Origin of the sequence: Amycolatopsis acidiphila, assembly GCF_021391495.1 — a bacterium.
GTDB classification, from domain to species: Bacteria; Actinomycetota; Actinomycetes; order Mycobacteriales; family Pseudonocardiaceae; genus Amycolatopsis_E; species Amycolatopsis_E acidiphila.
In genome coordinates, this window is the sequence record NZ_CP090063.1 from 6142541 (window position 1) to 6256015 (window position 113475).

General features: G+C 71.4%; 108 protein-coding genes and 2 pseudogenes (2 of these 110 only partly in view). 50 read left to right on the top strand and 60 right to left on the bottom strand.

Annotated elements, in window-relative coordinates; genetic code table 11:
• On the top strand, window positions 1–243 hold the 3' portion of the coding sequence (locus tag LWP59_RS30100) for an amino acid ABC transporter permease (protein ID WP_144640507.1). Its footprint begins 405 nt before the window's first position; only the last 243 of its 648 coding nucleotides appear in the window; the start codon falls outside the window, past its left edge; the stop codon is at window positions 241–243.
• Window positions 240–1124: an amino acid ABC transporter permease gene (locus LWP59_RS30105; RefSeq protein ID WP_144640510.1), complete on the top strand. Its 885-nt coding sequence runs from the start codon at window positions 240–242 to the stop codon at window positions 1122–1124. The genes LWP59_RS30100 and LWP59_RS30105 overlap by 4 nt, the downstream gene beginning before the upstream one ends.
• A 3-nt stretch (window positions 1125–1127) precedes the next feature.
• On the opposite strand, the gene ggh is transcribed toward LWP59_RS30105, so the two are convergent.
• Window positions 1128–2504: a glucosylglycerate hydrolase gene (ggh, locus tag LWP59_RS30110; protein WP_144640512.1), complete on the bottom strand. Its 1377-nt coding sequence runs from the start codon at window positions 2502–2504 to the stop codon at window positions 1128–1130.
• Window positions 2505–2584: 80 nt separating this feature from the next.
• Here ggh and LWP59_RS30115 point away from each other — a divergent pair, with 80 nt between their 5' ends.
• The 3 genes and pseudogenes from LWP59_RS30115 (at window position 2585) to LWP59_RS30125 (ending at window position 6339) form a co-directional block, all read left to right on the top strand.
• A complete protein-coding gene (locus LWP59_RS30115) occupies window positions 2585–3748 on the top strand; it encodes an ROK family transcriptional regulator (protein ID WP_144640515.1) in 1164 nt (387 codons plus the stop codon).
• A 90-nt stretch (window positions 3749–3838) separates the two neighbouring features.
• Window positions 3839–4503, top strand: a pseudogene (locus tag LWP59_RS30120) (glycoside hydrolase family 75 protein).
• A gap of 63 nt (window positions 4504–4566) precedes the next feature.
• Window positions 4567–6339 (top strand): P-loop NTPase fold protein, encoded by a 1773-nt coding sequence (locus LWP59_RS30125; protein WP_144640518.1) that lies wholly within the window; start codon window positions 4567–4569, stop codon window positions 6337–6339.
• On the opposite strand, the gene LWP59_RS30130 is transcribed toward LWP59_RS30125, so the two are convergent.
• Genes LWP59_RS30130 through LWP59_RS30145 form a run of 4 tightly spaced genes read right to left on the bottom strand, consistent with a single transcriptional unit; the run spans window position 6340 to window position 10128 of the window.
• Entirely contained in the window at window positions 6340–7095 is a 756-nt protein-coding gene (locus tag LWP59_RS30130) for a succinate dehydrogenase/fumarate reductase iron-sulfur subunit (RefSeq protein WP_144640521.1), read from the bottom strand.
• Complete coding sequence (locus LWP59_RS30135) at window positions 7092–9005, bottom strand: fumarate reductase/succinate dehydrogenase flavoprotein subunit (protein WP_144640529.1); 1914 nt, start codon at window positions 9003–9005, stop codon at window positions 7092–7094. The genes LWP59_RS30130 and LWP59_RS30135 overlap by 4 nt, the downstream gene beginning before the upstream one ends.
• 14 nt (window positions 9006–9019) lie before the next feature.
• Window positions 9020–9844 carry a hypothetical protein gene (locus LWP59_RS30140; protein ID WP_144640532.1) on the bottom strand — a complete coding sequence of 275 codons (825 nt, stop codon included), beginning with the start codon at window positions 9842–9844 and terminating at the stop codon, window positions 9020–9022.
• On the bottom strand, window positions 9841–10128 hold the full coding sequence (locus tag LWP59_RS30145; RefSeq protein WP_144640536.1) for a hypothetical protein: 288 nt from the start codon (window positions 10126–10128) through the stop codon (window positions 9841–9843). Before LWP59_RS30145 ends, LWP59_RS30140 begins: the two co-directional genes overlap by 4 nt.
• Before the next feature lie 235 nt (window positions 10129–10363).
• Between LWP59_RS30145 and edd the strand changes: the two genes are divergently transcribed.
• From edd to LWP59_RS30165, 4 genes are all read left to right on the top strand, one after another.
• Window positions 10364–12223: a phosphogluconate dehydratase gene (gene edd, locus LWP59_RS30150; protein WP_186383311.1), complete on the top strand. Its 1860-nt coding sequence runs from the start codon at window positions 10364–10366 to the stop codon at window positions 12221–12223.
• A 117-nt stretch (window positions 12224–12340) separates the two neighbouring features.
• Window positions 12341–12964, top strand: coding sequence for a bifunctional 4-hydroxy-2-oxoglutarate aldolase/2-dehydro-3-deoxy-phosphogluconate aldolase (eda, locus tag LWP59_RS30155; protein ID WP_144640539.1), 624 nt, complete (start codon window positions 12341–12343; stop codon window positions 12962–12964).
• A gap of 6 nt (window positions 12965–12970) precedes the next feature.
• Window positions 12971–13570 carry a hypothetical protein gene (locus LWP59_RS30160; RefSeq protein ID WP_233921947.1) on the top strand — a complete coding sequence of 200 codons (600 nt, stop codon included), beginning with the start codon at window positions 12971–12973 and terminating at the stop codon, window positions 13568–13570.
• 441 nt (window positions 13571–14011) lie between these two features.
• Entirely contained in the window at window positions 14012–15454 is a 1443-nt protein-coding gene (locus tag LWP59_RS30165; protein ID WP_144640546.1) for a lipase maturation factor family protein, read from the top strand.
• A 186-nt stretch (window positions 15455–15640) separates the two neighbouring features.
• On the opposite strand, the gene LWP59_RS30170 is transcribed toward LWP59_RS30165, so the two are convergent.
• From LWP59_RS30170 to LWP59_RS30185, 4 genes are all read right to left on the bottom strand, one after another.
• Entirely contained in the window at window positions 15641–16168 is a 528-nt protein-coding gene (locus tag LWP59_RS30170) for a regulatory protein RecX (protein ID WP_186383317.1), read from the bottom strand.
• A gap of 345 nt (window positions 16169–16513) precedes the next feature.
• A complete protein-coding gene (gene recA / locus LWP59_RS30175) occupies window positions 16514–17557 on the bottom strand; it encodes a recombinase RecA (protein WP_144640552.1) in 1044 nt (347 codons plus the stop codon).
• Window positions 17558–17766: 209 nt separating this feature from the next.
• Window positions 17767–17961: a DUF3046 domain-containing protein gene (locus LWP59_RS30180; RefSeq protein ID WP_144640555.1), complete on the bottom strand. Its 195-nt coding sequence runs from the start codon at window positions 17959–17961 to the stop codon at window positions 17767–17769.
• A 133-nt stretch (window positions 17962–18094) separates the two neighbouring features.
• Complete coding sequence (locus LWP59_RS30185) at window positions 18095–19915, bottom strand: Hsp70 family protein (protein WP_144640557.1); 1821 nt, start codon at window positions 19913–19915, stop codon at window positions 18095–18097.
• A gap of 108 nt (window positions 19916–20023) precedes the next feature.
• Here LWP59_RS30185 and LWP59_RS30190 point away from each other — a divergent pair, with 108 nt between their 5' ends.
• A complete protein-coding gene (locus LWP59_RS30190) occupies window positions 20024–24646 on the top strand; it encodes an ATP-dependent helicase (protein ID WP_229858373.1) in 4623 nt (1540 codons plus the stop codon).
• Window positions 24647–24691: 45 nt separating this feature from the next.
• The gene (def, locus tag LWP59_RS30195) at window positions 24692–25192 is read left to right on the top strand and encodes a peptide deformylase (RefSeq protein ID WP_144640563.1); all 501 of its coding nucleotides are present in this window, start codon (window positions 24692–24694) and stop codon (window positions 25190–25192) included.
• Between the two features lie 490 nt (window positions 25193–25682).
• Here def and LWP59_RS30200 read toward each other — a convergent pair whose 3' ends face one another.
• The 5 genes and pseudogenes from LWP59_RS30200 to pdxR all read right to left on the bottom strand — a co-directional run bounded on the left by LWP59_RS30200 (window position 25683) and on the right by pdxR (window position 30528).
• Entirely contained in the window at window positions 25683–26807 is a 1125-nt protein-coding gene (locus LWP59_RS30200) for a GNAT family N-acetyltransferase (RefSeq protein ID WP_144640566.1), read from the bottom strand.
• Window positions 26808–26906: 99 nt separating this feature from the next.
• Window positions 26907–27548 carry a VOC family protein gene (locus LWP59_RS30205; RefSeq protein WP_144640568.1) on the bottom strand — a complete coding sequence of 214 codons (642 nt, stop codon included), beginning with the start codon at window positions 27546–27548 and terminating at the stop codon, window positions 26907–26909.
• A 92-nt stretch (window positions 27549–27640) separates the two neighbouring features.
• Entirely contained in the window at window positions 27641–28405 is a 765-nt protein-coding gene (locus LWP59_RS30210) for a maleylpyruvate isomerase family mycothiol-dependent enzyme (protein WP_144640572.1), read from the bottom strand.
• Window positions 28405–28902 (bottom strand): SAV_6107 family HEPN domain-containing protein, encoded by a 498-nt coding sequence (locus tag LWP59_RS30215; RefSeq protein ID WP_144640575.1) that lies wholly within the window; start codon window positions 28900–28902, stop codon window positions 28405–28407. Before LWP59_RS30215 ends, LWP59_RS30210 begins: the two co-directional genes overlap by 1 nt.
• Before the next feature lie 149 nt (window positions 28903–29051).
• Window positions 29052–30528: pseudogene (pdxR, locus tag LWP59_RS30220) on the bottom strand (MocR-like pyridoxine biosynthesis transcription factor PdxR).
• A gap of 28 nt (window positions 30529–30556) precedes the next feature.
• Here pdxR and LWP59_RS30225 point away from each other — a divergent pair.
• The 3 genes from LWP59_RS30225 to LWP59_RS30240 all read left to right on the top strand — a co-directional run bounded on the left by LWP59_RS30225 (window position 30557) and on the right by LWP59_RS30240 (window position 32539).
• The gene (locus LWP59_RS30225) at window positions 30557–31288 is read left to right on the top strand and encodes an EamA family transporter (protein WP_186383312.1); all 732 of its coding nucleotides are present in this window, start codon (window positions 30557–30559) and stop codon (window positions 31286–31288) included.
• A 184-nt stretch (window positions 31289–31472) separates the two neighbouring features.
• Window positions 31473–31973, top strand: a complete 501-nt coding sequence (locus LWP59_RS30235) for a YbaK/EbsC family protein (RefSeq protein ID WP_144640581.1) — start codon at window positions 31473–31475, stop codon at window positions 31971–31973.
• On the top strand, window positions 31970–32539 hold the full coding sequence (locus LWP59_RS30240; RefSeq protein ID WP_144640584.1) for a GNAT family N-acetyltransferase: 570 nt from the start codon (window positions 31970–31972) through the stop codon (window positions 32537–32539). The genes LWP59_RS30235 and LWP59_RS30240 overlap by 4 nt, the downstream gene beginning before the upstream one ends.
• A gap of 3 nt (window positions 32540–32542) precedes the next feature.
• Here the strand turns inward: LWP59_RS30240 and LWP59_RS30245 are convergent, their stop codons facing one another.
• The 4 genes from LWP59_RS30245 to LWP59_RS30260 form a co-directional block, all read right to left on the bottom strand.
• On the bottom strand, window positions 32543–33436 hold the full coding sequence (locus LWP59_RS30245; RefSeq protein WP_144640587.1) for a DMT family transporter: 894 nt from the start codon (window positions 33434–33436) through the stop codon (window positions 32543–32545).
• Between the two features lie 114 nt (window positions 33437–33550).
• On the bottom strand, window positions 33551–35212 hold the full coding sequence (locus LWP59_RS30250) for a DUF885 domain-containing protein (RefSeq protein WP_144640590.1): 1662 nt from the start codon (window positions 35210–35212) through the stop codon (window positions 33551–33553).
• A 9-nt stretch (window positions 35213–35221) separates the two neighbouring features.
• Window positions 35222–36130: a methylenetetrahydrofolate reductase gene (locus tag LWP59_RS30255; RefSeq protein WP_144640593.1), complete on the bottom strand. Its 909-nt coding sequence runs from the start codon at window positions 36128–36130 to the stop codon at window positions 35222–35224.
• Window positions 36131–36171: 41 nt separating this feature from the next.
• Window positions 36172–37170 (bottom strand): bile acid:sodium symporter family protein, encoded by a 999-nt coding sequence (locus LWP59_RS30260; RefSeq protein ID WP_144640596.1) that lies wholly within the window; start codon window positions 37168–37170, stop codon window positions 36172–36174.
• Between the two features lie 112 nt (window positions 37171–37282).
• On the opposite strand from LWP59_RS30260, the gene LWP59_RS30265 reads away from it, so the two are divergent.
• The gene (locus tag LWP59_RS30265) at window positions 37283–38143 is read left to right on the top strand and encodes a LysR family transcriptional regulator (protein WP_144640599.1); all 861 of its coding nucleotides are present in this window, start codon (window positions 37283–37285) and stop codon (window positions 38141–38143) included.
• Here the strand turns inward: LWP59_RS30265 and LWP59_RS30270 are convergent.
• Complete coding sequence (locus tag LWP59_RS30270; RefSeq protein WP_144640602.1) at window positions 38072–38818, bottom strand: helix-turn-helix domain-containing protein; 747 nt, start codon at window positions 38816–38818, stop codon at window positions 38072–38074. The genes LWP59_RS30265 and LWP59_RS30270 overlap by 72 nt on opposite strands.
• An 84-nt stretch (window positions 38819–38902) precedes the next feature.
• Here LWP59_RS30270 and LWP59_RS30275 point away from each other — a divergent pair, with 84 nt between their 5' ends.
• Window positions 38903–39724, top strand: coding sequence for a serine peptidase (locus LWP59_RS30275; RefSeq protein ID WP_144640605.1), 822 nt, complete (start codon window positions 38903–38905; stop codon window positions 39722–39724).
• On the opposite strand, the gene LWP59_RS30280 is transcribed toward LWP59_RS30275, so the two are convergent.
• Entirely contained in the window at window positions 39717–40499 is a 783-nt protein-coding gene (locus LWP59_RS30280; RefSeq protein WP_144640608.1) for a PIG-L family deacetylase, read from the bottom strand. The genes LWP59_RS30275 and LWP59_RS30280 overlap by 8 nt on opposite strands.
• 77 nt (window positions 40500–40576) lie before the next feature.
• Here LWP59_RS30280 and LWP59_RS30285 point away from each other — a divergent pair, with 77 nt between their 5' ends.
• The 3 genes from LWP59_RS30285 to LWP59_RS30295 are packed head-to-tail and all read left to right on the top strand — an operon-like array spanning window position 40577 to window position 43886.
• Window positions 40577–41641 carry a polyprenyl synthetase family protein gene (locus LWP59_RS30285; protein WP_144640610.1) on the top strand — a complete coding sequence of 355 codons (1065 nt, stop codon included), beginning with the start codon at window positions 40577–40579 and terminating at the stop codon, window positions 41639–41641.
• On the top strand, window positions 41642–43096 hold the full coding sequence (gene crtI / locus LWP59_RS30290) for a phytoene desaturase family protein (protein ID WP_144640613.1): 1455 nt from the start codon (window positions 41642–41644) through the stop codon (window positions 43094–43096). It begins immediately after the preceding gene.
• 10 nt (window positions 43097–43106) lie between these two features.
• A complete protein-coding gene (locus tag LWP59_RS30295) occupies window positions 43107–43886 on the top strand; it encodes an LLM class F420-dependent oxidoreductase (RefSeq protein ID WP_186383313.1) in 780 nt (259 codons plus the stop codon).
• Here the strand turns inward: LWP59_RS30295 and LWP59_RS30300 are convergent.
• Window positions 43858–44382 (bottom strand): CGNR zinc finger domain-containing protein, encoded by a 525-nt coding sequence (locus LWP59_RS30300; protein WP_229858370.1) that lies wholly within the window; start codon window positions 44380–44382, stop codon window positions 43858–43860. The genes LWP59_RS30295 and LWP59_RS30300 overlap by 29 nt on opposite strands.
• 89 nt (window positions 44383–44471) lie before the next feature.
• Between LWP59_RS30300 and LWP59_RS30305 the strand changes: the two genes are divergently transcribed.
• Window positions 44472–45629, top strand: a complete 1158-nt coding sequence (locus LWP59_RS30305; protein WP_229858367.1) for an MFS transporter — start codon at window positions 44472–44474, stop codon at window positions 45627–45629.
• Here the strand turns inward: LWP59_RS30305 and LWP59_RS30310 are convergent.
• Complete coding sequence (locus LWP59_RS30310) at window positions 45527–45895, bottom strand: Rv2175c family DNA-binding protein (RefSeq protein WP_144640621.1); 369 nt, start codon at window positions 45893–45895, stop codon at window positions 45527–45529. The two genes, LWP59_RS30305 and LWP59_RS30310, sit on opposite strands and share 103 nt — an antisense overlap.
• Before the next feature lie 134 nt (window positions 45896–46029).
• On the opposite strand from LWP59_RS30310, the gene LWP59_RS30315 reads away from it, so the two are divergent.
• The 3 genes from LWP59_RS30315 (at window position 46030) to LWP59_RS30325 (ending at window position 50092) form a co-directional block, all read left to right on the top strand.
• Window positions 46030–47991, top strand: coding sequence for a Stk1 family PASTA domain-containing Ser/Thr kinase (locus LWP59_RS30315; RefSeq protein ID WP_144640624.1), 1962 nt, complete (start codon window positions 46030–46032; stop codon window positions 47989–47991).
• A 193-nt stretch (window positions 47992–48184) separates the two neighbouring features.
• Window positions 48185–49492: a wax ester/triacylglycerol synthase family O-acyltransferase gene (locus tag LWP59_RS30320; RefSeq protein ID WP_144640627.1), complete on the top strand. Its 1308-nt coding sequence runs from the start codon at window positions 48185–48187 to the stop codon at window positions 49490–49492.
• A 33-nt stretch (window positions 49493–49525) separates the two neighbouring features.
• Window positions 49526–50092 carry a 2'-5' RNA ligase family protein gene (locus LWP59_RS30325; RefSeq protein ID WP_144640630.1) on the top strand — a complete coding sequence of 189 codons (567 nt, stop codon included), beginning with the start codon at window positions 49526–49528 and terminating at the stop codon, window positions 50090–50092.
• Between the two features lie 234 nt (window positions 50093–50326).
• On the opposite strand, the gene LWP59_RS30330 is transcribed toward LWP59_RS30325, so the two are convergent.
• The 4 genes from LWP59_RS30330 to gltB all read right to left on the bottom strand — a co-directional run bounded on the left by LWP59_RS30330 (window position 50327) and on the right by gltB (window position 60145).
• On the bottom strand, window positions 50327–51730 hold the full coding sequence (locus tag LWP59_RS30330; RefSeq protein ID WP_144640633.1) for a class II 3-deoxy-7-phosphoheptulonate synthase: 1404 nt from the start codon (window positions 51728–51730) through the stop codon (window positions 50327–50329).
• A gap of 21 nt (window positions 51731–51751) precedes the next feature.
• The gene (locus tag LWP59_RS30335; protein ID WP_144640636.1) at window positions 51752–53905 is read right to left on the bottom strand and encodes an MMPL family transporter; all 2154 of its coding nucleotides are present in this window, start codon (window positions 53903–53905) and stop codon (window positions 51752–51754) included.
• A gap of 170 nt (window positions 53906–54075) precedes the next feature.
• On the bottom strand, window positions 54076–55581 hold the full coding sequence (locus LWP59_RS30340) for a glutamate synthase subunit beta (RefSeq protein ID WP_144640639.1): 1506 nt from the start codon (window positions 55579–55581) through the stop codon (window positions 54076–54078).
• Window positions 55574–60145, bottom strand: coding sequence for a glutamate synthase large subunit (gene gltB, locus LWP59_RS30345; RefSeq protein WP_144640642.1), 4572 nt, complete (start codon window positions 60143–60145; stop codon window positions 55574–55576). The genes LWP59_RS30340 and gltB overlap by 8 nt, the downstream gene beginning before the upstream one ends.
• A 526-nt stretch (window positions 60146–60671) precedes the next feature.
• Between gltB and LWP59_RS30350 the strand changes: the two genes are divergently transcribed.
• From LWP59_RS30350 to LWP59_RS30360, 3 genes are all read left to right on the top strand, one after another.
• Entirely contained in the window at window positions 60672–61571 is a 900-nt protein-coding gene (locus LWP59_RS30350; RefSeq protein ID WP_373299968.1) for an ABC transporter substrate-binding protein, read from the top strand.
• A gap of 207 nt (window positions 61572–61778) precedes the next feature.
• Window positions 61779–62759 carry a FecCD family ABC transporter permease gene (locus tag LWP59_RS30355; protein ID WP_229858361.1) on the top strand — a complete coding sequence of 327 codons (981 nt, stop codon included), beginning with the start codon at window positions 61779–61781 and terminating at the stop codon, window positions 62757–62759.
• Window positions 62756–63535, top strand: a complete 780-nt coding sequence (locus LWP59_RS30360; protein WP_144640648.1) for an ABC transporter ATP-binding protein — start codon at window positions 62756–62758, stop codon at window positions 63533–63535. The genes LWP59_RS30355 and LWP59_RS30360 overlap by 4 nt, the downstream gene beginning before the upstream one ends.
• On the opposite strand, the gene LWP59_RS30365 is transcribed toward LWP59_RS30360, so the two are convergent.
• Window positions 63536–64264 carry an SDR family oxidoreductase gene (locus LWP59_RS30365; protein WP_144640651.1) on the bottom strand — a complete coding sequence of 243 codons (729 nt, stop codon included), beginning with the start codon at window positions 64262–64264 and terminating at the stop codon, window positions 63536–63538.
• A gap of 71 nt (window positions 64265–64335) precedes the next feature.
• On the opposite strand from LWP59_RS30365, the gene LWP59_RS30370 reads away from it, so the two are divergent.
• The 5 genes from LWP59_RS30370 to LWP59_RS30390 all read left to right on the top strand — a co-directional run bounded on the left by LWP59_RS30370 (window position 64336) and on the right by LWP59_RS30390 (window position 68706).
• A complete protein-coding gene (locus LWP59_RS30370) occupies window positions 64336–64929 on the top strand; it encodes a TetR/AcrR family transcriptional regulator (RefSeq protein WP_144640654.1) in 594 nt (197 codons plus the stop codon).
• Between the two features lie 126 nt (window positions 64930–65055).
• A complete protein-coding gene (locus LWP59_RS30375; protein WP_144640657.1) occupies window positions 65056–65391 on the top strand; it encodes a hypothetical protein in 336 nt (111 codons plus the stop codon).
• A 26-nt stretch (window positions 65392–65417) separates the two neighbouring features.
• Window positions 65418–66758: a hypothetical protein gene (locus LWP59_RS30380; protein ID WP_186383314.1), complete on the top strand. Its 1341-nt coding sequence runs from the start codon at window positions 65418–65420 to the stop codon at window positions 66756–66758.
• Window positions 66755–67777 carry a hypothetical protein gene (locus LWP59_RS30385; RefSeq protein ID WP_191334877.1) on the top strand — a complete coding sequence of 341 codons (1023 nt, stop codon included), beginning with the start codon at window positions 66755–66757 and terminating at the stop codon, window positions 67775–67777. Before LWP59_RS30380 ends, LWP59_RS30385 begins: the two co-directional genes overlap by 4 nt.
• A gap of 140 nt (window positions 67778–67917) precedes the next feature.
• Entirely contained in the window at window positions 67918–68706 is a 789-nt protein-coding gene (locus tag LWP59_RS30390; RefSeq protein WP_144645683.1) for an SDR family oxidoreductase, read from the top strand.
• Here LWP59_RS30390 and lgt read toward each other — a convergent pair.
• From lgt to LWP59_RS30425, 7 genes are all read right to left on the bottom strand, one after another.
• Window positions 68703–69602, bottom strand: coding sequence for a prolipoprotein diacylglyceryl transferase (lgt, locus tag LWP59_RS30395; RefSeq protein ID WP_144645715.1), 900 nt, complete (start codon window positions 69600–69602; stop codon window positions 68703–68705). The two genes, LWP59_RS30390 and lgt, sit on opposite strands and share 4 nt — an antisense overlap.
• A 69-nt stretch (window positions 69603–69671) precedes the next feature.
• Window positions 69672–69848 carry a hypothetical protein gene (locus LWP59_RS30400; RefSeq protein ID WP_186383623.1) on the bottom strand — a complete coding sequence of 59 codons (177 nt, stop codon included), beginning with the start codon at window positions 69846–69848 and terminating at the stop codon, window positions 69672–69674.
• Between the two features lie 174 nt (window positions 69849–70022).
• A complete protein-coding gene (gene trpA, locus LWP59_RS30405) occupies window positions 70023–70808 on the bottom strand; it encodes a tryptophan synthase subunit alpha (RefSeq protein WP_144645685.1) in 786 nt (261 codons plus the stop codon).
• Window positions 70805–72037, bottom strand: coding sequence for a tryptophan synthase subunit beta (gene trpB / locus LWP59_RS30410; protein ID WP_373299965.1), 1233 nt, complete (start codon window positions 72035–72037; stop codon window positions 70805–70807). The genes trpA and trpB overlap by 4 nt, the downstream gene beginning before the upstream one ends.
• Window positions 72016–72825, bottom strand: a complete 810-nt coding sequence (gene trpC, locus LWP59_RS30415; RefSeq protein ID WP_144645689.1) for an indole-3-glycerol phosphate synthase TrpC — start codon at window positions 72823–72825, stop codon at window positions 72016–72018. The genes trpB and trpC overlap by 22 nt, the downstream gene beginning before the upstream one ends.
• Before the next feature lie 219 nt (window positions 72826–73044).
• Window positions 73045–73590, bottom strand: coding sequence for a Trp biosynthesis-associated membrane protein (locus LWP59_RS30420; RefSeq protein WP_144645691.1), 546 nt, complete (start codon window positions 73588–73590; stop codon window positions 73045–73047).
• A complete protein-coding gene (locus LWP59_RS30425; RefSeq protein ID WP_144645693.1) occupies window positions 73568–75139 on the bottom strand; it encodes an anthranilate synthase component I in 1572 nt (523 codons plus the stop codon). Before LWP59_RS30425 ends, LWP59_RS30420 begins: the two co-directional genes overlap by 23 nt.
• A 95-nt stretch (window positions 75140–75234) precedes the next feature.
• Between LWP59_RS30425 and LWP59_RS30430 the strand changes: the two genes are divergently transcribed.
• Window positions 75235–75864, top strand: a complete 630-nt coding sequence (locus LWP59_RS30430) for a TetR/AcrR family transcriptional regulator (protein ID WP_144645695.1) — start codon at window positions 75235–75237, stop codon at window positions 75862–75864.
• Between the two features lie 10 nt (window positions 75865–75874).
• On the opposite strand, the gene LWP59_RS30435 is transcribed toward LWP59_RS30430, so the two are convergent.
• The 4 genes from LWP59_RS30435 to hisF all read right to left on the bottom strand — a co-directional run bounded on the left by LWP59_RS30435 (window position 75875) and on the right by hisF (window position 77909).
• Window positions 75875–76174: a hypothetical protein gene (locus LWP59_RS30435; protein ID WP_144645697.1), complete on the bottom strand. Its 300-nt coding sequence runs from the start codon at window positions 76172–76174 to the stop codon at window positions 75875–75877.
• A gap of 228 nt (window positions 76175–76402) precedes the next feature.
• Window positions 76403–76759: a phosphoribosyl-AMP cyclohydrolase gene (hisI, locus tag LWP59_RS30440; RefSeq protein WP_144645699.1), complete on the bottom strand. Its 357-nt coding sequence runs from the start codon at window positions 76757–76759 to the stop codon at window positions 76403–76405.
• Window positions 76756–77139 (bottom strand): hypothetical protein, encoded by a 384-nt coding sequence (locus LWP59_RS30445; RefSeq protein ID WP_144645701.1) that lies wholly within the window; start codon window positions 77137–77139, stop codon window positions 76756–76758. The genes hisI and LWP59_RS30445 overlap by 4 nt, the downstream gene beginning before the upstream one ends.
• Window positions 77136–77909, bottom strand: a complete 774-nt coding sequence (hisF, locus tag LWP59_RS30450) for an imidazole glycerol phosphate synthase subunit HisF (protein WP_144645703.1) — start codon at window positions 77907–77909, stop codon at window positions 77136–77138. Before hisF ends, LWP59_RS30445 begins: the two co-directional genes overlap by 4 nt.
• 37 nt (window positions 77910–77946) lie before the next feature.
• On the opposite strand from hisF, the gene LWP59_RS30455 reads away from it, so the two are divergent.
• Genes LWP59_RS30455 through LWP59_RS30475 form a run of 5 tightly spaced genes read left to right on the top strand, consistent with a single transcriptional unit; the run spans window position 77947 to window position 81243 of the window.
• Window positions 77947–78519 (top strand): TetR/AcrR family transcriptional regulator, encoded by a 573-nt coding sequence (locus LWP59_RS30455; protein ID WP_144645705.1) that lies wholly within the window; start codon window positions 77947–77949, stop codon window positions 78517–78519.
• A 9-nt stretch (window positions 78520–78528) separates the two neighbouring features.
• Window positions 78529–79350, top strand: coding sequence for a DMT family transporter (locus LWP59_RS30460; RefSeq protein WP_144645707.1), 822 nt, complete (start codon window positions 78529–78531; stop codon window positions 79348–79350).
• 33 nt (window positions 79351–79383) lie between these two features.
• Complete coding sequence (locus LWP59_RS30465) at window positions 79384–80109, top strand: ABC transporter ATP-binding protein (protein ID WP_144645709.1); 726 nt, start codon at window positions 79384–79386, stop codon at window positions 80107–80109.
• Window positions 80106–80840, top strand: a complete 735-nt coding sequence (locus tag LWP59_RS30470) for an ABC transporter permease (protein ID WP_144645711.1) — start codon at window positions 80106–80108, stop codon at window positions 80838–80840. The genes LWP59_RS30465 and LWP59_RS30470 overlap by 4 nt, the downstream gene beginning before the upstream one ends.
• A gap of 19 nt (window positions 80841–80859) precedes the next feature.
• Window positions 80860–81243, top strand: a complete 384-nt coding sequence (locus tag LWP59_RS30475) for a PPOX class F420-dependent oxidoreductase (protein WP_144645713.1) — start codon at window positions 80860–80862, stop codon at window positions 81241–81243.
• A gap of 680 nt (window positions 81244–81923) precedes the next feature.
• Here LWP59_RS30475 and priA read toward each other — a convergent pair.
• Window positions 81924–82655, bottom strand: a complete 732-nt coding sequence (priA, locus tag LWP59_RS30480; RefSeq protein ID WP_144646264.1) for a bifunctional 1-(5-phosphoribosyl)-5-((5-phosphoribosylamino)methylideneamino)imidazole-4-carboxamide isomerase/phosphoribosylanthranilate isomerase PriA — start codon at window positions 82653–82655, stop codon at window positions 81924–81926.
• 23 nt (window positions 82656–82678) lie between these two features.
• Entirely contained in the window at window positions 82679–83308 is a 630-nt protein-coding gene (gene hisH, locus LWP59_RS30485; protein ID WP_186383660.1) for an imidazole glycerol phosphate synthase subunit HisH, read from the bottom strand.
• A gap of 112 nt (window positions 83309–83420) precedes the next feature.
• On the opposite strand from hisH, the gene LWP59_RS30490 reads away from it, so the two are divergent.
• Window positions 83421–83801, top strand: a complete 381-nt coding sequence (locus tag LWP59_RS30490) for a hypothetical protein (RefSeq protein WP_144646266.1) — start codon at window positions 83421–83423, stop codon at window positions 83799–83801.
• An 84-nt stretch (window positions 83802–83885) separates the two neighbouring features.
• On the opposite strand, the gene LWP59_RS30495 is transcribed toward LWP59_RS30490, so the two are convergent.
• The gene (locus LWP59_RS30495; protein ID WP_144646274.1) at window positions 83886–84776 is read right to left on the bottom strand and encodes a transketolase family protein; all 891 of its coding nucleotides are present in this window, start codon (window positions 84774–84776) and stop codon (window positions 83886–83888) included.
• A 12-nt stretch (window positions 84777–84788) separates the two neighbouring features.
• Entirely contained in the window at window positions 84789–85475 is a 687-nt protein-coding gene (locus LWP59_RS30500) for a thiamine pyrophosphate-dependent enzyme (RefSeq protein WP_144646268.1), read from the bottom strand.
• Between the two features lie 53 nt (window positions 85476–85528).
• Between LWP59_RS30500 and soxR the strand changes: the two genes are divergently transcribed.
• On the top strand, window positions 85529–85990 hold the full coding sequence (gene soxR / locus LWP59_RS30505; RefSeq protein WP_144646270.1) for a redox-sensitive transcriptional activator SoxR: 462 nt from the start codon (window positions 85529–85531) through the stop codon (window positions 85988–85990).
• On the opposite strand, the gene LWP59_RS41235 is transcribed toward soxR, so the two are convergent.
• Window positions 85962–86891 (bottom strand): DUF2695 domain-containing protein, encoded by a 930-nt coding sequence (locus LWP59_RS41235; RefSeq protein ID WP_191334876.1) that lies wholly within the window; start codon window positions 86889–86891, stop codon window positions 85962–85964. The two genes, soxR and LWP59_RS41235, sit on opposite strands and share 29 nt — an antisense overlap.
• A 58-nt stretch (window positions 86892–86949) precedes the next feature.
• On the opposite strand from LWP59_RS41235, the gene LWP59_RS30510 reads away from it, so the two are divergent.
• Window positions 86950–87498: an RNA 2'-phosphotransferase gene (locus tag LWP59_RS30510; protein WP_144643037.1), complete on the top strand. Its 549-nt coding sequence runs from the start codon at window positions 86950–86952 to the stop codon at window positions 87496–87498.
• A 21-nt stretch (window positions 87499–87519) separates the two neighbouring features.
• Window positions 87520–87948 (top strand): GNAT family N-acetyltransferase, encoded by a 429-nt coding sequence (locus LWP59_RS30515; RefSeq protein ID WP_144643030.1) that lies wholly within the window; start codon window positions 87520–87522, stop codon window positions 87946–87948.
• Window positions 87949–88204: 256 nt separating this feature from the next.
• On the opposite strand, the gene LWP59_RS30520 is transcribed toward LWP59_RS30515, so the two are convergent.
• On the bottom strand, window positions 88205–88795 hold the full coding sequence (locus LWP59_RS30520; protein WP_144643029.1) for a TetR/AcrR family transcriptional regulator: 591 nt from the start codon (window positions 88793–88795) through the stop codon (window positions 88205–88207).
• A gap of 164 nt (window positions 88796–88959) precedes the next feature.
• Between LWP59_RS30520 and LWP59_RS30525 the strand changes: the two genes are divergently transcribed.
• Both LWP59_RS30525 and LWP59_RS30530 read left to right on the top strand, forming a co-directional pair.
• A complete protein-coding gene (locus LWP59_RS30525) occupies window positions 88960–91089 on the top strand; it encodes an MMPL family transporter (protein WP_144643028.1) in 2130 nt (709 codons plus the stop codon).
• 118 nt (window positions 91090–91207) lie between these two features.
• A complete protein-coding gene (locus LWP59_RS30530) occupies window positions 91208–92143 on the top strand; it encodes a glycoside hydrolase family 64 protein (RefSeq protein WP_222425668.1) in 936 nt (311 codons plus the stop codon).
• Window positions 92144–92149: 6 nt separating this feature from the next.
• Here the strand turns inward: LWP59_RS30530 and LWP59_RS30535 are convergent, their stop codons facing one another.
• From LWP59_RS30535 to hisD, 4 genes are read right to left on the bottom strand one after another with little or no spacing between them, the layout of a single operon-like run.
• Window positions 92150–92308, bottom strand: coding sequence for a hypothetical protein (locus tag LWP59_RS30535; protein WP_186383443.1), 159 nt, complete (start codon window positions 92306–92308; stop codon window positions 92150–92152).
• Complete coding sequence (gene hisB / locus LWP59_RS30540) at window positions 92305–92904, bottom strand: imidazoleglycerol-phosphate dehydratase HisB (RefSeq protein WP_144643026.1); 600 nt, start codon at window positions 92902–92904, stop codon at window positions 92305–92307. Before hisB ends, LWP59_RS30535 begins: the two co-directional genes overlap by 4 nt.
• Window positions 92901–94004 carry a histidinol-phosphate transaminase gene (locus LWP59_RS30545; protein WP_144643025.1) on the bottom strand — a complete coding sequence of 368 codons (1104 nt, stop codon included), beginning with the start codon at window positions 94002–94004 and terminating at the stop codon, window positions 92901–92903. The genes hisB and LWP59_RS30545 overlap by 4 nt, the downstream gene beginning before the upstream one ends.
• Window positions 94001–95323 (bottom strand): histidinol dehydrogenase, encoded by a 1323-nt coding sequence (gene hisD, locus LWP59_RS30550; RefSeq protein ID WP_144643024.1) that lies wholly within the window; start codon window positions 95321–95323, stop codon window positions 94001–94003. Before hisD ends, LWP59_RS30545 begins: the two co-directional genes overlap by 4 nt.
• Window positions 95324–95371: 48 nt before the next feature.
• Here hisD and LWP59_RS30555 point away from each other — a divergent pair, with 48 nt between their 5' ends.
• The gene (locus tag LWP59_RS30555) at window positions 95372–96166 is read left to right on the top strand and encodes a carbon-nitrogen hydrolase family protein (RefSeq protein WP_144643023.1); all 795 of its coding nucleotides are present in this window, start codon (window positions 95372–95374) and stop codon (window positions 96164–96166) included.
• Here LWP59_RS30555 and LWP59_RS30560 read toward each other — a convergent pair.
• Complete coding sequence (locus tag LWP59_RS30560; protein WP_186383442.1) at window positions 96114–97040, bottom strand: DMT family transporter; 927 nt, start codon at window positions 97038–97040, stop codon at window positions 96114–96116. The genes LWP59_RS30555 and LWP59_RS30560 overlap by 53 nt on opposite strands.
• Before the next feature lie 177 nt (window positions 97041–97217).
• Here LWP59_RS30560 and LWP59_RS30565 point away from each other — a divergent pair, with 177 nt between their 5' ends.
• On the top strand, window positions 97218–97877 hold the full coding sequence (locus tag LWP59_RS30565; protein ID WP_144643022.1) for a VC0807 family protein: 660 nt from the start codon (window positions 97218–97220) through the stop codon (window positions 97875–97877).
• Here LWP59_RS30565 and LWP59_RS30570 read toward each other — a convergent pair.
• Window positions 97874–98494, bottom strand: a complete 621-nt coding sequence (locus LWP59_RS30570; RefSeq protein WP_144643021.1) for a LuxR C-terminal-related transcriptional regulator — start codon at window positions 98492–98494, stop codon at window positions 97874–97876. The two genes, LWP59_RS30565 and LWP59_RS30570, sit on opposite strands and share 4 nt — an antisense overlap.
• Window positions 98495–98638: 144 nt before the next feature.
• On the opposite strand from LWP59_RS30570, the gene LWP59_RS30575 reads away from it, so the two are divergent.
• From LWP59_RS30575 to LWP59_RS30585, 3 genes are all read left to right on the top strand, one after another.
• Window positions 98639–99700: a type VII secretion protein EccE gene (locus LWP59_RS30575; protein WP_229858357.1), complete on the top strand. Its 1062-nt coding sequence runs from the start codon at window positions 98639–98641 to the stop codon at window positions 99698–99700.
• A gap of 92 nt (window positions 99701–99792) precedes the next feature.
• Window positions 99793–100491 carry a S1 family peptidase gene (locus LWP59_RS30580; protein WP_144643020.1) on the top strand — a complete coding sequence of 233 codons (699 nt, stop codon included), beginning with the start codon at window positions 99793–99795 and terminating at the stop codon, window positions 100489–100491.
• 21 nt (window positions 100492–100512) lie between these two features.
• A complete protein-coding gene (locus tag LWP59_RS30585; RefSeq protein WP_144643019.1) occupies window positions 100513–101592 on the top strand; it encodes a dihydrofolate reductase family protein in 1080 nt (359 codons plus the stop codon).
• Window positions 101593–101596: 4 nt separating this feature from the next.
• Here LWP59_RS30585 and LWP59_RS30590 read toward each other — a convergent pair whose 3' ends face one another.
• Genes LWP59_RS30590 through nadA form a run of 4 tightly spaced genes read right to left on the bottom strand, consistent with a single transcriptional unit; the run spans window position 101597 to window position 106442 of the window.
• A complete protein-coding gene (locus LWP59_RS30590; protein WP_144643018.1) occupies window positions 101597–102883 on the bottom strand; it encodes a sensor histidine kinase in 1287 nt (428 codons plus the stop codon).
• A 51-nt stretch (window positions 102884–102934) separates the two neighbouring features.
• Window positions 102935–103792: a carboxylating nicotinate-nucleotide diphosphorylase gene (gene nadC / locus LWP59_RS30595; RefSeq protein ID WP_144643017.1), complete on the bottom strand. Its 858-nt coding sequence runs from the start codon at window positions 103790–103792 to the stop codon at window positions 102935–102937.
• Window positions 103789–105432, bottom strand: a complete 1644-nt coding sequence (locus LWP59_RS30600; RefSeq protein ID WP_144643016.1) for an L-aspartate oxidase — start codon at window positions 105430–105432, stop codon at window positions 103789–103791. The genes nadC and LWP59_RS30600 overlap by 4 nt, the downstream gene beginning before the upstream one ends.
• Window positions 105432–106442, bottom strand: a complete 1011-nt coding sequence (gene nadA, locus LWP59_RS30605; RefSeq protein ID WP_144643015.1) for a quinolinate synthase NadA — start codon at window positions 106440–106442, stop codon at window positions 105432–105434. Before nadA ends, LWP59_RS30600 begins: the two co-directional genes overlap by 1 nt.
• 111 nt (window positions 106443–106553) lie before the next feature.
• Between nadA and LWP59_RS30610 the strand changes: the two genes are divergently transcribed.
• Together LWP59_RS30610 and LWP59_RS30615 are read left to right on the top strand one after the other, a co-directional pair.
• A complete protein-coding gene (locus LWP59_RS30610; protein WP_144643014.1) occupies window positions 106554–107192 on the top strand; it encodes an NUDIX hydrolase in 639 nt (212 codons plus the stop codon).
• A gap of 34 nt (window positions 107193–107226) precedes the next feature.
• The gene (locus LWP59_RS30615) at window positions 107227–107943 is read left to right on the top strand and encodes an LON peptidase substrate-binding domain-containing protein (RefSeq protein ID WP_373299958.1); all 717 of its coding nucleotides are present in this window, start codon (window positions 107227–107229) and stop codon (window positions 107941–107943) included.
• Between the two features lie 3 nt (window positions 107944–107946).
• Here the strand turns inward: LWP59_RS30615 and LWP59_RS30620 are convergent, their stop codons facing one another.
• From LWP59_RS30620 to LWP59_RS30645, 6 genes are all read right to left on the bottom strand, one after another.
• Complete coding sequence (locus LWP59_RS30620) at window positions 107947–108492, bottom strand: DUF2567 domain-containing protein (protein ID WP_229858382.1); 546 nt, start codon at window positions 108490–108492, stop codon at window positions 107947–107949.
• Between the two features lie 96 nt (window positions 108493–108588).
• On the bottom strand, window positions 108589–108795 hold the full coding sequence (bsaP, locus tag LWP59_RS30625; RefSeq protein WP_144643013.1) for a biotin synthase auxiliary protein BsaP: 207 nt from the start codon (window positions 108793–108795) through the stop codon (window positions 108589–108591).
• Complete coding sequence (gene bioB, locus LWP59_RS30630) at window positions 108792–109808, bottom strand: biotin synthase BioB (RefSeq protein ID WP_144643012.1); 1017 nt, start codon at window positions 109806–109808, stop codon at window positions 108792–108794. Before bioB ends, bsaP begins: the two co-directional genes overlap by 4 nt.
• A gap of 81 nt (window positions 109809–109889) precedes the next feature.
• Window positions 109890–110606, bottom strand: a complete 717-nt coding sequence (bioD, locus tag LWP59_RS30635; RefSeq protein WP_186383444.1) for a dethiobiotin synthase — start codon at window positions 110604–110606, stop codon at window positions 109890–109892.
• Window positions 110607–110645: 39 nt separating this feature from the next.
• On the bottom strand, window positions 110646–112919 hold the full coding sequence (locus LWP59_RS30640) for a SulP family inorganic anion transporter (RefSeq protein WP_144643010.1): 2274 nt from the start codon (window positions 112917–112919) through the stop codon (window positions 110646–110648).
• Between the two features lie 261 nt (window positions 112920–113180).
• A protein-coding gene (locus LWP59_RS30645; protein WP_144643009.1) for an adenosylmethionine--8-amino-7-oxononanoate transaminase crosses the window boundary here: on the bottom strand, window positions 113181–113475 show its final stretch. The gene runs 986 nt beyond the window's last position; 295 of the gene's 1281 nt are visible here — the last part of the coding sequence; its start codon lies beyond the right edge, outside the window; it ends in the stop codon at window positions 113181–113183.

Sequence of the window (113475 nt, forward strand, 5' to 3'; positions counted from 1 at the left end):
CCGCAGGCCGTCCGGTCGGTCGTGCCGCCGCTGGTGAGCATGCTGATCGCCCTGTTGAAGAACACCACGATCGCCGCCGGGTTCTCCGTCGCCGAGGCCGGCGCGATCCGCCAGTACCTCTCCGAACGCGGCGAGAACCAGCTGGTCGGCCTGCTGTGGGTCGCACTCGGCTTCGTCATCCTGGTCGCGGTGCTGTCGTTCGTCCAGCGGTCCCTCGAGAAGCGCTGGAGCGTGGCGCGATGACCAACGTCCTGTTCGACGTCCCCGGCCCGAAGGCGCGGCTGCGCTACCGGCTGTTCGCCGCGCTCGGCGCGGTGATCGTGCTGGCGATCATCGCCTTCATCGTCTACCGCTTCTACGACAGCGGGCAGTTCGCGGGCCGCAAGTGGGAGTGGCTGGAGTACACCCAGGTCCAGACCGATCTGGCCGGCGCCGTGCTGAGCACGCTCAAGGCGTTCGCCGTCGGCGCGGTGCTCGCACTGGTCTTCGGCGCGGTGTTCGCCGCGGGCCGGCTGTCGGAGCACGCGTGGCTACGCGGGATCTCGGTGGCGGTCGTCGAGTTCTTCCGCGCGATCCCGCTGCTGGTCCTGATGTTCCTGTTCTACTACGGCCTGCCCGCCGCCGGCATCCCGATGACCCCGTTCCTCGCGGTCGTGCTCGGGCTGACGCTGTACAACGGCTCGGTGCTGGCGGAGGTGTTCCGCGCCGGCATCCTCGCGCTGCCCGCGGGCCAGCGCGAAGCGGCGTACGCGCTGGGTATGCGCAAGACGCAGGTGATGTTCTTCGTGCTGATCCCGCAGGCGGTGCGGGCGATGCTGCCGACGATCATCAGCCAGCTCGTGGTGCTGCTCAAGGACACCGCGCTCGGCTTCCTGGTCACGTACCAGGAACTGCTGTACTACGCCCGTTACATCGGCTCGCAGGGGCAGTTCGGCCGCCCGATCGTGCCGTCGACGATCGTGGTCGCGGCGATCTACATCGCGCTGTGCCTGCTGCTCACCGCGCTCGCGACGTACCTGGAGAAACGCAACCGGCGCAGCAAGAAGCACCTGACGGCGGCCAACGCGAGAGCCGAGCAGCTGGCGCTGGCCGCCGCGTCCGGGGCCCAGGGTGGCACCGTCTGACCGTCAGTCCGCGCAGAGCCAGTCCAGGACCACGGCGGCGGTCCAGGACTGGTCGGTGCTGCCGAGCGGCTCCCCGGTGAACGGCTCGAAGTACTCGCCGAACGAGCCGTCGTCGGTCAGCCGGATGCCGCCGTCGCGCATCCTGCGGGCGCGCTCGTGCCAGCCACGGCGTTCGAAGGCCCAGCTGAACAGCCACACGAGCACCGGCCACTGCGGGCCGCGCCAGTACTGCCGGGTGTTGAACCCGGGCCGCATCGGCGAGACCGACGGCGGCACGGGCGCGAGCAGGTCCGGGTGCCCGCACCAGCGGTCACTGTCCAAAAGCGACAACAGGCGCAGCTGCACGTCGTCCGGGGCGCCGCCGCACAGCAGCGGCGAGAACCCCGCGATGGTCTGGGTGTCGAGCCAGCGGCCGGTGCGCAGGTCGCGGTCGCGGGCCATACCCGACACCGAATGGCAGCTCGCCGCGACCGCCGTCCTGGCCTTGGCCGCCCAGTCGGCCAGGTCCGCCAGCTGCGCGGGCTCCTGCCCGAACTCCTGGCCCAGCTCCAGCAGCACGTCACAGGACATCGCGAACAACGCGGTGATGAACACGTCGCCCACGAGGAAGCTCGAGTTCTCCACGATCTTGCGCTGGTCGTAACCGGCGCGGCGCATCTCCTCGATCAGCCACAGGTACCGGTCGTACTCGCGGTCGGTGGGCCGTTCGTTCGGGTCGCCGACCACGCGGACGTCCTTGCGCACGTACGGCGGCAGCGCGGCGCCCGGATGCACGGCGTCGTAGGGCACGTCCCAGCGCGGCGAGTTGTCCATTCCGGACTCCCAGCCGTGCACGATCGCGACGAGCCCGCTCGATCCCGGCGTGCGGTACTCGACGAGCCAGCGGTGCCAGGCGTAGAGCTTGGCCCAGATCCGGCGGGCGAAGCGCTCGGCGTCGATGCGGTCGTTCGGCCCCGACCGGCGTGCGATGTCGAGCACTCGGCGCACCGCGATCGCGTGCACCGGCGGCTGGCAGATGCCCGAGGTGCGCACGTGCCGTGGGCCGTCGAGCGCCTCGTGGGTGCCCCAGCGGTCGGGCCCCGGGAAGTACGCGTCGTCGTCGGTGAACACGATGTGCGGCACCATGCCGTTGCGCCACTGCGCGGCGAACAGGGTGTCGAGCTCGGCGATGGCGCGCTGCACGTCGAGGCGGGCAAGACCGATGGAGATGAACGCCGCGTCCCAGCTCCACATGTGCGGGTACAGCCGCGGCGCGGCGGTGATGACGACTCCCGTGTCGTTGTCCCGCAACACGCGCGCCGCCCTCGCCGCGAGAGTGGGGTGGGTGTAGCGGACGGGCCGTCTGTCGGCGGGGGCGTCGGGCAGGCGGGCCGCACGCATCTGGTTCTCTCCACATCCGGGGGCCGGTTAGACTTCTGTCAGCTGATTGAACATAAGTCTACGCAGGAGAACCTGTCAACGTGCGCCCCCCTCGTTCCGGCCCGCCGACTTCAGCCGGGCACATCCTCGCCGTGCTGCGCGCCGAGGGCCCGCTCACCCGGCAGGAGCTGCAGGATCGCATCGGTTTGTCGCGGCCGACCATGGTCGAACGCCTCGAGGTGCTGCACCGGCTCGAGCTGATCCGCCAGACGGGCCTGCGGGCCTCGAGCGGCGGCCGTCCGGCGCAGATGCTCGCCGCCAACGACGTGGGCCGCACCGCGCTGGTCGCCGACGTCGGGCAACGGCATGCGACGATCGCGGTCGTCGACCTGCGCGGGACCGTTTTCGCCCAGGTGCACCGGCCGCTGCCCGTGGGCCATCTGCCCGGGGAAACGCTGTCCTACCTGCTCGACAAGGGCCGCGAGTTGCTCGCGGAGTCCGGCCGCACGGACAGCATGTGTGCGTTCGGGCTGAGTGTGCCGGGTCAGATCGACCACGAGCAGGGCACCACGATCGCCCCGCCGACGATGCCGGGCTGGAGCGGCCTGCGGCTGCGTGAGCGGTTCAGCGAGGCGCTGGCGGTGCCGGTGTTCCTCGAGAACGACGCGAACGCGCTCGCCTTTGGCGCGTACTGCGACCTCGGCCGTCCGGACGCCGCGTTGGTCGGAGTGAAGGTCGGCACCGGTATCGGGGCCGGCCTGGTGATCTCGAACCGTACGCATCGCGGCGAGACGGCGTCGGCGGGAGAGATCGGGCACATCCGGATCGAGGGCAACGAACAGCGCTGCGACTGCGGCCGCCGGGGCTGTGTCTCGGCGATCGCGAGCGGCCAGGCCGTGATCCGCCGGCTGCGGCCGACAGGCGTGCGCACGGCGGAGGACGTCGTGCGCCGCGTGCACGCGGGGAACATCGAGGCGATCCGGGTGACGGCGGCCGCCGGGCGGCTCGTCGGCACCGTGCTCGCCACGGTCGTCACCATCGTGAACCCGCGGTACCTGCGCGTGGGCGGCGCGATCGGCGTGCTGCCACCGTTCTTGAACAGCCTGCGCGACGCCGTGCTGGCGAACGCCCACACGAGCGCGCTGGACGGAGTGAGCGTCGACGCGTGCCTGCTCGGCGTCAACACAACGCTCACCGGGCTGGCCGGGCTGGTGGCGGACGAGGTGCTGGCGCCGGCGGCGGTGGACGCGCTCGTGCACGCGTAACCTACGAAAGTTTCTTGTGGCCGGTGACCAGCCGGAGCATCCTGAGCACTCCCCGTAAATGTTAAGAAACTTTCCTAACTAGGGAGCGCCATGCGCCGAAAAGTCGTGCTCGCCGTCCTCCTCCTGGTTGCGAGCCTGTTCCCGACCGCCACGGCACCGCCGCCACCGCGGCCGCACCCACCGCGGCCCAGCTGCGGGCCAAGACGCAGAGCTGCAGCCAGATCTCGAACGGCGAGTACAAGACCGACGAGGAGAGCAGCCGCACGATCCCGGTGTGCGGCGCGAATGGCGCGGTGTTCTGGCACGCCGACATGGACATCGACTGCGATGGTCAGCGCACGAGCCAGTGCGACGAGGACACCGACTGCTGCTTCTACCCCGACACGGCGTTCCACCAGTCCGACGACCAGCCGTTGAACGCCGCGCGGCTGCCCTACATCGTCGTACCGAGTCCGAGCAGCACGTGGAACTACTCCTCCGCCGGCCTCAAGGGCGGTGGCTCGTGCGCGGTGATCTACAACGGCAAGATCGTCTACGCGGTCATCGGCGACACCGGCCCGCCGACATCATCGGTGAGGCGTCGTACGCCACGGCGCAGGCGCTGGGCGTCGACCCGGACCCGAGCACGGGCGGCACCGAGTCGGGCGTGACCTACATCTGCTTCAAGAACTCCACTGTCTCGCCGGATCGAGAACCACGACAAGGCGACCTCGACGGGTCAGACGCTGGCCGGCCAGTTCCTCCAGAACAACTGAGGGCGGGGGCGGGCTTTCCCGGAAAGCCCGCCCTCACCCCCGCGTGAGCGGTATAAACCTCCTGTGACCGGTTTCGACGAGGCAGGCTTCAGCAACCCCGTTCAGCCCGCACCGGGGTTCGCCGTCCTCAACGACTCCCCCATCGGCGAGGGCGGGAACGAGGATCTCCTGGAGTCCACGGTCACGGCCGGCAACCTCGCGGAGCTGATCCTCGCCTCGCGCGGCGCGGCGCCGTTCACCGTCGCGATCGACGCGGGCTGGGGCATGGGCAAGAGCAGCCTGCTGCGCCGGCTCGACACCGCGCTGCGGGGGGATCCGGCGGTCAGCACGGTCTGGTTCAACGCCTGGACGTCCGAACGGGCCGGTGCCGTCGAAGGGCTGATCAAGTCAGTGCTGCTGAGCTTCGACCGCAACGTGCTGCGGCGAGCCGTACGCGGCACCCTCCGCCGCACGCACGTCGTCGGCGCCCTGCGGGCCGCGTCCCTGGTCGCGTCGAGCTTCTTCGGCCTCGGCCAGGTGGTGGACTCGGTGTGGCGAGCACTCGCGGTCGATGGCAAGTCCCGCAACGAGATCAAGACCGTCGTCCGGGACATGGCCTTGGCGTGGCTGGCGAAAGGCGGTGGTGGTACCGGGCAGCGGCTGCTGGTGGTGTTCGTCGACGACCTCGACCGCTGCTCGGACCAGCGGATCTTCGAGGTCTGCGAGGCGATCAAGCTCTACCTCGACGTGCCCGGGATCGTCTTCGTCCTCGCCTGCGACCAGGCGGTGCTGTGGCGCGCGGTCGGCAACGACCGGGTCAGCGACGGCGTGCGGTACCTGGAGAAGATCATCCAGGTCAGCTACCCGATCCCGCCGCCCAGCTCGGCGCTGGCCCGGAACCTGGTGGACGGCTACGTCCAGCGGTCGGGCACGGCCCATCTCTTCGACGACTCGATGAAGACGCTCCTGATCGAGCGGACCGGCCGCAACCCGCGGCGGATCAAGCGGCTGATCAACAGTTTCGTGCTCGAGCACCATCTGGGCCGCGGCGGGAACGAGCTGGGCGCGGAGAACCTGGTCAAGATCATCCTGCTGCGTCACTTCTACCCCGAGTTCTACAACATGGTCATCAACTCGGCCGAGGGTGACATGGCCGCCCGGTTCCTCGACTACCACGACTTCCGTGAGCATGTCCGGCACGACACCGAGCCCGATCCGGCGCGCCAGGAACGGCTGTTCGCGGCCACCGGTGTGAAGTCGCCGAAGCCGGACGCGTCCAAAGCGGAACTGTCCGAATGCCTCGAAGAAGTAACCCAGGAGCTCCCGGTGAGCTTTCCGGAGCTGGCACGGGACAAGGAGTTCATCGCGCTGCTGCGCAGCCTGCCGCTCGGCACCGCACAGTGGCGGCGGCTCCGGCAACCGCTGGTCGCGGATTCGTCGCCGTACAGCGGTTATCCGGTGGGTCGGACGCCGCGGCGGACCGACACCTTCGCCGGCATGCGCGTGCTGTGGATCGACGACGAACCCGATGGTCCGGGGTACCTGATGGACGACCTCAGAGCAGGCGGCGCACGGGTCGAGGCTGTCACGAACCGGGATGAGGCGATCGAAATCCTGCCCCGGCTCCGCCCCACGGCGCTCGTATCGGACATCCGGCGAGGCGATGACCCGCAGGCAGGCTTCACGGACCTGCGCTACCTACGGGAACGAGGGCTCTACCACGGTCCGGCCTTCTTCTACACCGGACAGGTCACGCCCGCGCGGCTGGCGCAGGCCGAGGAGCTGGACGCGGACGGTGTGACCACCGACCCCGGCGAGGTCCGGGCCTGGCTGACCGGACTCGCCGCGGCCGGGTAGCTACTTCTTGTTGCGCCGGAACAGGTTCGTGCCCAGCCAGACCAGCGGGTCGTACCGCTTGTCGGCCACGCGCTCCTTCATCGGGATCAGGGCGTTGTCGGTGATGTGGATGTTCTCCGGGCAGACCTCGGAGCAGCACTTCGTGATGTTGCAGTAGCCGAGGCCGTGCTCGGCCTGCGCGGCCTCGCGGCGGTCGGCCACGTCGAGCGGGTGCATCTCCAGTTCGGCGATGCGCATCAGGTACCGCGGCCCGGCGAACTGCTCCTTGTTCTCCTCGTGGTCGCGCACCACGTGGCAGGTGTTCTGGCACAGGAAGCATTCGATGCACTTGCGGAACTCCTGCGAGCGTTCCACGTCGATCTGCTGCATCCGGTATTCGCCGGGCTTCAGCTCGGCCGGCGGCGTGAACGACGGGATCTCACGCGCCTTGGTGTAGTTGAACGAAACGTCGGTCACCAGGTCGCGGATCACCGGGAACGTGCGCATCGGGGTCACCGTGATGACCTCGTCCTCGTCGAACACGGACATCCGCGTCATGCACAGCAGTCGCGGCCGCCCGTTGACCTCCGCCGAGCAGGACCCGCACTTGCCCGCCTTGCAGTTCCAGCGCACCGCGAGGTCCGAGGCCTGGGTGGCCTGCAGGCGGTGGATGATGTCGAGCACGACCTCGCCCTCGTTGACCTCGACCGTGAAGTCCCGCAGCTCGCCGCCTTCGGCGTCGCCGCGCCACACCCGGAAGTTCGCCTTGTAGGTCATGCCTTCCTCCCCGGGTGAGCCGCCAGCTCCTCGTCGGTGTAGTACTTCTCCAGCTCACCGAGCTCGAACAGCTCCAGGAGGTCGTCGCGCATCGGCTCCTGGTCCTTCGGCGTGACGGTGACGCTCGGCGCGAGGGGGTCGTCCGTCGTCGTCTCGCACACCAGGAGCTGCTTGCGCCAGTAGGAGTCCATCTGCGGATGGTCGTCGCGGGTGTGCCCGCCCCGGCTCTCCGTGCGCAACAGCGCCGCGCGCGCCACGCATTCGCTGACCAGCAACATGTTCCGCAGGTCGAGTGCGAGGTGCCAGCCGGGGTTGAACTGGCGGTGCCCCTCGACCAGCACGTTGCCGATGCGCTGCTTGATCTCCTCGAGCTTGACCAGCGCCTGCTCGATCTCCTCGGCCTTGCGGATGATGCCGACCAGGTCGTTCATCGTCTGCTGCAGCTCGCTGTGCAGGGTGTACGGGTTCTCCTCGACCCCGCGGCCCGGCGGGTCGAACGGCACCAGTGCCGTGCGCGCGGCCGCGTCCACATCGGACTGTGCCACCTGCGGCCTGGCGTCGAGGGACTCCACATACGACGCCGCGCCCAGGCCGGCGCGGCGGCCGAACACCAGCAGGTCCGACAGCGAGTTGCCGCCCAGCCGGTTGGAGCCGTGCATACCGCCCGAGCACTCCCCGGCCGCGAACAGGCCGGGCACCGTCGACGAACCCGTGTCCGGATCGACCTCGATGCCACCCATCACGTAGTGGCAGGTGGGCCCGACCTCCATCGGCTCGGTCGTGATGTCGACATCCGCCAGCTCCTTGAACTGGTGGTACATCGAGGGCAGCCGCTTCTTGATCTCCTCGGCCGTGAGTCTGCTCGCGATGTCGAGGAAGACCCCGCCGTGCGGGGAACCGCGCTCGGCCTTGACCTCGGAGTTGATCGCGCGGGCGACCTCGTCGCGGGGCAGCAGGTCCGGGGTGCGGCGGTTGTTGTCGGCGTCGGTGTACCAGCGGTCGGCCTCTTCCGGGCTGTCCGCGTACTGGCCCTTGAACACGTCGGGCACGTACTCGAACATGAACCGCTCGCCCTCGGAGTTCTTCAGCACCCCACCGTCACCCCGCACGCCCTCGGTGACGAGGATGCCCTTCACGCTCGGCGGCCAGACCATCCCGGTGGGATGGAACTGCACGAACTCCATGTTGATCAGCGTCGCGCCCGCGCGCATCGCCAGCGCGTGCCCGTCCCCGGTGTACTCCCAGGAGTTCGAGGTGACCTTGAACGACTTGCCGATCCCGCCGGTCGCCAGCACCACCGCGGGCGTCTGGAACAGGATGAACCGGCCGCTCTCGCGCCAGTACCCGAAGGCGCCCGCGATCCGGCCGTCCTCCTTGAGCAGGTCGGTGACCGTGCACTCGGCGAAGACCTTGAGCTTGGCCTCGTAGTCGCCGTAGCGCTCCTTGTCCTCCTGCTGCAGCGACACGATCTTCTGCTGCATGGTGCGGATCAGCTCGAGCCCGGTGCGGTCGCCGACGTGCGCCAGCCGCGGATAGGTGTGCCCGCCGAAGTTGCGCTGGCTGATCCGCCCGTCCGGCGTGCGGTCGAACAACGCGCCGTAGGTCTCCAGCTCCCACACGCGGTCCGGCGCCTCCTTGGCGTGCAGCTCCGCCATCCGCCAGTTGTTGAGGAACTTGCCGCCGCGCATCGTGTCGCGGAAGTGGACCTGCCAGTTGTCGTTCGAGTTCGCGTTGCCCATCGACGCCGCACAGCCGCCCTCGGCCATGACCGTGTGGGCCTTGCCGAACAGCGACTTGCACACCACCGCGACGGACAGCCCGCGCTGGCGGGCTTCGATGACGGCTCGCAGACCGGCACCACCGGCACCGATCACCACCACGTCGTAGTCGAGCCGCTCGACCTCTGTCATTCAGCTGCCACCTTTTAGTTCACGAAACGGGGATCGGAGATCGCGCCGCTGGAAACCAGCATTACGTACAGATCGGTGAGCACCAGGGTGCCGAGTGTGGTCCAGGCCAGCAGCATGTGCCGGTTGTTGAGTTTCGTGACCTGGCTCCACATCCAGTACCGCACCGGATGTCGGGAGAAGTGTTTGAGCCGGCCGCCGGTGATGTGCCGGCAGGAGTGGCAGGACAGGGTGTACGCCCACAGCAGCACGACGTTCGCGACCAGGATGATGTTGCCCAGCCCGAAGCCGAACCCGCCGGTCTTCCCGTGGAACGCCAGGATCGCGTCGTAGGTGTTGACGATCGAGACGACCGAGGCGACGTAGAAGAAATAGCGGTGGACGTTCTGGATGATCAGCGGCAGCCGCGTTTCGCCCGTGTACTTCCCGTGCGGTTCCGCGACGGCGCAGGCCGGCGGCGAGAACCAGACCGAACGGTAGTAGGCCTTCCGGTAGTAGTAACAGGTCAGCCGGAAACCGAGCAGAAAGGGCAGGACGAGGGCGCCGAGCGGGAGCCAGCCCGGGAAGGCGCCGAACCAGTGCCCGAAATGACTCGAACCCGGCACGCACGAGGTGGAGACGCACGGCGAGTAGAACGGCGTCAGGTAGTGGTATTCGGGCACCCAGTACGCGGTTCGCACGAACGCCCGGACCGTCGCGTAGATGACGAAGGTCGCCAGGCCCAGCGTGGTGAGCAGGGGCGGGAGCCACCAACGGTCGGTGCGCAGGGTGCGCGCGGCGATGCGGGCGCGCTTCGGCGCCCGCACGCCACCGGCGACCGCGTTGTCAGCCGGAGCGCTCACCGGTGGTCACGGTGGTAGCCGCCGACGCCTTCGTCATCGGCCCCCTGCCACAGCGCGGGGTCGTAAGGACCGTCGGGGATCTTGACCACCTGCGCGGGGTCGACCGGCTTCGGCTGCGCCGGGATCGGGCTTTCGAGCTCGCACGCGTCGATGTCGAGCCGGTCGACGTCGTTGACCAGCCTGCGCACGGCGGCCGCGTCGCCGTAGCGGGAACGCAGTGCGCCCACGCATTGCCGGAGCTGCCCGATCGTCCGGCGAAGTTCCGCGAGTTCGGTGGTGGACATCGCATTACCTCCGAGTGGTTCCGACGGCCGAGCCGTCCCTAGCGACTCTGCCGTTCCGCTTTCAATGTGACAAGTAGCACATGCCGGTCGCTCATGGTGATCGGTATCACCTTGAACGATCTTCTTAATCGATTTTGTTCGGAGCGGTCCGGTGATTACTGTGGGGCCTGTCACGACCGACCGACGCCAGTGCCGCCGTCGAGGAACCCACCCCCGAGCTCCTGAGGCGGTAGCCGTGCAACCAGTCCCCATCCACCCCGTCGTCGAGGACGTCACCCGGCGCCTCGCCGAGCGCAGCGCCGCCACCCGCGGCGCGTACCTCGAGCGCGTCAGGGCCGCCCGGGCCGAAGGCCCGGTCCGTGCTGGTCTCGCCTGCAGCAACCTCGCCCACGGCTTCGCCGCGTGTGGCAGTGGCGACCGGCTCGCGATCCGGGGACTGCGCGAGCCCGGCGTCGCGATCGTCTCGGCGTACAACGACCTGCTCTCGGCGCACCAGCCGCTGCACGAGTACCCGGAGTGGATCAAGGACGCCGCGCGCTCCGCCGGTGGCGTGGCGCAGTTCGCCGGCGGCGTGCCCGCGATGTGCGACGGCATCACGCAGGGCCGAGCCGGGATGGAGCTGTCGCTGTTCAGCCGCGAGGTGATCGCGATGGCGACCGGGATCGCGCTGTCGCACGAGATGTTCGACGGCGCGCTGCTGCTGGGGGTGTGCGACAAGATCGTGCCGGGGCTGCTGATCGGTGCGCTGGCGTTCGGGCACCTGCCGGCGATCCTGGTGCCGGCCGGGCCGATGGCCTCCGGCCTGCCGAACAAGGAGAAGGCCCGCGTGCGGCAGCTGTTCGCCGAGAGCCGCGCCACCCGCGAGGACCTGCTCGAAGCCGAGTCGGCGTCCTACCACTCGGCCGGGACCTGCACGTTCTACGGCACGGCGAACTCGAACCAGCTGGTCGTCGAGGTGATGGGACTGCACCTGCCGGGTGCGAGCTTCGTGCCGCCGGGCACGCCCTTGCGGCGCGCGCTGACCGAGGAGGCGGGGCGGCGCATCGTGGCCCTGTCGCGCGAGGAGTACACGCCGCTGGCCGAGGTGGTCAGCGAGCGGTCGGTGGTCAACGGCGTGGTCTCGCTGCTGGCGACCGGCGGGTCGACCAACCACACGATGCACCTGGTCGCGATCGCGGCGGCCGCCGGGATCGAGCTGACCTGGGACGACTTCGCGGACCTGTCGCCGGTGGTCCCGCTGCTGGCGAACGTGTACCCGAACGGCAGCGCCGACATCAACCACTTCCACGCGGCGGGCGGGGTGCAGTTCCTGATCGGCACGCTCCTGGACGCGGGGCTGCTGCACGAGGACGTTCGCACGGTCGCCGGCGACGGGCTGCACCGCTACCGGTCGGAGCCGGTGCTGACCGGGGAAGGCCTGGTGTGGCGCGAGGTGCCGGCACGGAGCCTGGACCTGGACGTGCTGCGCCCGGTCTCGGGCCCGTTCGCGACGGACGGCGGTTTGCGGATGCTGAGCGGGAACCTCGGCCGGGCGGTGATCAAGCTGTCGGCGGTGGCACCGGAGCACCGGGTGGTCCGGGCGCCCGCGCGGGTGTTCACCTCGCAGCAGGCGTTCGACGAGGCGTTCCGGGCCGGGGAGCTGGACAGGGACGTCGCGGTGGTGATCCGGAACCAGGGCCCGCAGGCGAACGGCATGCCGGAGCTGCACGGTCTGACCCCGGCGCTCGGTGCGCTGATGGACCGCGGGCACCGGGTCGCGCTGGTCACCGACGGCCGGATGTCGGGGGCGTCGGGCAAGATCCCGTCGGCGATCCAGCTGACTCCGGAGGCGGCCGCGGGCGGCCTCGTGGCCAAGATCGAGGACGGCGACGAGATCGTGCTGGACGCGGTGTCCGGCCGGCTCGACGTTCTGGTCGACGCGCAGGAGCTGGCGGCGCGCCCGCTACGCGACGCGGCCCCGGACGAGGCGTCGTGGGTCGGCACGGGTCGCGAGCTGTTCACCGCGCTACGGCGCGCGGTCGGTCCCGCCGACCAGGGCGCGAGCGTCTTCGGGCCGATGACGCCCGCTCATTTCGGCGCCTCGGCCCGGGTGTGACGTGCGGTCGGGCAGGACGGCGGTATCGACGAGCGGCCGGGTTCCCGCCGTGAGTCGCGCGCTTAGGGTGGAGTGTGTGGCCGAGCTGAAGGGCCTGAGCGCCCGGGGAGGATCGTGGTGAGCAAGGGACACGAGCTGCTGAGGTTGTCGCCCGTGATGCCGGTCGTCGTGATCGACGAGGTGGCGGACGCGGTGCCCGTCGCGCGGGCGCTGCTCGCCGGCGGCATCCGGGTGATCGAGCTGACGCTGCGCACGCCGGTCGCGCTGGAGGCCATCGAGCGGGTGGCGTCCGAGGTTCCGGAGATCGTGCTGGGCGCGGGCACCGTGACCACCCCTGAGCAGGCGAAGCAGGCCGCCGACGCGGGCGCGAAGTTCCTGGTGACGCCGGGTTGTACCGAGCGCGTGCTGGAGGCCGCCTTCGCCACGGGGCTGCCGTTCCTGCCCGGCGCGGGCACGGTGTCCGAGGCGATGCGGCTGGCCGAGCAGGGTCTCACCGCGCTGAAGTTCTTCCCGGCCGAGCCGAGCGGCGGTGTCGCGTACCTGAAGGCGATCGCGGGTCCGTTGCCACAGCTGGAGTTCTGCCCCACCGGCGGCATCACGGCCCAGAGCGCGGCTTCCTACTTGGCACTGTCCACCGTGGGCTGCGTGGGCGGTTCCTGGCTGACGCCGAAGGATGCCCTGGCCGCCAAGGACTTCGATCGCATCACGGCGCTGGCCCAGGAGGCCGCGGCGCTGGCCTGACCCGCGGTGGGTCCGGCGGGCGGTCCGGCCGTCGGGGCGGCCGGTTCAGCCGTCGAGGCGGCCGGTTCAGCCGTCGAGGCGGCCGGTTCAGCCGTCGAGGCGGCCGGTTCAGCCGTCGAGGCGGCCGGTTCAGCCGTCGAGGCGGCCGGTTCAGCCGTCGAGGCGGCCGGTTCAGCCGTCGAGGCGGCCGGTTCAGCCGTCGAGGCGGCCGGTTCAGCCGTCGAGGCGGCCGGTTCAGCCGTCGAGGCGGCCGGTTCAGCCGTCGAGGCGGCCGGTTCAGCCGTCGAGGCGGCCGGTTCAGCCGTCGAGGCGGCCGGTTCAGCCGTCGAGGCGGCCGGTTCAGCCGTCGAGGCGGCCGGTTCAGCCGTCGAGGCGGCCGGTTCAGCCGTCGAGGCGGCCGGTTCAGCCGTCGAGGCGGCCGGTTCAGCCGTCGAGGCGGCCGGTTCAGCCGTCGAGGCGGGTCGAGGTTCGGTCCGGCCGTCGGGCCAGCTCCTGTCCCGCTCGGTGTGGCGGTTCGGCAGTCGGGCCAGTCTGTATGGCGGCCGGTTAATGTTCGGTCCCGCTCGGGTCCCGCTCGAACATTTCGGGTGGCGGCGCTCCCGGTGATCCGCCTGCCGCGTGTTCGATCGGGACGAGTGCCGGTCGGTGTGCCGTTCGGATGATGGGCCGGTCGTTGTTCGGCCCAGCTCCTGTCCCGCCCAGGCAATTCGGCTGGCACTTGGTCCGATGGCCAGCCCCGCCGGGTGTCGATCCGGACACCGGCCAGACGGTGACGGTCCGACTGGTGTCCGGCCCGCCACCGGGCCAGGCGGTGTTCGGTCCGGCTGGTGTTCCGGCCAGGCGCTGTTCAGCCCGGCTCCCGGTGAGGCCGGACACCGCGCCAAGCGGTGTGCAGCCCGGCTCATGTCCGGATCAGGCCATCGGCTCGGCCGGCTCGGTTCGGTCAGCCCCGCCGGGGCGCTGCGCGAGCTCGTGTCGGGACCGGCCGAGGCGCGATGAGGCAACGAAAGCAAGCGGGGGTGCGACGGCCGCAGTAGCCTGGCCGCCGTGGGATGGGACTGGTTCACCGACCCGGATTACTGGGCGTCCCGGCTGGTCTTCCAGCGGATGCTCGCCGCGATCTACCTCATCGCGTTTCTCGTGGCCCTCAACCAGTTCCGCGCGCTCATCGGCGCCAGGGGGCTGTTGCCCGTGCCGCGGTTCGTGGCGAGGGCGCCGTTCCGCCTCGCACCGAGTGTTTTCCAGTTGTACTACTCGGACAGGTTCTTCGCTGCGGTCGCCTGGGTGGGCGCGCTGATCTCGGGCGCGCTCGTACTCGGGCTGTTCGACTCGGTGCCGGTGTGGGCCTCGCTCGTCGTGTGGGCCGTACCATGGGTGCTGTACCAGTCGATCGTGAACGTCGGTCAGATCTGGTACTCGTTCGGCTGGGAGTCCTTGCTGCTGGAGACGGGTTTCCTCGCGATCTTCCTCGGCCCGGCCGACATGGCGCCGCCGGTTCCGTTGCTCTGGTTGTTGCTGTGGCTGTTGTTCCGGCTCGAGTTCGGCGCCGGCATGATCAAGATGCGCGGCGACCGGTGCTGGCGCGATCTGACGTGCCTGTACTACCACCACGAGACGCAGCCGATGCCCGGGCCGCTGAGCTGGTATTTCCACCATCTGCCGAAGCCACTGCACAAGATCGAAGCACTGGCGAGCCACTTCACGCAGCTGGTCGTCCCGTTCGTGCTGTTCACGCCACAGCCCGTCGCCGGAGTCGCGGCGGCGATCATGATCGTGACACAGCTGTGGCTGGTGGCGAGCGGGAACTTCTCCTGGCTCAACGTCCTGACCATCACGATCGCGGTGTCCGCTTTGGACAGACACCTGTTACCGTTTTCGCCGCCGGCACTGGACGAGCCGCCGATGTGGTATCGCATCGTGGTACTCGCCGTGACATTGTTGATCTTGGTGTTGAGCTACCGTCCGGCGCGGAACCTCTTCTCGCGCGGACAGATCATGAACTACAGCTTCGACCGGCTGCATCTGGTCAACACCTACGGTGCGTTCGGCAGCGTCACGCAGATCCGGCACGAAGTGGTCCTCGAGGGCACGGACGAGCCGGAGCTGACGCCGGACACCGTCTGGCGGGAGTACGGGTTCAAGGGCAAGCCCGGTGACCCTCGTCGGCGACCGCGGCAGATCGCGCCATACCACCTGCGACTGGACTGGATGTTGTGGTTCGCTTCATTGTCCTCCAGGTATGCGGACTCGTGGCTGCAGCCGCTCGCGGAGAAGCTCCTCGCCGCGGACCGCGCCACGCTCAAGCTGCTCCGATACGACCCGTTCGCAGGCGAGCGCCCGACGTTCGTGCGCGCACGGCTGTTCCGTTACCGCTTTACGACGCCGAGCGAGCGCCGGGAGACGGGCGACTGGTGGGTGCGCGAACCGCGTGGGCCGGCACTGAAGGCAGGCCGCCTCGGCCCCGACGGGTCGGCGGTTGCTGCCGAATAGCCGTCAGCTGCCCTTTCTCAGTCGTCGGCGTCCGGCGAGGAGTGCCGGGTCAGGTCCGGCATCCCCGTTCCGTGACCGCCAATCGGTGACGGCGCGGACCGGCCTGGGGCGGAATCGACCTCCCGTCCCGTGGCCACTGGCGGTGGCGACGTCGTCCGGGGAGCGTGGACGTCGACACCGGCGCCGCTAGTCGGTGACGGCGTCGTCGAGGAGTGTGGACTCGGCACCGGCGTTCTTCAGCTCGTCGCGGATCACGGAGTAGGCCAGGCCTTGGGGGTAGCCCTTGCGCGCGAGGGTGCCGAGGAGGCGACGGAGGGCGGTCTGCTCGTCGACGGTGGTCATCGACCGGAGGCGTTTGCGGACGAGCTCGCGGGCGCGTTGTTCTTCGGACTCCCGGTCGATCTCGCCTGCGGCCTGCGCGGCGACCTCCCCGTCGACGCCCTTGCGCTTGAGCTCGGCGACGAGCGCGTTGCGCGCCAGGCCCTGGTAGGCGTGACGGGACCGGACCCACTGCTCGGCGAACGCGGCGTCGTCCACCAGGCCGGAACTGTCCAGCTTGCTCAGCATTCGCTCACCGAGCTCGTCGTCGAAGCCCTTGCGGCGCAGGGCCTGCCGGAGCTCGTCCTTGCTGCGCGGGCGAGCCGCCAGCAGGTCGAAGCAGACCTCTTTCGCCTTTTTCCACGCCTCTTCCGGCGACAGCTCCGCCGGGTCGATCCTTGGCATGTTCCTCCTCAGTCCGGTCTGCCTCGCCGGGCCGGCACGCACTGACGGGACCAACCAGGTGGCGTCAGCGAAGCCCGCCGGGAGACAGCATGGCGACAGCCGGGGCGTCGCCACGTCAGGGCGAAGCCGGACGTCCAAGTCCTCGCCTGCTACCGGAGACTCGGCCGAACCCAGTCGCCGGAACCTCCACGCCAACAGCGCAGCGGGAGGCTTCGAACCCCAGGACCAGGCCGAGAGACCCCGGAGCCACCCGGCCGGAGACCTCGGCGGCATCGGCGAGATGACTCCCGTTGACCTCAGCGGCTCGAACGTCGACGGCCAGGACTCCGACCGGGACTAGAACTCCACCGGGGCGGGAGCGGCTTCCTCGGCGTCGAGCTGGGCGCCGATACCGAGCTTCTCCTTGATCCGCTTCTCGATCTCGTTCGCGATGTCCGGGTTGTCGCGCAGGAACTTCCGCGCGTTCTCCTTGCCCTGGCCCAGCTGGTCGCCCTCGTAGGTGTACCAGGCACCCGACTTGCGCAGGATTCCCTGGTCCACACCCATGTCGATGAGCGAACCCTCGCGGGAGACGCCCTGGCCGTACAGGATGTCGAACTCGGCCTGCTTGAAGGGCGGGGCCACCTTGTTCTTCACGACCTTGACGCGGGTGCGGTTACCGACGGCCTCGCCGCTGTCCTTCAGCGTCTCGATCCGGCGGACGTCGAGGCGGACGGAGGCGTAGAACTTCAGCGCCTTGCCACCCGTGGTGGTCTCCGGCGAGCCGAACATGACGCCGACCTTCTCGCGCAGCTGGTTGATGAAGATCGCGGTGGTGCCGGAGTTGGACAGCGCACCGGTGATCTTCCGCAGCGCCTGGCTCATCAGACGGGCCTGCAGACCGACGTGCGAGTCACCCATCTCGCCCTCGATCTCGGCGCGGGGCACCAGCGCGGCCACCGAGTCGATGACCAGGATGTCGAGCGCGCCGGAGCGGATCAGCATGTCCGCGATCTCCAGCGCCTGCTCGCCGGTGTCGGGCTGGGAGACCAGCAGTGCGTCGGTGTCGACGCCCAGCGCCTTGGCGTACTCCGGGTCGAGCGCGTGTTCCGCGTCGATGAACGCGGCGATGCCACCGGCCTTCTGCGCGTTGGCCACGGCGTGCAGGGCCACGGTGGTCTTACCGGAGGACTCAGGGCCGTAGATCTCGACGACCCGGCCGCGGGGCAGGCCCCCGATGCCGAGTGCGACGTCCAGTGCGATGGCGCCGGTCGGGATCACCTCGATCGGCACGTGCCCCTTGTCGCCGAGGCGCATCAGGGAGCCTTTGCCGTACTGCTTGTCGATCTGCGCGAGAGCGAGCTCGAGGGCCTTGTCCTTGTCGGGCGCTGCTGCGGGCATTGAAATCCACCTCGTCGGTCGGAAGCCTGTGGGGGCTTGTCTCAGGGTCTTGAGCTGTTGGGCCCGACACTACGGGCGGGGGCCGACAATTCCTGATCGCGGCGATCGATCTGTGGACAGCTGACCCCGATGTGGACAACACGATAGACGAACACGTGTTCGACGCAAGGACTGACACGCCTTAGGGGTGAAAAATCCGGCGGAGGGGCTCATCGACGCTCGGCGGGCACGTCGAAGGCCAGGCACACCTCTCGCCAGATCTCCTTGGCGGACACCCCGGCGGCCAGCGCCTGCTCGACGGTCCGCCCGCCCAGCCCGCTGAACACGTGGTCCTTCGCCAGTACCTCGGCCCGGCCGGGGCCGAACTCGTCGGCCATCAACCTTCGGAAAACGGTGATTCGCATCGATCACCAGGGTAACGGGGCTACCTTGGGCAGATGACCCCGACCGCGCTGACCGTGGTCTCGATCGCCGTCCTCGTGGCGGCGCTGGTGGTCGCCCTGCGCGCGCTGTGGAACATGCGCGACCGCAGGTGAGCTACGTGCCCGGCTGCACGGTCCGCTCGAAGTAGTCGGCCAGCTGCGAGGCGGTCGACGTCGTCTGACCGCTGCCCGCCTTCTGGTAGACCACCCCGGCGAGCGGCCGGTCGGCGACCGTGAACACCAGCACCGCCGAGGTCCTGCTCCCGGCCGAGGAGTAGCTGCCGGTCAGCCCGTTGCCCTTCCACGGCGCCTGCACCTGGTCGCCGCCCACCGAGCTGAGCAGGCGGTCGGTGTACTCCTTCAGCGCGGCCGCGGACGTGCCGTGCACGTAGGTGATCTGCGCGCCGGCCAGCGCGGGCGCCGAGCACGTGGTGAGCACCCCGAGGTTCTGCCCCGACGGCGGCGCGATGTCGCCGCTGCCCGCGCCCGGCACGCACTGCGAGGTGTCGGCGATCTTCCCGGCCAGCTGCCGCAGGCAGCCGGTGAAGCCCTTCGCGTCGGCCTGGCCCGGCTGCGCGCAGTCCGCGGCGCTGAACGTCGTCGCGGACGAGCTCGACGGCCACAGCAGGTACGTCAGGCCGGCGGCGAGCAGGACGACGACCACCGCGGCCGCGGCGATGACCGGCTTCTTCCGGCTGCGCCTGGGCTCGGCCGGCGCGGGAAAGCTGGGGAAGTTCACCGGTGCCGGGAACTGGAACGGCCCGCTCGGGAAGCCGGTCTGCGGCGGCGCGTACTGCGGGACCGGCGGCGCGGGCACCGCTCCGCCGGCGACCTGGCCTTCGACGTTCTGGGTGCGCATGCTGATGCCCTCGCCGGCGACGTGGTGCGCGCCGAGCGCGACCGCGGTCTCCGGCTGGTCCAGGCTCGCCGGCACGACGCCGAGCTTCTCCGCGATCATCGAGCCGACCAGCGGCAGCCGGCTCGACCCGCCGACGAGGTAGATGCCGACGAGCCGGTCCGGGGTCAAGCCGGCCGCGGCCACCGTCCTGGACAGCAGCTCGACGCTGCGCAGCATCGCCGGGCGCACCAGCGCTTCGAGCTCCCCGCGGGTGACCAGTACGTCGGTGAACGGTTCCGGCATCGGGACGTCTGTCTGCGGATGCCGGGACAAGGCCTCCTTCGCCGCCTTCACGTCCTCCTGCAGTGCGCGGCGCGTACGCCGGTCCGCTGTCGACTCCGGGCGGAGCAGACGCTGCCACTGCTGCGGGTCGCGGTGGGAGACCTCGCGGCCGACGTGCACCATCAGGGCCTGGTCGACGTCGAGGCCGCCGAGGTCGGGCAGGCCGTCTTCGGCCAGCACCGTGAAGCCGTTCTGGGTGGCGCCGACGACGGCCACGTCGAACGTGCCCGCGCCCAGGTCGTAGACGGCGAGCGCCTGCCCGGGCGCGAGCGTGCGGCCGGGGAAGGACGCGAAGTGCGCGGCGGCGGCCACCGGCTCGGGCACGAGGTGGACCGGGCCGCGGAAGCCGGACAGCCGGGCCGCGGTCAGCAGGACGTTGCGGCGCAACGGGCCCCACTCGGCGGGATGGGTGAGCCGGATCTCGTCGGGCTGCTCGCCGCCGAGCTGGCGGGTGGTCTCCTCCAGCACCCGGCGCAGCACCGCGGCCAGCGCCTCGTTGACCGGCACGACGTCCTGGCCCAGCAGCAGCGTCTGCTCGTCGACGCGGCGCTTCGGGTTGGGCTCGAACCGGGTGGGGTCCAGCCGGGCCCGCCGCTCGGCGTCGCGGCCGACCATCAGCGTCCCGTCCTCGCCAGCGAACACGGCTGACGGCATCGTCGCGGACCCGTCCACCTCGACCACGCGAGGCGGCATGCCGTGCGCCGACAGGACGGCGACGGTGTTGGACGTACCGAGATCCACGGACAGGATCCGCACGGCTCTCCCCTCACGATCTCCCAGGTCGGAGGTGATGCTGCCATGCACGGAGGCGGTCCGGGTGCGGACCCGGGAGAAATTGTCGGTGGGTCGCGTAATGATGGACGGGTGGCAGGAGTACTCGAGGAGTTCTCCCCCGCGACCAGGGACTGGTTCGCGGGGGCGTTCGCCGCGCCCACCGACGCCCAGGCCGAGGCGTGGCGGGCGGCGCAGGCGGGTGAGCACGCGCTGGTCGTCGCGCCGACGGGGTCCGGCAAGACGCTCGCCGCGTTCCTCTGGGCGCTGGACCGGCTCGCCGTGGAGCCGCCACCGGAGACCCCGGCGAAACGGTGCCGGGTCCTCTACGTCTCGCCGTTGAAGGCGCTGGCCGTGGACGTGCAGCGGAACCTGCGGGCCCCGCTGGCCGGCATGTCGCAGGCCGCGCGCCGGCTCGGGCAGGCGCCGCCCGATATCACCGTCGGCATGCGCACCGGGGACACCCCGGCGGCGGACCGGCGGTCCTTCGCCCGCACTCCGCCGGACATCCTGGTCACCACACCGGAGTCGCTGTTCCTGATCCTCACCTCATCGGCGCGCGAGTCGCTGCGCGGGGTCGAAACGGTGATCGTGGACGAGGTGCACGCGGTCGCGGGCACCAAACGCGGCGCGCACCTCGCGTTGTCGCTGGAACGGCTGGACGGGCTGCTCCCCCGCCCGGCCCAGCGCATCGGCCTGTCCGCGACGGTCCGGCCGGTCGACGAGGTGAGCGCGTTCCTCGGCGGCGGCCGCCCGGTGCGGGTGGTGCAGCCGAAGCCGCTGAAGACGATCGAGGTGCGGGTCGAGGTCCCGGTCGAGGACATGGGGAACCTGGATGGTCCAGCCGCGCCGTCCGATTCATTCGACTCGCTGCCGCTGCCGTCGGAGGGCGGCATCGGCACCAACGAGGAGATCGGCGGCGCGGCCGTGCGGCGGCCGTCGATCTGGCCCGCGGTCGAGGAACGGGTGCTCGAGCTGATCCGCGAGCACCGGTCCACCATCGTGTTCGCCAACTCGCGCCGGCTGACCGAACGGCTCACCGCTCGGCTCAACGAACTGGCCGCGGAACAGACGGAACTGAGCCCGGACGATCCCTTCCCCGCCGAGGCGGTCGGGCAGTCCGGGCACACGACCGGGGCCGAGGCCACCGTCGCCAGGGCGCACCACGGGTCGATGTCGCGTGAGCAGCGCACCCAGGTCGAGGAGGAGCTGAAGTCGGGGCGGCTGCCGTGCGTGGTCGCGACGTCCTCCCTCGAACTGGGCATCGACATGGGCGCGGTCGACCTCGTGGTGCAGATCGAGGCGCCGCCGACGGTCGCGTCGGGGCTGCAGCGCGTCGGCCGGGCGGGGCACCACGTCGGCGCGGTGTCCACCGGGGTCATGTTCCCGAAGTTCCGCGGTGACCTGGTGTCGTGCGCGGTGGTGTCGGAGCGGATGACGAGCGGCGCCATCGAGGCCGTGCGTTATCCGCGCAACCCGCTGGACGTGCTGGCGCAGCACATCGTGTCCATGGTCGCGCTCGAATCGTGGACGGTGGAGGAGCTGGGCGCGGCGGTCCGCCGTGCCGCGCCGTTCGCGGCCCTGCCCGACGACGCCCTGCTGGCGGTGCTGGACATGCTCGCCGGGCGGTACCCGAGCGAGGAGTTCGGCGAGCTGCGGCCCCGTATCACCTGGGACAGGGTGACCGGGGAGCTGCGTGGCAGGCCGGGCTCACAGCGGCTGGCGGTCACCTCCGGCGGGACGATCCCCGACCGCGGCCTGTTCACCGTGATGACGCCGGGCAGCGAGGGCCAGTCCGGGTCGCGGGTCGGCGAGCTGGACGAGGAGATGGTGTACGAGTCCCGAGTCGGGGACACGATCCTGCTCGGCACCTCGTCCTGGCGGATCACCGACATCACACACGACAGGGTGATCGTGGTACCCGCGCCCGGCGAGCCCGCGCGGATGCCGTTCTGGAAGGGCGACGCACCGGGGCGGCCGCTCGAGCTGGGCCGCGCGCTCGGCGCGTTCGTCCGCGAACTGTCCAGTTCGGACACCGAGAAGGCCCGTGCCCGCGCCGAGGCCGCGGGGCTCGACGAGCGGGCCTGCACCAATCTGCTGACCTACGTGGAAGAGCAGCGAGCGGCGACCCGGCACGTGCCGAACGACAGGACGATCCTGCTCGAACGGTTCCGCGACGAGCTCGGCGACTGGCGGATCGTGCTGCACTCGCCGTTCGGCGCGCAGGTGAACGCGCCATGGGCACTGGCGATCGCGGCCCGGCTCCGGGAGAACCGCGGGGTCGACGCGCAGGTCATGCACTCCGACGACGGCATCGTGCTGCGCCTGCCCGACGCGCTGGACGACGACGGGGCGGACGTGACCATCGGCGCGGACGACGTGCTGATCGACCCGGAGGAGGTCGAGCAGCTGATCGTCGCGGAGGTCGGTGGCTCGGCGTTGTTCGCGGCCCGGTTCCGCGAGTGCGCGGCCCGGTCGCTGCTGCTGCCACGGCGCGACCCACGCCGGCGCACCCCCTTGTGGCAGCAGCGGCAACGCGCGTCGCAACTGCTGGCGGTGGCGGCGAAGTACGAGCGGTTCCCGGTGGTGCTCGAGGCCATGCGGGAGTGTCTGCAGGACGTCTACGACGTGGGCGGCCTCCGCGAGCTGATGACCGATGTGCGGTCACGGCGGGTCCGGCTGGTCGAGGTCGAGACCCCGGCCGCGTCCCCGTTCGCCCGCAGCCTCATGTTCGGCTATGTCGGCATGTTCCTGTACGAGACGGACGCGCCGCTGGCCGAGCGGCGGGCGGCCGCGCTCGCGCTCGACTCGACGTTGCTCGCGGAACTCCTGGGCACGGAAGCGATCCGCGAGCTGCTCGACCCGGAGGTGGTCGCGGAGGTCGAGCGGTCGCTGCAACGCCTCGAGCCGGACAGGCACGCGCGCCATGAGGAGGACGCGGCGGACCTGTTGCGGTTCCTCGGTGATCTCTCGCTCGAGGAGGCCGCGGCCCGGGGCGTCCAGGCGTCCTGGCTGACCGATCTCGTCGGGCAGCGGCGGGTGATCCAGGTGCGGATCGGCGGCGCCGAGCGCTACCTCGCGATCGAGGACGCGGGCCGGGTCCGGGACGCGCTCGGGGTGGCGCTGCCGATCGGGGTGCCCGAGGCGTTCACCGAGCCGGTCGACGATCCGTTGGGCGACCTGCTCGCCCGGTACGCGCGAACGCACGGTCCGTTCCCGGCGCGGCAGGCCGCGGAGCGGTTCGGCCTCGGCACCGCGGTGGTCACCGGCCTGCTCGACCGGTTGACCGCCGAAGGGCGGCTGGTGCGCGGCGAGCTGAGCCCGGTCGGGCATCCCGACTCACACGGCGCGGGTGTGGAGTACTGCGACGCGGCGGTGCTGCGCAGGCTCCGGCGGGCGTCGCTGGCGCGGTTGCGCGCTGAGGTGGAGCCGGTGGAGCCCGCCGCGCTGGGCCGGTTCCTGCCGTCGTGGCACGGGATCGGGGCACGGATGCGGGCGGCGCCGACGGCGGACGACGTGCTGTCGGTGGTCGAGCAGCTCGCCGGGGCGCCGTTGCCGGCGAGCGCGGTCGAGTCGCTGATCCTGCCGAGCCGGCTGCCGGGGTACTACCCCGCGCTGCTGGACGAGCTCACCACGGCGGGCGAGGTGACCTGGGCCGGCTGCGGGTCGCTGGCGGGCGGGGACGGCTGGCTCGCACTCGCTCCCACCGACGTGGCCGATCTGCTGCTGCCGGAGATCGAGGAGAACGCGCCCACCAGTCCGCTGCACGAGGCGATCCTGTCCGCACTGGAGGGTGGCGCGCTGTTCTTCCGGCAGCTCGTCGACCGGGTCACACTGCTGGTCGAGAAGGCGCCCAACGACGGGGAAGTCGTTGCGGCGCTGTGGGATCTGGTGTGGGCGGGCCAGGTCACCGGTGACACGCTGGGCCCGTTGCGGGCGCTGGTGTCGGACCGGGGCGCCACCCACAAACCGCGGCAGGCGGCGCCGCGCGGGCGCTACGCGCGAATGCGGGCGGGCCGGCCCGCGATGCCTTCGCGCACGGGTCCGCCGACGGTCGCCGGCCGGTGGGGGCTGACGCCGTTGCGCGAAACCGATCCGACCAGGCGGACCTACGCCCGCACCGAGGCGTTTCTCGAACGGCACGGCGTGCTGACCCGTGGCGCACTGGAGACCGAGCGGGTCACCGGCGGGTTTTCGGGGATATACAAGGTACTTCGCGGGTTGGAGGACTCCGGGCAGGTCATCCGGGGGTACGTCGTCGAAGGTCTCGGCGCAGCGCAGTTCGCGGCGCGTGGTGCGGTGGACCGGCTGCGGGCGCTGTCGGACAACTCGGGTGGGCGAAGGCCGGCCGACGCCGTGGTGCTCGCGGCCACCGATCCGGCCCAGCCGTACGGCGCCGCGCTTTCGTGGCCCGCGCCGGTCGGCGAGACGAAGCACCGGCCCGCGCGGAAGGCCGGAGCGCTGGTGGTGCTGGTCGACGGCCTCCCTGCGCTGTACGTCGAGCGCGGCGGCAAGTCGCTGTTGTCCTTCACCGATGACGACTCGGTGCTGCGCGCGGGGGCGCAGGCGGTGTCGCGGGCCGTCCGCGAGGGCTGGCTCGGGCAGCTCGCCGTCCAGCGCGCCGACGGCGAGCACGCGCTCACCTCCGCGCTGGCCGACGTGCTGCGGGACGCGGGCTTCCGGGCGACCCCCAAGGGACTGCGCCTGCGCGCCTGACCGCGGTCGTAGACTTCCGGGTCGGCGGAAGGACGGGTGGGCAGCATGGCGATACGGGAACTGAGGTACTTCGGGGATCCGGTGCTGACGACGGCGTGCGATCCGGTGACGCGGTTCGACAAGTCGCTGCGGTCGCTGGTGACGGACCTGATGGACTCGGTGAAGCCGTCGGGGCGGGCCGGGCTGGCCGCGCCGCAGATCGGGGTGAGCCTGCGGGTGTTCAGCTACGACGTCGAGGGCCTGACCGGGTACGTGATCAACCCGGAGATCGCGGAGCTCTCCGAGGCGCGGCATGACATCGAGGAGGGCTGCCTGTCGGTGCCGGAGCTGCGGTTCCCGGTGAACCGTGCCGTGCGGGCCGTCGTGCGCGGGGTGGATGTGGACAACGAACCTGTTGTGGTGGAAGGGAAGGACGTGCTGGCGCAGTGCCTGCAGCACGAGACCGACCACCTCGACGGAATGCTCTATCTGGACCGCCTTGGCAAGGACACCAAGCGCGAGGCGCTGCGCCAGGCCCGCGGCAAGGACTGGTTCTGGCAGCGCTGACCGGAGCCCGCTGAGCCCGGCGGGTGCCGGTGGCTGCGGTTGTGGTGGCGGTGGCTGCATATGTCGTGGCGCGGGTTGGCTCGGCTCCGGTGGCGCGGGTTGGCTCGGGTTGGCGCGGCTGCGGTGGCACAGGTGGGGGCTGTGGTGGCGTGGGTTGCGGCGATGGCGGTGGCATAGGTGGCGGCGGCGCTACGGATGGCGCTTGGCTCGGGCGGCGCTGGCTGCAGTGGCGCGGGCGGATGGCTCTGGCGGGCGGCCGCGGGAACGCGGGCTCCGGCGACGCGCGGATGGCGCTGGCTCCGGCGACGCTCATTCCCTGATTTCGCGAGCGGGCTCCGGCGGCCGGCGGGCGGCGCTGGTCAGAGTCGTTCCGGCGGCGCTCCGGGAGCGCGGCCGAGGTGACGCTCGCAAGCCACGGCCCCGAGAATGTGGGCTCCGGCGGCGCGAACAGCCCCACCGCCCAAGGGTCACACCCCCGCCGCCCAGAGGGTCAGAAAGTGCCGGGGATCCGGGGGGCCGACGCGGCCGGGATGGCGATGCGGAGCAAGCCCTCCTCCTCCGGCTGTTCCGGGGCCAGGCCCGCACGCCGGGCGGTGCGGAAGATGCCGTCGCGGCCCGGCAGGGAAACCGCCATCAGGGTGTGGTGGCCGCGCGAAGTCGCGATCACCGCGAGCCGGGCCAGTAGGGCTGTGCCGACGCCCTTGCGCTGCCACCCGTCGTCGACCAGCAGGGAGATCTCCGCGATCTCACCGCGCCCCGGAATCAGCTGCCCGAGGCCGATCACCTCCCGGCCGCACACCGCCAGCAGGCTCATCCCCCGCGGCGGCACCAGCAACCGGTGCAGCCAGCGGCGTGGCATGGTGCGCATCCCGGTGTGGTACCGCTGGAACAACGTCTCCGCCGAGCACCGCTCGTGCAGGGCGAAGACCCCGTCGGCGTCGCCGGGCTGCCCCTGTCTCAGCACGATCGACGCCCCATCGGCGCAGGTCGCCACCGCCGGGCCCGAGACGTTCGCCCGCACACTGTCGAACAGTCCCAGCAGCGCCTCCGCCCGCGCCAGCTCCAGCTGCACGAACGGCGCCCACCGCCGGCGGGCGACCAAGGCCGTCGCGCCGTCGACGCCGAACGCCGCCCGGTGCCCGCCTTCGGTCCGCCCCGGATTCGCCTCCGCCAGCGGCACGACCGTGACCAGGTCGGCGGCCAGGACCTCGCGCAGCACCTCCGCATACCGCGACGGGTCCTCGACCGCCCGGCTCGCCGCGCTCAACGTGGCGGCGGAGGCGTCGACCAGCTCACGGACATCGGCGTCGGCGACCGCGGAGCATTCACAGCCCTCGTCCTGGATCGCGCGGACCAACTGCTCCTTCGTCAGCCCGCCGGCGGGCCGGATCACGATCTCGTCGAGCACCCCGCCCAGGACCGGCAGCACGGTCAGGCCGAGGATGTTGCACTCCAGGTCGGCCATCCGGATCGCGATCCGGGCCAGCATGCCGGGATGGTCCGCCATCCGGATGCGCAGCCGCCAGGTCGTCGAGGCGGTGTCCTCTTCGATGTCCGCGGGCCAGGGCGCCGGCAGTGCGGCAGCCGCGGTCGGCAGGGCAGGGCTAATCTCCATTCAGTAACGATCGCGCGGGAGTGTTGCTGGACGAGGACACGCGTGTTTCGCGCTTGTCAGCGTTGAGGCTCCCGCGCAACGACACCGAAACAACGCCGGTCAGGCCTGGTCGAGCAGGACGAACTCGTTGCCCTCCTGGTCACGGTCCACCCGCTCGGCCCCGGGCGCTCCCGCGAGCGCCAGGCGGAGCCGGTTCGGGCGCTCCTTCGGCTCCGCCGAGCGCAGGAACTCCAGCCACGGACCACGCCCTGTCGGCGCCCGGAGCCCGACGATCACCGGCTCGCGGGCCGCGATCCGCCAGCCGCTCGGACCCGTCCACGAGGAGGCCAGCTCCAGCGGGTCGAGCGCGTCGACGACGATCGCCGCCAGCGCTTCGGTGCTCGTGTAGCCGGGACGCGGTTCGAGCACGCAGAACTCGTTGCCCTCCGGGTCGATCAGCACCTCCCACGGCACCTGCCCCTGACCGATGTCCCACCGGCGCGCGCCGAGCTCCTGCGCCCGCCGGACCTTCGCGCGCTGGTTCTCGGGCGAGCTGCTCGCCAGATCCGGATGGATCCGGTTCTTCGCCCGTTTCGGGCCGGGTTCGGGCACGAACACCAGGTCCAGCTCGCATCCGTCGGACGCCGGGGCACGCACCACGGCATCACCGGCCACCTGCCAGCCCAGCAGAGCCGCCCAGAACCCGGCCAGCTCGGCGGGCCGCGCGGCGTCGATGTGCACGGCAGCGAGTCGCGTCGACATACGCAGACGATAGCGACTGTCCCGGCGGCGTCAGGCAGAAAATCCTGACACCGCCGGAACCGTTGCCCGGCAACGCTTCCCCACGCGCCGGATCACCTCGTCGCCAACCGCAGCAATGCCCACAGCTGGGCTATCGCGTCCTCGCTGCCCGACCATTCGACGCCCCGGTGGTTCAACCGGCCCCACACCCACAGGTACATGGCCGTGGGGTCCGCCGAAACCAGGCCGTCGGCCCGCCCGGCCTCCTCGGCCGAACAGCGCCAGGCTTCGGTCACGCCAGGCCCCGCACGCGCGATCCAGTGGTGGCCACTGGTGCTGACCCCGACCGTCCTCGCCGTGGTGCCGGACAGGCCGAGCATCGGCAGCCGCTGGCCGAACCACACCGCGAGCGCCTCGTCCACGCCGTCCACGGCGAAGTCGTCGGCGATCACGGCGATCGGCTGGCCGGTCGCGTCCTCGACGTCGTAGCGGTGGATGGTGGTCTCGTGCGCCATCCGGCGCCACCAGAACCCGTACGTCCGGTCGGCAGGCCACCAGCTCGCGGCGAAGGAATCCGGGCTGTGCGTGGACAGCTCCCGCAGCAGCTCCGCGAGCCCGGCACGCAGGTAGTCCTCAGTGGACTGTCCGGGGTCGGGACCACGCTGCCATTCCCTGGGTGCGCGGCCTTCGGTGGTCCACAACCGCGCCACCCGGTAGACCCCGCCGATGTGCCGGACGATCTCGCCCACGGTGAACCCGGGGCAGCTGGGCACCGGGGTGTCGGCAGGCACCGTGTGCGTGGCGTCGAGCAGCAGCTCCACCTCGATCCCGAGCGCGTCCAGGAACCGGCCGTGCTCGATCAGGGCTTGTCCGGCCATTACCGGCGCTGGACTTTCTTGCGCGTCGGCGGGGTGGCGCACTGGCGGACCGTGTCGGCACGCGGGTGCACCACGCGGTCGGCCAGCTCGAGGAACAGCCCCGCCTGGCGGCACAGCTCCGCCGCGGACTCCTCGGTGATGCGCCGGGTGATGCCGGCCTGGGCGGCAGCGCGGGCGGCCGAGTTCGCGGCGAAGAACGCCGACCATTCGGCCAGCTCGGGGGCGGCCGCTTCGAGCAGCACCCAGACGCTGGCCGGGCGGGCGCGGCCGCGGTGCGGGCGGCCACGGGCGGCGAGCACGGCGGCGCCGCCGCGGAGGGCGGCCAGGTACGAGGTGATGAACTTGGCGACCGGATCCGTGGCGTGCTCGGCTTCGGCGAGGCCGTGGCGGGCCTCGTTCAGCAGTGCCACGGCGGCAGGCGCTGCGGGCGGCCGCACCGGCAGCGGCAGCTGGGGCTGCGCGGGGTCGGTGCGGGACGCGACGGTGGCAATGGACATTGCCCCTCCCTGTTCATGCTGGTGGTGGCGGTGCCCGGCGCCGAGACGCTTCCCCCGTCCCCACGCCGGGCACCGCACCGGCGAGCGCTCCACCGGGTGTCGAACCTGTGTTCGAGCAAGTTCCAGCCTAACTTCGAACACGTGTTCGTTCAAGTCCCGATCCGGTGATGTGACCTCCCCTGTCCCAGCACCGAAGCGAGCACCGCTATTCCCTGTTCGAGGTCACCGGGAGAGCTCGTGGCGTACCCGAGGACGAGCCCGGGCGGCCCCGGCCGCTGCCGGTGCCACGACAGCGGCTGCACCTTGACGCCACGGGCGAGCGCGGCCGCGGCCAGCTCGACGTCGGGAAACGTACCGTCGAACGTGATCATCAGATGCAGGCCGGCGGCGGCACCGTGCACGCGCGCCCGCGGCAGGTGCGTGCGGAGTGCGGCGATCATCACGTCCCGGCGCCGGCGATGACGGCGCCGCAACAGGCGCAGCTGACGCTCCAGTTCCCCGATTCCATCAATTCCGCGAGAACGAGTTGAGGCAGTACGGAATTTCCGAGATCGGCCGCACGTTTGGCGGCGATCATCGCGGAACGGTATTTCCGCGGCACCAGTAGCCAGCCGACGCGCAGCACCGGCGCGAGGAGTTTGGACACGCTGCCCGCGTAGCAGACGCGCTCGGCGAGCATCGAGCGCAGCGCGGGCACCGGAGGCCGGTCGTAGCGGTGTTCGGCGTCGTAGTCGTCCTCGATCACCAGCCCGCCCTCAGCCGCCCACGCAGCAGCTCGCGCCTGCGCGCGCCGTCGAGGACGACACCGGTCGGGAACTGGTGCGCGGGGGTCATGAGGACCACGGGAGCACCGCTGCGGCGCAGGTCGTCGACGCGAAGTCCGCCCTCGTCGACCGGCACCGGTGGTGTGTCCAGCCCCCGGCCCCGCAGCTGCTCCCGTGCGCCGAGCGAACCGGGGTCCTCCACCGCCACCGTGGAGATGCCTTGGCGGCAAAGGACTCGCGCGAGCAGGACGAGCGCCTGCGCCACGCCGGACACGATGATCACGTCGTCCGGGTCGGCGGCGACGCCGCGGTTGCGGGCCGGCCAGTTCGCCACCGCACGACGGAAGACCGGCGCACCACCCGGATCGCCGTAGCCGAAGTCCGAAGGGGACAGTGCACTGAGTACGGTGCGTTCCGCGCGCAGCCACGCCGAACGCGGAAAGGCGGCCAGGTCCGGCACGCCAGGCATCAGGTCGATCCGCGCCGGAGCTGTCCGCAGCGACTCGAACACGTCGGCGTCCGGCACCGCCGGGAACACGGCCGGCGAAGCGGACGGCACCGGTTCGGGCGCGGAAACGGGCGCGGCGACGACGATCGTGCCGGCCCACCCTGCCCGCCACGTGCCCGTCCTCGGTCAGCCGCTGATAGGCCTCGGTGACCGCCCCGCGCGAGACCCGCAGCTCCTCGGCCAGTACCCGGGGTCGCGGGAAGCCTGGTGCCGACCGGCAGCCTGCCGTCCGCGATCGCGCCGCGCAGCCGCCGGGTCAGCCAGGCCACCCGGCGGCGCTTCCGAGGATTTCAGCTGGAGGAAGTCCGCACCGGTTATGGACCTGTCCTCGGAGGCTCCTTGGGATCTGTCCATCGAACCATTGTGCTCCCAGGCTGAAGTCGTGCACCGAGTCCGAAGCGTCCTCGCGGGGGTGACGGCGATGGCGTTCGTGGGTGGCAGCGTCGGCATCTCCCGCACGCTCGTCACCGCCCCGCTGTTCACCACGCAGGCGATCCGCTACGCCGCCGCGTTCGTCCTGCTGCTGGCGCTGTGGCTCACCGGGGTCGCGGGCTGCGGGCTCGTGCTGTTCAACGTCGCCGTCGTGCGGGGTGTCGGGAATGCCGAACCGGCCGTCATGGCGGTGGCGGTCGCGTGCGTGCCGGTGTTGCTCGGGGTCGTCGGCCCGCTGCTGCAACGGCAGCGGCCGCGGCGGCGGCTCCTTGTCGCGGCGGTGGTGGTCACGATCGGCGGCGCACTCGGTGTGGCTGGGCGCGGTGATCTTCGCGGCGGCCTGCTCACCGGCGTCGCGCCCGTCGCCGCCGCGCTGGCGGGCGGCAAGCTGCCCGGGCCGCTCGTGTGGACCGGGATCCTCGTCGTGGTCGCCGGCCTGGCCGTCGGCCTGCTGGTCACTCGATCGGCTGAGCGGGGGAACTCCGCCGCCATGGCGGCCGACTCGGAGTGCGTCACGCCGGGCCGGTCCGCCCCACCGGCCCACCTGCCCGGCGTCACCACCGTCCAGCCCGTACCGAAAGGCCATCCATGGAGCACATCGCCACCTTCTGCGGCAACTGCAACTGCGGCTGCCCGGAGCTCTACCTCGACCCCGACGCCGCCGAGGAGAAGCGGGTCGTGATCACCGACGACTTCGGCCAGAAGATCCAGATGAGCGTCGAGCAGCTGCGCGTGCTCGTCGACGACGTGAAGTCCGGGGTGCTGGACGGGCTGCTCGTCGCCTGATGCCGGGGAGCACGGCCGCGGGCGGCGCCGGAGGGGGATACACCGTCGCCCCCCGGCGCCGTCCGTGATCTCATATCCGTATGAGCAGCCTCGACCACCCCGCGGTCGCGAAGGTCGCCGCCGCGCTGGCAGAAGCGGGTCAGCAGCGTGCCGCGGACGGGATCCGCATCCTTCCCGCAGAAGTGCGCACAGCGGCGCAGGCCGCCGAGGCGCTCGGCGTCGAGGTGGGCGCGATCGCGAACAGCCTGATCTTCCGGGCCGTGCTCGACGGCCGGGACGTGCCGCTGCTGTCGCTGACCTCCGGCGCGCACCGCGCCGACACCGGCAAGCTCGCGGAGCTGGTCGGCGCCACCGCCGTCGAGAAGGCCGACCCGGCCTTCGTCAGGGAGCACACCGGGCAGGTCATCGGCGGCGTGGCCCCGGTCGGGCACCCCGCGCCGATCGAGACGCTCGTGGACACCGCGCTCGAACAGTACGACGTGATCTGGGCCGCCGCCGGGCACGCCAAGTCGGTGTTCCCGACCACCTTCGCCGACCTGGTGGCGCTGACCGGCGGGCGCGCCGCGGGAGTGGGTACATGACCACGGTGTCGACCCAGTTCGTCCCCCTGACCGCCGACGAGTTCCGGACCCGGCTCCGCGAGGCACTGGCCATCTACGTCGAGGCCATGCGGTATCCGCCGGGCACCGCCGAGCAGCGCGCGCCGATGTGGCTCACGCACGCGCTGCGCGACGGCTGGCGCTGCTTCGCCGCGCTCGACGCCGACGGCACGATGCTCGGCGTCGCCTACGGCTACCGCGGCAGCCCTGGCCAGTGGTGGCACGAGCAGGTGCGCCGCGGTCTGGTGAAGAACACCGGCGAGGAGGTCGCCGGGCACTGGCTCGCCGATTACTTCGAGCTGACCGAGATCCACGTGCGGCCGCGGAGCCAGGCAGGCGGCATCGGCGAGAACCTGCTGCGGCGGCTGCTGGACGGGGTGCCGAACCGGCACGTCCTGCTGTCCACGCCCGAGGGCCCGAGCCGGGCCTGGAAGCTCTACCGCCGCGTCGGTTTCACCGACGTCCTGCGCGACTACCACTTCGCCGGCGACCCGCGCCCGTTCGCGATCCTCGGCCGCGAGCTCCCGCTGGAGCCCGCGGCCGAGTGACCGTCACCGCCGGGTGTAGCTGACCGCCAGCGCGGTGACCAGCAGGGCGGCGCCGGTCCAGCCGGTCACGCCCAGCTCGTCGTGCAGCAACAGCGCGGACAGGAACGTCGCCGTCAGCGGTTCGAGCAGCGCCGACAACGCGGCCACGACGGGAGCCGCTGTCCGCAGCGCCAGGAAGTACGCGCCGTACGCCACCCCGGTGGGCACCAGGCCGAGGTACAACGCGACCGCGACGACGTCAGGCCGCAGCGGGAGCGCCATGCCGATCGCGAGCCCGAACGGCAACAGCAGCAGACCGCCGAACAGCAGGCCGAACGCGGTGGTGCAGAACGCGTCCAGGCCCTCGACCGGGCGGCGGGTCACCAGCGTGAGCGTCGCGAACTCGGCACCGGCCGCCAGTGCCAGTGCGACCCCGGCGAGCAGCCGGCCGCCCTCGGGGATGCCGTGCGGCGACCAGGTGAGCAGCACCAGGCCGGCAACGGCCGCTGTCGTCGCCACCAGTGTCGTGGCGCCGGGGCGACGGCGGCGACGCGCCGCCGTCGCGAGCGTGACGAACACCGGCACGCTGCCGATGGTGGTCATCGTGGCGATGCTGACCGAGGTCAGCGAGACCGCCCCGAAGTAGCACGCCTGGAACTGCGCGAGCAGCGCACCGGCGAGGAGCAGCCGCCGCAGCACCGGTTTGGTCCACTGTGGACGGCGGCCGGTCAGCGCCAGGAACAACACGGTGCAGCAACCGCCCAGCAGCAACCGGTAGGTCGCGACCGGCAGCGGGTGCAGGCCCGCCCTGGCCCCGAGGAGGCTGCCGGACAGGCCGCCGGTACCCCAGAGGATGCCGGCGAGGATCAGCGCGAACGCCGACCGGCCGCGCACGGGCGCGGCAACGGAGATGGACATGAAGGATCGCTCCAGCGTCGAAGTGTCAGGACAGCCGACGCGGGGCGAAGACTCGTGGTGTGTTCGCCCCGCTAGACGCGGGGCGGCGGGGTGACGGTGAAGATCCGGTGCATGTCAGTCCAGTTCGGCCAGTTGTTCCGAGAGGGTGTCCAGGCCCATCCCGCCGAGGCGCAGGGCCTTGGTGTGGAAGTCCTTGATGTCGAAGGAAGATCCCTGGCGGCGGCGCGCGTCCTCGCGGGCCTCGAGCCAGAGCCGCTCACCGAGCTTGTACGCCGGCGCCTGGCCGGGCCAGCCGAGGTAGCGGTCGATCTCGTCGTGCACGAGCGGCGGGTCGGTGATGGTGCGGGTCAGCATGAACTCCAGGCCCAGCTCCGGCGTCCACCGCTCGCCTTCGTGGAAGCCGGTGCCCTTCGGGATCTCCAGCTCCAGGTGCATGCCGAAGTCGACGAGCACGCGCCCGGCGCGGAACAGCTGCTCCGAGAGCATGCCGAACAGCTCGCCGTCGTCGGAGAGGTAGCCCAGGTCCTGCATGAGCCGCTCGGCGTAGAGCGCCCAGCCCTCGCCGTGCCCGGAGGTGAAGGCCAGCATCCGCTGGAACCGGTTGAGCGAGCGCTCGTACACGGCTGTGGCGATTTGCAGGTGGTGGCCGGGGACGCCCTCGTGGTAAACGGTGCTGACCTCGCGCCAGGTGGAGAACTCGTCGCGGCCCGGCGGCAGCGACCACCACATCCGGCCGGGGCGGGAGAAGTCCTCACTCGGCCCGGTGTAGTACGCGCCGGCACCACCGCCCGGCGGGGCGATCTTGCACTCGAGCGCCATCAGCTCGTCGGGGATCTCGAAATGCCGGCCGCGCAAGGCGCTCAGCGCGTTGTCGGAAAGCTGCTGCATCCACTGCTCGAACTGCTTGCGGCCCTGGACCCGGTAGCGCGGATCGGCGTCGAGCGCGTCCGCGGTCTCGGCCAGCGTCGCGCCGGGCTTGATCCGCGCCGCGACCTCACGCATCTCCGCTTCCAGGCGGGAGAATTCGCCCCAGCCCCACTCGTAGGCCTCACGTGGGTCGAGCGCCGCGCCGATGAAGTAGCGCGACCAGAGCCGGTAGGCGTCCTCCCCGGCCGCGTCCTTCACGCGGGCCTTGGGCGCGAGCTCGGCCCGGAGGAACCCGGCGAGCTCCGCGTACGCCTCGCTCGCGGAGCGGGCACCGCGTTCGAGGTCGCCGCGCAGGGCTTCCGGCGCGCCCGCGACGAGGTTCTGGAAGAAACCCTCGCCGCCGCTGAGGCCCGCCCACGTCTCGGCCTGCTCCGCGACCTTCGTGACCTGCCGCAGCGCCGGCGCGTTGCCCGCGTCCGCCGCGGCGAGCAGGGACGCGCGCACGCCGTCGAGCGCCTCGGCGACCTTCCCGAGCCGGGCGGAGATGTCCGCCCACTGCTCGGGGGTGTCGGTCGGCATCAGGTCGAACGCCATGCGCAGGTCCTGCACCGGGCTGGCGATGACGTTCAGCGCGGCCTGGTCGAGCCCGGCGTCGTGGATCTCCAGGTCCAGCCCGACGCGTTCGGTGAACACCGCCTTGGCGGCGCGCTCGCTCGCGTCGGTGGCCTCCGTGGCGCGCACCGCCTCCAGCGCGCGCTTGGCGAGCGCCGCGCGTGCCGCGTGGCCCTCGGGCGAGTAGTCGGTGACCTGGTCGTCGTAGCCGGGGATGCCCAGCTCGGTCGCCGCGAGCGGGTGCGCCGCCGCGAAGTCGTCCACGAACCGGTCGCAGATCTCGTGCACAGAAGCCATGGGGGCAACCTACCGTCCGGCGGCAACCGGGTTTTGCGCGCGCGCGGGCACCAGGCCGAGGCGCTGCACGACCTCGCGCGTGGCCTTCGACCGGTTGAACGTGTAGAAGTGCAGGTCCGGCACGCCCTCGGCGATCAGCCGCTCGCACAGCTCGGTGACCACGTCGAGCCCCTCGGCGCGGAACGCCTTCGGATCGTTCTCCAGCGGCTCGAGCCGGTCCAGCAGCGACTGCGGGCACGGCGCGCCGGAGAGCTTGATCGTGGTCTTCAGCGTGCGGGGCGTGGTCAGCGGCATCACGCCCGGGATCAGCATCGCGTCGCAGCCCGCGGCAGCGACGCGGTCGCGCAGCCGCAGGAAGTCCTCGGGCTGGAAGAACAGCTGCGCGATGCCGAACTCGGCGCCCGCGTTGAACTTGCGCACCAGGTACCTGGTGTCGGTGTCCAGGTCGGGCGAGCGGGGGTGGCCGTAGGGGAACGCCGAGACGCCGACGCAGAAGTCGCCCAGCGAGCGGACGAGGCTGACCAGCTCCTCCGCGTAGTTGAGCCCCTGCGGGTGCGCCACCCAGTCGCCGTACGGGTCGCCCGGCGGGTCGCCACGCAGCGCGAGGATGTTGCGCACCCCGACGGCGGCGTACCAGCCGATGACGTTGCGCAGCTCGGCGACCGAGTGGTTGACCGCGGTCAGGTGCGCCATCGGCACCAGCGTGGTCTCGGTCGCGGCGCGCGCGATGTTGCGGATCGTGCCGTCCCGGCTCGAGCCGCCGGCGCCGTAGGTGATGGACATGTACGCCGGGTCGAGCGACTCCAGCTCACGGATCGACCGCCACAGGACGGCCTCATCCGCGGCGTCACGGGGTGGGAAGAACTCCACCGAGAACACCGGGGCGTCGCCCCGCAACCGCTCAACGACCGACTTCATGGCACTCATACTAATGACGGTCGCAGAATGCGACATAAGTCTTACAGGGCGGGGGCGAGTTCCCTCTCCCGCTCCTCGGCCCCCCAGCGGCGCGCGAGCACGGCGCAGATCATCAGCTGGGCCTGGTGGAACAGCATCAGCGGCAGCACGACGAGCCCGACGGTGTGCGCCGGGAACAGCACGGTGGCCATCGGCAGGCCGCTGGCCAGGCTCTTCTTCGACCCGCAGAAGATGATCGCGATCCGGTCCTCGCGCGAGAAGCCCAGGCGTGGGGTGACGTACTTCAGCACGCCCAGCACCACGAAGAACAGCAGCAGGTTCACCGCGAGCAGCCCCACGAGCGAGACCCAGCCGAGCTGGTGCCAGATCCCGGCCACGACCCCCTCGCTGAACGCCGTGTAGACGACGATCAGGATGACCCCGCGATCCGCCCGGCCGAGCACCTTCTTGTGCGCGGTGATCCAGCCGCCGATCCAGCGCCGGGCGAGCTGCCCGGCGACGAACGGCACCAGCAGCTGCAGCAGGATCGAGGTGACCGAGTGCAGCGAGAAGCCGTTGCCGGTGGTGCCGAGCAGCACGCCCACCAGCAGCGGGGTGAGCACGATGCCGAGGAGGCTGGAGAACGACGCGCTGCAGATCGCGGCCGCGACGTTGCCACGCGCGATCGAGGTGAACGCGATCGAGGAGTTCACCGTGGACGGCAGGGCGCACAGGAAGATCACGCCCGCGGCCAGCGCCGGGGTGAGGACCGAGGGCACGAGCAGCTTGGTGGTCAGGCCCAGCAGCGGGAACAGCACGAAGGTCGCGGCCAGGATCGTCAGGTGCAGCCGCCAGTGCCGCAGGCCGGCCATCGCCTCCGCAGTGGACAGTCGCGCCCCGTAGAGGAAGAACAGCGCGCCGACCCCGATCGCGCTCACGTCCGAGGCGATGTCGGCGCCCTGGCCCCGCGCGGGCAGCAGGCAGGCCACGCCCACGGTGGCGAGGATGCCCAGGATGAACGGGTCGATCCGGGTTTTCGCGAGCAGCGCGGCCCCACGCATGAATGGTCCTCTCACGTTCGATGGATACCCAGATCTTCGGTTGGGCCGCACCAATTGTGAAGTATGATTGCCGCCATAACTGTTATCGCGACCCGTGATATACGGTTTCCCGGTGCTCGATCCGGTGTGGCTCAAGACGTTTCTCGTGGTCGCGGAAACCCGTAGCTTCACCCGGGCCGCGCAGCGGCTCGGGCTGCGGCAATCGACCGTCAGCCAGCACGTTCGCAAGCTGGAGCAGGCGAGCACGCAGCAGCTGTTCGTGCGGGACACGCATTCGGTGGAGCTGACCGCCGACGGCGAGGCGATGATCGGTTTCGCCGGCAACGTCATCGACACGATCGACCGCGCTATGAGCTATTTCACAGGGGTCGAGCTGCGGGGCCGGGTGCGTTTCGGCGCCTCCGAGGACTTCGTGGTCGGACCGCTGCCGGAGATCCTGGGCGAGTTCCGCCGCTCGCACCCGCAGGTGGACCTCGAGCTGACCGTCGCGTTGTCCGGGGTGCTGCACGAGCAGCTGCGCGCGGGCGAGCTCGACCTGGTGCTGTGCAAGCGGGCCACGGGCGAGGACAGCGGCGGTGCACTGTGGACGGACCCGCTGGTGTGGGTCGGCCGCGAGGGCATCGAGCTGGACGGAGACGAGCCGGTGCCGCTGATCGCCTACCCGCCGCCGAGCATCACCCGCGCGAGGGCATTGGAGGCGTTGCAGCGCAACGGGAAACGCTGGCGCATCGTGTGCACCAGCGGCAGCCTCAACGGGTTGCGGGCCGCCGCGCTCGCCGGGCTGGGGGTCGTCGTGTTCGCGCGCAGCCTCATCCCGCCGGGGCTGGTCGAGCTGCCGCCGGGGCACGGGCTGCCGGATCCGGGCGTGGTCGAGTTCACCCTGACCGCCCGGCGTGCCGCACTACGCGGGCCGACCGCCGCCCTCTCCGACGCCCTGCAGGCCGGTGCCGGGCGGCTGCACGCCACGCCCTGACCGCTCCAGCAGGAACGCGCCGGGCGTCAGGCCCGCGAGGGCCCGGACCTCCCGGGTCAGATGGGCCTGATCGGCGAAACCCGCCTCGGCGGCGAGTTCCGCCAGGCCCGCGCGTCCGGCGTCGACGGCCCGCACGAAGCGCTGGAACCGGCCCACCCGCTGCACGGCCTTCGGGCTCATCCCGGTGTGGTCGAGGAACAGCCGCCGCAGATGTCGTTCGGCGACGCCGAGTTCGCCTGCGACGTCCGCGACCGCCGGCTCCGCCGACCACAGCCGCCGCACGGCGTGGCGCACCCGGACGTCGACCAGCGAGGCGCGCGGGAGATCCGGGAACCGGCCTGCCCACACCTGCTCGGCGACCGTGCGGGCCACGCGGTCGGGGAGTACGGCCGTCAGCGGCAGCGTCGCGTCCCGCAGCTCCCGCGCCGGCAGCCGGAGCAGGGGCCCGAGCGCCTCGGTCCGGAACCGGACCCCGCGCAGGTGCGCCCCGCTCGGCAGGGGCACCAGCGCCACGCGCAGCGCCGGTCCGACGAACACCGCTTCGCCGTCGGCGAACACGATCAGGTCCGAGCTGCCGTCCGGCACCACACGCTGGACGAGACCCGGCGTGGCCACCCGCTGCTCCCACCAGCAGCGCACGACGCCGGTGCCCGGCCGCTCCCGATAGGACGCCATGCACCCAGTATGACCGCGGCGGGTAACGACCGAGCGCGCCCGGACGACTACTCCCCTGTCCGGGCGGCGACGAAGGGGACACGGATGCTCCGGGTACTGGGTGTGCACGGGATCGGCACCCACCGTTACCACCGTCGGAAGGGTTCGCCCGGGGAGGCGGCGGTCGCGCTCGCCACCGACTGGTTCCGGCACCTGGGCACGGCGATGCCCCCGAACTCCTCGGTCGACCTGCGCGTGGCCTACTACGCGCACCTGCTGCACCCGGACTGCGGCCATCCGGTGGAAGAGGACCCGGCGATGCTCGAGCCCGCCGAGCAGCGGCTGCTCGCCGACTGGGTCACGCTCCTGCACCCCGCGCTCGCCGAGACCCCGGCCGGGGAGCGCGCGCAGCAGGCCGGGGACTGGCTCGCCCGCACGCACGGCTCGGCCACGCGCCTGTTCGCCCTCACCTTCTGCCGCGAGCTGCAGGTGTACCTCTCGTCGGACGAGGCCCGCGAGGCGGCGCAACGGACCGTCGCGGACGCGATCGCCGACTTCGCGCCGGACGTGGTCGTGGCGCACTCACTCGGCAGTGTGGTGGCGTACGAGTGCCTGTGGGCGCACCAGGACCACGACCTGGGCTTGCTCGTCACCCTGGGCAGCCCGCTCGCGATGCCCGGCGTGGTGCTGGACCGGCTGCGGCCGGACGGCGAGCGCGGCAGGCCGCCGCGGGTGGCCCGCTGGGTGAACCTGGCCGACGTCGGGGACATCGTCGCCGTGCCTGCCGCGGGTGTGGCCCGGCAGTTCGCGGGCGTGGACGCGGACGTGCCGGTCACCGCGGGGATGTGGGAGTTCCAGACCCCCGGCGCCTACCTGCGCTCGACCGACGTCACGGGCATGATCTTCGGGGCGGGCAGCCTCACTTGAACAGGTCGTCGGTGCGCACGCCCGGCTCCTGGCCGGACCGGATGAACCACTCGGTACCGAACGCGTAGCGGAACGCCTCGTCGGGCATCGCGAGGAAGAACGAGTCCTCGCTGATCTGGCTGGGATGCGCGCGCATGGCCCGGCGTTTGTGGTCGAGCCACGGCGTCACGTCGACCGCGGTGGTGATCTCCGCCTCGGACTTCCCCATGCCCGCCATGTCCTCCTCGGACGGCACCGGGAAGCCAGGCGTGGCCTCGGCCAGCGCGACCATCCCGGCGCGCATGTGCTCCTGGCTCGTGGTGGCCTGGAAGACGCGCGGGGTGCCGGCCAGTTCGGCCGCCCGCATGCCGACGCGGTGCACCTGGATGTGGTCGGGATGACCGTAGTTGCCGTAGTCGTCGTAGCAGGTCAGGACTTCCGCGTCCTCCTCGCGCAGGATCGCCGCGAGCTTCTCCGCGGCCTCCTCGACCGGCGCCGTCCAGAACGAACCGGGCGCGTCGTTCGTCGGCTCGCCCATCATCCCGGAGTCGACGTAGCCGAGGAACTCCACCCGTGCCACGCCCAGGATTTCGGCCGCCGCATGGGTTTCCCGCACCCGACGGCGCCACAACGGCTCGCCCTCGGCCAGGAACCCGTCGGGCACCTCACCGTGCTCGCCACGGGTCGCCACGACGAGCACGACGCGATGGCCGTCTTCGAAGGCTTTGCGCATCACCCCGCCGCACACGATGCATTCGTCGTCGGGATGGGCATGGAAGGTCACGAGTGTCGCCACCTCGTGAGATTACGGGGATCATCACACCGTGACCACCCCGCGAGGCGAAAGTGTCCGCCAGGCCCGACGATAGGAGGATGGACTACGACGCCGACCTGCCGGGGCACGTGGAGCGCACGCTGAGCCGGTTCCTGCGCGAGGCGGGCGAACAGATCCGGGCGACCGAGCCCGGCTTCGCATCCGGCGTCGACGCGCTGACGGAATTCGTGATGCGCGGCGGAAAACGGCTGCGGCCCACCTTCGCGTGGTGGGCCTGGCGTGGCACCGGCGGCCGGGAGGCCGACGCCGAAGGCGTGCTGCAGGCCGTCGCGAGCCTGGAACTCGTCCAGGCCTGCGCGCTGATCCACGACGACCTCATCGACTCCTCGGACTCCCGCCGCGGCAGGCCGACCGTGCACGTCGCGTTCGCCGACCTGCACACGTCCCAGCAGTGGGCCGGGATGCCTGCCTCGTTCGGGCTCGCCGTGGCCGTGCTGATCGGCGATCTCGCGCTCGCCTGGGCCGACGACATGTTCGGCGCGGCGCCGCTGGTGCCCGCGACGCTCGAAGCGGCGCGCCCGGCGTGGCGCGCGATGCGCACGGAGGTCCTCGCCGGGCAGTACCTCGACATCCACACGCAGGTCACCGGGGACGCCTCGCCCGAAGCGGCCCTGCGCGTGAGCAGGCTCAAAACCGCCGCCTACACCATCGAGCGGCCGTTGAACCTGGGCGCCGCACTGGCCGGCGCCCCGGTCGCGCAGGTGACGCGGCTGCGGGAGTTCGGCCGGGACCTCGGGATCGCGTTCCAGCTGCGCGACGATCTGCTCGGCGTGTTCGGCGACCCGTCGGTGACCGGCAAGCCCGCGGGCGACGATCTGCGTGAGGGCAAGCGGACCCTGTTGATCGCGCTGGGCCTGCGGCAGGCGAGCGGCACGCGGGCCGAGCTGGTCACCAAGGCGCTGGGCAACCCCGGACTGTCCGAAAAGGAGGTCGACGAGGTGCGCAGCACGCTGGTGGAGGTCGGCGCGGTGTCCGCTGTGGAGCGTCGCATCGACGAGCTGACCGAAACGGCGCTGGCGGCACTGGCCAGGGCGCACCTGACCGAACCCGCGGCGGTCGCACTCGCCGACCTCGCGGCCAGAGCGACACAGAGGACGTACTGAATGCGCGGCGACCACGTGGTCGTGATCGGGGCCGGGCTCGCGGGCCTCTCGGCGACCCTGCACCTGCTCGGCGCGGGCCGCCGGGTCACCCTGCTCGAACAGGACGACCGGCCCGGCGGGCGGGTGAGCGGGCACGAATACGTCGGCTACACCGCGGACACCGGCGCGACCGTGCTGACCATGCCGGAGCTGATCGACGAGGCGCTGGCCGCGGTCGGGGCGACGAACCGGTTGCGGCTCGTGCGGCTGGACCCGGCGTACCGGGCGCAGTTCGCCGACGGCAGCTCGATCGCCGTGCACACCGACGGCGAGGCGATGGAGGCGGAGATCCGCGCGTTCGCGGGCGCGCGGGAGGCCGCCGGTTACCGGCAGCTGCGCCGTTGGCTGACCGAGCTGTACACGCTCGAGAAGGACCGGTTCATCGGCGCGAACTTCGACTCCCCGCTCGATCTCGCGCGCCCGGAGCTGCTGAAGCTGCTGGCGGCGGGCGGGTTCGGCAGGCTCGGCCCGAAGATCGGCCGGTTCCTGACCGATGACCGGTTGCGCCGGTTGTTCTCCTTCCAGGCGCTCTACGCCGGGCTGGACCCGCGGACCGCGCTGGGCGCGTACGGCGTGATCCCGTACATGGACACGATCGCGGGTGTGTACTACCCGCTCGGCGGGATGGGCCGGGTCGGGCAGGTGCTCGCCGACGCCGCGGAGCGGGCGGGCGCCGAGCTGCGGTTCAAGACCGAAGCCGCTTGGCTGGAAAGGGTTTCCTCGCGCGTGCGGGCAGTGCGCACCCGCGCGGGCGAGCGGATCGACTGCGACGCAGTGATACTCGCCACCGAGCTGACGACGTCCTACCGGCTGCTCGGCACCACGCCCAGGCGCCCGCTGCCACTGCGGTTCTCGCCGTCAGCCGTGGTGCTGCACGGAACCACCGAGCGGAACTATCCGCAGCTGGACCACCACACGATCTTCTTCGGCGAGGCGTGGGAGCGGACGTTCACCGAGATCATCCGCCAGGGCCGGCTGATGTCCGATCCCTCGCTGCTGGTGACCCGTCCCACCGCGACCGACCCGACGCTGTCCTCCGGCGGGCAGGTGGTGTCCGTGCTCGCACCGGCGCCGAACCTGCACGCGGGCCGGATCGACTGGCCGCGCGTCGGGCCGGCCTATCGCGAGGAACTGGTGCGGGTGCTGGCATCCCGCGGGCTCACCGGGTTCGACGAGGAGTACCGGGTGGACGAAGTGGTCACGCCGCAGGACTGGGCGAACCGCGGAATGGCCGCGGGAACGCCGTTCTCCCTCGCGCACACATTCGGGCAAACGGGTCCGTTCCGCCCACGAAATGTCTTACGGGGCATGGAAAACGTGGTGCTCGCCGGATGTGGCACGACACCGGGCGTCGGGATCCCGCCGGTGTTGATCTCGGGACGCCTTGCCGCAGCGCGGCTCACGGGCGTTGCGTAAGCTGAAAATCATGACACGATCTGTGCGCATCGGCCTGCAACTCCAGCCGCAGCACGCCGACTACAAGGCCATCCGCGAGACCGCCGCGCGCGCCGAAGACCTCGGCGCCGACATCGTCTTCAACTGGGACCACTTCTACCCGCTCTACGGCGACGCCGAGGGCAAGCACTTCGAGTGCTGGACCATGCTCGGCGCCTGGGCGGAGGCCACGTCCCGGGTCGAGATCGGCGCGCTGGTCACGTGCAACAGCTACCGCAACCCGGAACTGCTCGCCGACATGGCGCGCACGGTCGACCACATCAGTGACGGCAGGCTGATCCTCGGCATCGGGTCCGGCTGGTTCGAAAAGGACTACGAGGAGTACGGCTACGAGTTCGGCACCGCGGGCGGCCGGCTGGACGACCTCGCGGAGTCGCTGCCGCGCATCGAGTCCCGGCTTGCCAAGGTCAACCCCGCCCCGACGCGCCACATCCCGGTGCTGATCGGCGGCGGCGGTGAGAAGAAGACGCTGAAGCTGGTCGCCAAGCATGCCGACATCTGGCACGGCTTCGGCGACCCCGAGGTCGTCGAGCGCAAGGTCGGCATCCTCCAGCAGCACTGTGCCGACATCGGGCGGGACATCAGCGAGATCGAGATCTCGACCGGTGTCCGCGAAGGCGACCCGAGCGAGCTCGGGGCGAAGCTGCGCGAGCTGGGCGTCTCGCTGTTCACCGTCGGCGTCGGCGGGCCGGACTACGACCTCGGCCAGCTGGAACAGTGGATCAAGTGGCGGGACGCGCAGAACTCCTGACCCGGTGCGCGGCGACCCGTTCGCGGGTCGCGCAGCGCGACGAGCAGTAGCGGCGCGGGCTGCCGCGCCCATTGTCCACAAAGGATCGTCCACAGCCGGCGGCGGCGCACACCCCGCCCGGCGGTGCCTGGCGCTCGGCCAGTAGTACGGCGAGCGCCAGGCACGACGACGTCAGCAGCCATTCACCCCAGGGCGCGTTGTCGCTCGAGTCCACGTGCAGATGCCAGCCGAACGTGCCCCCGTGTGTCGTCAGCCGCGGCGGCCGCGCGTAACCGGCCAGCGCGGCGTTGAGCAGCTCGGCCGCCTGGTCGACGTCCTCCGCCGCGAAGATCTCCCGCAGGACCAGGGCGGCTTCCCGCAGCTGCCGCACGTCCTCCGCCGTCAGCTCGATCGGCTCGGGCTCGCCGTGCTCGCGCAGCAGCTCCACCACCGCCTCGACCGGCGGGAGGTCCGGCACCAGCAGGTTCACCAGATCCGCGGCTCTTTGCGCTTGCACGAGCTCAGCGTAACGTCTTTTGGATATTAAGCCGTTACCTCCTCGGTGCGGCGCTCGCTCGGACGGGGGACGAGCTGTCCGGACCGGCGTTGCTGCTGCTCGGGCTCACCGTCACCGGCTCGCCGGTCGCCGCACCCGCCCTCCTGGCCGGGCTCACCGCGTCCTCGGCACTCGGCGGTCCGGTGTTCGGCGCCCTGCTGGACCGGGCGCGCAGGCCCGGACGGCTGCTGGCCGTCGCACTCTCGGCGTACGCATCGGGCTTGGCGGCCGTGCTCGCATCCGTCGGCCACCTGCCGCTCACCGCCGTCGTCGCGCTCGCGGTGCTCGCCGGGCTGTTCAACCCGGCCGTCGCGGGCGGTTGGACCTCGCAGCTGCCGCACGTGCTCGGCGGGCGCGAGCTGTCCAGGGCGACGGCGCTGGACGCGCTGACCTTCAGCGTGGCGAGCCTGGCCGGGCCGGCCCTCGCGGCACTGCTCGCGGACCGGCTGGGCGCGCCGGTCACGGTGGCCACGGCGGTCGGCCTGGTAGCGCTCGCGCTGCCCTCGGCGTGGTTCCTGCCCGGCCGGCCGGTCGGCATCGTGCGGCAGACCTGGACGACGGGCTTCCGGGTGTTCGCGCGGCAGCGCACGCTGCTGCGGGCGACGCTGACCTCGACGATCTCCTACGCCGGTGTCGGCATGACGACCGTCTGCCACCCGCTGCTGGGCGCCCAGCGGCTCGGCGGCGCGAGCCGGGGCGCGCTGCTGCTGGCCGTCCTCGCGGCCGCGGCCATGACGACCAACGCGGTCCTCGCGCGCCACCCGTGGCGCGGGACGCCGGACGGAATGGTGTTCGCCAGCACCCTCGTCCTGGCCGCCGGCGCGGCGTTGAGCACCCTTCCCGGGCCCGCGGTGGTGCTCGCCGCGGCAGTGGCCGGCACGGCCGAGAGACCAGCTGACGGGACTGTTCGCCGTGCGGCACCGGGACGCGCCGGCGCAGCTGCGCGCACAGGTCTTCACGACCGGGGCCAGCCTGAAGGTGACCGGCTTCGCCGCCGGTTCCGCGCTCGTGGGCCCGCTGGCCGCCGGGTCACTGACCGGCTGCCTGCTCGCGGCGGCCGCGATGCAGCTGCTCGCCGCGACGGCCTACCTGGCGCTGCGGCCGCTCAGAACGCCATCGCCTGCGCGCGCCGCTTGACCTCGGTGCCGTGGTTGGTGCGCAGGGCGTTGATCGGGGTGTGGCCGGGCAGCGACTCGTCCTGCGAGTAGAGCCACCGCAGCATCTCGGTGCGGGTGAAGCCGGAGTCCTGCAGCACCGTCAGCAGTCCGGCCAGCCCTTTCACCGGTGTCGCACCGGCCAGGAAGTCGGCGGGTACGCACAGGTCGCCGTCGCGGCGGACGGCGAGCAGCTGCCCGTCCCGCAGCAGCTGCCGCACCTTGTTCACGGACTGGCCCATTGCCTCGCTCACCTTTGCCAGCGGAAGCACGGCGACGTCCGGCCCGAGCACGTCATCAGCGACTGGAATCGCACTCACAGCTGACACTGTGCCACATCGGGTATCACCCAGCGCAATATCGCCCCTTCGACGTAACGAAACTTCAATCCGGCACGCGGCCGGAGGCCGGGTTCGCCGACACCGGGGTGGCGCAAGTCCGTACGATCGCCTCCGTGACAACCACCGACACCGGTCTGGCCGGAACGCTCCTCGAGCGGCGTTACCGGGTCGACTCCCCGATCGCCCGGGGCGGCATGTCCTCGGTGTACCGGGGCGTCGACACCCGGCTGGATCGTCCGGTCGCCATCAAGATCATGGACCCGCGGTTCGCCGACGACAGGTCCTTCGTCGAGCGCTTCGAACGCGAAGCCCGCTCCGCCGCGAAGCTGCACCACCCCAACGTGGTCACCGTGCACGACCAGGGCGTCGACGCCGACCACGTCTTCCTGGTGATGGAGCTGGTCGACGGCGGCACCCTGCGTGACCTGCTGGAGGAGCGCGGCCACCTCGACGTGCCGCTCGCGCTGGCCATCACCGAGCAGATGCTCGCGGCGCTGGCCGCCGCGCACGCCGCCGGCCTCGTGCATCGCGACGTGAAGCCCGAGAACGTGCTGATCGGGCGCACCGGCACGCCGCCGACCGGCGTGGTGAAGGTCGCCGACTTCGGCCTGGTCCGCGCGGTGGCGAGCGCCGGCACCACCAGCTCCAGCGTCATCCTGGGCACCGTCGCCTACCTCGCGCCCGAGCAGGTCACCACCGGCCTCGCCGGCGAGCGCGGCGATGTCTATTCGGCGGGCATCGTGCTGTACGAGATGCTGACGGGCCAGGCCCCCTACATCGGGGACACCGCGATCTCGGTGGCGTACCGGCACGTCAACGACGATGTCCCGGCCCCGAGCACGGTCATCCCCGGGGTGCCGCCCGCGCTGGACGACCTCGTCCGCCGCGCCACCCGCCGGGACCCGGAGCTGCGGCCCGCGGACGCGGGTGCCTTCCTGCACGAGCTGCGCCGGATCCGGGCGTCGCTCGGGATGGGGCCGGTCGCCGTGCCGGTGCCCGGGGACAAGCCGGCGCCGTCGTTGCCGGACGCGGAACGAACCGTGCCCGCGTTCGCTCCGGTGGGAAACCCCTCACCGGTCACCGGCCCGCGTGGCACGCGGGCGATCCCGCGCACGATGGCGGCGCCCGCGTTCCCCCGGACGCCCCCGCCCGCTCCGCCGGACGAACCACGGCCGGACGGCGGAGCCAAGCGGCCGGCGCTGATCTGGTCGCTCGCCGCGGCCGCGCTCGTGCTGTTCGGGATCGGGATCTGGTGGGTCGCCGCCGGGCCGACGTCGGTCGACAGGACGGCGATACCGCAGGTCGCGGGCATGGACCAGGCCACCGCGGCGAAGACGCTGAGCGATGCCGGGTTCACCCCGAAGTTCACCCAGCAGCGCAACAACACCGTGGCCGCGGGCCTCGCCGTGCGCAGCGACCCGGGCGCCGGGTCGGGTGCCGTGCACGGCAGCCAGGTCACCGTCGTGCTGTCCTCCGGGCGCCCCACCGTGCCCGACATCAGCTCCAACACCTCGCTCACGCAGGCGGAGACCGCCATCATCGCGGCCGAGCTGATCCCGCAGCACGACGCGAACGCCGACCAGTTCAGCACCACCGTGGCCAGCGGGAACGTCATCAGCGTCAACCCGCAGCCCGGCACCCAGCTCGACGTGAACGCGCCCGTGTCGATCATCGTGTCGAAGGGCCAGCCGCCGCAGCCGGTACCGGACGTCGTCGGGCTGCCGCGCGATCAGGCGTTCGCGAAGCTGCAGGCCGCCGGTTTCCAGCCGTTCGACGCGGGTAGCGAGTTCTCCAACGACGTCCCGGCGGGCGCGGTGACGAAGACGAGCCCGGCGGAGGGCGGTCAGGTCTCCGACGGCAGCAAGCGCGTCGGCGTGTTCACCAACAACGCCGTCGAGGTGCCCTCGGTCGTCGGGCAGCCGGTCCAGCAGGCCATGCAGGCGCTCCAGCAGGCCGGACTCCAGGTGGATGTCAAGGGACGTAACCACGGTTTCGGGATCGTCATCCAGCAGGACCCGGACGGGGGCAGTCTCGTGAAGAAGGGGACGAAGGTAACCCTCCGGTCGTTTCCCTGATCATTTCTGATTGGTCGAGAAAAGGAACCTTTTTCGGGACCCTGGCAATCCTTTGTGGACAGTCATTCCTCCTTTCGAGTGAAGGATGAATTGTTAGCGCTGTGGAAACACAGCGACTACGCTCTCGTCATGTCCGCGCGCTCCAGTGGTAGCCCGATCCATTCCTGAAAAATCGACCACAGAAGGGTCGTCTATGGCCGGCCGTCAGCTCAGCGGGCTCGATGTCGCTTTTCTCTGTCTCGAGGGTGGAACGACTCCCATGCACATGGGCGCGGTGGTGATCTTCTCGCCGGACGGGGAGATCTCGCCGGCGCGGATCGCGACCCTGCTGGCCGAACGGGCCGCGCGAGTCCGCTGGCTGCGCAGGCGCGTCACCCCGACGCTGTTGCCGCCGGGCGGCGCACGATGGGCCGAGGACCCGGCATTCGACGCGGAGCGCCACATCCAGGTGCGCGAGCTCGACGGCGACTGCACCGAGGACGCGCTCGCTTCCCATGCGGCGCAATGGATCGAGGAGCCGCTGAACCTGCGCCGCCCGCCGTGGCAGGTGCGGGTGGTGACCGGGCTGTCCGGCGAGAAGTTCGCGCTGCTGCTCAAACTGCACCACTCGTTCACCGACGGGGCCGGTGCCTTCGCCGTCGCCGCCGGGCTGCTGGACGAACTACCGGTCACCGCCACGATCCTGGCGGCCGCCGAGCAGCCGGCCAAGCCACGCTCGCGGCTGACGGTGCTCAAGGACACGATCAGCGAGGCCGGGCAGAACGCCGGGATCGCGTCGGCGATGCTGCGGGCCGTCCGGCCGTATCCGGTTTCGCCTTTGGCGGCGCCGAGTTCGCCCACCCGGCGGCTCGGTTTCGCCCGGCTGGACCTCGCCGACATCCGCACCATCCGCGCCAGGCACGGGGGCACGGCGAACGACGTGCTGCTCGCGGTCCTCTCCGGCGCGCTGCGGCGCTGGATGACCGACCGCGGCCAGCGCGTCGAGGGGCGGCCACTGCGGGCACTGATCCCGGTCAGCACCCGGGGCCGTGACAGCGGAGCGTCGGCGAACCAGCTTTCCGGTTACCTGTGCGAACTGCCGGTGCACGTCGAGGACCCGGTCCAGCGGCTGCACGAGATCCGCCGGTCGATGAACGCCGCCAAGGCGGCGGGCCCGCTGGCCGGGGCGGGTGCGGTGCCGGTGCTCGCGGGGCGTATCCCGGCGCCGGTGCACCGCGTGGCCACCAGGTTCGCCGGGCAGGCGGCGGGCTTGCTGTTCGACACGGTCATCACCAACGTGCCGCTGCCCAAGCTCGACCTCACCCTCGACGGCACACCGTTGAGCGAGGTGTACCCGCTGGTACCGCTCGCGGCACGGCACGCGGTGGGCATCGCCGCCGCGGTGTACGACGGGAATGTCCACATCGGACTACAGGTGAACGGGGCCGCGGTGGCGGACACGGGGTCGCTGCGGGACGCCGTGCTGAAGTCGGCAGCGGAGCTTTACGAGAGATCCGTCTGACTTTCGTGACCTTGGTGCGTCAGAATTGAGCCCATGCCGGTCCCCACTGCTGCATGGCTTTCGCGTGCGACGAGAAGCGCGCTCATCGTTCCGGTTCCCGAAACCGAGCGACTGGTGACCGCACACCGGCGCACACTGGGCACTCCGGTGTCCTCGACGGTACCGGCGCACGTGACGGTGCTCTACCCGTTCGTGCACCCGGCCCGGATCGGCGCGGCGACGCTCGGCGAGCTGGCGGCGGCGCTGGCGGCGGTCCCGGCGTTCGACTGCGTGTTCGCGCAGGTCAGGTGGTTCGATGACGAGGTAGTGTGGCTGGAGCCCAAGCCGGATGAGCACTTCCGCTCGCTGACCCGGGCGGTCTGCGAGCGCTTTCCGGCGCACCTGCCCTACCAGGGCGAGCATCCGGACACGGTGCCGCATTTGACGGTGGTGGACAGCCGCAGTGGCGACCCGGCAGGCAAGCGGCGGATCGCCACGGACATCGCCGCACACCTGCCGGTGCACGCCCGGATCGATCGCGTCCGCCTGGTCGCGGGCGAGGACGAGTACGGCCCATGGCGGACGATCACCGAGTTCGCCCTGCCCGACCCCCCGGGTTGAGGGATTGCGGGCGCACGCCTCACCGACAGCACCCAACCACCTGCCCATGCCGAACCCGAGAACGCCCAGCCACCCCGCGAGCAGCGCGCGCCCTTGCGCTTCGCGCAGGGGAAAAGATCAAGAGAGTCCTCGCCGGACGGGCAGGCTCAAAGATGAGCCAGGAAAAGCCCGCTACGTCACCTTCTCGACGTGGTCGAGTTGGGGGGCTGTGCGCTTCGCGCACCCCACGCGAGATCAACCCCGCAGCATCTCCGCCACCAGGAACGCCAGCTCCAGCGACTGCTGGGTGTTCAGGCGCGGGTCGCAAGCCGTCTCGTAGCGGCCTGCCAGGTCCACGTCCGAGATCTCCTGCGCCCCGCCGAGGCACTCCGTCACGTCCTCGCCGGTCAGCTCCACGTGGATCCCGCCGGGGTAGCTGCCCAGCTTGTGGTGCACCTCGAAGAAACCCTGCACCTCGTCGATGATCCGGTCGAAGTGCCGCGTCTTGTACCCGGTGGACGACTCGTGCGTGTTCCCGTGCATCGGGTCGCACTGCCAGATCACCTTGTGCCCGGTGGCCTCGACCTTCTCCACGATGGCGGGCAGCACCTCGCGCACCTTGCCGTTGCCCATCCGCGAGATCAACGTCAGCCGCCCCGGCTCGTTGTGCGGGTCGAGCCGCTCGACGTAGTCCACCGCCTGGTCCGGCGACGTGGTCGGGCCGATCTTCACGCCGATCGGGTTCGCCAGCAGCTCGGCGAACGCGATGTGCGCGCCGTCGAGCTGGCGGGTGCGCTCGCCGATCCACAGGAAGTGCGACGAGAGGTTGTACAGCTTCGGGTTGGTCGCGTCGGCGTTGTCCAGCCGCAGCAGCGCCCGCTCGTAGTCGAGCAGCAGCGCCTCGTGGCTGGCGAAGATCTCCGTCGAGTGCAGTGAGGTGTCGGTCACCCCGCAGGCCGACATGAACCGCAGCCCACGGTCGATCTCGCCCGCCAGTGCCTCGTACCGCTCGCCCGCGGGCGAGGTGCGCACGAAGTCCTTGTTCCAGTCGTGCACCTTCGTCAGGTCCGCCTGCCCGGACACGGTGAGCGCGCGGACCAGGTTCATCGCCGCGCCGGCGTTCGCGTAGGCGCGGATCATCCGGCCCGGGTCCGGCACCCGCAGCTCGGGCTTGGCGACCAGCGAGTTGACGATGTCGCCCCGGTACACCGGCAGGCCCAGCGCGTCGATCGCGTTCGAGCGCGGCTTGGCGTACTGGCCGGCGATCCGGCCGACCTTCACCACCGGCAGGCTCGCGCCGTAGGTGAGCACGACGGCCATCTGCAGCAGCGTGCGCAGGTTCGCGCGGATGTGCGGCTCGGTGTTCGACTCGAACGTCTCGGCGCAGTCGCCGCCCTGCAGCATGAACGCCTCGCCGCGGGCGACCATCCCGAGCCGCTCGCGCAGCCGGTCGATCTCGACCGGCACGGTGATCGGCGGCACGCTCTCCAGCACGCCGCGGACCCTGCGGGTCGCGTCCACGTCCGGCCACTCCGGTTGCTGCGCGGCGGGCCGCGAGAGCGCGTCGTCGAGCCGTTCACGCAGCTCGGGCGGGAGCGGGGGCAGTTCGGGGAGGGTGTCGACGGGGACGTCCACGGTCCAGTTCACGACACCCAGGATATTCGCCTGCCCCCGCCGCCCTCAGCCGCGTCCGCTGTACACCGGGTCACGTGGCTCGACCGGCGCCGCGGCACGGTCGCCGTGCCCCGGCCACCACGCCGCCCGGCCGACCAGCGCGGTGAGGCTCGGCACGAAGAACATGGCCATCACGAACACGGCGACGAGGATGCCGAACGCCAGCGCGAAGCCCATTTCCGCGAGCAGCGAGTTGCCTGCGAGCATCAGCGCGCCCAGTGACCCGGCGAGGATCACCCCGGCCGCGGCGATGGTCGGGCCGGTGTGCCGGATCGCCAGCGCGGCCGCCTCACGCGGGGGCTTGCCCGCCTTCGCCTCCTCACGCAGCCGCGCCATCATCAGGATGTTGTAGTCGGTGCCGAGTGCCACCACGAACATGTAGATGATCAGCGGGATCATGAAGATCAGCCCGGACTCGCCGACGATCCCCTGGAACAACCACGTGGTCGCGCCGAGGGTCGCGGCGAAGCCGAGGCCGACCGAGGCCATCACGTACCACGGCGAGACGACGCTGCGCAGCATCAGCCCGAGCACCAGCATGATCAGCACCGCCGCGACCGGGAACACCACCCGGTAGTCCCGGTTCATCGTGGCCTGGATGTCGACGTACACCGCCGTGATCCCGCCCACCAGCGCCTGCGTGCCTGGTGGCGCGGAGGCGTGCGCGGTGTCCCGCAGCGGGCCGCCGACGGTGCCGATCGCGGCGTCGGACGCCGGGTCGCTCGCCAGGGTGACCGCGTAGTTCGCGGTGGCGCCGTCCTTGCTCAGCTGCGGCTTGCCGACCTGCCCGACGCCCTGCACGGCGGCGAGCTTCCCGCCGAACCCGGTCAGCGACGCCTGGTTCAGCGGCGTCCCGTTCTCGCTGCGCAGGTACACGTTCGTGGGCGAGGTGGCGCCCGGCGGCAGGCCCTTCTCCAGCGACTTCATCGCCACCTGGGACTCCGCGCTGTCCGGCATGGACCCGGACGCGAGGTCGAAGGTCGGGTTGAAGTTCACCAGTCCGATCGCGAGCGCGATCATGACCACTCCGGACACTCCCGCGAACACCGCGGGCCGGCGGCCCGCCGCGCGCCCGACGGCGGCGAAACGGGCGGCCTTCGGCTCCTGGCGCCAGGCCTTCGACGGCCAGAACACCTTGGTGCCCACCAGGGACACCACCGCGGGCACCAGCGTCAGCCCGGCCAGCAGGGTGACCGCGACGGCGATCGCGAGCGAGGGACCCATCGAGCGGAAGAACCCGAACTGCGACAGCGCCATCGTCAGGAACGCGATGACCACCACCGCGGCCGCCGAGGTGATCGCCTCCCCCACGCGGCTGACGGCGGTCACCATCGCCTGCTTGGGCTCGTCTCCCGCCCGCAACCGTTCTCGGTAACGGAACATCAGGAACAGGATGTAGTCGGTGCCGACGCCGAACAGCACCACGATCAGGATCGAGGAGATCGAGCTGTCGGCCTGCATGCCGAACAGCTTCACCACCCAGCTGATCAGCCCGTTCGCGATCTGCGAGACCACGCCGATGAGCACGATCGGCAGCAGCGCGATGATCGGGCTGCGGAAGATCACCAGCAGCAGCAACAGGATCAGCAGCACCGTGGCGATCCCGACGATCGCGTCGGAGTTGCTCGAGGCCTCCTGCGAATCCAGCTGCTGCGCGACGCTTCCGGTCGTGCCCGCCTTGAGGTCGCTGCCCGCGACGAGGGACTGCAGCTCGGTGCGCAGCTGTTTCGCGGCGCCTGTCAGCTGCTGGGCGTTGCCGCCGGACAGCTGCGGCATCTTGACCGCGGACAGCGCGACGAGGTTGTTGGGCGAGGGCTGAGCAGGCAGTACGGCCTCGACGTCGCTGAGGTGCTTGGCGCCGAGGCCGGTGACGACCTGGCTGACCTTCGCCGAGTCCTGCGAGGTCAGCGCCGCCCCGTCGGCCCGCTCGAACACGATGATCATCGACGGGGTGAACGCGCTCGGGAAGGCCTGCTGCCCCAGCGTCGCCGCCTGGATGGACTCGTAGTCCCTTGGCAGCGCGTCACTTTCGTCGGTGCTCTTCGGCAGTGCCGGTGCCGTCGCGATGACCACGATCGCGAGCAGCACCCAGGCGCCGATCACCCACCACGGCCGGTGCACGACCAGCCGCCCGAGTCTCGCGAACACGCCTCTGTCCATGATTCACCCCTGGTGGAATTCCCCGTCGATTGCCGCCAGTGAACCGATCAGCGCCGCGCGGTGCCATGTGGGGGCGGTCACTGCTGAGAGCTCACTGAGAGCCCGCGGGACCGGAGCACGAAAAAAAGGACACCCGGCGACGTTGCCGGGTGCCCAGGTCGTTACGGCGCTCACACCACCGCGAGCGGCAGCGCCGTGGGGTGCACCGGTGCGGGCAGATCGCTCGCGCCCGTCAGGTAGGCGTCCACCGCGTTGGCCACCGAGCGGCCTTCCGCGATCGCCCACACCACAAGGGAAGCGCCGCGGTGTGCGTCGCCGCAGACGAACACGCCAGGGGCGGCTGTCTGCCAGTCGGCACCGCAGGACACGCGGCCACGCTTGGTCAGCTCGATGCCCAGGTCGTCGAGCAGCCGCATCTCCTCGACGCCCTCGAAGCCGATCGCCAGCAGCACCAGGTCCGCCGGGACCTCTTCGACCTCGTCGCTGACCGGCACGACCTGCCGCCTGCCGGTGTCGTCGCGCGACACCCGCACCTTCTGCAGCTCGATGGCCCGCACGTGGCCCTCGTCGTCGCCGACGAACCGCTTCACGGCCACGCCGAACACGCGCTCGCCACCCTCGTCGTGCGCCGGGTAGGTGCGCAGGACGTACGGCCAGGTCGGCCACGGCGAGATGTCGTCGTCCCGGGTGGCGGGCGGCATCGGGTACTGGTCCAGCTGCGTCACCGACAACGCGCCCTGGCGGGTCGCGGTGCCGTAGCAGTCGGCGCCGGTGTCGCCGCCGCCGATGACGATGACGTGCTTGCCCTTCGCATCGATCTCCGGCGGCCCGTCGCCCTCGCACTGCTTGTTGGACTGCACCAGGTGTTCCATCGCCAGATGGATACCGGCCAGCTCGCGCCCCGGCGTCGTGGTGTCGTCGCGCCCGCGCAGCGCACCGACCGCCAGCACCACCGCGTCGTAGCGGGCTCGCAGCTCCTCGACCGTCAGGTCCACGCCGACCTCGCAGCCGGTGACGAACTGGGTGCCCTCCTTGCGCAGCTGCGCCAGGCGCCGGTCGAGGTGCTTCTTCTCCATCTTGAACTCGGGGATGCCGTAGCGGAGCAGGCCGCCGAGCCGGTCGTCGCGCTCGAACACGGTGACCTCGTGCCCGGCACGCGTCAGCTGCTGCGCCGCGGCCAGTCCCGCCGGACCGGAGCCGACGATCGCGACCCGCTGGCCCGAGGACACCTCGGCCGCCTGCGGCTCGACGACGCCCATCTCCCACGACTGGTCCGCGATCGTCGCCTCGACCTGCTTGATCGCGACCGGCCCGCCGGACATCGGCGAGATCGACAGCACGCAGCCCGCTTCACACGGCGCGGGACACAGCTTTCCGGTGAACTCCGGGAAGTTGTTGGTGGCGTGGAGCCGGTCGCTCGCGGCGGCCCAGTGTCCTTGCCGGACCAGGTCGTTCCACTCGGGGATCAGGTTGCCCAGCGGACAACCCGAGCTGCCGGAGTGACAGAACGGGATGCCACAGTCCATGCACCGCGTGGCCTGCGTACGCACCTTCTTGTTGCGCTCTTCGGAGCTGGAGTAGGCGTAGACCTCGTGCCAGTCGTGCACGCGCTCCTCGCGCGGACGCTTCTTCGGCTCCTCGCGCTCGAACTTCATGAAGCCCTGTGGGTCAGCCACGGGCCACCTCCATCACAGCCTCGTCGACGTCGCGGCCCGCGGCCTTCGCCGTCTTCATCGCCTCCAGCACCCGCGCGTAGTCGCGCGGCATGACCTTCGTGAACGAGGCCGAGCGCCGCGGCCAGTCGCCGAGCAGCGAAGCGGCCACCGTCGAGCGGGTCAGCTCGTGGTGCCGGATGACTATCTGCTTGAGCCAGTTCAGGTCCTCGGGCTCCAGCGGGAGCAGGTCGACCATCTCGTCGTTGACGCGGGCGTGGTCGAGGTCGAGGACGTAGCCGATACCGCCGGACATGCCGGCCGCCAGGTTCCGCCCGGTCGGCCCGAGCACGACGGCCCGGCCGCCGGTCATGTACTCGAACGCGTGGTCGCCCACGCCCTCGGCGACGACGGTGGCGCCGGAGTTGCGGACGCAGAACCGCTCGCCGACCTGGCCGCGCAGGAACATCTCGCCGCCGGTGGCCCCGTAGGCGAGGGTGTTGCCCGCGATGACCTGCCGCTCGGCGGCGAAGGTCGCGTCCGGGTGCGGGCGCACGACGATCCGCCCGCCGGACAGGCCCTTGCCCACGTAGTCGTTGGCGTCGCCGATCATCTCCAGCGTCACGCCACGCGGCAGGAACGCGCCGAGCGACTGGCCGGCCGAACCGGTGAGCCGTACGTGGATCGTGCCGTCGGGCAGGCCCTCGCCGCCGTAGCGGCGGGTGATCTCCGAACCGAGCAGCGTGCCCACGGTCCGGTTCACGTTGCGGACCGGCAGTTCGATGTTGACCCGGTGCGCGTCCTCGAGCGAAGCCTCGGCGAGCTGGATGAGCGTGCGGTCCAGCGCGTGCTCGAGCCCGTGGTCCTGCTCGCGGATCTTGCGCCGAGAGCCTCCGTACGGGGTGTCGGTGGGCATCTCGAAGATCGGCGCGAGGTCGAGCCCATTGGCCTTCCAGTGCTCGACCGCCTCGTCGACGTCGAGCGCGTCGGCCCGGCCTATCGCCTCGTCCAGGGTACGGAACCCAAGCGCGGCAAGGGTTTCACGGACCTCCTGCGCGACGAACCGGAAGAAGTTCACCACGTGCTCGACCTGGCCGGTGTAGCGCTTGCGCAGGTCCGGGTTCTGCGTCGCGACCCCGACCGGACAGGTGTCCAGGTGACACACGCGCATCATGATGCAGCCCGCGACGACCAGCGGCGCGGTCGCGAAGCCGTACTCCTCGGCGCCGAGCAGCGCGGCGATCACCACGTCCCGCCCGGTCTTCATCGCGCCGTCTACCTGCACGGTGATCCGGTCGCGCAGGCCGTTGAGCATCAGCGTCTGCTGCGTCTCGGCGAGCCCGATCTCCCAGGGGGTGCCCGCGTGCTTGAGCGAGTTCATCGGCGAGGCGCCGGTGCCGCCGTCGTGCCCGGAGATGAGCACCACGTCCGCGTGCGCCTTGGAGACCCCGGCCGCCACCGTCCCGACGCCCAGCGAGCTGACCAGCTTCACGTGGATGCGGGCCTTCTCGTTGGCGTTCTTCAGGTCGTGGATGAGCTGCGCCAGGTCCTCGATCGAGTAGATGTCGTGGTGCGGCGGCGGCGAGATCAGCCCGACCCCCGGCGTCGAGTGCCGGGTGCGTGCGATCCACGGGTACACCTTGTTCGGCGGGAGCTGGCCGCCCTCGCCGGGCTTCGCGCCCTGCGCCATCTTGATCTGGATGTCGTCGGCGTTGACCAGGTACTCGCTCGTCACGCCGAACCGGCCGCTCGCCACCTGCTTGATCGCGCTGCGCCGCTGCGGGTCGTAGAGCCGCTCGGCGTCCTCGCCGCCCTCGCCGGTGTTGGAGCGGCCACCGATGCGGTTCATCGCGATCGCCAGGGTCTGGTGCGCCTCGGCCGAGATCGAGCCGTAGGACATCGCGCCGGTGTTGAACCGCTTGCAGATCGACTCGACCGACTCGACCTCGTCGATCGGTACGGGCGGGCGTTCCCCTTCGCGGAACTTGAACATCCCGCGCAGCAGGCCGCCTTCGCGAGCCAGCCGGTGCACCTCTTCGGTGTAGGCGCGGTAAGCCTCGTCCCGGCGGGTCTTCGACGCGTGCTGCAGCAGGAACACCGTCTCCGGCGTGAACAGGTGCAGCTCGCCCTCGCGGCGGTAGGCGTACTCGCCGCCGGCGTCGAGCCTGCGGTGCACCCGGTCGGTCGGATTGTCCGGGTACGCGCGGCGGTGCCGGATCGCGACCTCTTCGGCCAGCACGTCCAGCCCGACGCCGCCGAGCTTGGACACCGTGCCGGTGAAGTACTCGTCGAGCACGTCCTGCGACAGCCCGAGCGACTCGAAGACCTGCGCCGCGGTATAGGCGCTGACCGTCGAGATGCCCATCTTGGACATGATCTTCTGCACGCCCTTGACGAGCGCCTTCATGTAGTTGCGCACGGCCTGCCGCGGCTCGATGCCGGTCAGCATGCCCTGGTTGATCAGGTCCTCGATCGTCTCGAAGGCCAGGTACGGGTTCACCGCCGCGGCTCCGTAACCCAGCAGCAGCGCGATGTGGTGCACCTCGCGGGCGTCGCCGGTCTCCACGACGAGCGCGACGCGCAGCCGTTCCTTGGTGCGCACCAGGTGGTGGTGCACCGCGGAGACCAGCAGCAGCGACGGGATCGGCGCCATCCGGTGGTCGGAGTCGCGGTCGGAGAGCACCAGCGTGCGCGCGCCCGCCGCGATCGCCTCGGACGCCTCGCGGCGGACCCGCTCGATCGCCTCGGCCAGCGCCTTGCCGCCACCGTCCACTTCGAACAGCCCGGACAGGACTGTGCAGGCGAAGCCCGGCAGGTCGCCGTCGTCGTTGATGTGGATGAGCTTGGCCAGCTCGTCGTTGTCGATGACCGGGTAGGGCAGCTGGATGTGCCGGCAGGAGGCCGGGCCCGGGTTGAGCAGGTTGCACTCGGGACCCATGGTCCGGCTCATCGACGTGACCAGCTCCTCGCGGATCGCGTCCAGCGGCGGGTTGGTCACCTGCGCGAAGTTCTGCTTGAAGTAGTCGTAGAGCTGCCGGGAGCGCTGCGACAGCACGGCCGGCGGGGTGTCGGTGCCCATCGAGCCGATCGGCTCGGCCCCCTTCGCCGCCATCGGCGTGAGCAGGATCTTGAGCTCTTCCTCGCTGTAGCCGAAGGAAAGCTGGCGCCGCAGGACCGAGTCGTGGCTCTGCGTCACGTGGTCGCGGCCGGGCAGGTCGGCCAGCTGCAGCAGGCCCGCGTGCACCCAGTCGCCGTAGGGCTTGCTGCGCGCGAGCCCGGACTTGACCTCGTCGTCCTCGACCAGGCGGCCCGCGCCGGTGTCGACCAGGAACATCCGGCCCGGCTTGAGGCGGCCCTTCGCGACCACCTGGTCCGGCGGCACGTCGAGCACCCCGGCCTCGCTGGCCAGCACCACCCTGTCGTCCGCCGTGCGCCACCAGCGCGCGGGCCGCAGGCCGTTGCGGTCGAGCACGGCCCCGACGAGCGTGCCGTCGGTGAAGGTGACGCACGCCGGGCCGTCCCACGGCTCCATCAGGTTGCTGTGGAACTGGTAGAACGCGCGGCGTTCGGCGTCCATTGTGGCGTGGTTCTCCCACGCCTCCGGGATCATCATCAGCACCGCGTGCGGCAGGCTGCGGCCGCCCAGGTGCAGCAGTTCCAGCACCTCGTCGAAGGACGCGGAGTCGGACGCGTCGGGCGAGCAGACCGGGTACAGCCGGGACAGGTCGCCCGGGATGAGGTCGGAGTCGAGCAGCGCCTCGCGGGCCCGCATGCGGTTGCGGTTGCCGCGGACGGTGTTGATCTCGCCGTTGTGCGCGACGAAGCGGAACGGGTGCGCCAGCGGCCAGGACGGGAAGGTGTTCGTGGAGAACCGGCTGTGCACCAGCGCGATCGCGCTCGTCAGCCGCTCGTCGCGCAGGTCGGAGAAGAACGCAGGCAGCTGCTCCGGGGTGACCATTCCCTTGTACACCAGCGTCCGCGAGGACAGCGACGGGAAGTACGTGCCGCACTCGGCGACCACGGTGTCGTGCTCGGCCCGCTTGCGCAGGCAGAACGCGAGCCGGTCCAGGTCCACACCGGACGGGCGCACGCCGTCGGCGTCGGCCTTGCCCGCGACGAACAGCATGGCGAACTGCGGCATGACCGAGCGCGCGGTCGGGCCGATGTCGGCCGCGTCCGCGTCGTGCGGTACCTCACGCCAGCCGAGCACGTCGAGGCTCTCCTCCTCGGCGAGGCGCTCGATGAGGGAGATCGCCTTGACCCGCTGCTCCGCCTCGGCGGGCAGGAACGCGATGCCCGCCGCGTACCGGTGGTGGCCCTGGGAGTCCGGTCCGGGCAGCTCGAAGGCCGTCTCGGCGCGCAGCAGCTCGTCGGGCAGCTGCACCAGGATGCCCGCGCCGTCACCCGAGGTCGGCTCGGCCCCGGCGGCACCACGGTGGTCGAGGTTCATCAGCGCGGTCAGGCCGTCGGTGATGATGCTGTGCGAACGCCGCCCGCGGATGTCGGCCACCATGGCGACACCGCAGGAGTCCTGTTCCGTGTCCGGGTCGTACAGACCCTGTTTGCCTGGATTGGCGGAGAAGATCATGCGGGGACCTCCTTCGTCGTCGTCGTGCTCAGTTCGGAAAGTTCCCCCGTTTTGCTGTGCCGGGACGACGATGGCCCGCTGATTAGCGCGACCTTAACACCCAGGAAACACCACGGCACCCTCCCGGACTGTGGAATCTTTGATCGGGGAGGTAACGATCTGGCTGCGGCGAACGACTTCGTTCTTTATGCGCTCGTTCCGACGGGGAACGGCTCCCAGGGTAGCCCGCTGCTATCCCGTCAAGGTTACGTGAGCGTTGCCGGAACCGGCCAGTTCTGCCGGTGGTAGCGTTCCTCACGCTGGTCAGCGGCTTGCTGGCCGGGGTGCGCGGGCCGCGAAACCGGTGCGATTCCGGTGCTGTGCCGCAACTGTGACGGTTCGGACACGGACCGGAGCCAGGTCGCCGGTGGCGCGCCAACGCCCTTCACCTCCGGCGCAGAGGTGCGGCGTGACCGGAGACGGCACGGCGACGCGCCGGGGCCCGTCGCCAGAGGTCCATATGTCGCGCAGGTTTCCGCTACTGCTCGTGTCACTGCTCGTGCTGCTCGCCGGGTGCGCCTCGCACCAGCCGGACGAGGACTCGAGCGCCAGGCCCGACACCGAGGCGGTGTTCCCGGTCACGATCGGCTCGGTGACGATCGACCGGCAGCCCACCCGGATCGTGTCACTGTCGCCGTCGGCGACCGAAACGCTGTTCGCCCTGGGCGCCGGCCCGCACGTGGTGGCCGTGGACTCACAGTCCGACTATCCCCCGGAAGCCCCGCACACGGCGTTGTCGGCGCTGAGCCCCGATCCCGAGGCGATCGCGGGCTACCGCCCGGACCTGGTCATCGCGTCGGCCGATACGAACGGGTTGTCCGCCGCGCTGGCGAAGACCGGTGTGCAGACGCTGGTCATGCCCGACGCGAAGACCCTCGATGACGCGTACGCGGAGTTCGTCGAGCTGGGCAAGGCGACCGGTCATCAGGCCGAGGGCGAGAGCCTGGCCCGGCAGACCCACAGCGACATCGACAAGATCGTCGCGGACACCCCGAAGCCGGCCAAGCCGCTGAGCTTCTACTACGAACTGGACCAGACCTACTACAGCGTGACGTCGAAGACATTCATCGGCCAGGTGCTCGCCCGGTTCGGCCTGACGAACATCGCCGACGGGAACGACCCGTCGGTCTCCGGTGGATACCCGCAGCTGTCTGCAGAACGCATTTTGCAGGCCAACCCCGACCTCGTTTTCCTGGCCGACTCGAAGTGCTGCGGCCAGAACGCGCAGACCGTCGCCGCCCGGCCCGGCTGGAACACCCTGACCGCCGTCAAGGACGGGCAGGTGTTCGCGCTCGACGACGACATCGCCTCCCGCTGGAGCCCGCGCGTCGTGGAGCTGGTCCGGGCGGTGGCGGACGCGGTGACCCGCGTGAACCATGCCGGGTGAAGACCGGCTGGACATGGCTCGCGTGCCGGTGCGGGTGGCGGAACCTCGCTGTGGGATCGCCTCCCGATGAGCCCGAATTTCCCACGTCCTCCTCGCGAGGAGCCACCGCAGAATTCGGCTGCAGAGCGCGGGTGGGGTGCGTCACCACAAGCGGCTCCGCCGCTCCGGAAGGCGTCTCCAGCGGTCACCCGGCTGCGGCCGCTGACCGTGCTCGCCGCGGTCCTCGCGCTGCTCGTGGTGCTGGTGCTCGGCATCCTGATCGGCGCGGCGGACCTCGGCTGGCACCGGGTGCTCGGCGAGATCTTCGCCGAGGTCACCGGCGGCCGCTCCCCGCTGTCGGCGCGCGAGGCCGCGATCGTGTGGCAGCTGCGTGTGCCGCGGGTGCTGCTCGCCGGGCTCGTCGGCGCCGCGCTCGCCATGTCCGGCGCGACCTTCCAGGGTGTCTTCCGGAACCCGCTGGCCGACCCGTACCTGCTCGGCGCGGCCGCCGGTGCCGGGATGGCCGCGACGATCGTCGTCGTGGCGGCCCCGCAGGCGAGCGGCTGGGTGCCGCCCGCGGCGTTCGTCGGCGCGCTCGGCGGCGTCGGGCTGAGCTGGCTACTGGGCCGGTCCGCCGGCACCGGCACCGCGACGCTGCTGCTCGCCGGCGTCGCCGTCGGTTCGTTCCTCTCCGCGGTGCAAACGTTTGCGCAGCAGCTGAACACCGAGACGATCCGCCAGGTCTACACCTGGCTGCTCGGCGGGCTGAACGTCAGCGGCTGGCGGGAGGTTCTCATCGCGCTGCCCTACATCGGGGTGGCGGCGGTCATCCTGTGTGTCTGCGCACGGCTGCTCGACGTGCTGTCGCTGGGCGACGCGGAGGCCGCGTCCCTGGGCGTGCATCCAGGCCGGGTGCGGCTCCTGCTGCTCGCCGCGGCGTCGCTGGCGACGGCGGCGGCCGTCTCGGTGAGCGGGCTGATCGGCTTCGTCGGCATCGTCGTGCCCCACGTGGTCCGGTTGCTCGCGGGCGCGAGCTACCGCGTGGTGGTCCCGCTCTCGTTGCTGGGCGGGGCGGTGTTCCTGATCGCGGCGGACCAGGTCGCGCGCACGATCATGCCGGGCGAGCTGCCGCTGGGCGTGGTGACCGCGTTCGCCGGGGCGCCGTTCTTCGTGTTCGTCCTGCGCTCGTCGCGAGGGAAGGTGTCATGACCACCCTGCGCCTGCGGGACGTCCGTGCCGGGTACGACGGCCGGGAGGTCGTCCGCGCCGTCTCGGCGGAGGTACCGCGCGGCAGCTGGCTCGCGATCGTCGGCCCGAACGGCGCCGGGAAGTCCACCCTGCTCAAGACGATGGCGGGCCTGCTCCCCGGCGCCGGCGAGGTGCTGCTCGACGGCCGCCCGGTGCACACCTTGTCCCGCAGGGACAAAGCGCGGAAGGTCGGCTACTCGCCGCAGGACCCCATCCTGCCCGGCGGGCTGACGGTCACCGACTACGCGTTGCTCGGGCGCACCCCGCACCTCGGCCCGCTCGCCCGCGAGGGCGCCGCCGATCTGTCCGTTGTGGAAGGTGTGCTCACCCGCCTGGATCTCACCGGGCTGGCCGGGCGCAGGCTCGGCACCCTCTCCGGCGGCGAGCGCCAGCGCGCCGTGCTCGCCCGCGTCCTGACGCAACAGGCGGGACTGCTGCTGCTCGACGAGCCCACCACCGGCCTCGACATCGGCCACGCGCAGGCGATGCTGGAGCTGATCGACCGGCTGCGCCGGGAGGACGGCACCACGGTGGTGTCCACATTGCACGATCTGACGTTCGCGGCCCAGTACGCGGACCACGTGCTGCTGCTGTCCGCGGGTGAGGTGGTGGCGGCGGGCACACCGGCGGAAGTCCTCACGGCGGAAGCGCTCGCGCGCTACTACGGTGCCGCGGCGGACATCCTCACCGCCGGACGCGGCGAGCTGGTGGTCGCCCCGATCCGGCCGCCGAAGTGATCAGCTCTGCGCCGTCGGCCGGACGACGACCTCGCTGACGTCCACCTCGTCGGGCTGCTCGACGGCGAACGCGATGGCCCGGGCGATCGCCGCCGGCGGAATGGCGACCCGGTCCCGTTGCGCGACCCCCTGGGCCCGCACCTCGGCGTTCGGCACGCGCTCGATGAAGTCCGTGGCGATCATCCCGGGCGAGACGACCGTGACACGCAGGCTGTCACCGGCTTCCTGGCGCAGCCCTTCGCAGATCGCGCGCACCGCGACCTTGGTACCCGAGTAGACGGCCTGGTTCGGCACCGTCCGGAACGCCGCCGTCGAGGCCACGGTGACGAACTGGCCCGAGCCCTGCGCGCGGAACACGGGCAGGGCCGCGGCGATGCCGTACAGCACGCCCTTGAGGTTCACGTCGACCATCTCGTCCCAGTCGTCGACGCGGAGCTCGTCGAGCGGCGAGATGAGCCCGGCCCCCGCGTTGTTGACCAGCACGTCGAGCCTGCCGAACCGCCGGCGAGCTACCTCGACGAGGTTCGCCAGGTCCTCGCGCCGCGTCACATCCGTTGCCGCCCAAGCCACTTGACCGCCGTTCTCGGTGATGCGCGCGGCCAGCGCCTCGAGCCGGTCCGTCCGGCGGGCGCCGAGCACGACCTTCGCGCCACGCTCGGCGAGCAGCAGCGCGGTCGACTCGCCGATGCCGCTGCCGGCCCCGGTGATCGCGACGACCTTCTCGTTCATATGAGGCTCCTTCCAATGTAATACCCCTCTTACTTTATCCTGGACACGACGACCGGTGCGAGGAGGGTGTGGTGGGCAAACGGGGCAGCTACCACCACGGCGATCTGCGCGCGGCGCTTGTGGAGGCCGCGCTGGCCCTGATCGCCGAGCGCGGCATCGACGCGCTGTCGGTCGCCGAGGCCGCCCGCCGCACGGGGGTCAGCCCCGGCGCCCCCTACCGCCACTTCCCCACCCGGCTGGCCCTGCTCAAGGCCGCCGCGACCCGGGCGGCCGAGCTGCTGGCGGCGGAACTGCGAGAGGCCCCGCGGCCGGCCGGGGACCCGGTCGAGGCGCTGGCCGCCACGGCAGCGGTGTACGTCCGGTTCGTCGTGCGCCACCACGCGGGGTTCGATCTGATCTTCGCCGAGCAGCTGCGCCCGCTCGCCGATCCCGCGCTCGGCGCCGCCGGCCGCGCCGTCATGGACGTCCTGCTGCCACTCGGACTCGAGATCACCGGGGACGCCGCGGCGGCGCTCGACCTGCTGGAGAAGCACATCGCCGCGGCGCACGGATATGCCGCGCTGCACCTGAGCGGGTTCATGCGACGGCGGGCGCCCGGCGTCGAGGACATCGCGGCCGGGGCGGCCGAAACCAGCCGGACCCTGGCGAAGGCGGCGCAGCACTGACGCGTGTCCACTGTGTACCCGAGCGAAGTGGACGAAACGGACTTTCGAGAAATCGGGTACAGGTCCGTGCGCGGTGTCCTATTCTCGGTCGGGCAACGAGCACATTTCTCTCGGGGGACTGTTTCCGTGGACTTCCACGTCGATCCTGACGCGGTGAACGACTACGCCCAGGTGCTGGAAGGGCTGAACTCGGCGATCGACGCGATCACCGAGTACATGCACACCTACGCGCTCGACAAGTCCGGCTTCACCGGCCTGTTCATGGTGCTGCAGCCGGTGGTCGATCTCGTCGGTTCTCTTTACGGTGAAACGCTCAGTTTCGGCAGACAGCGGCTGGCCTCACTGATGAGCGGGGTGCAGCAGACGGCATCGGCCTATCAGGGCATTGACGAGCAGGCCTCGAAGGTGCTTCAGGACCTGCTGCGCGAGTTGCAGGCCGAGAACGTTCCCGTCGTCAACTGACCGCCGCCGAAACGGATTCCTGACGCATGTCGCGTACGCACCACAGCCAGCCGCACCACAGCCAGCCGCACACCACCACGCCGCATCCGGCGCAGCCGCCTCGTCCGACGCAACCGCCGCAGCAGTACCCGCCGCAGCCGTCGTATCCCCCGCGTCCCAACTATCCGCCGCGGCCGACCCAGCCACCGCAGCAACCTCCGCAGCAGCCGGGTTCGACGGACGAGCAGCGCCGCCGATCCGGCGAGGACGAGTCCACCCGGCCGAGCCGGGACGGCGAGGGCGACGGCACCCGGCCGTCCTCGGACTCCGAGGGTGGCGACGAGCGTCCGGACCGGAACGAGGGCGGCGGCCGCGACTCCGGGTCCGATGAGGACTCGGGCCGCGAGTCCGGGGAAGAGGACGGCGGCCAGGACCCGGGGGACGACTCCGACGAGGACTCCGGCGGTGACGACGAGTTCGAGCCGACGACGCCCAGCGGCCAGCTGTCCGACGGCTCGGAGATCGCCGGCGTGCTCGAGCCGCCGGAGCCCGGCGATGGCTCCGAGGTACAGGATCTCGTGCAGGAGGCCGGCCTGGAGGTGATGGCGGTCGACTGGGTCTTCCAGCACATCGCGGGCAAGAGCCTGGTCGACGTGGTGATCAAGCCGATCACCGGCGACTTCAGCAAGATGCGCCAGAACGGCGAGGCCTGGGAGACCATCGGCAACGCGATGAAGCAGTTCTCGGCGACGATGTCGGGCAACGCGGGCATCGTCACGGAGAACGACTGGAAGGGCCCGTCCGCGCTGGCGCACAAGGCCTATGTGGACGTCGGCTGGAAGGCCGGGCTGCTGGTCGAGGGCCAGGTCGCGAAGCTGATCGCGAAGGGCTTCTTCGCCGTGGCCGACGGTTCGGAGAAGCTGGCCGCGGAAGCGTTGAAGCTGCTGAAGAAGCTCATCGACAAGCTGATCGAGATCGCGGCGAAGGCGTGTGTCCCGGTGGTCGGCTGGGCCGCCGAGGCCACCACGGTGATCGACGCGCTCGACATCGCGAACCAGATCTTCTCCATCATCGAGATGATCAAGGACGTCGTCCAGAAGGTGCAGTCGATGTGGCAGTCCATTCAGGACATCGGCTCGCAGCTGGCGAAGATCAAGGACATCCACAGCATCGGCGACGCGATCGACATCGGCAAGAACATCAAGGGCGACGTCGGTGACATCTCCGGCGACGCCAAGGACATCGCCGGCGACGCGCGGGACATCAGGGACACCGCGAAGGAGACCGGCGAGACCGCGAGGGGTGGTGGCGCGTCTTCGGAGGAGCCTTCGGGCGACGAACGCACACCGGCCCGCTCGCGCACGCCTGAAGGGAGCGCCCGGGCATGACTCAGTCCGATGTGGACACCTGGAAGCCGGCGGCGCTGCGCGAGGCCGAGGCGGAGCTCGACCAGACGATGCGCAAGGCGCGGAAGCTGATCAAGGCGACCGAGGAGAAGCTGAAGCAGTACCCGGACACCGACCGCACCGCGCGGCCCGAGGACGTCGCGCGGCTGAAGGCGGCCGCCGAGCGGCCCGACGCGCCGGCGGCGATGCGGGCGCTGAAGCGGAAGGTGGACGCCGGGGCGCTGTCGTGGAAGGACGTGCTCGAAGGCAAGGCGCTGCAGGACCCCGATGTGCGGGAGGCGATGCGCGGCAGGCTCGGTGAGATGCGGGAGATCTACCAGGAGGCCCGGGAGGGCGCCACTCTGGAGGAGATCCTGGAGGCGCGCGGGGTCACGGGCAGCGTTTTCGGTGGCGGTGGCCCGACCCGCCCCCAGTCGGCGCCGTCGGAGCAGCCCCCCAGCGAGGACGACTACTTCGCAGGTAACGGTTTTCTCACGAACCGCCCGCCGGCTTCGCCCCCTCCGGGCGGTGGGTGGCCTCCCGCTTCGGGCCCGGGGCAGTCTCCTTCGGGTCCGGGTCGTCCGGGTCCAGGTCAGCCCGGGCCGGGTCGACCTCCTTCGGGTCCGGGTCGTCCGGGTCCAGGTCAGCCCGGGCCGGGTCAACCTCCTTCGGGTTCGGGTCGGCCTGTGCCCGGTCGGCCACACCCGGGTGCGGGACGTCCGCCCGCGCCGCCCTCCGGGCGCCCCGCTTCAGACGCTCCCGGCCGCCCGTCCGGGCCACCGCCCCCGCTGCCACCGGATTCCGCCCGCCCGCCGCAGCCACCCGTGCCCCCGGCGGCGCCACCCCAGCCGCACCGTCCGGCCCCGGACATTCACCGCCCCGACGAACCCCCGGCCGAGGACTTCTTCGAAAACCCACTGGCTCGCCGCGACCAGCCGAAGCCCTCGGCCCCGCGCCGCCCTCGGCGCGGCGATCCGCCGGCTGACGACGACGACTATTTCGGCGGCCCGGTCCTGCGCTGACGGCTGGGGGCGCCCCGGTGTGGGGCACCCCCGCACCCGCCCCCAGCCCCAGTCCGCCGTCGCCACCGAGCTCCCACGCCGGCCCGAACCCCGCCGTCGAACGGCCCCACCAGCAAATAGAACCTGTTACTGTTTCGCGCATGATCCTGGATCGCTTCCGGGTGGCGGGCAAGGTCGCCGTGGTCACCGGGTCCGGCCGTGGCATCGGCGCGGCGGCCGCGGTCGCCCTGGCCGAAGCCGGCGCCGATGTCGTCCTCTCCTCCCGCACCGAGTCCGATCTGACGAACGTCGCCGCGCAGGTGGCCGAGCGCGGACGCAAGGCACACGTCGTCCCGGCGGACCTCGGCAACCCGGCCGCCGCCGCCGCGCTGGCCGCCGCCGCGGTCGACACCTTCGGCCGGCTCGACATCGTGGTGAACAACGTCGGCGGCGCCTACCCCCGCCCCCTGCTGGAAACCACGCCGGACTTCCTCGAAGAGGCCTTCCGCTTCAACGTCACCACCGCGCACGCCCTCACCACCGCCGCCGTCCCGGCGATGCTCGAGGCGGGCGGCGGGGCGGTCGTGAACATCTCGTCCAACATGGGCCGCATCGCCGGGCGAGGCTTCGCCGCCTACGGCACCGTGAAGGCCGCACTCGCGCACTACACGCGTCTCGCCGCCCTCGACCTCGCCCCCCGGATCCGCGTCAACGCGATCGCCGTGGGTTCGGTGGCGACCTCCGCGCTGGACATCGTGGTGAGCAACCCGGAGATCAAGGAGAAGATGGAGGCCGCGACGCCGCTGCGGCGCATCGGCGACCCGGAGGACGTCGCCGCCGCGATCCTGTTCCTCGCCTCCCCGGCGGGCGCCTATGTGACCGGCAAGGTCCTCGAGGTCGACGGCGGCCTGCAGGCGCCGAACCTCGAACTCGGCCTGCCGGACGTCTAGTCGACCTTCTGCGGCTCGGGCTTCTCCGTGCTCAGCAGCTCGGGATCCTCGCGTGGACCACGTTTGCGCGCCACGGACAAGTACACCAGCGCGCCGACGAACACGACGGCCGCGGTCAGCACGTTGACCCGCAGGCCGAACACGTGCGTGGCGTCGTCGGAGCGCAGCAGCTCGATCCAGAACCGGCCGAGCGTGTACCCGGCGACGTACAGCGCGAACGCCCGCCCGTGCCCGAGCTTGAACCGCCGGTCCATCCACACCACGAACGCGGCGACGGCGAAGTCCCACAGCAGCTCGTAGAGGAACGTCGGCTGCACCGGGCTGTCGGGCAGCGGGATGCTGCCGAACGCGACGCCGTCCGGCCCCTGCAGGGGGATCGTGGGGTTGTTCGGGTCGAAGCGCTGGTAGATCTCCAGGCCCCAGGGCAGGCTGGTGTGCGCGCCGTAGAGCTCCTGGTTGAAGTAGTTGCCGAGCCGGCCGATCGCCTGCGCGGCCACGATGCCCGGCGCGATCGCGTCCGCCATCGCGGGCAGCGGGATCCCCTTGCGGCGGCAGCCGATCCACGCGCCGACGGCGCCGAGCGCGATGGCGCCCCAGATGCCGAGGCCGCCGTCCCAGATGTAGAGGGCCTGGACGGGGTTCTTGCCGGGGCCGAAGTAGCGCCACCAGTCGGTGATGACGTGGTAGAGCCGCCCGCCGACGATCCCGAACGGCACCGCGAACACGGCGATGTCCACCACGGTGCCCTTGGTCCCGCCGCGCTCCTGCCAGCGGCGTTCACCCCACCAGATGGCGATGATGATGCCCACGATGATGCACAGGGCGTAGGCGCGGATCGGGATGGGACCCAGGTACCAGACGCCACGCTCCGGGCTGGGGATCGTCGCGAGAAACACGGTGTGCACGGGGGTCACCGTAGCCTGCGCCGGTAACGGGCCGGTGTGAAGCCCGTGCCAGGGGGCGTCCTAGGGCCGGGATCCCGGCCCGTTGAGGACCGCGGAGCCCGCGGCGAGCACGCAGCCGACACCGAAGATCACCGTCAGCCACACCGGTCCGCCGCGAAGCCCGTTCCAGATCCCGGCGGCGGCCATCAGCACGGCCATGACGATGTTGCGAACCTGCAGGGGTGACGGCTTGGCCATGCCCGCCAGCCTTTCACGGGGCCGCGGGCGCTGCGCGAGAGGCCTCGGCCGGGGCATGGCCAGTGCGAGCGGCGCCGGGTGCGGGCACGTCCGAGCGCCGCCGGGGACGGGTCAGTACTGCCAGGCGACGCGGACGCCCCTCGAGGTTATGAGTGCCGCCCGAGTGCCAGGCAGTCAGGCCGCCACGGGCTGCCGCACGCCTTCCGCCAGCTCCGCGCTCAACGCGCGCACCGCCTCGGCGCCCTCTGCGGCCTTCGTCACCAGCGCGGACCCGACGATCACCGCGTCCGCGAAGCCCGCGACCTCCGCCGCCTGCTCCCGCGACCGGACGCCGAGCCCGACCCCGACCGGCAGGTCCGTGTGCGCCCGCGTCCGGCGGACCAGCTCCGCCGCGCCGGCGCCGACCTTGTCCCGCGCTCCGGTCACGCCCATGACGGCCGTCGCGTACAGGAAACCCGAAGCCGCTCGCGCGGTCAGGTCGATCCGCTCCTCCGACGAGGAGGGCGCCACCAGGAAGATCCGGTCCAGGCCGTGCTCGGCCGACGCGGTCATCCACTCGGCGGCCTCGTCGGGGATCAGGTCGGGGGTGATCATGCCCAGCCCGCCCGCGGCCGCGAGGTCGCGCGCGAAACGGTCCACGCCGTAGCGGTGCACCGGGTTCCAGTAGGTCATGACGACGGCGTGGCCACCGCGGGACGACACCGACTCGACGACCTCGAACAGCTGCTTGAGCCGGAACCCCTGCTTGAGAGCGGTGTCCGCGGCGAGCTGGATCGTCGGGCCGTCCATCACCGGGTCCGAGTACGGCATGCCGACCTCGACGAGGTCGGTGCCGCCGTCGATCATCGCCGCGAGCATGTCCTTCGAGCCCTCGACGCTCGGGTAACCGGCAGGCAGGTACCCGACCAGCGCGGCACGTCCCTCGCTGCGGGTCCGGGCGAACAGTTCCTGCAAACTCACTTGTCCACCAACCCGAACCACTTCGCCGCCGTGTCCATGTCCTTGTCGCCGCGCCCGGACAGGTTGACCAGGATCAGCGCCTCGCGGCCGAGCTCCTGGCCCAGCTGGATCGCGCCGGCAAGCGCGTGCGCGGACTCGATCGCCGGGATGATGCCCTCGGTCCGCGAGAGGAGCTTCAGCGCGTCCATCGCCTGCGCGTCGGTGATCGGCCGGTACTCCGCGCGCCCGCTGTCCTTGAGCCACGCGTGCTCCGGCCCGACACCCGGGTAGTCCAGGCCGGCGGAGATGGAGTGCGACTCCATCGTCTGGCCGTCCTCGTCCTGCAGCAGGTAGGACATCGCGCCGTGCAGGTTGCCGGGGGTGCCCTTGGTCAGCGTGGCGCCGTGGCGCCCGGTTTCGACGCCGTCCCCGCCGGGCTCCAGGCCGACGAGCCGGACGTCCGGGTCGTCGATGAAGCCGTGGAAGATGCCGATGGCGTTGGACCCGCCGCCGACGCAGGCGGCCACGGCGTCGGGCAGTCTGCCGGTCTGCTCCAGGACCTGCGCCCTGGCCTCCTCGCCGATGACCTTGTGGAAGTTGCGCACCATCGTCGGGAACGGGTACGGGCCCGCCGCGGTGCCGAACAGGTAGTGCGTGCTGTCGGCGTTGGTGACCCAGTCGCGCAGCGCCTCGTTGATCGCGTCCTTGAGCGTGCGGGACCCGGTCTTGACCGGGATCACCTCGGCGCCCAGCAGCCGCATCCGCGCCACGTTCAGCGCCTGGCGCTGGGTGTCGACCTCGCCCATGTAGACCACGCAGTCGAGATCCAGCAGCGCGCAGGCCGTGGCCGTGGCCACGCCGTGCTGGCCGGCGCCGGTCTCGGCGATGACCCGCTTCTTGCCCATCCGCTTGGTGAGCAACGCCTGGCCCAGCACGTTGTTGATCTTGTGAGAGCCGGTGTGGTTGAGGTCCTCGCGCTTGAGGAAGATCCGTGCGCCGCCGGCGTGCTCGCCGAAGCGCGCGGCCTCGGTCAGCAGGCTGGGGCGGCCCGCGTAGTCACGCAGCAGCCGTTTGAACTCGTTGACGAACTCGGGATCGGCACGGGCCTTGTCGTACTCCGTGGCCACCTCGTCGACGACCCCGATCAGCGCCTCCGGCATGAACCGGCCGCCGTAGGGGCCGTAGTAGCCGCGCTCGTCGGGGTCGTGCTCGGTGCGCTCGGTGGCGGTCATCGGCTCGGCCTCGGACACGCCGGGTGCGAACCCGCGGTGACGAGCTTGATCAGCGAGCCCTTCGGGTCACCGGAGGCGACCAGGCCCTCGCCGACCAGCACGGCGTCGGCACCGTGGCCGGCGTAGGCCATCAGGTCACCGGGGCCGCGGACGCCGGACTCGGCGACCTTCGTCACGTCGAACGGCAGCCCGGGCGCGAGCCTGCCGAACACGTCGCGGTCCACCTCGAGGGTGTGCAGGTTGCGGGCGTTGATGCCGATGACCTGAGCGCCGGCCTCCAGCGCGCGGTCGGCCTCCTCGGCGTTGTGCACCTCGACCAGCGCGGCCATGCCCAGCGACTCGACCCGGTCCAGCAGCGAGACCAGGGCGTTCTGCTCCAGCGCCGCCACGATCAGCAGCACCATGTCGGCACCGTGCGCGCGGGCCTCGTGCACCTGGTAGGGGCTGACCACGAAGTCCTTGCGCAGCAGCGGGACGTCGACCACCGCCCGCACGGCGTCGAAGTCGGCCAGCGAACCGCCGAAACGGCGCTGCTCGGTGAGCACGCTGATGACGCGCGCACCGGCCTCCTCGTAGTCCTTGGCCAGTCCGGCCGGGTCGGCGATCTGCGCCAGTTCGCCCTTCGACGGGCTGCGGCGCTTGACCTCGGCGATCACGCCGATCGACGACTCGCGCAGCGCGCCGGCGGCGTCCCTCGGCGGGGCGGCCTTGGCGGCGAGGACCTTGAGCTCGTCGAACGGCAGTGCCTTCTCGCGCTCGGCGAGATCGGCGCGGACACCGGCGATGATTTCTTCGAGAACGCTCACCAGGTGCCCCCGTCCCCGGGCGCATCCGGATTTTCACTCGAAAGCTGGCTCACAAACACCTTCCCCTTCCCGCAGAAAAGATGCTAACCCGCGCACAATCACGGGCCGGTTCCGGGTCGAACATGCCTTGGCAGCTGTGAAAGTCACCAGCGTGGCATCGGCTGCCACCGGACAGGCCACTTCCCGCCACCACCTCGACGTGCACGTTGCGCGTGGCTGTTACCGGTCAGTTGGGTCTTCGCCTTCGGAGAGCGCCTCCCACAGTTCCGTGTCGGGGTCACGGGCGGTCTTCTGCCCGCTCGGTGCCGCATAGCGTGCGCCGAGTCGCGGCATCGCACCGGCGTTCTTGATTGCCATCAACCCGCCGAGGAGCACGAGAATTCCCCCGAGCAACGCGAGCCCGCGACCGGTGAACACCTGCCAGACCGGCGCGCCGGCCGGGAAGCCGCCGAAGGACACCCCGTCCACCGCGATCCAGCAGGCCCAGAGGCCGGCGACGGCGAGGATCACGCCGAGGACCCGCCGGGGCCAGCCACCGGTGGCGATCGATCCCGCCACCCCCGCCACGCCGAGCAGGGCCAGCGGCACCAGCGCGCCCGAGTGCTGCGCGCCGGTCTGGGTCTCGAGCAGCGTCCCGCGCACGCCCGCCTCGCGCAGCTGTGCGGACCAGACGAGGCGGGACGCGCCCCACAGCGCCGCCGCTCCGAGGAGCAGCGTCACGACGACCGTCCACAGTGGACGTTTACTGGGCGTTGGCGGCGTCATCGGCGGGATCCAGCGCCCGGGCGGGCGCCATGGTCTGCGCGGCGGCGATCGCGGAGAGCACCGTGCGCGCCTTGTTGAGGGATTCGGTGTCCTCGTAGTCGGCGACCGAGTCGGCGACGACGCCACCGCCCGCCTGGACGTAGGCGGTGCCCTGGTGCAGCAGTGCGGTGCGGATGGCGATGGCCGTGTCCGCGTCGCCGGCGAAGTCGAGGTAACCCACGACACCGCCGTAGAGACCGCGGCGGACGGGCTCGAGCTCCTCGATCAGCTGCATGGCCCGGACCTTCGGGGCACCGGAGAGGGTACCGGCGGGAAAGCACGCGGTGACGGCGTCGAAGGCCGTGGCATCGGGGCGCAGCTCGCCGGTGACGGTGGAGACGATGTGCATCACGTGGCTGTAGCGCTCGATGGTGAAGAAGTCGACCACCCGCACGGTGCCGGGCGCGCAGACCTTGCCCAGGTCGTTGCGGCCCAGGTCCACCAGCATCAGGTGCTCGGCGCGCTCCTTCTCGTCGGCCAGCAGGTCCTTGGCCAGCTGCGCGTCCTCTTCGGGGTCCACCCCCCGCCACCGGGTGCCGGCGATGGGATGGGTGGTGGCTCGCCCGTCGCGCACGGTCACCAGCGACTCGGGGCTGGAGCCGACGATGTCGAACCCGTCCAGCCGCAGCAGGTACATGTACGGGCTGGGGTTGGAGGTGCGCAGCACGCGGTAGATGTCCAGCGCGTCCGCGTGCGTCTCGATCTCGAACCGTTGCGAGGGTACGACCTGGAACGCTTCCCCGGCCTTGATCGCCTCCACCGCGGTCTCCACCGCCCGGTGGTAGTCCTCCTTCGTCCGGTGCCGCCGGAACTCCGGCGCCGGGCGGGAGAACACCGCGGTGGTGGACGGGGCGTGGGCGCGCAGCTGCTCGGTCATCCGCTCCAGGCGGCGCACGGCGTCGTCATAGGCGGCGTCCACGCGCTCTGGGGTGTTGTCCCAGTTGACGGCGTTCGCGATCAGCGTGACGGTGCCCTCGTGGTGGTCCACCGCGGCCAGGTCGGTGGCCAGCAGCATCGTCACCTCGGGGATGTCGAGGTCCTTCTCCGCCAGCTCGGGCAGCCGCTCCAGCCAGCGCACCGAGTCGTAGCCCAGATAGCCGACCATGCCCCCGGTCAGCGGCGGCATGCCCGGCAACGGCTCCGTGTGCAGCGCCTCGACTGTGGCACGCAACACCTGCAACGGGTTTCCCTCGGTGGGCAGCCCGACGGGAGGAGTGCCCTCCCACACCGCCTTCCCGTCCCGAACGGTCAGCACCGCGGGGCTGTGCACGCCGATGAACGACCACCGCGACCACGACTGCCCGTTCTCCGCCGACTCGAACAGGAACGTTCCCGGCCGGTCGCCCGCCAGCTTGCGGTACACCCCCACCGGGGTCTCGCCGTCGGCCAGCAGCCGCCGCACCACCGGGATGACCCGGCGGTCCTCGGCCAGCGCACGGAACTCGTCCCGGGACGGGCTCACCGCACCGAGGCCGCCCGGGGCGGAATTCGCGGAATGGACAGTCACCATGCGATCCATTGTGCCGCTGTCCGCTTCCGCGACCCGCACCGGGCAGTAATTCATGACTCGTTGAATTCTGCCCAGCGACGAGTCATGATGGAGCGATGAGCACGGCTGAACCACCGAAGACCGGCAAGCGGCGCGGCCGCCGCCCCGCGGGGCAGGACACCCGGGCCGCGCTGCTCGACGCCGCCCGCGCCGTGTTCTCCGAGAACGGCTACGAGGGTGCCACGGTGCGCGCCATCGCCGCCAGGGCGGGCGTCGACGCGGCCATGGTGAACCACTGGTTCGGCGGCAAGGATTCCCTCTTCGCCCAGGCCGTGCTCCAGCTGCCGTTCGACCCCCAGGAGATCGTCGGCATGCTGCTCGACGGCGACCTCGAGACGCTCGGCGAGCGCATCGTCCGGCGGTTCGTGTCCGTCTGGGACTCGAGCGCCGGCGGCACGTTCCCCGCGCTGGTGCGCAGTCTCGCCAGCCACGACCAGGCGGCGATCGGGCTGCGGGACTTCCTGATCGAGAACATCCTCGACCGGATCATGACCCGCATCGAGGCGGACCACCCCCAGCTGCGCGCCACCCTGTGCGCCTCCCAGCTGATCGGCATCGGCATGGTGCGCTACGTCGCCCGGTTCGAACCGCTCGGTTCGGCGGATGTCGAAACCGTGGTGGCCGCGGTAGCGCCGACCCTGCAGCGCTACCTCACCGGCGACCTCGGTTCCGTGCGTTCGAATTGACCCCCTGGCTTCACACGGCGGTTTTCTCCGTGGACAGACCGAGCCTGCGCATCGCGCGGTCGACGTCGTTCACGTGCTCCACCGCGATGCGTTCCGCGGCACGCACGGAGAACAGCGTGGCGTCGAGCAGTTGACGCAGATCGGCGGCGTCCGTTGTGGACAGTTCTCCGGGGTTGTCCATGTCCGCGCGCATGACCTCCTCAACGGCGGACTCGACCAGCACGAGGTCGTTCATCGTGTCGTCGAGCCGGTCCACCAACTGCCGCGCCCTACCGCGCAATTGTTCGTAATAGAGCCTGGTATCGCTCATTGCCTCACCTTTCGGAAGTCGGGAAACGTCTTGTCCCCCAATACAGTTCCGAACATCGTCAGGCTTGGCAACGAATCAGACAACGAGATCCGAAGTTCACCCGGAAGATCGATTTCAGCGCCTTACCAAGCGGCCAGAAGGAGGCCGAACCGATCAACAGAAGCCGACCTACATTCCGCGCCGGCCGTGGCTGACGGTCGGCCCGGTCACGATCGGCACAGTACGCGGTCAACCGCGGTCGTCGGCGAGCAACAGTCTTTCGTCGGTGTCGAAGCAACTGCGGGTGTTCGTGTGGCACGCGGGGCCGGTCTGGTCGACCCGCACCAGCACCGTGTCGGCGTCGCAGTCGAGGCGCACCTCGCGCACGTGCTGCACGTGCCCGGAGGTCTCGCCCTTGACCCACAACTCCTTGCGGCTGCGGGAGTAGTAGGTGCCGCGGCGGGTGGTCAGCGTCCGTTCCAGCGCCTCGTCGTCCATCCACGCGACCATCAGCACGTCCGAGGTCGCGTGTTCGACGACCACGGCGCAGATCAGGCCGTCGGCGTTGCGCTTGAGGCGTGCGGCCAGCGCGGGGTCGAGACTCATGCCGCGTCTCCCAGCAGGTAACGGCGCATCGGGCCGGAGTTCAGCAGCACCCAGGTGTAGATGTAGCCCACGGCGAGCACCGCGGAGAACAGCTTGAACCACAACACCGCGCCGGCCAGCAGCAGGAACGCGTGCAGCAGCCCGAACAGCGCGGCCACCGCGAACCCGAAGAACCGCGACGACGGCATGCGCAGCGCGAGACCGCCCGCGACGAGGCCGCCGAAGATGACGCTCGCGACCGGCAGCAGCAGCGTGCGCGGCGAGGCCTCGGAGGTGGTCACGATGACGATGCCGAGCACCAGGTAGGCCAGGCCCAGCCCGACCAGCAGCACCGTCGCCGTCTTGACCTCGACCGCGACCTGCCAGGACTTGAGCTTCACCGGATCTCCACTCCGCCGGCGCGCAGGGTTTCCTTCACGTCGCCGATCTTCAACTGTCCGAAGTGGAACACACTCGCGGCGAGCACCGCGTCCGCACCGGCCCGCACGGCGGGCACGAAGTGCTCGACCGCGCCCGCCCCGCCGCTGGCGATCACCGGCACCCGGACGACCTTGCGGGTCAGCTCGATGAGCTCGAGGTCGAAGCCGTTCTTCGTGCCGTCGGCGTCCATCGAGTTGAGCAGGATCTCGCCGACGCCCAGCTCCTCACCCCGCGCGGCCCACTCGACCGCGTCGATCCCGGTGCCCTTGCGGCCGCCGTGGGTGGTCACCTCGAAGCCGGACGGGGTCGGCTCGCCGCCCTCGGGCACGCGGCGGGCGTCGACCGAGAGCACGATGCACTGGGCGCCGAACCGGCGCGACACCTCGTGCAGGAACTCCGGCCGCGCGATGGCGGCCGTGTTGATGCTCACCTTGTCCGCGCCCGCACGCAGCAGGCGGTCCACGTCGCCGCAGGTGCGCACGCCGCCGCCGACGGTGAGCGGGATGAAGACCTGCTCCGCGGTCCGGCGCACCACGTCGAAGGTGGTCTCGCGGTTGCCGCTGGACGCGGTGACGTCGAGGAAGGTCAGCTCGTCGGCGCCCTCGGCGTCGTACGCGCGCGCCAGCTCCACCGGGTCACCGGCGTCGCGCAGGTCCGCGAAGTTCACGCCCTTCACGACTCGGCCTGCGTCGACGTCCAGACAGGGAATCACCCTCACGGCTACGGACATATCCCCAGGATACTGGGGCCTTACTACGATCTGGCGCATGGCACGAGCGGGACGGCGGCCGGGGCCCACCGAGACGCGCGAGGAGATCCTCGCCGCAGCGCGGCGGCTGTTCGCCGAGCAGGGCTACGACGGCGCGACGATCCGCGGGATCGCCGCCGAGGCCGGGGTGAACGCGGCGCTGCTGCACCACTACTTCGGCACCAAGCAGCAGCTGTTCGTCGCGGCCATGAACCTGCCGGTGAACCCGGCAGAGGAGCTGCCCCGCCTGCTCGCGACCCCGGACGAGCAGACCGGCGAACGCGTTGTCCGGCTGTTCCTCAGCGTCTGGGGCGACGCGCGGGCACGGGCACCGTTCCTCGCGCTGCTGCGCTCGATCGCGGACAACGAGCAGGCGGCGACGATGATCCGGGAGTTCCTCACCAGTGCGGTGCTCAGCCGGATCGCCGAAGACCGGAGCGTGCCGCCGCTTCGTGCCGCGGCCGCCGCGGCACAGCTGGTCGGCCTCGTGATGCTGCGGTACGTACTGGAGATCCCGCCGCTGGCCACGGCGACCGACGACGAGATCGTCGCACTGGTCGCCCCCGCGATCCAGTACTACCTCTCTCCGTAGTGTGACGGAATGTGGTGGGGATGGGTGTTCGCCGTGGCCGCGGCCATGGCGTACGGGGTGGCGTCGGTGCTGCAGTCGGTCGCCGCGCGGGCGGTCGACGGGGGTGCGGGCGGGATCGACCCGCGGCTGCTCGTGCGCGTGTTCCGGCAGTGGCGCTACGTGCTCGGCACTGCCCTCGACGTGGTCGGGTTCCTCGCGCAGCTGGTCGCGTTGCGGGTGCTCCCGCTGTTCGCCGTACAGGCGGCACTGGCGGCGAGCCTCGCGGTGACGGCCGTCGCGGCGATCGCCATCGGCGCGCGGTTGCACGCGCGCGAGTGGGCCGCGGTGGTGCTCGTGTGCGCCGGGCTCGCGCTGCTCGGAGCGTCCGCGCAGGGCGAGGGGTCCGCTCCGGTCGGCTTCGGCTTCCACCTCGCGCTGCTGCTCGCGACGGCCGTGGTGGGCGTGGTCGGCGCGCTGGCCGGACGGGCGCCGGAGCGGGTGCGCAGTCCCGCGCTGGGCCTGGTCGCGGGACTGGAGTTCGCGCTGGTCGCGCTGGCCGGACGGATCATTTCGACGCACAGCCTGGGCGCGCTCCTGAGCGACCCCGCGACGTACGCGGTCGCGATCGCCGGAGTGCTCGGGATGCTCTTCTACGCCTCGGCGCTGCAGCGGGGCAGTGTGACGACGGCGACGGCGCTGATGGTGGTCGGCGAGACCGTGCTGCCGTCGGTGGTCGGGGTGCTCGCCCTCGGCGACACCACGCGCCCCGGGTTCGCCGTCGTCGCGATCGCCGGGTTCGCACTCGCCGTCGCGGCCGCGCTCGCGCTGGCGAGGTTCGGCGAAGTGTCTTGACCGCGCCTGTGCCTCACGCGCAGAATTAAACACATGACTAATTCAGCCGTCAGCGTGGACGGCCTCCGGGTGCGGCGGGGTGGCCGCGAGGTCGTGCGCGGGGTGAGCTTCGAGGTCGCGGCCGGCGCCGTGACCGGACTGCTCGGGCCGAGCGGCTGCGGCAAGACCACTGTCCTGCGCTCGATCGTCGGCGTGCAGGTCGTCGCGGGCGGCCGGGTGCAGGTGCTCGGTCATCCGGCGGGCAGCCCGCCGCTGCGCCGCAAGATCGGTTACGCCACCCAGAATCCCGCGGTCTACGCCGACCTGACGGTGACCGAGGCGCTGCGTTACTTCGCGGCAGTCCTGCGTGCCCCGGCGTCCGATGTGGACAAAGTGATCGACGCGGTGGGCCTGGGCCCGGAGGCGCACAGCCTCGTCGGCAACCTCTCCGGCGGGCAGCACACGCGCGCCAACCTCGCGGTGGCGTTGCTGGGCACGCCTGAGCTGCTGGTCCTCGACGAGCCCACCGTGGGGCTGGACCCGGTGCTGCGCGACTCGCTGTGGGAGCTGTTCCGGTCACTGGCCGCGACCGGCACCACCCTGCTGGTCTCGAGCCACGTGATGGACGAGGCCGCGCGCTGCGACCGGCTCCTGCTGATGCGCGACGGCCTGCTGCTGGCCGTGGACACCCCGGCCGGGCTGCGGGAACGCACCGGCTCGGCCGATCTGGAGCAGGCGTTCCTGCGCCTGATCCGCGAACAGGAGGCGGCGCGCTCATGAACCCCGCACTCGCACTGGCCACCGCCCGGCGGATCCTGACCCAGCTGCGGCACGACCCGCGCACGGTCGTGATGCTGGTCGTCGTGCCGTCGCTGCTGATGGTGCTGCTGCGGTACGTGCTCGCCTCGCCGCGGCTGTTCAACGCCACCGCGCCCGCGCTGCTGGGCGTCTTCCCGTTCCTGATCATGTTCCTGGTCACCTCGATCACCACCCTGCGCGAACGCACGAGCGCGACCCTCGAACGACTGATGACGATGCCGATCGGCCGGCTGGACCTGCTGTTCGGCTACGCACTGGCGTTCGGCGGCCTCGCCGTCCTGCAGGTCGGGGCGGCGACGGGCGTGTCGCTGGCGTGGCTCGACCTCGACATCCGCGGCTCGGTATGGCTGCTGCTGCTCATCGCGGTGCTCGACGCGTTGCTGGGGATGGCGCTCGGGCTGTTCGTGAGTGCCTTCGCCCGGACGGAGTTCCAGGCGATCCAGTTCATGCCGGTGTTCGTGCTGCCGCAGATCCTGCTGTGCGGGCTGTTCGCGGCCCGCGAGTCGATGGGCTGGGTGCTGCGCTGGCTGTCGAACGTGCTGCCGCTGTCCTACGCGGTGGAGGCGCTCGGCCGCGTCACCGGCTCGTCCACAGTGGACCTCGCGCTGGTGCGGGACCTGCTGGTCGTGGCCGGGTGCGCGCTGCTCGCGCTGGTGCTGGGCGCGGCGACGCTGCGCCGCCGGACGCCGTGATCGGCGCTACGGTGGCGCCATGGCATCCGGGATCGATGTGCTGAAGGACGAGAAGTACGTGCTGCTGACCACGTACCGCAAGGACGGCACCCCCGTGCCGACGCCCGTCTGGGCGGCCACGGACGGCGGCGAGCTGATGCTGTGGTCGGAGCGGAAGGCGGGCAAGGTCAAGCGCATCCGCCGGGACGGGACGGTGCGGGTCCAGGGCTGCGACCTTCGCGGGCGGCAGACGCACGGGCCCGAGGTGACAGGCACCGCGCGGTTGCTGGACGACGAGGGCACCGAGCGCGTGCGCCGCCTGATCGCCCGGAAGTACGGGCTCGTCGGGCGGGTGACGATGTTCTTCAGCCGCCTGCGCGGCCCGAAGGACCGCACCGTAGGCATCGCCGTCCGCGCCGCCTGACACCCCTCGCCGAGGGCGGGGGGTGTCGGTCGGGGGCGTCGGGGCGGTGGGGGCGGTGGGGTGGCGGGGCTGGGTGGCTGGCGGCGGTGTGGCGGACGGCGGTGTGGCGGTTGATGGCCGGCGGGCGGCGGGCACGCGGCGAGGGCTGGCTGGGCGGCGGGCGTCGGGCACGCGGGCGGCTGGCGGGTGGCCGAAGGGGCCGCCGGCGGATGGCTCCCCAGCGAGCAGCCGGGCGGGCGGCAAGCGCCTGGCCGACGGCGGCAGGCACCCTGGCGGACGGTCACAGGCGGGCGTCCCAACAGCCCACGGTCAAGCGGCCGCGGACGTGCCAGCGAACAGCCGAGCAGGCGGCAGGCGTCCTAACGAACCGCGGCCAAGCGGCCCGCGGGCGTCCCAGCGACAGCCCAGCAGGCACCCTGGCGGACGGCCACAGGCGGGCGTCCAACAGCCCACGGTCAAGCGGCCGCGGACGTGCCAGCGAACAGCCCGGCAGGCGCCCTGACGGACGGCGACAGGCAGGCGCCAACGAACTGCGGACAAGCAACCGTGGGCGTCCAGCGAGCAGCCCAGCGAGCGCCTTAAGGACAGCGACAGGCAGGCCTGCGACCAAGCGGCCGTGGCCGGGACGTAGACCTCCCAGCGAACCAGCCCAGTCGACAGCCGCCCGGAGGCCGGCCGTCCTAGCGGACGGCGGCCAGGGCCTCGGGCAGGGTGAACGCGCCCGCGTAGAGCGCCTTGCCGACGATCGAGCCCTCGACCCCGTCGCCGGACAGGGCCGCCAGCGCCCGCAGGTCGTCCAGGCTGGACACGCCGCCGGAGGCGATGACGGGCGCGTCGGTGCGGGCGGCGACCTCGCTGAGCAGCTCGATGTTCGGGCCCTTGAGCGTGCCGTCCTTGCTCACGTCGGTGACCACGTAGCGGGCGGCGCCGTCGCGGTCGAGCCGCTCCAGCACCTCCCACAGGTCGCCACCGTCCTGGGTCCAGCCGCGCGCGGCGAGCCGGTGCCCGGCGTCGGTGATGCGCACGTCCAAGCCGATCGCGACGCGGTCGCCGTAGGTGGAGACGGCCTTCGCGGTCCACTCCGGGTCCTCGAGCGCGGCGGTGCCCAGGTTCACCCGGCGGGCTCCGGTGGCCAGCGCCGCTTCCAGTGACTGATCGTCACGGATCCCGCCGGAAAGCTCGACCTGCACGTCCAGCCGCGCGACCACGCGGGCCAGCAGCTCGCGGTTCGAGCCCTTGCCGAACGCGGCGTCGAGGTCGACCAGATGGATCCACTCCGCCCCGTCGCGCTGCCAGGCCAGGGCCGCGTCCAGCGGGTCCCCGTAGGAGGTCTCGGTACCGGCTTCACCCTGGACGAGCCGGACGGCCTGGCCGTCGGCCACGTCCACGGCGGGAAGGAGCGTGAAAGTCACGCGGTCACTATAGGTGAGCCCTGTCAGAGGGTGCGCAGCCAGTTCTCCAGCAGGTGAGCCCCCGCATCGCCCGACTTCTCCGGGTGGAACTGGGTGGCCCACAACGCGCCGTTCTCCGCCGCGGCGACGAAATCCTCGCCGTGGTGGGCCCAGGTGACCTTGGGCTGCTGCCCGGGCAGGCCGGAGTCGAGCTCCCACTTGCGGGCGGCGTAGGAGTGCACGAAGTAGAAGCGGGCGTCAGAGTCCAGGCCGGCGAACAGCTGCGAGCCCTCCGGGGCCCGCACGGTGTTCCAGCCCATGTGCGGCACGACGTCCGCGTGCAGGCGGTCGACGGTGCCGGGCCACTCTCCGGTGCCCTTCGACTCCACGCCGTGCTCGACCCCGCGCTCGAAGAGGATCTGCATGCCGACACAGATGCCGAGCACCGGGCGGCCGCCGGCGAGCCGGGTGCCGATGATCTTCTCGCCACCCACCGAGAGCAGCCCCTCGATGCAGGCGGCGAACGCGCCCACGCCGGGCACGACCAGGCCGTCGGCCTCCAGCGCCGCATGCGGGTCCGCGGTCACCTCGACCTCGGCGCCGACGCGCTGCACGGCACGTTCGGCGGAGCGAAGGTTCCCGGAACCGTAATCCAAAATCACGACGCGAGTCACGACACCAGTTTAGGGTGGATGGCCAACGGCTTCCAACGACACCGAAAGTCCCGTTTGAACTCTCCCGTGTACGGGAATGATTTCCGCTGGGAGGCAGGCAAAGGGAGTGACAATGCCGTCGCAGAGCAGTTCGACGATGCGCCCCGGCCTCGAGGGCCGGGCCGCACCTGCCCGAAGAATCATCACACTGGCCGGTGAGCTCGCCGACGAGCTCGCCCATTTCGACGCCGACGAGCTGGAGGCGGCCGAGCTGCGCGGGCTGATGCGCGGGATGACCGGCACCGCCTCGGCGCTCACCCGGATCCTCGACCAGTTGCGCGAGTGCCCGACGCTCACCCAGCCCGAGAACGAGCTGGGGCTGGCGGCGCACCAGACGGTGCGCAGCGAGCTGGAGCAGGCAGCCGCCGCGGCCGAGGATCTGCGGGTGACCGCCGAGTCGTTGTGCCGGCTGTTGCCCGCGGACGCACTCACCCGGGCCGGCCTGACACCCTGAGCTCGCGCGGGGTGCTGGCGCCAGTTGCCTCAGCCCTGCCTTTCGCGCGTCCCGTGTTCGAACGGTCCGTACTCGTACTGCTACTCAGCGCTCGGCTCGGTCGTAGAAATCCTTCAGCGCGAATGTGAGGCCGGGGACGTCCAGCCCGTGCGCCGCGTCATGGTCGGCGGGCGTGCCGTAGAGCCGGACCTCGGCGTCCCGCCGGACGCCCAGCGAAAGCAGTCTGTGCGGTAGGTCGGCAAGCGCCTCCGTTACGTGGTGGGCGGAGGTGCCGGCCAGGTACGGCTCGACCAGCACCACGTCGGCGGACTCCCCGATCGCCGCCCGCAGAGCCTTCCCGTCGAAGGGACGGATCGTGTTCGCGTAGAGCACTGTCACGTCGAGGCCCTCGGTCGCGGGCAGCACGCGGTCCAGCACCGGCCCGACAGCCAGCACCACGCCGCGCCGCCCGTCCCGCAGCGTCTGGAAGCCCACGCCCAGATGTGGATGGGCGTTCGCCTGCACGCTCAGGCGCAGGTAGACGCTGCAGTCGCCGGGCAACGACTCGAGCAGCAGCCGCCGCGCCTCGGCCGGGTGGCCCGGGACGTACACGGTCCAGCCCGGCACCGTGTCCAGCAGCGCCACGTCGGCCGGCGACTGGTGCGTGCGGCCCGCGTACGACATGTCGTACGACGCGCCCGCGGACACGAGCACCGCGCCGACGCCCTGGTGCGTCAGGTCGAGCTTCACCTGCTCGTAGGGTCGTTCCACGAGGAACGGCGGGAACGAATGCGCCACCGGGCGCATTCCGGTCAGCGCCAGCCCCCCGGTCACGCCGATGAGCGTCTGCTCCCGGATCCCGACGTTGAGCACCCGGTCCGGATGCCGTCGCTGCGCCCGGGCCATGGACGCCGCGGAGATGTCGGCGAGCACCAGCACCAGCCGTGGGTCCGCCGCCAGCGCATCGTCCATTGTGGATAGAAAAGTCTCCCGCATGTCGGCCACGGCTCAACGCTCCTTCGGCTCGACGACGGCCACCACGCACAGCGGTTGCGCGGGATGCGGCGTGGTCAAGGCGTCATAGAGCGCGTCGTGGTCACGGCCGTCGACCCTGCGGGTGGCCCAGCCTTCGACGGCGAACCGGCGCTCGATCCCGCCGGGCCAGCCGTGGGTGGCCGACGAGTTGTCGATCACGACCGCGGTCAGCCGATCCATCGCCGCCCTGCCCGCGAGTGCGATCGCCTCGGCGTTCGACCCCTCGTCGAGTTCGGCGTCGCCGACGAGCACCACCACCTTCGCGTCGGTGATCCGCTGCGCGCGCAGCCCGAAGACCGTGCCGACCGCGAGCGCCAGCCCGTGGCCGAGCGAGCCGCTCGAGATCTCCACGCCAGGCACGCGCATCCGGTCCGGGTGCATGCCAAGGCGGGAGCCGACCGAGGTCCAGTCGTCGAGTTCGTCCGGGTCGAGGAAGCCCTTCGCGGCCAGCACCGCGTAGTAGGCCATCGGTCCGTGCCCCTTGGACAGCAGGAAACGGTCGCGCCGCGGGTCGTGCACCTTTTCCGGGGAGATGTCCAGCACGCGGTCGTAGAGCGCCCAGAGCACGTCCACAGTGGATCGAGCGGCCGCGGAGTGCTTCTCGTCCCCCGTCATCCGGGCGATCAGCGCGGACAGGTCCGGCTCGGTGGTGGTCGTCATACCGCCACGATGCAACCTCGACTTAGGTTTAAGTCAAGGCTACTCTGGCGGACGTGACCAAGCTTGCCGACCACCTCAGCATCGGACAGGTCTCGGAACGCAGCGGAGTGCCACACACCGCGCTGCGATTCTACGAGGACCGCGGCCTGATCTCCTCCGAGCGGTCCGCCGGCAACCAGCGCCGTTACTCGCGCACCGTCTTGCGCCGGATCGCGTTCATCCGTGCGGCGCAGCGGGTGGGCCTGAGCCTGGAGGAGATCAGCGCGGCGCTGGCCACGCTGCCCAGGGACCATGCCCCGACGAAGGCGGATTGGGCGCGGTTGTCGCGGAACTGGCAGGACGAGCTGGACGCGCGGATCGACGCGCTGCAGCGGCTGCGCGACAGGCTCACCGGTTGTGTCGGCTGCGGTTGTCTCTCCCTTCGGATGTGCGGCCTCTACAACCAGGACGACCAGATGGCCCGCTTCGGCCCCGGCGCGCGCCTGCTCAAACCGGTGGTGGAGGGCGGCGCGTAGGGCGGCAGGGTCTGGTGGACCCTCGCCGGACGCCGGCGCAGGGTTGCGGCGGGGCGGCGTGTGGTTGGGGTAGGGCGGCGGCGGTTCGGTGCTGGGGGTTGTTGGGCGGTCGTGGCACGGTGGCGCTGGTTGGGCGTGGTGGGGTGGCGGTTTCGGGTGGGGTGGCGGCGGGCTGGCGTGGGGCGGTCGCGGCGGTTTCGGGTGGCGCGGTGGCGGCGGTTTCGGGTGGCGCGGTGGCGGCGGTTTCGGGTGGCGCGGTGGCGGCGGTTCGATGTGGCGGGGTAGCGGCGGGTGACCTTAATGGGGTTGCGGCGGTTTGGGGTGGTGGGACTGCGGCGGTTTCGTGTGCCGGGGTTGCGGCAGTTTCGGGTGGCGCGGTGGCGGCGGCTTGGCGTGGCGTGGTGGCGCCCGGTTGGCGTGGCGGGACTGCGGCGGTTTGGCGTGGCAGGGTCGCGCCGGTTTCGGGCGACGTAGGCGCGGCGGTTGGGTGCGGTGGAGGGGCACCGGTTCGGAAGTGCTGGTCGTTCGGTGGTTGTGACGGGGGAACGTGCGAAGAAAGTGCGCCGGCTGGTTGTGGGGCGCCGTTGTGGGGTGGCTCGCGGTCGATCGGGTGTGGAGGGCGCGTCTCGGCCGGTCTTAGCTCGGTGTCGGACGGCGGGGCGGCGGCTGGGATATGGCGGCCACCGCCTGGTGGGGATTGTGCGGCGGCCATCGCGCAGTCGCAGCGGGCGGGGCTTTTCGCCACCGACGTCGCGCGGGGCGCACGGGCGTCGCGCCAGCGGAGGGTCCAGCGCAACGTGTTGTCACAGCCGAAATCTGCCAGCATCCGGGCCAGGTAACAGGGTAGGCATTCCCGCTCCAGCGGCGTAATCCACTGGTCGCGCAAGGTTCCGTGTTGCATGCTTCCTCCCAGGTTTCGTGTGGCTCCTGCTTACCAGCCGCACAGAGAGGAAGGCGAGATGGAAAATCCCGAACTGGTCGCCGTTTCGAAGCGGCTTTCCCGGCATCTGCGGCACGCGCCCGAGGCGATCGGGCTGACACTGAGTCCCGACGGCTGGGTCGAGGTCGACGTCCTGCTCGCCGCGCTCGAGAGGCACGGATTACGACTGACGCGTGCCGGACTCGAAGAAGTGGTGGCACGTAACGACAAACAGCGCTTCGCGTTCGACTCGACCGGCATGCTGATCCGCGCGAGCCAGGGGCACAGTGTCGATGTCGATCTCGGCCTGCCGGTCTCCGAGCCGCCCGCGATCCTGTTCCACGGCACGGTCGAACGGTTCCTGCCGGCGATCCTGACCGAGGGGTTGCGGCCGATGAAAAGGCGCGAGGTTCACCTTTCGCGGACGCACGAGACGGCCAGTCATGTGGGTGCCAGACGCGGGAAACCGATCGTGCTCGAGATCGACGCGGCGGCGATGAGCGGCGCCGGTCATGAGTTCCGGGTAAGCGAGAACGGGGTGTGGCTCACGGCGCACGTGCCGCCACGGTTCCTACGGCGGGTGCCATGACGCCTTCCTACGGCCGGTGTCATGACGCATATCCGACCCGCGGAGCACACTGACGCCGACGAGGTCTTCGCACTGCTGGAACTCTTCGCAACGAGCTACCGGCCTTCGCGCGCGGCGTTCGACCGGAACTATGGCCGGTTGCTCACCTCGATGGCGCCCGGGGAAACGGATCTGCTCGTCGCCGAGGACAACGGGCAGGTCGTCGGCTACGCACTCGCGACCCGGTTTCTCGTGCTGTACGCCAACGGATCGGTGGCCCAACTCCAGGAGCTGGTGGTCACCCCGCCGCGCCGCGGAGCAGGCATCGGGCGCGCGCTGGTGGGCGCGATCGCCGACCGGGCGCGAGCGGCCGGGGCGGTAGAGCTGACCGTCCCCACCCGGCGGGCGCGCGACTACTACCTCGCGCTGGGTTTCACCGAGACGGCGACGTACCGGAAGCTCGAACTGTAGCGAGGAACGGGCGACGCCGCGAGCACGTCCCCCAACAAGCCCGAGCCAGCGATGAACGGGCGAAGCCGCGAGCACATCCACGGACAACCCGCCCCAGCGCGGAACAGGCGACGGCGCGAGCGCTTCCCGGACAAACCCGAACCAGCACACAACAGGGGACGCCGCGAGCACGTCTCCAGATAAACCCGACCCAGCGCGCCACAGGCGACGCCACGAACACATCCGCCGCGAACACGCCCCCGGACAAACCCGAGCCTCAGCTCACCCGGCGCGGCCTTCCCAGCAACCGGCGGCCCACGTCGAGCAGGTGGGCGCGCAGGGTGTCGTCGTCGAGGTCGGCGAACTGCGGGGCGCCGCCGGTGAGGGCGATGCCAGTGATGGCCGCGTGCGCGGCGATGGCCCGGTTCGTGTCGCCCTCCGGGCCCGTGAAGATCTCCATCATCCGCACGCTGAAGTTCTCCCGCGTCGCCCACGAGTCGGTCAGCGCGCGCGTCACGCCGGGGTCCCTGCTGAACAGCGCCACCAGCGTCCGGTGCCGCACCACGATGTCCACGAAGCCGGTCAGCAGGTGGTCGACCTGCGCACCCCGCCGCCGCAGCCGGGACGCCTCGGCGACCACCAGGTCCAGCTCGCGCAGACCCGGCTCGGCGACCGCGCCGGTGATCTCGTCCTTCGTCTTGAAGTGGTAGTACACCGCCGCCTTCGTGACACCCAGCGCATCGGCGATCATCTGCAGCGATGTGCCCTCCACGCCGTGCTCGGTGAACAGCCGCAGCGCGGTCGCGAGCAGGCGTGTGCGCGTGTCCTCCTGACCGCTCGCGGACACGGCGGCCGGCCCGGCTGTCATCGCACCCTCCCAGTGAACAGAGCGAGGGTACGCGGCCCGCTACCCCGAGAGCAACCGATCAAACTAGCCGTGCGGCTAGTCACATACTAGCCGATCGGCTTGTACGGGCACTTGTCGATCGGCTAGCTTGAGGCCACCCGATCGACTGAATTGGAGTCGTACTCGTGGCCTCCCTCCTCTACCGCCTGGCCCGCTTCTCGTTCCACCGCCGCTGGCTCGTCGCCGCCGTCTGGGCGGGCGTCCTGGTCGTCCTCGGACTGGGCGCGACCACGCTGTCCGGGCAGCTCACGAACTCCGTGACGATCCCCGGCACCGAGTCGCAGCAGGCGATCGACCACCTCAAGGAGCGCTTCCCGCAGGCGTCGGTCGGCGGAGCGACGGCCCGCGTCGCCATCGAGGCGCCGACCGGGCAGAAGCTCACCGATCCGGGTGACAAAGCCGCGGTCGACCAGCTCGTGAACGCGCTCAAGACGGCGCCGAAAGCGAGCATGGTGACCGACCCGTTCCAGGCCAAGACCGTCTCCCCCGACGGCCGGGTCGCGCTCGCGCAGGTCACCTACGGGGTCCCGGCGTCCGAGCTGACCGACTCCGATCGCGAAGCCGTGACCGCCCCGGCCGATGCCGCTCGCAAGGCCGGGCTGACCGTCGAGTTCGGTGGCGACGCGATGCAGGGCATGCCGGAGACCGGCGCCACCGAGGGGATCGGCGTCGTCGTCGCCGCGATCGTGCTGACCATCACCTTCGGCTCGCTGCTCGCGGCGGGCCTGCCGCTGCTGACCGCGCTGATCGGCGTCGGGGTCGGCATGACCGGGATCCTGACGGTCTCGGGCTTCACCGAGCTGAACTCCAACACCCCGATCCTCGCGCTGATGCTGGGCCTCGCCGTCGGCATCGACTACGCGCTCTTCATCGTCTCGCGCTACCGCCACGAGCTGGGCGAAGGCCACGAACCCGAACAAGCGGCCGCGCGCAGTGTCGGAACCGCCGGCTCCGCCGTCGTGTTCGCGGGCCTGACCGTGATCATCGCGCTGGCCGGGCTCACCGTCGTCGGCATCCCGTTCCTCGGCCAGATGGGCATCGCCGCCGCCGCGACCGTCGCCGTCGCCGTGCTGATCGCGCTCACCCTGCTGCCCGCGATCCTCGGCTTCGCCGGGCGCAAGGTGCTCGGCAAGCGCGCGAAGAAGCAGACGCGCGCGACGAACGGCGAACGCTGGGCGCGGTTCGTGGCGCGGCACCGGGTGCCCGTGCTGATCGCCGCCGTGGCCGGCCTGCTCATCGTCGCGATCCCTGCGCTGAGCATGCAGCTCGGGCTGCCCAACGACGCCACCGCGGCGCCCGACTCGACGCAGCGCAAGGCCTACGACCTGGTCACCTCCGGGTTCGGCCCCGGCGTGAACGGCCCGCTGATCGTGGTGATCTCCGACGCGACCGCGGACAACACGACCGCCGCCGCGGACCGGGTCTCGCGGCTCACCGACGTCGCCGCGGTGACCCAGCCGCAGTTCAACGCCCGGCACGACACCGCGATGTTCACGGTGATCCCGAAGAGCGGTCCGAGCAGCGAGCAGACCGAAAAGCTCGTCGGGGACATCCGCTCGCACGCCGACGGCACGGAACTGGCCGTCACCGGGCAGACCGCACTGCAGATCGACGTCTCGGAGAAGCTCGCCGGCGCGATGCTGCCCTACCTCGCGGTCGTCGTCGGGCTCGCGTTCTTGTTGCTGATGCTCGTCTTCCGGTCGCTGGTCGTGCCGCTGAAGGCCACTCTCGGCTTCCTCGGCTCGGTCGTGGCGACGTTCGGCGCCGTCGTCGCGGTGTTCCAGTGGGGCTGGCTCGACGACCTACTGGGCGTGCAGTCGACCGCGCCGATCATGAGCATGCTGCCGATCCTGCTCATCGGCGTGCTGTTCGGGCTCGCGATGGACTACCAGGTGTTCCTGGTGACGCGGATGCGCGAGGAACACGTGCACGGCACCGAGGCGCAGCAGGCGATGGTCACCGGCTTCCGGCACGGCTCACGGGTCGTGGTCGCCGCCGCGCTCATCATGATCAGCGTGTTCGCCGGGTTCGTCCTCGCCGACACCACGTTGATCCAGTCGATCGGCTTCGCGCTGGCGTTCGGCGTCGCGGTGGACGCGTTCGTCGTGCGGATGACGATCGTGCCCGCGGTGATGTCACTGCTCGGCGCGAAGGCGTGGTGGCTGCCGCGCCGGCTCGACCGGCTGCTGCCGAACGTCGACGTCGAGGGCGAGAAGCTCACGAAGCAGCTGGACCGGCGGCTGGAGACCGTCTAGCAGAAAACGCTTCCCGAGTGGTCCATACCTTTATGCGCGCACACCCTTGACCATTGTTGTGCGCGGCAACATACTGGGTCGGCGCGCACCGGAAAGGCTCCCGAACACGGAGGTGATGATGGTGTCTGCCCGCCTGCGAAAGAACATCCGCCTGGCGTCGGTCCTGCTGGCGCTGGGACTCGCCGCGCTCCCGGCGCCCGCGCTGGCCGCGCCCGCGGACGGTGCCCCGCCCGCGTCCTTCTGGGGTGATCCGAGCACCATTCCGCCCGCACAGAACGTCCTGCAGGTCAAGGTCGAGAACCACACCAACGGCCAGTACCCCGACAGCCAGGTGTACTGGACCTTCAACGGTCAGACGGCCTCGATCGCCCAGCAGCCCTACGTCGACATGCCGGCGAACTCGGCCGGCCGGATGTACTTCCACCTCGGCTCGCCCGACGGCCCGTACTACGACTTCATCGAGTTCACCGTCGGCCCGGCCCAGCTCAACGTCAACACCACGCGGGTCGACCGGTTCGGCCTCAAGCTGGCCCTGCTCGTGCACGGGCACGACGGGTCCGAGCGGGTGATCGGCGAAAACTACGCGACCTTCTCCGAAACCCGGGACGCGACCTTCCAACGGTTCCAGAGTTCGGTGCCCACCGAGTTCAAGCAGCTGGCCACCGACAACGCGCCCTACGGAATTCCGTCACCCGGCAACGATCCGGTGTTCCAGCCCGGCGGCCAGTACGCCAACTACTTCGCCGCGTATGCCGCTTCCGTCGGCGACAGCAGCGATTCCACCGCGCAGATCTTCGGCTGCAGTGGCACGCTCGCGACGAACGCACAGCTGTGCGCGGGCATCAACCGGCACGTGGCCCAGCTGCCGGTGTCCCAGCAGTCCGATCCGGCCGCCTTCTACCAGGCCGCACCGGCCAACTACTACGCCCAGTTCTGGCACCAGAACGCCATCGACGGCAAGCAGTACGGCTTCCCGTACGACGACTACGCCGAGCAGTCCTCGTTCATCTCGATGAGCAACCCGCAGTACATGCTCGTCGCTGTGGGGTGGTGAGCCGGGCTAGCTCACGAACCACAGGATCCCGCCGCCGAGGGCGAGGAGTGTCGCGACCAGCAGCACGCCGGCCATCACCTTCGCCGTCTTGTAGGTGCTGTACACGCCACCGGCGAGGAAGCCCGCCAGCGCCAGCAGCAGGATCCCGACGATTTCCTTGCTCACAGGACACCCTTGGTCGAAGGAATCCCGCCCGCACGCGGGTCGGGCTCGGTCGCCGCGCGCAGTGCGCGCGCGACGGCCTTGTACTCCGCCTCCGCGATGTGGTGCGGGTCCCGGCCGTGCAGCACCCGCACGTGCAGCGCGATCTGCGCGTGGAACGACAGCGAGTCGAACACGTGCCGGGTCAGCACGAACGGGTAGTTCCCGCCGATGGTGAAGCTGTTGTACTCCGCGGGCTCGCCCAGGTGCACGCAGTACGGCCGGCCGGACACGTCGATCGCCGCGTGGGCCAGGGTTTCGTCCATCGGGATCCAGGCGTCGCCGAAGCGGCGGATGCCCTTCTTGTCGCCCAGCGCCTGCCGGATCGCCTGCCCCAGCACGATCGCGGTGTCCTCGACCGTGTGGTGGGCGTCGATGTGGATGTCGCCCGTCGCCTCGACCTTCAGGTCCAGCGAGCCGTGCACGCCGAACGCGGTGAGCATGTGGTCGTAGAACGGCACCCCGGTGGAGACCTCGACCTCGCCGGTGCCGTCGAGGTCGAGCACGACCGAGATCGCGGACTCCTTGGTGGTGCGGTCGACCTTGCCGATCCTCGTCACCGTGGGACCTCCTTGCTCGCCGCCAGGAAGGCGTCGTTCTCCTCGGGAGTGCCGATGGTCACCCGCAGGTGACCCGCGATGCCGACGTCGCGGATCAGCACTCCATTGTCCACATAGGACCGCCAGCTGGCCTTCGCGTCGGCGAACGGTCCGAAGAGGACGAAGTTGGCGTCACTGGGAACCGGGCTGAAACCAAGCCCCAGCAGAGCTTCCACCACCCGTTCGCGCTCCGCGGCCAGCTTCGCGACCGAAGCCAGCGTCGCGTCCGCGTGGCGCAGCGCGGCCCGCGCGGCGGCCTGCGTCAGCAGCGAAAGGTGGTACGGCAGGCGGACCAGCTGCAGCGCGTCGACGACCGCGGGCGCCGCCGCGAGGTAGCCGAGCCGGCCGCCGGCGAAGGCGAACGCCTTGCTCATCGTGCGCGAGACGATCAGCTTCGCCGGGTACTCCGAGAGCAGCTCGACCGCGCTGGGCTGCGAGGAGAACTCGGCATACGCCTCGTCCACCACGACGATCCCCGGCGCCGCGCGCAACAGCGAATCCAGCTCCGCCGGCGGGATCGAGCCGCCGGTCGGGTTGTTCGGGCTCGTCACGAACACCACGTCCGGCTTGCGCTCGGCGACGATCTGCGCGGCGCGCGCGGTGTCCAGCGTGAAGTCCTCGCGGCGCGGCGTCGGCGCCCACTCGGTGCGCGTGCCGGCCGCGATGATCGGGTGCATGGAGTACGACGGTTCGAAGCCCAGCGCGGTGCGGCCCGGACCGCCGAAGGCCTGCAGGATCTGCTGCAGGATCTCGTTGGAACCGTTGGCGGCCCACAGGTTCCGCTCGGACAGCAGCACGCCGGTGGACACCGACAGGTAGTCGGCAAGGTCCTGGCGCAGCGCCACGGCATCCCGGTCGGGATAGCGGTGCAGCCCGGCAGCGACCTCGCGGACCGCGGCGGTCACGTCGTCCACCAGCTCCGGCGGCGGCGGGTACGGGTTCTCGTTGGTGTTGAGCCGGACGGGCACATCCAGCTGCGGGGCACCGTAGGGGCTGCGGCCCCGCAGGTCCTCCCGCAGCGGCAGGTCCGCCAGGGTCACCTCGTCCGCGGGCCCGGTCACTTCTCTCCTCCGAAACGAGCCGTCACGGCTTCGCCGTGCGCGGGCAGGTCCTCGGCGTTGGCGAGCGCGACGACCTTGTCCGCCACCTCGCGCAAAGCGCTCTCGCTGTAGTCGATGACGTGGATGCCGCGCAGGAAGGTCTGCACGGACAGCCCCGACGAGTGCCGCGCGAACCCGCCCGTGGGCAGCACGTGGTTCGACCCGGCGCAGTAGTCGCCCAGCGACACCGGCGCGTACGGGCCGACGAACACCGCGCCCGCGTTGCGCACACGGGCGGCGACCTCGCGCGCGTCCGCGGTCTGGATCTCCAGGTGCTCCGCGGCGTACGCGTCGACCACCCGCAGGCCTTCATCCACAGTGGACACCAGCACCGTCCCGGACTGCTTGCCCGTCAGTGCTTCGGTGACGCGCTCGCTGTGCTTGGTCGCCTTCACGCGCGCGGCCAGCTCCGCGTCGACCGCGTCCGCCAGCGACGCCGACGTCGTGACCAGGACGCTCGCGGCCAGCGTGTCGTGCTCGGCCTGGCTGATCAGGTCGGCGGCGACGTGGCCGGCGTCCGCGGTCTCGTCGGCGAGGATCGCGATCTCGGTCGGGCCCGCCTCGGAGTCGATGCCGATGAGACCGCGCAGCATGCGCTTGGCCGCGGTCAGGTAGATGTTGCCCGGCCCGGTCACCAGGTCGACCGGGACCAGCTCGGCGCCGTCGGTGTCCGTGCCGCCGTAGGCGAGCAACGCGACCGCCTGAGCGCCGCCGGCCGCCCACACCTCGTCGACGCCCAGCAGCGCGGCGGCCGCCAGCGTGGTCGGGTGCGGGCTGCCGCCGAACTCCGCCTGCGGCGGGGTGCACAGCACGAGCGAGCCGACGCCCGCCGCCTGCGCGGGGACGACGTTCATCACCACGCTCGACGGGTACACGGCCAGGCCGCCGGGCGCGTACAGCCCGACGCGCTCGACCGGCAGCCAGCGCTCGGTGACGGTGCCCCCGTCGGTGACCTCGGTGGTGACGTCGGCACGGCGCTGGTCGGCGTGCACCTTGCGGGCGCGCTCGATGGACTCCTCCAGCGCGGCGCGCACGGCCGGGTCCAGCTCCGCCAGTGCCCGCGAAAGGGCCGGAGCGGGCACGCGCACCGCGGTCGGGCGGACACGGTCGAACTTCTCCGTGTAATCGAGGACCGCCTCGACACCGCGGTCGCGCACCGCCTCCACCACCGGCCGGACCTGATGCAGGGCCGCGTCCACATCGATCTCGGCGCGCGGCAGCGTGGCGCGCAGCTCGGCGGCGGACGGGACCTTTCCACGCAGGTCGGTGCGGTTCAGCATGGGTCTAGGGTACGGAGGGGGAGCCCGTCCACGACCAGGGAGGTATCCGTGCTGCGGATCGGCTTGAGTCAGGTCACATCGAGCGAGGACCCGGCGGAGAACCTCGAGCTGATCCGTGCCGAAGTGGCCAGGGCCGCGGCCGAGGGCGCGCGGGTCGTGGTGTTCCCCGAAGCGGCGATGGTCCGCTTCGGCGTTTCGCTCAAGCCGCTCGCGGAGCCGGTCGACGGGCCGTGGGCGAAGTCGGTCGCCGCGATCGCCGCCGAGCACGACGTGCTGGTCGTCGCGGGCATGTTCACGCCGTCGGACGACGGGCGGGTCCGCAACACCCTGCTCATCACAGGTCTCGGGCAGCACCTGGGCTACCACAAGATCCACCTGTACGACGCGTTCGGCTTCCGCGAGTCCGACACGGTCGCCCCCGGCGCCGACGTCGTGACCACCACCGTCGATGACGTCACGCTCGGCTTCGCGACCTGCTACGACATCCGGTTCCCCGAACTGTTCCGCCGGCTGGCGGACATGGGCGCGTCGGCGATCGTCGTGCCGACGTCCTGGGGCGCGGGCGAGGGCAAGCGCGAGCAGTGGGACGTGCTGGTGCGCGCCCGCGCGCTCGACTCGGGCTGCTGGGTGCTCGGCTGCGGCCAGGCCGACCCGGCCGCGACCGGGACGCCGGTCAACCCGAAGGCCCCCACCGGCATCGGCTACTCGACCGTCTCCGACGGCTTCGGGCGGGTGCACGCCCAGCTGGGCGCCGGCCCGGAGTTGGTGGTCGTGGACGTGGACCCGCAGGTCACCGAGAAAGCGCGGGCCGCGACCGGGGCGCTGGCGAACCGGCGACTGTAGGCGCCGGCGCGACCAGATGGCTGCTGCGGTGCGCGAGCACCGCGATACCCGCCACGATGACGGCGGCCGCGACCAGCTCCCCGGCGAGCACCCCGGCACCGGTCGCCGCCGACTCCCCCATCCAGCCGATACCGATCGCCACGCCGACCAGCGGATCGCTCGTGGTGATCACGGCGAGCGCGGGCGAGATCATCCGCCCCTGCTGGAAGGTGTTCTGCGACAGCAGGAACCCGATCGGCCCGATCACGCACACGACGTAGAGCGCCCAGTGCGCGAACGGCACCGTCACGCCCAGCCGCAGCTGCCCCGCGACCACCTTCATCAGCCCGGCCGTCACGCCGTAGAAGACCCCCGTCGCCAGCGCCAGCCCGAGCACCCGGCCCGGTCCCCGCAGCACCGTCGACAACCCCAGCCCGAGCAGCGCGACCAGCCCGAGCACCACGGCGAGCGGCCCCACGTGGCTCACCAGATCGTTCGACCCCCCGGTCGGACGAGCGAGCGCCAGGAACGCCGAGAGCCCGGCCACACACACCAGTGCACCCAGTACCACCACCCGGTCCGCGCGCCGGTGGCTGAGCCAGGCCGAGAACGCCGCCGCGAACGGCAGGGCCGTGACCAGCAGCGGCTGCACCAGCATCAGCGGCCCGAACCCCAGTGCGAGCACCTGCAGGAGCAGGCCGCCGATCGTGGCCGCGATGCCGACCAGCCACAACGGCCGGTGCGCCAGCGCGACCAGCAACCCCGGATCCAGCGTCCTGCCCTCCGGCACCTGTTTCACGGCCTTCGCCTGAGCCGCGGACGCCAACCCCATCAGCGCCGCACCCGCGACCGCGGCGGGCACCGCCACAGCCAGGCTGCTCCATTCCGCGGTCATCGGCTCACCTCCCCCTTCACCGCAACATCACACCACCTGGGAACTCTTCCCGGATCCGGAAATTCCCCGGAGAGTTACCAGGGAGCCGACCCTGACCTCACAGGGTCACCGGGTACATTCGGCGACTCAGCCGCCCCGCCCCGTGCTCCCCCCGGCACGAGAGAGACAGCGAGTTCGATGCCTCCGCACCTGACGGTCCACCTGCCCGCCTTCGGCTCCCTGCTGCGCCAAGGCGCGAAACACCTGCTCGAATCGACGGTCGTCCCGCTCGGCCTGTTCTACCTACTGCTCACGCTGGTGGGCTTCGACGGCGGGCTCATCGCGGCCCTGTCCTGGTCGCTGCTGGCCCTCGTCCGCCGCGCGGTGCTGCGCCAGCCGATCCCCGCCGTGCTGCTGCTGACGACCGGACTGCTGGTCGCGCGCACCGTGCTCGGGCTGATGACGGGCAGCGTCTTCCTCTACTTCCTGCAGCCGACGCTGCAGAACTTCCTGATCGCGTTCGTCCTGGTCGCCTCGCTGCCGTTCGGCCGCCCCTTCATCGCGAAGCTGGCGGACGACTTCTGCGCGTTCCCCGCCGCGTTCAGCGAGCATCCGAGCGTGGTGCAGATCTTCCGCCGGCTCTCGCTGCTGTGGGCGTTGGTGTTCCTCACCAACGGCGTCACCACGCTGTGGATCCTGGCGCGGGAGAGCGTCGGGAACTTCCTGCTCGTGTCGACGGCGGGCTCGTGGAGCGTCGTCGGCGCGGCCATCGTGGTGTCGCTGCTGTGGTTCCGCCGCGTCCTGCGTGGCGAGGGCATCGCGCTGCGGTGGGGCACGCCCGCCGCCGTCGCGGTCTAGGAGATGCCTTCCTCGATGGCCAGCCGGGTCAGTTCCGGGCGCCGGCGGCGGCCCGTCTTGTCGCGGATGCGCTCGAGGTAGGAGCGCACCGTCCGGACGCTGATGGACATCGCCTCGGCGATGTCGGTGTCGCGTTCCCCCGCGGCGACCAGCGACAGCACCTGCCGCTCCCGGTCGGACAGCAGGCTCTTCACCCCGCGCGTCGAGTTCAGCAGGAACGACGCCAGCGCGGGCGAGACGTAGGTGTTGCCCGCGGCGATCTCCCTTACCGCGCGCAGGATCTCGGCGCCGTCGGCGTCCTTGGACAGGTAGCCGCGGGCGCCCGCGGAGATGGCGCCCAGCACCTCGTCCTGGCCCGCGTGCGCCGACACGATGAGCACCTTGTGCCCCATCGTCACGACCTTCTGCACCGCCGCCGCGTCGGTGACCCCACGCAGCTTGAGGTCGAGGACGACCACGGACCCCGCGGGCTCGCGGGCGGCGGCGAACCTGGGCACGGAGTCGGCGACGGCGCCGAGCTCGATGTCCGGCGCCTCGGTCAGCACCCGTGCCACGGCGGACCGGTACAGCGGATGGTCCTCCACCACGCTGACCCGGATCCGCGGTTGCTCGCTCATGCCCGCCTCCATAACTTCGCCCGGCACCTGCCCGTGCCGCCCGGTGATTCTCCCGCATCCCGGGGCCCTGTGGCTATTTCTACCCACAGGAAATAGTGACGGACCTGATTATCCTGTACCAGGAATCAACGAGAGGCGCCGAACTTGACCACGGCCGATGCACGGATTCCCGCGATCACGGGGCAACACCGTCCCGCGGCACTGTTGTCGTCCCGCGTGCTGCCGGTGCGTCCCGCGCAGGTCGTGGTCTGGACGATCGCGGTCGCGGCCTGCCTGGTGGACCAGGCGATCCCCGTCCTGCTGCTCGCGGCGCTGGCCGTCGGCGCGACCTCGGTGCGGGTGGCGGGCCGGCATTTCGCGGGCTGGACCGTCATCTGGGTGCACCATCGCCTGCTGCAGCACGACGACCGGCGCCCCGGCGACGACCCGCTGCTCGTGCTGGCGCCGGACTTCCGGTTGCGCCAGCACCACGACCGCGCCGGCAACTCCTTCGGCGTCGTCGGCGTCGACGGCGGCTGGACGGCCGTGCTCCGGCTCGCGCCGCAGGCGAGCGGCGAACCCGACGTGACGACGCTGACCGACGTGCTGCGCGAGGCGTGCGACAACGCGGACATCCCGCTCGCGGGCGCCCAGTTGATGGTGCGGACCGAGCAAACACGCCGCGTGCATCTGCTCGCCGTGCGCTACCGCCCGGCCGAAGCGCCGTTGGCCGCGCTTTCCCGCGGCGCCGGCGAACTGGGCGAGCACCGGGCCATCACCCGCGCGGCGCTCGGTGTCCTGGGCTCGCTCGCGGACGCCGGGTACTTCGCGACGGTCCTCGAGGCCGGGGAGCTCGCGGCCGAACTGCGCGAGACCCTTGGCGTACAAGGGGAACTACTCGCCGGTAGCCGCCGGACCAGCGCCGTGGTGGACGGCTGGCTGTCGTGGTCGGCGGCGGGTACGACACAGGCGTGCTTCACGCCGAAGATCGATTCGGGAAGCGCTTTCTCGGCGTCGGCCCGCGATGCCTCGCTCACCGTCGTCTCGTACAACCTGCGGCGCACGCATCTGGGGCGGCTGCGCGAGGACGTGACGATCCGCGTCGTGAAGCACCATGGCATGCGGAAACCGCCGCGCGCTCAGGATCTCGACGTGCCGGTGCTGCCGCTGTACGGGCGGCACGAGGCCGCCGTCCGGCGTACTTTGCCACTCGCACTCCCGCGATGACCGTTTTTCCCGACTTCCGTAGGTACCAGGGCAACCGCTGACGTGAATAGTTTTCAAAGCGTTGCTTCGCCCTAGACCCGGAGGTTCTTCCCATGCGAAAGTCCGGCGCCATCCTCGCCGCTGCCGCTTTTCTGCTCGGCACGGGAACCGTCACCGCCGAGGCGGCCACTCCGCTGATCATCGGTGGCAGCACCGTGAGCTCGGCCCCGTGGGGCGCGCAGGTCTACTGGGACGACGTGAGCGGCTACGGCGGCTTCGAGTGCTCCGGCACGATCATCGCCGCGCAGTGGGTGCTCACCGCGCAGCACTGCCTCAACTCGCCCGGCATCCACGTGAAGGTCGGCAGCGTGACCCTGCAGCAGGGCACCGACGCCGACGTCGACCGGCAGCTCGCCTCGCCGAACGGCGACGTCGCGCTGCTGCACCTGAGCACGCCGGTCAGCACCACGTACATGCAGCTCGCCGACAGCGACCCGGCGGTCGGCAGCACCAACCAGATCTACGGCTGGGGCCGCACCCAGGGCACGAACCCGCCGTCGAGCACGCTCAAGACGGCGAACGTCCGGGTCACCGGCACGGGCACGGACGCATTCGGCGGCCCGGCGATCGCCAGCCGGGGCATCGACGGTTCGGCGTGGCACGGCGATTCGGGTGGCCCGGAGCTGGCGGGCGGCAAGCAGGTCGGCGTGTGCTCGACCGGGAACAACACCGGTTCCCAGACCACCGGCACGCAGAACTACGCGAAGGTGTCGGCCAGCCGCTCGTGGATCCGGCAGAACACCGGGGTCTGACGCCTGTGGGAAAGTGACGGGGTGAGCAAGCGCCCGTACGTCCTGTCCTCGGCCGCGATGTCGCTCGACGGTTTCCTCGACGACACCAGCCAGGAGCGGCTGCTGCTCTCCAGTCCGGAGGACTTCGAGCGCGTCGACCAGGTCCGCGCCGGCGCGGACGCGATCCTCGTCGGCGCGAACACCATCCGGACCGACAACCCCCGGCTGCTGTCCCGCTCCGGGCCCGATCCGGTCAAGGTCACGCTCACGACGAGCGGCAAGCTCGATCCGGGCGCGAAGTTCTTCACGACCGGCGACGCCGCGAAACTGGTGTACGCGGCGTCGCCGGCCGTGCGGCCGCTCGCCGCGCAGCTCGACGGACTCGCCACCGTGATCGACGCGGGAGACCCGCCCGACCTGCACCGGATCCTGGCCGACCTGGCGGAGCGGGGCATCGGGCGGCTGATGGTGGAGGGCGGCGGCGGCATCCACACGCTGTTCCTGACCGAGGACGTCGTCGACGAGCTGCACCTGGTCGTCGCGCCGTTCTTCGTCGGCCAGCGGGAAGCGCCCCGGTTCGTGGGCGCGGGACGCTTCCCGCAGGGCCGGCTGACGCTCGCCGAGACGCGGCAGCTCGGGGACGTCGTGCTCCTGCGGTACCTGACCGGGCAGGCGGCGCTCGACCACCGGCGGCTCGCGGAGGCGGTCGCGCTGGCCGACAACTGCCCCCCGTCGACGACGTTCCGGGTGGGCGCGGTGATCACCGACGCAGCCGGCGACGTACTGGCGACCGGCTACTCGGGCGAGCACGATCCGCATGATCACGCGGAGGAGTCGGCGCTGGCCAAGCTGGGCGACGACCCCCGGCTCGCGGGGGCGACGATCTACAGCTCGCTGGAGCCCTGCAGCGCTCGCGCGTCCCGCCCGGTCACCTGCACGCAGCACATCCTGGACGCGGGTATCCCGCGGGTGGTCTTCGCCTGGCGCGAGCCGGACGTCTTCGTGGACGCGCAGGGCACGGAGCTGCTGCGGGCGGCCGGCCGCGAGGTGATCGAGCTGCCGGATCTGGCGGCCGCGGTCCGCCGGACGAACAGCCACCTGCCCGGCGTCGCCGGGGCGTGACGCGTCAGCGCGGCACCCACATGGTCACCCGCGTGCCGCGGCCGGGGCGGGACTCGATCCGGCACCAGCCGCCGACCTCGGACAGCCGCGCCTTCATCGACTCGCTCACCCCGAAGCCCGGCGGCCGCTCGTCCTCGTCGTAGCCGACCCCGTGATCACGGGTGATCACGACGACCCCGCCGTCCCGTTCTTCCATGCGCACCACGACTTCCTGCGTCCCCGCGTGCTTGATCGTATTCCGCAGCGCCTCCCGCGCCGCGTCCCGCACCGCGATGCGGCGGACCTCCGAGAGTTGGTCGTCGCCGATGTCGGAGATCGCCAGCTCCGCCCGCAACCCCTCGCGCGCCATCTCCGTGGCCAGCGTCGCCAGCTCGGCGGCCAGCCCGTCCGGCGGATCGGACGCCCGCAGCATCCGGCGCAGTTCCCGCGCCTGCGCACGAGCCTCGTCCCGGACGCGGCTCAGCTGCCCGGACCCGTCCTCGGTCAGGGCGATCGCCTCCAGCGTCTGCAACACGGTGTCGTGCAAGGTGCGTTCCGTGCGCGCCCGCTCGGCGCCCTGCCCCAGCCGCATCCCGATCGCGAGCGCCAGCCGCGTCGCCAGGCCGAGCAGCACCAGCGAACCGACCCCGGTCGCGACGGCGACGAGCATCATCCCGGCGACACCCACCAGCGCCGCGATCTCGACGCGGCCGAGGTCCGCGAGCGGCGCGAGCCACAAGATCGCGGCTTCGAGCAGGACGCCGAGCACCGCGAGCAGCAGCCCTCGGACCACTCCGCGGCACATCGTCCACAACGCGACCGTGCCCGTGAGATAGCCGAACGGCACCCACCCGCCCGGCCACACCAGCTCCGCCGGCACCGTGACGGCGAACAGCAGGCTCGCCAGGACCGCGAACACCACGTCGACGCCCAGCAGCACCCGCGTCCGGCGCCCGCGCCGGTCGGGCACGCGCAGCACCCACACGACGCTCGCGACGTTCGCCGCCGTGCCCACCCAGGTGATCGCGGTCAGCACCGACGTCGTGCCGAACCCGATGAGCAGCCACAGCCACACCACCGGGACCACGAAGATCCGGTACGCCAGCGGCAGCAGCACCGCGTACCGGGTGGCCCGGATCATCAGCGAGTCGGTCGGCGGGGCCACCTCGCCCGCGGCCATGGCGCCCATCCGCCGCATGGCCGCGACCGGTTCGGGATCGTCAACCTCCGAGGGCAGCTCCCGCGGTGTCGATGCCAGCACCGGCGCGCCCTGCCGGAGCAGGGCACCCAGGAAGCTCGACCCGCGCGTCAAAATTCACCGCACTCCCTCTCCCCCGGTGCAACCTTAACTCGAACGAGTGAGTCAGCGCAGGTCGAGACCAAGATCCAGGGCGGGCGAGGAGTGCGTGAGGCCGCCGACGGCGAGGAAGTCCACGCCGGACTCCGCGTACTCGCGGGCGTTGCGCAGCTTCAGCCCGCCGGACGCCTCCAGCCGCGTCTTCGGGGACAGCTCGTCGCGCATCCGGACAGCCCGCGCGCACTCCTCGGGCGTGAAGTTGTCCAGCAGCACCTCGTCCGCCGCCGCGCGCAGCGCCTCGGCGAGCTGGTCGAGAGTGTCCACTTCGACCTCGCACGGCAGCTCGGGCGCGTGCGCCCGCGCCGCCTCCAGTGCGGCCGTGACCGAACCCGCCGCCACGACGTGGTTGTCCTTGATCAGCACCGCGTCACCGAGGCCCATCCGGTGGTTGACCCCGCCGCCACAACGCACGGCGTACTTCTGCAGCAACCGCAGGCCCGGCAAGGTCTTGCGGGAGTCGCGGACCCGGCAGCCGGTGCCGTCCACCGCGGACACCCAGGCGGCGGTCGCGGTCGCGACGCCGGAGAGGTGGCACAACAGGTTCAGCGCGGTGCGCTCGGCCGTGAGCAGCCCGCGCACCGGGCCACGCAGCACGAGCGCGGGCTCGCCCGCCACCAGCTTGCTGCCGTCCTCGCGGGCGGAGAGCACCTCGTAGTCCTTGCCCAGCACCAGGTCGAAAACGGCGAGCGCGGCCGGTAACCCGGCGAGGGTGCCGTCCACGCGGGGCGTCACCTCCGCGCGCGCCGTCGCGCTCTCGGGCACGGTCGCGGCGGTGGTCGCGTCCGGGCCGTACCGCAGGTCCTCGCCGAGCGCGAGCTCCACCACACGCCGGACATCCTGAAGATCGAGATCGAGGTCGGTCATGCCACTCCCATCGCCGGAACCGGATCCGCCAGCACCGGCTGCCCCGAGGGGCTGAGCCGGATCAGCTGGCTGCGCTGCCACGTCTCGTCGTCCCGCACCGGGTGGTCCGCCCGGACGTGGCAGCCGCGCGACTCCGTTCGCCGTTCCGCCGCGGCGACGAGCGCCTGGGCGACCAGGGTGAGGGCGGCGTCCTCGACGTGGCGATGCGTCTGCAGTGGACTGTCCTGAGTAGACAGATCAAGCACGGACCCGGCCACCGCGAGGCCTTCCGCGTCGCGCCCGATCGCCGCGTACCGGCTCATCACCCGCTGCAGGCTGTCCCGGTCGGCGACCGGCGCGGTCTTCAGCCGCGGCTCCCTGGCCTGCTTCGGGTCGGCGAGCAGCCCTGCGGCGAGGTCCGCGGCGACGGACTCCGCCGTGCCCGCACCCGAGACCAGCCCTTCGAGCAGGCTGTTCGAGGCCAGCCGGTTGGCGCCGTGCAGCCCGGTCCTGGCCACCTCACCCGCCGCGTAGAGGCCCGGCACGCCGGTCCGCCCGTCGGTGCCGGCCGAGATGCCGCCGCAGGCGAAGTGCGCGGCCGGAGCCACCGGGACGAAGTCACGGGCGGGGTCGACGCCGATGGCCCGGCAGGCCGCGAACACCGTCGGAAACCGTTGCGCGAACGAGGAAACACCGGTGGCGTCGAGGAAGACGTGATCATCGACCCCGCCGGGCGCCTCGGCCATGCGGCGGGTGATCGCGGCGGACACGACGTCCCGCGGCGCGAGATCGCCGAGGGGGTGCACGCCGTGCATCACCGACGCGCCCGCGCCGTCGACGAGAACCGCGCCCTCGCCCCGGACGGCCTCGGTCACCAGCGGGCAGCGGCCGCGCGCGCCGGGGGTGAACAGGACGGTCGGGTGGAACTGCACGAACTCCAGGTCCGCCGCCTGCGCGCCGGCCCGCAGCGCGAGGGCGAGCCCGTCGCCGGTGGCGATCTCCGGGTTGGACGTCGCCTGGTAGAGCTGGCCCAGACCACCGGTGGCGAGCAGCACCGCGGACGCCCGCAGCAGGCCGGGCACGCCGTTCGGGTCGAGCACCGTCACCCCCGCGACGGCACCCAGCGGGGTGAGCAGCGCGTCGACCGCGATGTGCCGCTCCAGCACCGGCAGCCGGCGCCCGGTCGCCTCGGCGACGAGCGTGCGCTCCACCTCGGCACCGGTGGCGTCGCCGCCCGCGTGGATGACGCGGAACGCGCTGTGCCCGCCTTCGCGGGTCCGTGCCAGCAGACCGGTCGCCCCGGGGTCGAACCGGGCGCCGGTGTCGCGCAGCCAGGAGATGGCGCGCGGGCCCGCGTGCAGAATCGCCCGGACGGCGTCCGGCTCGCACAGTCCCGCTCCCGCGACAAGCGTGTCCTCGACGTGGCGCTCGACGGAGTCACCGTCGTCGTGCTCGCCGTCCAGCACGACCGCGACGCCGCCCTGGGCCCAGCGGGTGTTGCCGTCCTCGACCGCCGCCTTGGTCACCACCAGCACCCGCAGCCCGAGTTCCTGGGCGCGCAGCGCGGCGGTCAGCCCGGCCACGCCGCTGCCCAGCACGAGCAGATCGGCGCGGGCTTCCCAAACCGGGGTTTTCGACTGTAAGTCGTCAACCGAGGGCATCACTCACCGCCGCCGGGCTTGCCGATCTCGATCATCCGTTGCACCGATGCGCGGGCCTTCGCGGCCGTCTCGGCGTCCACGTGGACCTCGTCGGCGCCCTCGCGCAGCGCCCGCAGCAGGGCGGCGGGGGTGATCATCTTCATGTAGCGGCAGGACGCGCGGTCGTTCACGGCGCGGAAGTCGATCTCCGGCGCGGCCTTGCGCAGCTGGTGCAGCATGCCGATCTCGGTGGCCACCAGCACCGTCGAGGCCGAGGTGGCGCGGGCCTCGTGCACCATGTCACCGGTCGAGAGGATCTTGACCTTTTCGGCGGGCACCGTGCCCTCGCCCGCGAGGTAGAGCGCCGAAGTGGCGCAGCCGCACTCGGGGTGGATGAACAGGTCCGCGCCCGGGTTCGCCGCCGCGCGCTCGGCCAGCTCGGGACCGTTGATCCCGGCGTGCACGTGGCACTCCCCGGCCCAGACGTGGATGTTGTCCCGGCCGGTCTCGCGCTTGACGTGGGCGCCGAGGAACTGGTCGGGGCAGAAGAGAACCTCCTGGTCAGCGGGGATCGAGGCGACCACGTCGACCGCGTTCGAGGAGGTGCAGCAGATGTCGGTCTCCGCCTTGACCTCGGCCGTGGTGTTGACGTACGAGACGACGACCGCGCCGGGATGCTCGGCCTTCCAGGCCCGTAGCTGCGCGCCGGTGATGGAGTCGGCGAGCGAGCAGCCGGCCCGCGCGTCGGGGATCAGCACCGTCTTCTCCGGCGCCAGGATCTTCGCGGTCTCGGCCATGAAGTGCACCCCGCAGAAGACGATCGTCGACGCGTCGCTGGCGGCCGCGATCCGGGACAGGGCCAGCGAGTCGCCCGTGTGGTCGGCGACGTCCTGGATCGCCGGCACCTGGTAGTTGTGCGCGAGCAGCACCGCGTCGCGTTCGCGGGCGAGCCTGCGCACCTCCTGCGCCCAGGCCTCGTCGGGTTCCACCCCCGTGTACGGGGTGAGCTCCTGCAAAGTCGTCGAAGACATCTGGCCCTCCTGGACCCCTCACTGGTTTTCGCCTTACAATCGAAAACCGTGCACAGTCATATTAACAGCAGCGCCCCTTTGGCACACGAGGTTCTGGCGGCCGTATTACAGGTGCGTTACGCCACACTGCGCGTGCTCCTGTGGCGACGAGCCCTCGATCCGCATGTCGGGCGCTGGTCGCTGCCCGGCGGCCGGCTGCGCCCGGACGAGGACGTCGAGACCTCGATCCGCCGCCAGCTCGCCGAGAAGGTCGACGTCCGGCAGCTGAAACACGTCGAGCAGCTGGCGGTGTTCAGCGCACCCGGCCGCGTGCCGGGCCCGCGCGTCGTCGCCACCGCGTTCCTCGGGCTCGTGCCCTCCGACGTCGACCCCGAGGTGCCGGAGGACACCCAGTGGCACGAGGTCGACGCGCTGCCCCGGACCGCGTTCGACCACCGCGAGATCATCCTGCGGGCCCGCGACCGCCTGCGGTCCAAGCTGAGCTACACCAACGTCGGATTCGCCTTGGCCCCACAGGAGTTCACCATCTCCGCGCTGCGCGAGGTGTACTCGGCGGCGTTGGGCTACAAGGTTTCCGCGACCAACCTGCAACGCGTGCTGTCGCGCCGCTGCCTGCTCGTGCCGACCGGCCACACCGCCGCGCCGGGCCGCAGCGGAGGGCGTCCCGCGGCGCTGTTCTCCTTCGCGGGTGAGGGAATCCAGGTGACCGACCCGTTCGCGGTGTTCCGGCCGCCGCCCAGGCGAAGGTGAGCAGCGGGGACGGTTTCGAAGTACCGTGTAGGCCGTGACGGATGCGGAACGGCCCGGCGCCGGAAAGATGACCATTCCGCTGTTCCCGTTGCAGACCGTGTTGCTGCCCGGGGCGGCACTGCCGCTGCACCTGTTCGAGCCGCGCTACCGGCAGCTCGCCGTCGATCTGCGCAGCGGCGTGGTGCCGGACCGGCGGTTCGCCGTCGTCGCGATCAAGACCGCGGCGGTCCGCGAGGTCGAGCTGGTCGAGCACGTCCACGAGATCGGCTGCACGGCCCTGCTCGAGGAGAGCGAGCGCCTGCCCGACGGCCGCTTCGACATCCTCACCGTCGGCGAGCGCCGGTTTCGGGTGCTCGACATCGACGCGACGCGCGCGCCGTACCTGATCGGCACCGTGGAGTGGGTCGAGGACGACCGGCCGCCGCCCGGCGCGGGCGAGGCGGCCGCCCAGCTGGCCGGGGCCGCCCGCTCGGCGTACCGGCGTTACTGCGAGTCGGCGTGGGACCGCAGCACCTGGACCGCGCCGGCGCCGGACACGGATCCGGTCGACCTGGCCTACCTGCTGGCCGCGGACTGCCTGCTGCCGCTGCCCGACCGCCAGCGCCTGCTCGAGGAGACCCACCCGCTGCGGCGGCTGAGCATGGTCTGCCGGCTGCTCTCGCGCGAGGCGGGCTTCCTCTCGGCGCTGCACGCGGTGCCCGCGCCCCCGGCGCAGCTGCCGCACCTCACGACCCGCGGCTGCCTGAACTGAGCCTCAGCCGAGGCGGCGGCCGAGGTCGTCGCGGCCGTTCCAGCCCGCCAGCAGGCCGTAGACGAGCGCCGTGGCCAGCGGCTGGGCCACCAGCACCCACATCGACTCCAGCTGCGGGGCCTTCGTGAGCACGTCGCCCACCTTGGGCGTGCCGGTGATCGCGTAGTGGCCGTTGGCGAAGGCGACGCCCATCGACGTGCCGAGCCAGCCGGCGAGCAGCGCGCCGAGCACCGCGGCGATCATGATCACCGGTCCGCGCCGCTCCCGCAGCAACCACACGACCGCGGCGGTGGCGATGCCGGCGGCGAACGCGAGCAGGAGGTAGATGCCCAGGTCGTCGAACCGGTGCCAGCTCTCCAGCTGCAGCGGCACGAGCTGGTTCGCGTCGTACACCCGGACCCGCTCGGGCGGGGCGAGGCGCGACCAGATCCAGCCCAGCGGGATGCCCACCAGCCCGATCAGCGACATGATGCTCACCGCGGGCAGCAGGTCGGCCTTCACCTGCACGCGCGGCCGGGGGCGGGGCAGGGTGAACACCAGCCGTGGCACCTCCTGGCCGTCCTCGGGCCGCGACAGGCCCCCGGTGCCGACCGCTCCCTCAGCCACTGGTGTCTCTCCTTCGCCGCCCCTGCTGGCACAGCGAGACTAGCCGGTGCCCTCGCTCGTGCACGCACCGTGTCGGCTGCATCGCGCTGCCCAGCCGGTCGGCGTCACCTGCACGACCATCCGCCGCGCGCACTGCGGGCAGAACCGCGGCGGTTCCAGCGCGGTCCGCGGGTTGTGACACCCCGGATGCGTGCCCGCCGCGAGCGACTGTCCGCAGTGGACGCAGTAGGCGGCCGCGGTCGTCACAACGTCTCGCTCAGCGCCTTGATCGGCATCTTCAGCTCGTCGAGCATGGCCAGGTCCTGGCTCGCGGGGCGGCCCAGGTTGGTCAGGTAGTTGCCGACGATGATCGCGTTGATCCCGCCGAGCATGCCCTGCTCGGCGCCGAGGTCGCCGAGGGTCAGCTCGCGCCCGCCGGCGAAGCGCAGCATGGTGCGGGGCATCGCGAGCCGGAACGCCGCGACGACCCGCAGCGCGTCCTTGCCCTCGACGATCTCGTAGTTCTCGTACGGCGTGCCCGGCTGCGGTATGAGGAAGTTCATCGGGACCTCGTCGGGCTCCAGCTCGGCCAGCTGCACGGCGAACTCCGCGCGCTGCTCGGCGGTCTCGCCCATGCCGATGATGCCGCCGCTGCAGACCTCCATGCCCGCGTCGCGCACCATGCGCAGGGTGTCCCAGCGCTCCTCCCACGAATGGGTGGTCACGACATTCGGGAAGTGCGAGCGGGCGGTCTCGAGGTTGTGGTTGTAGCGGTGCACGCCCATCTCGACCAGCTCGTCGACCTGCTCCTGCGTGAGCATGCCCAGCGAGCAGGCGATCTGGATGTCGTTGCCGTCCGCGCGGATCGCCTGGACGCCCTCACGCACCTGCGAGAGCAGCCGCTTGTCCGGGCCGCGGACGGCGGCGACGATGCAGAACTCGGTCGCGCCGGTCTCGGCGGTCTGCCGGGCGGCCTTCACCAGGCCGGGGATGTCGAGCCACGCCGAGCGCACCGGGCTGGGGAACCGGCCCGACTGCGAGCAGAAGTGGCAGTCCTCGGGGCAGCCGCCGGTCTTGAGGCTGACGATGCCCTCGACCTCGACCTCCGGCCCGCACCAGCGCATCCGGACCTCGTGTGCGAGGGCGAGCAGCTCGGAGAGCCGGTCGTCAGCCAGCCGCAGCACGTCGAGCACCTGCCGCTGCGACAGGCCGATCCCCTGTTCGAGCACCTGCTCCCGGGCGACGGCGACCACGTCGGTCTGTTCGGGTGCTGAGGTCACGGACTTTTCTCCTCTTCGAGCGTGTGCACAGACAGGTAGCCATGCTGCCCGACGGGAGGGCGGGAAGCATAGCGACAAGCATCACGTCCGGGCGGACGCCGACTTCTGGAAGCTCTCCGGGTCGAAGTCGCCGCCGAACCACGGGGACAACCCGGCGCGGGCCTCGGCGAGGAAGGCCGCCTGGTCCAGCGCCCCGGCGCCGGCGGCCAGGGCGCCGAGGAGCGGGGCGCCCGCGGCGACGGGCAGGTCGGCGGCGTTGGACAGCATCGCCAGGTCCGGCTCGGCGGGCCAGGACCCGATCACCACGCCCGAGACGTGCAGACCGCGGGCGGTGGCGACCTCGGCGGTCAGCGCCGTCGCGTTCAGCGTGCCGAGCCCGGCCTCGGCGACCACGAGCACCAGCGCGCCGAGCGCCCACGCGACGTCGGCCAGGCTGCTGCCGTCGGGCCCGAACCGCACGAGCAGGCCGCCCGCACCTTCGATCAGCACCAGGTCGTGGGTGTCGTCGAGCTCGGTGGCCGCCGCAGCGATGTCGGCCGGGGTCACGACCGGGATGCCGCTGCGCCGCGCCGCGGCCTCCGGCGACAGCGGGTCGGGATAGCGGCGCAGCTCGAGGGTGGTCACGTCACCCGCAAGCCGGACGACCTCGGCGAGATCGCCGGGCTCCCCCGGCGCGACCCCGGTCTGCGCGGGTTTGAGGACCGCGACGCGCCGCCCACCGTGCCTGGCGAGCGCGGCGATCGCCGCCGTCACGGCCGTCTTGCCGACGCCGGTACCCGTTCCGGTCACCACCAGCATGCTCACGAAGCCTCACCGTAGTACCGGCGCCGGCAAGATCTACTTTCCGGTGCTCATCGGCCGTCGCACCGGCCCGAAGGAGCCCGTCCCCGCGTCGTACAGGTGCACCCGCGCCGCCCCGACGTCGAAGTACATCCCGCACAGCTCGACGTCCCCGCGGGCCTCGGCGCGCGCGATGGCGGGGTACTCCCGCAGCCGCGCCAGCTGCTCCAGCACGTTGTGCAGGGCCAACTGGTCCGCCCCCGCGGGCATCTCCCCCGCGACGGCGAGGGGCGCGTTCGCCCGGGCGCGCGCCACGCTCGGCTCCGCGTGCCGCAGCCAGGAGCGCAGCGCCGGCGCGTCGTCGGGGGCACCCTCGAGCAGGGCCTTCATCGCTCCGCAGGAGGAGTGCCCGCACACCACGATCTCGCGCACCTTCAGCACGTCCACCGCGAACTCCAGCGACGCCCCGACCGACGCGTCCGCCGCGCAGCTCGCGTGGTCGGGCACCAGGTTGCCGATGTTGCGGATGGTGAACAGGTCACCGGGGCCGCTGCTGGTGATCAGGTTCGGTACGATCCGCGCGTCGCCGCAGGTGATGAACAGCGTCTGCGGCTCGTGCACGTCGGCGAGGCGGCTCAGGATGGGCCGCACCAGCTGTGCGGTCCGGCGCTCGAACTCGACCATGCCGCGCCGCATCGAGCTCTCCCGGCCGCGCTGCTCGGGCACGTGCGGCACGACCTCCTCCTGCTCGCGCTGCCACTGCGACCACGGCGCGAACCACCGCGGCAGCACCGGCCGCGCCCCGGTCTTGCGCACCGTCGGCTCGCCGGCCTTGCCGCGCTCGAACCATGGATGCCCGACCTCGTCCACGACCACCGTGCCGCCGGCCTGCTCGTGGGAGTGCTGCCAGGCGGACAGCGTGTCGAACGCGGCGTGGTCGAGGTAGTCGACGACGAGCTCCAGCGTCACGCGGGTGCCGCGCGGGACCTCGGCCAGCACGGTGGACAGCCGCGGGATCGACAGGGCCGAGAGCGCGCCCTCGACGACGACCCGCCAGCCGTCCTCGTCGCGTTCGGCGTGGATCCCGGACCACAGCAGGCGGCGCAGCATGACCAGCGCGGCGAGCCCGATGCCGAGCAGCACGCCGGTCAGCAGGTCGAGCAGGACGACCCCGCCCAGCGTCACCAGGTACACCGGCAGGTCCCCGTGCCGCAGGACGTCCTTGATGTGCGAGAACTTGACCAGCTTCGCGCCGACGTGCACGAGCAGGCCGGCCAGCGCGGCGAGCGGGATATCGCTCAGCAGCCCGGCCAGCACCGCGACGAACAGCAGGATCCACAACCCGTGCAGCACGGCCGAGGCGCGGGTGCGGGCGCCGGACTGCACGTTGGTCGAGCTCCGGACGATCACGCCGGCGACCGGGAGGCCGCCCAGCGCGCCAGAGGCCATGTTCGCGGCGCCCTGCCCGATCAGCTCGCGGTTGAGGTCGGCACGCGGGCCGGTGTGCATCTTGTCGGTGGCGACCGCGGACAGCAGGCTCGCCACGCTCGTGACCAGTGCCACGGTCACCACGGCGACCCCGAAGTCCCACCAGCCGCCGGCCGGGAGCCGCGGCACGAACCTGAGGTCCAGCACGTCGGCCGGCACCTCGACCCTCGGCACCGGCAGGCCCGTGGCCGCCGACAGCACCGTCACCGCGACGATCGCCGCCAGCGGGCCGGGCACCCTGCGCACGGCGGCGGGCAGGCGGTCCCAGAGCAGCAGGATCGCGATGGTCAGGACGCCGATGAGGGTGGCGGCGCCGTGCGGGTCGAGCAGCTGTCGCGGCAGTTGCACGAGGTTGTCGACCGGGGAGCTCCAGGCGCTGCCACCGAGCACGACGTGCACCTGCGCGACCACGATGGTCACGCCGATCCCGGCGAGCATGCCGTGCACGACCGCCGGGGAGGCGGCGAGCGCGGCGCGGGCGACCCGGCTCAGCCCGAGCAGGATCTGCAGCGCGCCGGCCAGCACGGTGATCGCGCAGGTGACCGCCCAGCCGAACTCGTTGATGGTCTCGGCCATGATGACGGTGAGCCCGGCCGCGGGCCCGCTGACCTGCAACGGGGAGCCGCCCAGCGACCCGGCGACCACCCCGCCGGCGATCGCGGCCACCAGGCCGGCGACGACGGGTGCGCCCGAGGCGAGCGCGATGCCGAGGGAGAGCGGGACGGCGACCAGGAACACCACCAGCGAGGCCGGGATGTCGTACCGGAGGTTGTCCCATGCCTTGTGCCGGCGCCCTCCCGGGCCCGGCGGGGCGTGCTCGCGTTCACGTGCGGTGCTGATCATGATGCCTCCCGGTATCTCGGTCCCCGGACTACGGGGATGATCCACAGATACCGAAAAAGCGGCGAAATGTCCGATATGTAAAGAAGGGCTCGCGTTTGACGCACAGCGGGCCGTGACGGCCGCCCACGCCGAAGACAGCGGAGGGCGTGGTCGCACTCACTCCGTAGCGGCCCTCGGGACGCCGGAGTGCACGCTCAGTGATCTTCAGCGGCAACGTGGCCGCTGTCACACTCGTTGGCGTGGACTTTCCCGCGGCGCCGGTCAGGCCGTCCGAGCGGCGGCCGTCATCGCCTCGGTGATGCTCCGGACCTCGGCGTCCGTGCAGACGAACGGCGGCATCGCATAGATCAGGTCGCGGAACGGGCGCAGCCACACCCCGCATTCGGTCACCACTTTCGTGGCCACGGCCAGGTCCACCTCGTGGTCCAGCTGAATCACCCCGATCGCCCCGAGGACGCGGACGTCGGCGACCGCCGGCAGATCGGCCGCGCGGGCCAGGCCCGCGCGCAGCCCGGTCTCGATCCGCCGCACCGATGCCTGCCAGTCCTGGCTCAGC

Bases quoted from the DNA above. Each gene is read 5' to 3' on its own strand.
- LWP59_RS30105 (WP_144640510.1), top strand. From the start codon at position 240: ATGACCAACGTCCTGTTCGACGTCCCCGGCCCGAAGGCGCGGCTGCGC.
- ggh (WP_144640512.1), bottom strand. From the start codon at position 2,504: ATGCGTGCGGCCCGCCTGCCCGACGCCCCCGCCGACAGACGGCCCGTC.
- LWP59_RS30130 (WP_144640521.1), bottom strand. From the start codon at position 7,095: ATGACCTACAAGGCGAACTTCCGGGTGTGGCGCGGCGACGCCGAAGGC.
- LWP59_RS30135 (WP_144640529.1), bottom strand. From the start codon at position 9,005: ATGACAGAGGTCGAGCGGCTCGACTACGACGTGGTGGTGATCGGTGCC.
- LWP59_RS30145 (WP_144640536.1), bottom strand. From the start codon at position 10,128: ATGTCCACCACCGAACTCGCGGAACTTCGCCGGACGATCGGGCAGCTC.
- recA (WP_144640552.1), bottom strand. From the start codon at position 17,557: ATGCCCGCAGCAGCGCCCGACAAGGACAAGGCCCTCGAGCTCGCTCTC.
- LWP59_RS30180 (WP_144640555.1), bottom strand. From the start codon at position 17,961: ATGCGAATCACCGTTTTCCGAAGGTTGATGGCCGACGAGTTCGGCCCC.
- def (WP_144640563.1), top strand. From the start codon at position 24,692: ATGGCGATACGGGAACTGAGGTACTTCGGGGATCCGGTGCTGACGACG.
- LWP59_RS30200 (WP_144640566.1), bottom strand. From the start codon at position 26,807: ATGGAGATTAGCCCTGCCCTGCCGACCGCGGCTGCCGCACTGCCGGCG.
- LWP59_RS30205 (WP_144640568.1), bottom strand. From the start codon at position 27,548: ATGTCGACGCGACTCGCTGCCGTGCACATCGACGCCGCGCGGCCCGCC.
- LWP59_RS30210 (WP_144640572.1), bottom strand. From the start codon at position 28,405: ATGGCCGGACAAGCCCTGATCGAGCACGGCCGGTTCCTGGACGCGCTC.
- LWP59_RS30215 (WP_144640575.1), bottom strand. From the start codon at position 28,902: ATGTCCATTGCCACCGTCGCGTCCCGCACCGACCCCGCGCAGCCCCAG.
- LWP59_RS30235 (WP_144640581.1), top strand. From the start codon at position 31,473: ATGAGCAGCCTCGACCACCCCGCGGTCGCGAAGGTCGCCGCCGCGCTG.
- LWP59_RS30240 (WP_144640584.1), top strand. From the start codon at position 31,970: ATGACCACGGTGTCGACCCAGTTCGTCCCCCTGACCGCCGACGAGTTC.
- LWP59_RS30245 (WP_144640587.1), bottom strand. From the start codon at position 33,436: ATGTCCATCTCCGTTGCCGCGCCCGTGCGCGGCCGGTCGGCGTTCGCG.
- LWP59_RS30250 (WP_144640590.1), bottom strand. From the start codon at position 35,212: ATGGCTTCTGTGCACGAGATCTGCGACCGGTTCGTGGACGACTTCGCG.
- LWP59_RS30255 (WP_144640593.1), bottom strand. From the start codon at position 36,130: ATGAAGTCGGTCGTTGAGCGGTTGCGGGGCGACGCCCCGGTGTTCTCG.
- LWP59_RS30260 (WP_144640596.1), bottom strand. From the start codon at position 37,170: ATGCGTGGGGCCGCGCTGCTCGCGAAAACCCGGATCGACCCGTTCATC.
- LWP59_RS30270 (WP_144640602.1), bottom strand. From the start codon at position 38,818: ATGGCGTCCTATCGGGAGCGGCCGGGCACCGGCGTCGTGCGCTGCTGG.
- LWP59_RS30275 (WP_144640605.1), top strand. From the start codon at position 38,903: ATGCTCCGGGTACTGGGTGTGCACGGGATCGGCACCCACCGTTACCAC.
- LWP59_RS30285 (WP_144640610.1), top strand. From the start codon at position 40,577: ATGGACTACGACGCCGACCTGCCGGGGCACGTGGAGCGCACGCTGAGC.
- crtI (WP_144640613.1), top strand. From the start codon at position 41,642: ATGCGCGGCGACCACGTGGTCGTGATCGGGGCCGGGCTCGCGGGCCTC.
- LWP59_RS30295 (WP_186383313.1), top strand. From the start codon at position 43,107: ATGACACGATCTGTGCGCATCGGCCTGCAACTCCAGCCGCAGCACGCC.
- LWP59_RS30320 (WP_144640627.1), top strand. From the start codon at position 48,185: ATGGCCGGCCGTCAGCTCAGCGGGCTCGATGTCGCTTTTCTCTGTCTC.
- LWP59_RS30325 (WP_144640630.1), top strand. From the start codon at position 49,526: ATGCCGGTCCCCACTGCTGCATGGCTTTCGCGTGCGACGAGAAGCGCG.
- LWP59_RS30335 (WP_144640636.1), bottom strand. From the start codon at position 53,905: ATGGACAGAGGCGTGTTCGCGAGACTCGGGCGGCTGGTCGTGCACCGG.
- gltB (WP_144640642.1), bottom strand. From the start codon at position 60,145: ATGATCTTCTCCGCCAATCCAGGCAAACAGGGTCTGTACGACCCGGAC.
- LWP59_RS30360 (WP_144640648.1), top strand. From the start codon at position 62,756: ATGACCACCCTGCGCCTGCGGGACGTCCGTGCCGGGTACGACGGCCGG.
- LWP59_RS30365 (WP_144640651.1), bottom strand. From the start codon at position 64,264: ATGAACGAGAAGGTCGTCGCGATCACCGGGGCCGGCAGCGGCATCGGC.
- LWP59_RS30380 (WP_186383314.1), top strand. From the start codon at position 65,418: ATGTCGCGTACGCACCACAGCCAGCCGCACCACAGCCAGCCGCACACC.
- LWP59_RS30385 (WP_191334877.1), top strand. From the start codon at position 66,755: ATGACTCAGTCCGATGTGGACACCTGGAAGCCGGCGGCGCTGCGCGAG.
- LWP59_RS30390 (WP_144645683.1), top strand. From the start codon at position 67,918: ATGATCCTGGATCGCTTCCGGGTGGCGGGCAAGGTCGCCGTGGTCACC.
- LWP59_RS30400 (WP_186383623.1), bottom strand. From the start codon at position 69,848: ATGGCCAAGCCGTCACCCCTGCAGGTTCGCAACATCGTCATGGCCGTG.
- LWP59_RS30420 (WP_144645691.1), bottom strand. From the start codon at position 73,590: ATGACGCCGCCAACGCCCAGTAAACGTCCACTGTGGACGGTCGTCGTG.
- LWP59_RS30425 (WP_144645693.1), bottom strand. From the start codon at position 75,139: ATGGTGACTGTCCATTCCGCGAATTCCGCCCCGGGCGGCCTCGGTGCG.
- LWP59_RS30430 (WP_144645695.1), top strand. From the start codon at position 75,235: ATGAGCACGGCTGAACCACCGAAGACCGGCAAGCGGCGCGGCCGCCGC.
- LWP59_RS30435 (WP_144645697.1), bottom strand. From the start codon at position 76,174: ATGAGCGATACCAGGCTCTATTACGAACAATTGCGCGGTAGGGCGCGG.
- hisI (WP_144645699.1), bottom strand. From the start codon at position 76,759: ATGAGTCTCGACCCCGCGCTGGCCGCACGCCTCAAGCGCAACGCCGAC.
- hisF (WP_144645703.1), bottom strand. From the start codon at position 77,909: ATGTCCGTAGCCGTGAGGGTGATTCCCTGTCTGGACGTCGACGCAGGC.
- LWP59_RS30455 (WP_144645705.1), top strand. From the start codon at position 77,947: ATGGCACGAGCGGGACGGCGGCCGGGGCCCACCGAGACGCGCGAGGAG.
- LWP59_RS30460 (WP_144645707.1), top strand. From the start codon at position 78,529: ATGTGGTGGGGATGGGTGTTCGCCGTGGCCGCGGCCATGGCGTACGGG.
- LWP59_RS30465 (WP_144645709.1), top strand. From the start codon at position 79,384: ATGACTAATTCAGCCGTCAGCGTGGACGGCCTCCGGGTGCGGCGGGGT.
- LWP59_RS30470 (WP_144645711.1), top strand. From the start codon at position 80,106: ATGAACCCCGCACTCGCACTGGCCACCGCCCGGCGGATCCTGACCCAG.
- LWP59_RS30475 (WP_144645713.1), top strand. From the start codon at position 80,860: ATGGCATCCGGGATCGATGTGCTGAAGGACGAGAAGTACGTGCTGCTG.
- LWP59_RS30490 (WP_144646266.1), top strand. From the start codon at position 83,421: ATGCCGTCGCAGAGCAGTTCGACGATGCGCCCCGGCCTCGAGGGCCGG.
- LWP59_RS30495 (WP_144646274.1), bottom strand. From the start codon at position 84,776: ATGCGGGAGACTTTTCTATCCACAATGGACGATGCGCTGGCGGCGGAC.
- LWP59_RS30500 (WP_144646268.1), bottom strand. From the start codon at position 85,475: ATGACGACCACCACCGAGCCGGACCTGTCCGCGCTGATCGCCCGGATG.
- LWP59_RS41235 (WP_191334876.1), bottom strand. From the start codon at position 86,891: ATGCAACACGGAACCTTGCGCGACCAGTGGATTACGCCGCTGGAGCGG.
- LWP59_RS30510 (WP_144643037.1), top strand. From the start codon at position 86,950: ATGGAAAATCCCGAACTGGTCGCCGTTTCGAAGCGGCTTTCCCGGCAT.
- LWP59_RS30515 (WP_144643030.1), top strand. From the start codon at position 87,520: ATGACGCATATCCGACCCGCGGAGCACACTGACGCCGACGAGGTCTTC.
- LWP59_RS30520 (WP_144643029.1), bottom strand. From the start codon at position 88,795: ATGACAGCCGGGCCGGCCGCCGTGTCCGCGAGCGGTCAGGAGGACACG.
- LWP59_RS30530 (WP_222425668.1), top strand. From the start codon at position 91,208: ATGGTGTCTGCCCGCCTGCGAAAGAACATCCGCCTGGCGTCGGTCCTG.
- hisD (WP_144643024.1), bottom strand. From the start codon at position 95,323: ATGCTGAACCGCACCGACCTGCGTGGAAAGGTCCCGTCCGCCGCCGAG.
- LWP59_RS30560 (WP_186383442.1), bottom strand. From the start codon at position 97,040: ATGACCGCGGAATGGAGCAGCCTGGCTGTGGCGGTGCCCGCCGCGGTC.
- LWP59_RS30565 (WP_144643022.1), top strand. From the start codon at position 97,218: ATGCCTCCGCACCTGACGGTCCACCTGCCCGCCTTCGGCTCCCTGCTG.
- LWP59_RS30570 (WP_144643021.1), bottom strand. From the start codon at position 98,494: ATGAGCGAGCAACCGCGGATCCGGGTCAGCGTGGTGGAGGACCATCCG.
- LWP59_RS30580 (WP_144643020.1), top strand. From the start codon at position 99,793: ATGCGAAAGTCCGGCGCCATCCTCGCCGCTGCCGCTTTTCTGCTCGGC.
- nadC (WP_144643017.1), bottom strand. From the start codon at position 103,792: ATGACCGACCTCGATCTCGATCTTCAGGATGTCCGGCGTGTGGTGGAG.
- LWP59_RS30600 (WP_144643016.1), bottom strand. From the start codon at position 105,432: ATGCCCTCGGTTGACGACTTACAGTCGAAAACCCCGGTTTGGGAAGCC.
- nadA (WP_144643015.1), bottom strand. From the start codon at position 106,442: ATGTCTTCGACGACTTTGCAGGAGCTCACCCCGTACACGGGGGTGGAA.
- bioD (WP_186383444.1), bottom strand. From the start codon at position 110,606: ATGCTGGTGGTGACCGGAACGGGTACCGGCGTCGGCAAGACGGCCGTG.
- LWP59_RS30640 (WP_144643010.1), bottom strand. From the start codon at position 112,919: ATGATCAGCACCGCACGTGAACGCGAGCACGCCCCGCCGGGCCCGGGA.